The sequence below is a fragment of the Chryseobacterium sp. 14P4.3.2 genome (genome assembly GCF_057799275.1).
The window spans coordinates 57,672-173,014 of record NZ_JBYOKO010000008.1 but is presented as its reverse complement, the minus strand read 5'-3'; the positions used below and the strand labels follow the sequence as shown (position 1 = coordinate 173,014).

General features: G+C 35.3%; 122 protein-coding genes, 8 tRNA genes, 1 other RNA gene and 1 riboswitch (2 of these 132 cut by a window edge). Of the genes, 54 read left to right on the top strand and 77 right to left on the bottom strand.

The features are described from left to right. Nucleotides 1–213, bottom strand: partial view of a hypothetical protein gene (locus tag AC27VX_RS13850; RefSeq protein ID WP_488696146.1) — the 5' portion only. 192 nt of this gene lie to the left of the window's left edge; only the first 213 of its 405 coding nucleotides appear in the window; the start codon lies at nt 211–213; its stop codon lies off the left edge, out of view. A gap of 184 nt (nt 214–397) precedes the next feature. On the opposite strand from AC27VX_RS13850, the gene AC27VX_RS13845 reads away from it, so the two are divergent. Together AC27VX_RS13845 and AC27VX_RS13840 are read left to right on the top strand one after the other, a co-directional pair. Next, entirely contained in the window at nt 398–2,539 is a 2,142-nt protein-coding gene (locus AC27VX_RS13845; protein WP_488696144.1) for a zincin-like metallopeptidase toxin domain-containing protein, read from the top strand. A 4-nt stretch (nt 2,540–2,543) separates the two neighbouring features. Continuing rightward, nucleotides 2,544–2,888: a hypothetical protein gene (locus AC27VX_RS13840; RefSeq protein WP_488696142.1), complete on the top strand. Its 345-nt coding sequence runs from the start codon at nt 2,544–2,546 to the stop codon at nt 2,886–2,888. 220 nt (nt 2,889–3,108) lie between these two features. Here the strand turns inward: AC27VX_RS13840 and ssrA are convergent. Continuing rightward, nucleotides 3,109–3,507: a transfer-messenger RNA gene (ssrA, locus tag AC27VX_RS13835) on the bottom strand. Between the two features lie 269 nt (nt 3,508–3,776). On the opposite strand from ssrA, the gene rpsU reads away from it, so the two are divergent. From rpsU to AC27VX_RS13760, 15 genes are all read left to right on the top strand, one after another. Continuing rightward, the gene (rpsU, locus tag AC27VX_RS13830) at nt 3,777–3,974 is read left to right on the top strand and encodes a 30S ribosomal protein S21 (RefSeq protein WP_045501128.1); all 198 of its coding nucleotides are present in this window, start codon (nt 3,777–3,779) and stop codon (nt 3,972–3,974) included. A gap of 78 nt (nt 3,975–4,052) precedes the next feature. Next, on the top strand, nt 4,053–4,940 hold the full coding sequence (locus AC27VX_RS13825; RefSeq protein ID WP_488696194.1) for a phage lytic cycle repressor MrpR family protein: 888 nt from the start codon (nt 4,053–4,055) through the stop codon (nt 4,938–4,940). Beyond that, nucleotides 4,937–5,227 (top strand): HPF/RaiA family ribosome-associated protein, encoded by a 291-nt coding sequence (locus AC27VX_RS13820; RefSeq protein ID WP_236856198.1) that lies wholly within the window; start codon nt 4,937–4,939, stop codon nt 5,225–5,227. Before AC27VX_RS13825 ends, AC27VX_RS13820 begins: the two co-directional genes overlap by 4 nt. Nucleotides 5,228–5,334: 107 nt before the next feature. Then, nucleotides 5,335–5,408, top strand: a tRNA-Thr gene (locus AC27VX_RS13815). A gap of 17 nt (nt 5,409–5,425) precedes the next feature. After that, nucleotides 5,426–5,506, top strand: a tRNA-Tyr gene (locus tag AC27VX_RS13810). 87 nt (nt 5,507–5,593) lie between these two features. After that, a tRNA-Gly gene (locus tag AC27VX_RS13805) sits at nt 5,594–5,666 on the top strand. Between the two features lie 89 nt (nt 5,667–5,755). Further along, a tRNA-Thr gene (locus AC27VX_RS13800) sits at nt 5,756–5,829 on the top strand. A 20-nt stretch (nt 5,830–5,849) separates the two neighbouring features. Beyond that, nucleotides 5,850–5,930, top strand: a tRNA-Tyr gene (locus AC27VX_RS13795). Between the two features lie 87 nt (nt 5,931–6,017). Then, nucleotides 6,018–6,090 (top strand) — tRNA-Gly (locus AC27VX_RS13790). 41 nt (nt 6,091–6,131) lie between these two features. Next, a tRNA-Thr gene (locus AC27VX_RS13785) sits at nt 6,132–6,203 on the top strand. A gap of 318 nt (nt 6,204–6,521) precedes the next feature. Further along, entirely contained in the window at nt 6,522–7,202 is a 681-nt protein-coding gene (locus AC27VX_RS13780; protein WP_488696139.1) for a response regulator transcription factor, read from the top strand. Next, on the top strand, nt 7,203–8,567 hold the full coding sequence (locus AC27VX_RS13775) for an ATP-binding protein (protein WP_236856196.1): 1,365 nt from the start codon (nt 7,203–7,205) through the stop codon (nt 8,565–8,567). It abuts the gene before it with no gap. Between the two features lie 219 nt (nt 8,568–8,786). After that, nucleotides 8,787–10,028: a TolC family protein gene (locus AC27VX_RS13770; RefSeq protein WP_236856195.1), complete on the top strand. Its 1,242-nt coding sequence runs from the start codon at nt 8,787–8,789 to the stop codon at nt 10,026–10,028. 4 nt (nt 10,029–10,032) lie between these two features. Then, nucleotides 10,033–11,118: an efflux RND transporter periplasmic adaptor subunit gene (locus AC27VX_RS13765; RefSeq protein ID WP_488696136.1), complete on the top strand. Its 1,086-nt coding sequence runs from the start codon at nt 10,033–10,035 to the stop codon at nt 11,116–11,118. Nucleotides 11,119–11,243: 125 nt separating this feature from the next. Further along, nucleotides 11,244–14,342 carry an efflux RND transporter permease subunit gene (locus AC27VX_RS13760; RefSeq protein WP_236856193.1) on the top strand — a complete coding sequence of 1,033 codons (3,099 nt, stop codon included), beginning with the start codon at nt 11,244–11,246 and terminating at the stop codon, nt 14,340–14,342. A 155-nt stretch (nt 14,343–14,497) separates the two neighbouring features. Here AC27VX_RS13760 and AC27VX_RS13755 read toward each other — a convergent pair whose 3' ends face one another. After that, nucleotides 14,498–14,686 carry a DUF4394 domain-containing protein gene (locus tag AC27VX_RS13755; protein ID WP_488696134.1) on the bottom strand — a complete coding sequence of 63 codons (189 nt, stop codon included), beginning with the start codon at nt 14,684–14,686 and terminating at the stop codon, nt 14,498–14,500. Nucleotides 14,687–15,070: 384 nt separating this feature from the next. Here AC27VX_RS13755 and tuf point away from each other — a divergent pair, with 384 nt between their 5' ends. The 22 genes from tuf (at nt 15,071) to AC27VX_RS13645 (ending at nt 37,997) form a co-directional block, all read left to right on the top strand. Further along, on the top strand, nt 15,071–16,282 hold the full coding sequence (gene tuf, locus AC27VX_RS13750; RefSeq protein ID WP_236856191.1) for an elongation factor Tu: 1,212 nt from the start codon (nt 15,071–15,073) through the stop codon (nt 16,280–16,282). A gap of 53 nt (nt 16,283–16,335) precedes the next feature. Beyond that, nucleotides 16,336–16,406 (top strand) — tRNA-Trp (locus AC27VX_RS13745). A gap of 12 nt (nt 16,407–16,418) precedes the next feature. Next, on the top strand, nt 16,419–16,625 hold the full coding sequence (gene secE / locus AC27VX_RS13740; RefSeq protein ID WP_160135970.1) for a preprotein translocase subunit SecE: 207 nt from the start codon (nt 16,419–16,421) through the stop codon (nt 16,623–16,625). A gap of 21 nt (nt 16,626–16,646) precedes the next feature. Continuing rightward, complete coding sequence (gene nusG / locus AC27VX_RS13735; protein ID WP_123943340.1) at nt 16,647–17,189, top strand: transcription termination/antitermination protein NusG; 543 nt, start codon at nt 16,647–16,649, stop codon at nt 17,187–17,189. 457 nt (nt 17,190–17,646) lie between these two features. Next, nucleotides 17,647–18,267 carry a hypothetical protein gene (locus AC27VX_RS13730; protein WP_236856190.1) on the top strand — a complete coding sequence of 207 codons (621 nt, stop codon included), beginning with the start codon at nt 17,647–17,649 and terminating at the stop codon, nt 18,265–18,267. 14 nt (nt 18,268–18,281) lie between these two features. Further along, nucleotides 18,282–18,929 carry a hypothetical protein gene (locus AC27VX_RS13725; RefSeq protein ID WP_488696130.1) on the top strand — a complete coding sequence of 216 codons (648 nt, stop codon included), beginning with the start codon at nt 18,282–18,284 and terminating at the stop codon, nt 18,927–18,929. A 6-nt stretch (nt 18,930–18,935) separates the two neighbouring features. Beyond that, on the top strand, nt 18,936–19,604 hold the full coding sequence (locus tag AC27VX_RS13720) for a hypothetical protein (RefSeq protein WP_236856188.1): 669 nt from the start codon (nt 18,936–18,938) through the stop codon (nt 19,602–19,604). 370 nt (nt 19,605–19,974) lie between these two features. Next, nucleotides 19,975–20,418, top strand: a complete 444-nt coding sequence (gene rplK / locus AC27VX_RS13715) for a 50S ribosomal protein L11 (protein ID WP_236856187.1) — start codon at nt 19,975–19,977, stop codon at nt 20,416–20,418. A gap of 11 nt (nt 20,419–20,429) precedes the next feature. Beyond that, nucleotides 20,430–21,122: a 50S ribosomal protein L1 gene (gene rplA, locus AC27VX_RS13710; protein ID WP_236856186.1), complete on the top strand. Its 693-nt coding sequence runs from the start codon at nt 20,430–20,432 to the stop codon at nt 21,120–21,122. Between the two features lie 17 nt (nt 21,123–21,139). Further along, nucleotides 21,140–21,727, top strand: coding sequence for a 50S ribosomal protein L10 (gene rplJ / locus AC27VX_RS13705; protein WP_236856185.1), 588 nt, complete (start codon nt 21,140–21,142; stop codon nt 21,725–21,727). Between the two features lie 46 nt (nt 21,728–21,773). After that, nucleotides 21,774–22,139 (top strand): 50S ribosomal protein L7/L12, encoded by a 366-nt coding sequence (rplL, locus tag AC27VX_RS13700; RefSeq protein ID WP_236856184.1) that lies wholly within the window; start codon nt 21,774–21,776, stop codon nt 22,137–22,139. An 877-nt stretch (nt 22,140–23,016) separates the two neighbouring features. Continuing rightward, on the top strand, nt 23,017–26,838 hold the full coding sequence (gene rpoB / locus AC27VX_RS13695; protein WP_236856183.1) for a DNA-directed RNA polymerase subunit beta: 3,822 nt from the start codon (nt 23,017–23,019) through the stop codon (nt 26,836–26,838). 82 nt (nt 26,839–26,920) lie between these two features. Continuing rightward, nucleotides 26,921–31,186, top strand: a complete 4,266-nt coding sequence (gene rpoC, locus AC27VX_RS13690) for a DNA-directed RNA polymerase subunit beta' (RefSeq protein ID WP_236856182.1) — start codon at nt 26,921–26,923, stop codon at nt 31,184–31,186. A gap of 87 nt (nt 31,187–31,273) precedes the next feature. After that, the gene (locus tag AC27VX_RS13685) at nt 31,274–31,579 is read left to right on the top strand and encodes a DUF3467 domain-containing protein (RefSeq protein ID WP_027375539.1); all 306 of its coding nucleotides are present in this window, start codon (nt 31,274–31,276) and stop codon (nt 31,577–31,579) included. 188 nt (nt 31,580–31,767) lie between these two features. After that, the gene (locus tag AC27VX_RS13680; RefSeq protein WP_488696125.1) at nt 31,768–32,418 is read left to right on the top strand and encodes a Crp/Fnr family transcriptional regulator; all 651 of its coding nucleotides are present in this window, start codon (nt 31,768–31,770) and stop codon (nt 32,416–32,418) included. Between the two features lie 125 nt (nt 32,419–32,543). Beyond that, nucleotides 32,544–33,386, top strand: a complete 843-nt coding sequence (locus AC27VX_RS13675) for a DUF5777 family beta-barrel protein (protein WP_300685342.1) — start codon at nt 32,544–32,546, stop codon at nt 33,384–33,386. Nucleotide 33,387: 1 nt separating this feature from the next. Then, nucleotides 33,388–33,735 carry a hypothetical protein gene (locus AC27VX_RS13670; RefSeq protein ID WP_488696123.1) on the top strand — a complete coding sequence of 116 codons (348 nt, stop codon included), beginning with the start codon at nt 33,388–33,390 and terminating at the stop codon, nt 33,733–33,735. Nucleotides 33,736–33,745: 10 nt separating this feature from the next. After that, on the top strand, nt 33,746–34,291 hold the full coding sequence (locus AC27VX_RS13665; RefSeq protein ID WP_300685346.1) for a YceI family protein: 546 nt from the start codon (nt 33,746–33,748) through the stop codon (nt 34,289–34,291). Further along, nucleotides 34,288–34,812 (top strand): ankyrin repeat domain-containing protein, encoded by a 525-nt coding sequence (locus AC27VX_RS13660; RefSeq protein WP_236856177.1) that lies wholly within the window; start codon nt 34,288–34,290, stop codon nt 34,810–34,812. The genes AC27VX_RS13665 and AC27VX_RS13660 overlap by 4 nt, the downstream gene beginning before the upstream one ends. A 1-nt stretch (nt 34,813) precedes the next feature. Continuing rightward, nucleotides 34,814–35,575: a T9SS type A sorting domain-containing protein gene (locus tag AC27VX_RS13655; RefSeq protein ID WP_488696118.1), complete on the top strand. Its 762-nt coding sequence runs from the start codon at nt 34,814–34,816 to the stop codon at nt 35,573–35,575. Nucleotides 35,576–35,757: 182 nt separating this feature from the next. Next, nucleotides 35,758–36,603, top strand: a complete 846-nt coding sequence (locus AC27VX_RS13650; RefSeq protein WP_488696117.1) for a GNAT family N-acetyltransferase — start codon at nt 35,758–35,760, stop codon at nt 36,601–36,603. A gap of 107 nt (nt 36,604–36,710) precedes the next feature. Next, on the top strand, nt 36,711–37,997 hold the full coding sequence (locus tag AC27VX_RS13645) for an alkaline phosphatase family protein (RefSeq protein WP_488696115.1): 1,287 nt from the start codon (nt 36,711–36,713) through the stop codon (nt 37,995–37,997). A gap of 159 nt (nt 37,998–38,156) precedes the next feature. Here AC27VX_RS13645 and AC27VX_RS13640 read toward each other — a convergent pair whose 3' ends face one another. Beyond that, the gene (locus tag AC27VX_RS13640) at nt 38,157–39,035 is read right to left on the bottom strand and encodes an NAD(P)H-binding protein (protein WP_488696113.1); all 879 of its coding nucleotides are present in this window, start codon (nt 39,033–39,035) and stop codon (nt 38,157–38,159) included. 167 nt (nt 39,036–39,202) lie between these two features. On the opposite strand from AC27VX_RS13640, the gene AC27VX_RS13635 reads away from it, so the two are divergent. Then, nucleotides 39,203–39,565 carry a winged helix-turn-helix transcriptional regulator gene (locus AC27VX_RS13635; RefSeq protein ID WP_236856172.1) on the top strand — a complete coding sequence of 121 codons (363 nt, stop codon included), beginning with the start codon at nt 39,203–39,205 and terminating at the stop codon, nt 39,563–39,565. Between the two features lie 131 nt (nt 39,566–39,696). Here AC27VX_RS13635 and AC27VX_RS13630 read toward each other — a convergent pair whose 3' ends face one another. After that, nucleotides 39,697–40,749: an NAD(P)-dependent alcohol dehydrogenase gene (locus AC27VX_RS13630; protein WP_488696111.1), complete on the bottom strand. Its 1,053-nt coding sequence runs from the start codon at nt 40,747–40,749 to the stop codon at nt 39,697–39,699. A 31-nt stretch (nt 40,750–40,780) separates the two neighbouring features. Next, nucleotides 40,781–41,185: a cupin domain-containing protein gene (locus AC27VX_RS13625; RefSeq protein ID WP_488696109.1), complete on the bottom strand. Its 405-nt coding sequence runs from the start codon at nt 41,183–41,185 to the stop codon at nt 40,781–40,783. A 131-nt stretch (nt 41,186–41,316) separates the two neighbouring features. On the opposite strand from AC27VX_RS13625, the gene AC27VX_RS13620 reads away from it, so the two are divergent. The 3 genes from AC27VX_RS13620 to AC27VX_RS13610 all read left to right on the top strand — a co-directional run bounded on the left by AC27VX_RS13620 (nt 41,317) and on the right by AC27VX_RS13610 (nt 44,234). Beyond that, entirely contained in the window at nt 41,317–42,219 is a 903-nt protein-coding gene (locus tag AC27VX_RS13620; protein ID WP_236856169.1) for a helix-turn-helix domain-containing protein, read from the top strand. A gap of 224 nt (nt 42,220–42,443) precedes the next feature. Further along, nucleotides 42,444–43,781 carry a carboxylesterase family protein gene (locus tag AC27VX_RS13615; protein WP_488696107.1) on the top strand — a complete coding sequence of 446 codons (1,338 nt, stop codon included), beginning with the start codon at nt 42,444–42,446 and terminating at the stop codon, nt 43,779–43,781. Nucleotides 43,782–44,066: 285 nt separating this feature from the next. Further along, nucleotides 44,067–44,234 carry a hypothetical protein gene (locus AC27VX_RS13610; RefSeq protein ID WP_300688839.1) on the top strand — a complete coding sequence of 56 codons (168 nt, stop codon included), beginning with the start codon at nt 44,067–44,069 and terminating at the stop codon, nt 44,232–44,234. 97 nt (nt 44,235–44,331) lie between these two features. Here AC27VX_RS13610 and AC27VX_RS13605 read toward each other — a convergent pair whose 3' ends face one another. The 6 genes from AC27VX_RS13605 to lpxK all read right to left on the bottom strand — a co-directional run bounded on the left by AC27VX_RS13605 (nt 44,332) and on the right by lpxK (nt 50,079). Further along, complete coding sequence (locus AC27VX_RS13605) at nt 44,332–45,804, bottom strand: alpha-amylase (RefSeq protein WP_488696105.1); 1,473 nt, start codon at nt 45,802–45,804, stop codon at nt 44,332–44,334. A gap of 45 nt (nt 45,805–45,849) precedes the next feature. Beyond that, nucleotides 45,850–46,947 (bottom strand): DNA polymerase IV, encoded by a 1,098-nt coding sequence (gene dinB, locus AC27VX_RS13600; RefSeq protein ID WP_488696103.1) that lies wholly within the window; start codon nt 46,945–46,947, stop codon nt 45,850–45,852. A gap of 46 nt (nt 46,948–46,993) precedes the next feature. Further along, nucleotides 46,994–47,446, bottom strand: coding sequence for a GNAT family N-acetyltransferase (locus AC27VX_RS13595; RefSeq protein WP_300688831.1), 453 nt, complete (start codon nt 47,444–47,446; stop codon nt 46,994–46,996). A gap of 20 nt (nt 47,447–47,466) precedes the next feature. Continuing rightward, entirely contained in the window at nt 47,467–47,982 is a 516-nt protein-coding gene (locus AC27VX_RS13590; protein WP_488696101.1) for a TlpA family protein disulfide reductase, read from the bottom strand. Between the two features lie 272 nt (nt 47,983–48,254). Further along, the gene (locus AC27VX_RS13585) at nt 48,255–49,070 is read right to left on the bottom strand and encodes a purine-nucleoside phosphorylase (protein ID WP_488696099.1); all 816 of its coding nucleotides are present in this window, start codon (nt 49,068–49,070) and stop codon (nt 48,255–48,257) included. Beyond that, nucleotides 49,054–50,079, bottom strand: coding sequence for a tetraacyldisaccharide 4'-kinase (gene lpxK, locus AC27VX_RS13580; RefSeq protein WP_236856161.1), 1,026 nt, complete (start codon nt 50,077–50,079; stop codon nt 49,054–49,056). Before lpxK ends, AC27VX_RS13585 begins: the two co-directional genes overlap by 17 nt. A gap of 110 nt (nt 50,080–50,189) precedes the next feature. Here lpxK and truA point away from each other — a divergent pair, with 110 nt between their 5' ends. The 3 genes from truA to AC27VX_RS13565 all read left to right on the top strand — a co-directional run bounded on the left by truA (nt 50,190) and on the right by AC27VX_RS13565 (nt 53,488). Next, on the top strand, nt 50,190–50,921 hold the full coding sequence (gene truA / locus AC27VX_RS13575; RefSeq protein WP_488696097.1) for a tRNA pseudouridine(38-40) synthase TruA: 732 nt from the start codon (nt 50,190–50,192) through the stop codon (nt 50,919–50,921). 31 nt (nt 50,922–50,952) lie between these two features. After that, nucleotides 50,953–51,309, top strand: a complete 357-nt coding sequence (locus AC27VX_RS13570; RefSeq protein ID WP_236856159.1) for a hypothetical protein — start codon at nt 50,953–50,955, stop codon at nt 51,307–51,309. A gap of 421 nt (nt 51,310–51,730) precedes the next feature. Then, a complete protein-coding gene (locus AC27VX_RS13565) occupies nt 51,731–53,488 on the top strand; it encodes an ABC transporter ATP-binding protein (RefSeq protein WP_236856158.1) in 1,758 nt (585 codons plus the stop codon). Between the two features lie 128 nt (nt 53,489–53,616). On the opposite strand, the gene AC27VX_RS13560 is transcribed toward AC27VX_RS13565, so the two are convergent. The 5 genes from AC27VX_RS13560 to AC27VX_RS13540 all read right to left on the bottom strand — a co-directional run bounded on the left by AC27VX_RS13560 (nt 53,617) and on the right by AC27VX_RS13540 (nt 57,022). Continuing rightward, nucleotides 53,617–54,231: a class I SAM-dependent methyltransferase gene (locus tag AC27VX_RS13560; protein ID WP_488696095.1), complete on the bottom strand. Its 615-nt coding sequence runs from the start codon at nt 54,229–54,231 to the stop codon at nt 53,617–53,619. Next, nucleotides 54,231–54,821, bottom strand: a complete 591-nt coding sequence (locus AC27VX_RS13555) for a hypothetical protein (RefSeq protein ID WP_488696093.1) — start codon at nt 54,819–54,821, stop codon at nt 54,231–54,233. Before AC27VX_RS13555 ends, AC27VX_RS13560 begins: the two co-directional genes overlap by 1 nt. Beyond that, nucleotides 54,811–55,281, bottom strand: a complete 471-nt coding sequence (locus tag AC27VX_RS13550) for an RNA polymerase sigma factor (RefSeq protein WP_488696091.1) — start codon at nt 55,279–55,281, stop codon at nt 54,811–54,813. The genes AC27VX_RS13555 and AC27VX_RS13550 overlap by 11 nt, the downstream gene beginning before the upstream one ends. Next, on the bottom strand, nt 55,281–56,132 hold the full coding sequence (locus AC27VX_RS13545) for an alpha/beta fold hydrolase (protein WP_488696089.1): 852 nt from the start codon (nt 56,130–56,132) through the stop codon (nt 55,281–55,283). Before AC27VX_RS13545 ends, AC27VX_RS13550 begins: the two co-directional genes overlap by 1 nt. A gap of 215 nt (nt 56,133–56,347) precedes the next feature. Then, nucleotides 56,348–57,022 (bottom strand): DUF4919 domain-containing protein, encoded by a 675-nt coding sequence (locus tag AC27VX_RS13540; RefSeq protein WP_488696087.1) that lies wholly within the window; start codon nt 57,020–57,022, stop codon nt 56,348–56,350. Nucleotides 57,023–57,250: 228 nt separating this feature from the next. Between AC27VX_RS13540 and AC27VX_RS13535 the strand changes: the two genes are divergently transcribed. Then, entirely contained in the window at nt 57,251–57,466 is a 216-nt protein-coding gene (locus AC27VX_RS13535; protein ID WP_236856152.1) for a hypothetical protein, read from the top strand. Between the two features lie 56 nt (nt 57,467–57,522). On the opposite strand, the gene AC27VX_RS13530 is transcribed toward AC27VX_RS13535, so the two are convergent. Both AC27VX_RS13530 and AC27VX_RS13525 read right to left on the bottom strand, forming a co-directional pair. Beyond that, complete coding sequence (locus AC27VX_RS13530; RefSeq protein WP_488696085.1) at nt 57,523–58,815, bottom strand: MFS transporter; 1,293 nt, start codon at nt 58,813–58,815, stop codon at nt 57,523–57,525. A 110-nt stretch (nt 58,816–58,925) separates the two neighbouring features. Continuing rightward, nucleotides 58,926–59,678, bottom strand: coding sequence for a DUF3575 domain-containing protein (locus AC27VX_RS13525; protein WP_300688803.1), 753 nt, complete (start codon nt 59,676–59,678; stop codon nt 58,926–58,928). A 168-nt stretch (nt 59,679–59,846) separates the two neighbouring features. Between AC27VX_RS13525 and AC27VX_RS13520 the strand changes: the two genes are divergently transcribed. After that, on the top strand, nt 59,847–59,975 hold the full coding sequence (locus tag AC27VX_RS13520; protein WP_488696082.1) for a hypothetical protein: 129 nt from the start codon (nt 59,847–59,849) through the stop codon (nt 59,973–59,975). On the opposite strand, the gene AC27VX_RS13515 is transcribed toward AC27VX_RS13520, so the two are convergent. From AC27VX_RS13515 to AC27VX_RS13335, 37 genes are all read right to left on the bottom strand, one after another. Next, on the bottom strand, nt 59,956–60,123 hold the full coding sequence (locus AC27VX_RS13515) for a hypothetical protein (RefSeq protein ID WP_488696080.1): 168 nt from the start codon (nt 60,121–60,123) through the stop codon (nt 59,956–59,958). The two genes, AC27VX_RS13520 and AC27VX_RS13515, sit on opposite strands and share 20 nt — an antisense overlap. Before the next feature lie 125 nt (nt 60,124–60,248). Further along, nucleotides 60,249–60,896: a 3,4-dihydroxy-2-butanone-4-phosphate synthase gene (ribB, locus tag AC27VX_RS13510; RefSeq protein WP_488696078.1), complete on the bottom strand. Its 648-nt coding sequence runs from the start codon at nt 60,894–60,896 to the stop codon at nt 60,249–60,251. Nucleotides 60,897–60,988: 92 nt separating this feature from the next. After that, a riboswitch (FMN riboswitch) is annotated at nt 60,989–61,114 on the bottom strand. Nucleotides 61,115–61,308: 194 nt separating this feature from the next. Then, nucleotides 61,309–62,064: an SMI1/KNR4 family protein gene (locus AC27VX_RS13505; protein ID WP_488696076.1), complete on the bottom strand. Its 756-nt coding sequence runs from the start codon at nt 62,062–62,064 to the stop codon at nt 61,309–61,311. Between the two features lie 9 nt (nt 62,065–62,073). Continuing rightward, nucleotides 62,074–62,853, bottom strand: coding sequence for an alpha/beta fold hydrolase (locus AC27VX_RS13500; protein WP_488696074.1), 780 nt, complete (start codon nt 62,851–62,853; stop codon nt 62,074–62,076). Nucleotides 62,854–63,217: 364 nt separating this feature from the next. Continuing rightward, nucleotides 63,218–63,601, bottom strand: a complete 384-nt coding sequence (locus tag AC27VX_RS13495) for a 5-carboxymethyl-2-hydroxymuconate Delta-isomerase (protein WP_488696072.1) — start codon at nt 63,599–63,601, stop codon at nt 63,218–63,220. A 119-nt stretch (nt 63,602–63,720) separates the two neighbouring features. Next, complete coding sequence (locus AC27VX_RS13490) at nt 63,721–65,340, bottom strand: serine hydrolase (protein WP_488696070.1); 1,620 nt, start codon at nt 65,338–65,340, stop codon at nt 63,721–63,723. A gap of 237 nt (nt 65,341–65,577) precedes the next feature. Next, complete coding sequence (locus AC27VX_RS13485) at nt 65,578–65,994, bottom strand: hypothetical protein (protein ID WP_488696068.1); 417 nt, start codon at nt 65,992–65,994, stop codon at nt 65,578–65,580. Between the two features lie 176 nt (nt 65,995–66,170). Beyond that, complete coding sequence (locus AC27VX_RS13480; RefSeq protein WP_488696066.1) at nt 66,171–66,680, bottom strand: hypothetical protein; 510 nt, start codon at nt 66,678–66,680, stop codon at nt 66,171–66,173. A 19-nt stretch (nt 66,681–66,699) separates the two neighbouring features. After that, nucleotides 66,700–67,077, bottom strand: a complete 378-nt coding sequence (locus AC27VX_RS13475; protein WP_488696064.1) for a VOC family protein — start codon at nt 67,075–67,077, stop codon at nt 66,700–66,702. Between the two features lie 21 nt (nt 67,078–67,098). Beyond that, nucleotides 67,099–67,560: a dihydrofolate reductase family protein gene (locus AC27VX_RS13470; protein WP_488696062.1), complete on the bottom strand. Its 462-nt coding sequence runs from the start codon at nt 67,558–67,560 to the stop codon at nt 67,099–67,101. Nucleotides 67,561–67,844: 284 nt separating this feature from the next. Continuing rightward, entirely contained in the window at nt 67,845–68,363 is a 519-nt protein-coding gene (locus AC27VX_RS13465) for a hypothetical protein (protein ID WP_488696060.1), read from the bottom strand. Nucleotides 68,364–68,559: 196 nt separating this feature from the next. Further along, entirely contained in the window at nt 68,560–69,060 is a 501-nt protein-coding gene (locus AC27VX_RS13460) for a DUF2004 domain-containing protein (RefSeq protein ID WP_236856138.1), read from the bottom strand. Nucleotides 69,061–69,191: 131 nt separating this feature from the next. Continuing rightward, nucleotides 69,192–69,854: a hypothetical protein gene (locus tag AC27VX_RS13455; protein ID WP_488696058.1), complete on the bottom strand. Its 663-nt coding sequence runs from the start codon at nt 69,852–69,854 to the stop codon at nt 69,192–69,194. A 138-nt stretch (nt 69,855–69,992) separates the two neighbouring features. Next, a complete protein-coding gene (locus AC27VX_RS13450) occupies nt 69,993–70,553 on the bottom strand; it encodes an SHOCT domain-containing protein (protein WP_300688767.1) in 561 nt (186 codons plus the stop codon). Between the two features lie 310 nt (nt 70,554–70,863). Then, the gene (locus tag AC27VX_RS13445; protein WP_488696056.1) at nt 70,864–71,958 is read right to left on the bottom strand and encodes a hypothetical protein; all 1,095 of its coding nucleotides are present in this window, start codon (nt 71,956–71,958) and stop codon (nt 70,864–70,866) included. 167 nt (nt 71,959–72,125) lie between these two features. After that, nucleotides 72,126–72,788, bottom strand: coding sequence for a DUF2461 domain-containing protein (locus AC27VX_RS13440; RefSeq protein ID WP_236856130.1), 663 nt, complete (start codon nt 72,786–72,788; stop codon nt 72,126–72,128). A gap of 54 nt (nt 72,789–72,842) precedes the next feature. Further along, a complete protein-coding gene (locus AC27VX_RS13435) occupies nt 72,843–73,331 on the bottom strand; it encodes a GDYXXLXY domain-containing protein (protein ID WP_488696054.1) in 489 nt (162 codons plus the stop codon). Next, nucleotides 73,318–74,388, bottom strand: coding sequence for a DUF4401 domain-containing protein (locus AC27VX_RS13430; protein WP_488696052.1), 1,071 nt, complete (start codon nt 74,386–74,388; stop codon nt 73,318–73,320). Before AC27VX_RS13430 ends, AC27VX_RS13435 begins: the two co-directional genes overlap by 14 nt. Next, nucleotides 74,378–75,334 (bottom strand): DUF2157 domain-containing protein, encoded by a 957-nt coding sequence (locus AC27VX_RS13425; RefSeq protein WP_488696050.1) that lies wholly within the window; start codon nt 75,332–75,334, stop codon nt 74,378–74,380. The genes AC27VX_RS13430 and AC27VX_RS13425 overlap by 11 nt, the downstream gene beginning before the upstream one ends. A gap of 332 nt (nt 75,335–75,666) precedes the next feature. Then, nucleotides 75,667–76,239 carry a hypothetical protein gene (locus AC27VX_RS13420; RefSeq protein ID WP_488696048.1) on the bottom strand — a complete coding sequence of 191 codons (573 nt, stop codon included), beginning with the start codon at nt 76,237–76,239 and terminating at the stop codon, nt 75,667–75,669. A 168-nt stretch (nt 76,240–76,407) separates the two neighbouring features. Beyond that, nucleotides 76,408–77,076 carry a DUF4919 domain-containing protein gene (locus tag AC27VX_RS13415; protein ID WP_488696046.1) on the bottom strand — a complete coding sequence of 223 codons (669 nt, stop codon included), beginning with the start codon at nt 77,074–77,076 and terminating at the stop codon, nt 76,408–76,410. Between the two features lie 224 nt (nt 77,077–77,300). Next, complete coding sequence (locus tag AC27VX_RS13410) at nt 77,301–78,383, bottom strand: alginate O-acetyltransferase AlgX-related protein (RefSeq protein ID WP_488696044.1); 1,083 nt, start codon at nt 78,381–78,383, stop codon at nt 77,301–77,303. Between the two features lie 3 nt (nt 78,384–78,386). Beyond that, nucleotides 78,387–79,823 carry an MBOAT family O-acyltransferase gene (locus AC27VX_RS13405; RefSeq protein WP_488696042.1) on the bottom strand — a complete coding sequence of 479 codons (1,437 nt, stop codon included), beginning with the start codon at nt 79,821–79,823 and terminating at the stop codon, nt 78,387–78,389. A gap of 201 nt (nt 79,824–80,024) precedes the next feature. Further along, the gene (locus tag AC27VX_RS13400; RefSeq protein WP_488696040.1) at nt 80,025–80,552 is read right to left on the bottom strand and encodes a hypothetical protein; all 528 of its coding nucleotides are present in this window, start codon (nt 80,550–80,552) and stop codon (nt 80,025–80,027) included. Between the two features lie 293 nt (nt 80,553–80,845). Beyond that, nucleotides 80,846–82,021: a Kelch repeat-containing protein gene (locus AC27VX_RS13395; protein ID WP_488696039.1), complete on the bottom strand. Its 1,176-nt coding sequence runs from the start codon at nt 82,019–82,021 to the stop codon at nt 80,846–80,848. A 175-nt stretch (nt 82,022–82,196) separates the two neighbouring features. Continuing rightward, the gene (locus AC27VX_RS13390) at nt 82,197–82,556 is read right to left on the bottom strand and encodes a hypothetical protein (protein ID WP_236856119.1); all 360 of its coding nucleotides are present in this window, start codon (nt 82,554–82,556) and stop codon (nt 82,197–82,199) included. A gap of 2 nt (nt 82,557–82,558) precedes the next feature. Continuing rightward, the gene (locus AC27VX_RS13385) at nt 82,559–83,113 is read right to left on the bottom strand and encodes an ADP-ribosyltransferase (protein ID WP_236856118.1); all 555 of its coding nucleotides are present in this window, start codon (nt 83,111–83,113) and stop codon (nt 82,559–82,561) included. 20 nt (nt 83,114–83,133) lie between these two features. Further along, nucleotides 83,134–83,541: a helix-turn-helix domain-containing protein gene (locus AC27VX_RS13380; protein WP_236856117.1), complete on the bottom strand. Its 408-nt coding sequence runs from the start codon at nt 83,539–83,541 to the stop codon at nt 83,134–83,136. 153 nt (nt 83,542–83,694) lie between these two features. After that, entirely contained in the window at nt 83,695–84,288 is a 594-nt protein-coding gene (locus AC27VX_RS13375) for a hypothetical protein (protein WP_488696036.1), read from the bottom strand. A gap of 264 nt (nt 84,289–84,552) precedes the next feature. Then, the gene (locus AC27VX_RS13370) at nt 84,553–85,260 is read right to left on the bottom strand and encodes a hypothetical protein (protein WP_488696034.1); all 708 of its coding nucleotides are present in this window, start codon (nt 85,258–85,260) and stop codon (nt 84,553–84,555) included. Nucleotides 85,261–85,286: 26 nt separating this feature from the next. Beyond that, entirely contained in the window at nt 85,287–85,952 is a 666-nt protein-coding gene (locus AC27VX_RS13365) for a hypothetical protein (protein WP_236856111.1), read from the bottom strand. A gap of 172 nt (nt 85,953–86,124) precedes the next feature. Next, on the bottom strand, nt 86,125–86,769 hold the full coding sequence (locus tag AC27VX_RS13360) for a hypothetical protein (RefSeq protein WP_488696032.1): 645 nt from the start codon (nt 86,767–86,769) through the stop codon (nt 86,125–86,127). Nucleotides 86,770–86,885: 116 nt separating this feature from the next. Further along, nucleotides 86,886–87,200, bottom strand: coding sequence for a hypothetical protein (locus AC27VX_RS13355; RefSeq protein ID WP_488696030.1), 315 nt, complete (start codon nt 87,198–87,200; stop codon nt 86,886–86,888). A 489-nt stretch (nt 87,201–87,689) separates the two neighbouring features. After that, nucleotides 87,690–88,382, bottom strand: a complete 693-nt coding sequence (locus tag AC27VX_RS13350) for a hypothetical protein (RefSeq protein WP_300688743.1) — start codon at nt 88,380–88,382, stop codon at nt 87,690–87,692. Nucleotides 88,383–88,482: 100 nt separating this feature from the next. Then, entirely contained in the window at nt 88,483–88,701 is a 219-nt protein-coding gene (locus tag AC27VX_RS13345; RefSeq protein WP_236856106.1) for a hypothetical protein, read from the bottom strand. Between the two features lie 92 nt (nt 88,702–88,793). Continuing rightward, nucleotides 88,794–88,961, bottom strand: a complete 168-nt coding sequence (locus AC27VX_RS13340) for a hypothetical protein (RefSeq protein ID WP_488696028.1) — start codon at nt 88,959–88,961, stop codon at nt 88,794–88,796. Between the two features lie 278 nt (nt 88,962–89,239). After that, nucleotides 89,240–89,764, bottom strand: coding sequence for a hypothetical protein (locus AC27VX_RS13335; protein ID WP_488696026.1), 525 nt, complete (start codon nt 89,762–89,764; stop codon nt 89,240–89,242). A 345-nt stretch (nt 89,765–90,109) separates the two neighbouring features. On the opposite strand from AC27VX_RS13335, the gene AC27VX_RS13330 reads away from it, so the two are divergent. Further along, complete coding sequence (locus AC27VX_RS13330) at nt 90,110–90,295, top strand: hypothetical protein (protein ID WP_488696024.1); 186 nt, start codon at nt 90,110–90,112, stop codon at nt 90,293–90,295. A 142-nt stretch (nt 90,296–90,437) separates the two neighbouring features. Beyond that, complete coding sequence (locus AC27VX_RS13325; protein ID WP_488696022.1) at nt 90,438–90,662, top strand: helix-turn-helix domain-containing protein; 225 nt, start codon at nt 90,438–90,440, stop codon at nt 90,660–90,662. A 248-nt stretch (nt 90,663–90,910) separates the two neighbouring features. Here the strand turns inward: AC27VX_RS13325 and AC27VX_RS13320 are convergent, their stop codons facing one another. The 17 genes from AC27VX_RS13320 to AC27VX_RS13240 form a co-directional block, all read right to left on the bottom strand. Further along, nucleotides 90,911–91,453: a hypothetical protein gene (locus AC27VX_RS13320; RefSeq protein ID WP_488696020.1), complete on the bottom strand. Its 543-nt coding sequence runs from the start codon at nt 91,451–91,453 to the stop codon at nt 90,911–90,913. Next, nucleotides 91,446–91,925, bottom strand: a complete 480-nt coding sequence (locus AC27VX_RS13315) for a Panacea domain-containing protein (protein WP_488696018.1) — start codon at nt 91,923–91,925, stop codon at nt 91,446–91,448. Before AC27VX_RS13315 ends, AC27VX_RS13320 begins: the two co-directional genes overlap by 8 nt. Before the next feature lie 238 nt (nt 91,926–92,163). After that, nucleotides 92,164–92,700 carry a transposase gene (locus tag AC27VX_RS13310; RefSeq protein WP_488696192.1) on the bottom strand — a complete coding sequence of 179 codons (537 nt, stop codon included), beginning with the start codon at nt 92,698–92,700 and terminating at the stop codon, nt 92,164–92,166. 439 nt (nt 92,701–93,139) lie between these two features. Further along, nucleotides 93,140–93,958, bottom strand: a complete 819-nt coding sequence (locus AC27VX_RS13305) for an FRG domain-containing protein (RefSeq protein WP_488696016.1) — start codon at nt 93,956–93,958, stop codon at nt 93,140–93,142. Nucleotides 93,959–94,145: 187 nt separating this feature from the next. Further along, a complete protein-coding gene (locus tag AC27VX_RS13300) occupies nt 94,146–94,412 on the bottom strand; it encodes a hypothetical protein (protein WP_488696014.1) in 267 nt (88 codons plus the stop codon). A gap of 154 nt (nt 94,413–94,566) precedes the next feature. Next, entirely contained in the window at nt 94,567–95,208 is a 642-nt protein-coding gene (locus AC27VX_RS13295) for a hypothetical protein (protein ID WP_488696012.1), read from the bottom strand. Nucleotides 95,209–95,212: 4 nt separating this feature from the next. Further along, nucleotides 95,213–95,605: a hypothetical protein gene (locus AC27VX_RS13290; RefSeq protein WP_488696010.1), complete on the bottom strand. Its 393-nt coding sequence runs from the start codon at nt 95,603–95,605 to the stop codon at nt 95,213–95,215. Between the two features lie 716 nt (nt 95,606–96,321). Next, nucleotides 96,322–96,588, bottom strand: a complete 267-nt coding sequence (locus AC27VX_RS13285) for a hypothetical protein (RefSeq protein ID WP_488696008.1) — start codon at nt 96,586–96,588, stop codon at nt 96,322–96,324. Nucleotides 96,589–96,797: 209 nt separating this feature from the next. Then, complete coding sequence (locus AC27VX_RS13280; protein ID WP_488696006.1) at nt 96,798–97,754, bottom strand: hypothetical protein; 957 nt, start codon at nt 97,752–97,754, stop codon at nt 96,798–96,800. A 132-nt stretch (nt 97,755–97,886) separates the two neighbouring features. Continuing rightward, nucleotides 97,887–98,774, bottom strand: a complete 888-nt coding sequence (locus AC27VX_RS13275; protein WP_488696004.1) for an alpha/beta hydrolase family protein — start codon at nt 98,772–98,774, stop codon at nt 97,887–97,889. Between the two features lie 105 nt (nt 98,775–98,879). Beyond that, nucleotides 98,880–100,505: a chaperonin GroEL gene (gene groL, locus AC27VX_RS13270; RefSeq protein ID WP_236856089.1), complete on the bottom strand. Its 1,626-nt coding sequence runs from the start codon at nt 100,503–100,505 to the stop codon at nt 98,880–98,882. A 119-nt stretch (nt 100,506–100,624) separates the two neighbouring features. After that, nucleotides 100,625–100,903, bottom strand: a complete 279-nt coding sequence (locus AC27VX_RS13265; RefSeq protein WP_034696138.1) for a co-chaperone GroES — start codon at nt 100,901–100,903, stop codon at nt 100,625–100,627. Between the two features lie 174 nt (nt 100,904–101,077). After that, nucleotides 101,078–101,212, bottom strand: a complete 135-nt coding sequence (locus tag AC27VX_RS13260) for a hypothetical protein (protein ID WP_300688709.1) — start codon at nt 101,210–101,212, stop codon at nt 101,078–101,080. Between the two features lie 178 nt (nt 101,213–101,390). Then, complete coding sequence (locus tag AC27VX_RS13255) at nt 101,391–102,110, bottom strand: DUF3108 domain-containing protein (RefSeq protein ID WP_488696001.1); 720 nt, start codon at nt 102,108–102,110, stop codon at nt 101,391–101,393. A 171-nt stretch (nt 102,111–102,281) separates the two neighbouring features. Continuing rightward, entirely contained in the window at nt 102,282–103,493 is a 1,212-nt protein-coding gene (locus AC27VX_RS13250) for a cation:dicarboxylate symporter family transporter (protein WP_488695999.1), read from the bottom strand. 38 nt (nt 103,494–103,531) lie between these two features. After that, nucleotides 103,532–104,818: a CitMHS family transporter gene (locus AC27VX_RS13245; RefSeq protein ID WP_300688702.1), complete on the bottom strand. Its 1,287-nt coding sequence runs from the start codon at nt 104,816–104,818 to the stop codon at nt 103,532–103,534. 25 nt (nt 104,819–104,843) lie between these two features. After that, nucleotides 104,844–105,536 (bottom strand): DUF2490 domain-containing protein, encoded by a 693-nt coding sequence (locus tag AC27VX_RS13240; protein ID WP_488695997.1) that lies wholly within the window; start codon nt 105,534–105,536, stop codon nt 104,844–104,846. Nucleotides 105,537–105,687: 151 nt separating this feature from the next. Between AC27VX_RS13240 and AC27VX_RS13235 the strand changes: the two genes are divergently transcribed. Both AC27VX_RS13235 and AC27VX_RS13230 read left to right on the top strand, forming a co-directional pair. Continuing rightward, nucleotides 105,688–106,800, top strand: a complete 1,113-nt coding sequence (locus tag AC27VX_RS13235) for a sensor histidine kinase (RefSeq protein ID WP_488695995.1) — start codon at nt 105,688–105,690, stop codon at nt 106,798–106,800. After that, nucleotides 106,793–107,491 carry a LytR/AlgR family response regulator transcription factor gene (locus AC27VX_RS13230; protein WP_236856080.1) on the top strand — a complete coding sequence of 233 codons (699 nt, stop codon included), beginning with the start codon at nt 106,793–106,795 and terminating at the stop codon, nt 107,489–107,491. The genes AC27VX_RS13235 and AC27VX_RS13230 overlap by 8 nt, the downstream gene beginning before the upstream one ends. A 169-nt stretch (nt 107,492–107,660) precedes the next feature. Here AC27VX_RS13230 and AC27VX_RS13225 read toward each other — a convergent pair whose 3' ends face one another. The 3 genes from AC27VX_RS13225 to AC27VX_RS13215 all read right to left on the bottom strand — a co-directional run bounded on the left by AC27VX_RS13225 (nt 107,661) and on the right by AC27VX_RS13215 (nt 111,269). Further along, on the bottom strand, nt 107,661–108,077 hold the full coding sequence (locus AC27VX_RS13225) for an ester cyclase (protein WP_488695993.1): 417 nt from the start codon (nt 108,075–108,077) through the stop codon (nt 107,661–107,663). Nucleotides 108,078–108,232: 155 nt separating this feature from the next. Next, a complete protein-coding gene (locus tag AC27VX_RS13220) occupies nt 108,233–110,623 on the bottom strand; it encodes a M1 family metallopeptidase (RefSeq protein ID WP_488695991.1) in 2,391 nt (796 codons plus the stop codon). Between the two features lie 67 nt (nt 110,624–110,690). Then, nucleotides 110,691–111,269, bottom strand: a complete 579-nt coding sequence (locus AC27VX_RS13215) for a HupE/UreJ family protein (protein ID WP_236856076.1) — start codon at nt 111,267–111,269, stop codon at nt 110,691–110,693. A 151-nt stretch (nt 111,270–111,420) separates the two neighbouring features. Here AC27VX_RS13215 and AC27VX_RS13210 point away from each other — a divergent pair, with 151 nt between their 5' ends. Both AC27VX_RS13210 and AC27VX_RS13205 read left to right on the top strand, forming a co-directional pair. Then, the gene (locus tag AC27VX_RS13210; RefSeq protein WP_488695989.1) at nt 111,421–114,648 is read left to right on the top strand and encodes a S8 family peptidase; all 3,228 of its coding nucleotides are present in this window, start codon (nt 111,421–111,423) and stop codon (nt 114,646–114,648) included. Between the two features lie 79 nt (nt 114,649–114,727). Then, nucleotides 114,728–115,243 carry a DUF6702 family protein gene (locus AC27VX_RS13205; RefSeq protein ID WP_300688686.1) on the top strand — a complete coding sequence of 172 codons (516 nt, stop codon included), beginning with the start codon at nt 114,728–114,730 and terminating at the stop codon, nt 115,241–115,243. 5 nt (nt 115,244–115,248) lie between these two features. On the opposite strand, the gene AC27VX_RS13200 is transcribed toward AC27VX_RS13205, so the two are convergent. Then, nucleotides 115,249–115,343 carry the final stretch of an acyl carrier protein phosphodiesterase gene (locus AC27VX_RS13200; protein WP_236856072.1) on the bottom strand. The gene runs 499 nt beyond the window's last position, so 95 of the gene's 594 nt are visible here — the last part of the coding sequence; the start codon falls outside the window, past its right edge — the gene reads right to left on this strand; the stop codon is at nt 115,249–115,251.

Here is a 115,343-nt window from a genome sequence, read left to right as displayed (position 1 = left end):
TTCGCTTTCACTTATAAGTCTGGTTCTAAACCCTGCTTTTTCAGTAACAGACGTTATAATTTTCTTGACTTCTTTCCAATGCCCTGGCGGGTAGCCTTCAGTGTCAGCAATTGACATGATTAAACCACATACTGGACGATTATCTTCTTTCTGGCTGTTGGCTTTCTCTTGTGCGTTATTGTCATTTTCTATGTCATCTCTTTTTTTGGTCATGGTTAAATATTTTGGAAGCAAATGTAGATGAAATACTTATTTAAGAATCTATAGATGAAAAGTAAGAAGAATGGAATAAGAATTCTCAACATATAATTTTCATAATAACTTTAAAACAAATTTTAATGTGACAAGTTTTGTCGTTACCCGTATCTACATTTGGCTCACAATAAATCCAAATGATATGATACAGAGATTAGAGTATGTTTTAAGTAGAAACATTGACAGTCCTTTAAGAGAAAACAGTGTGTTTTATGAAACCTTTGTTGTTCCTCCAGAGTTAAAAGACAACTATCCCAAGTCAGAAAAATACAGTGTAGTTCATCATCAGGCTGTTTTCTGTAAAAGTGGAATAGAAGTTTTTGACAGATACGAAAAGGACAAAATAGAGTCTGACTACTTTACTATTTACTACGAGGAGACTTCCAAAAATACCAGTAACTTTTTTGGTACGGCTTGTAGGGTGAAAATGGGAGATTATGCAAGGCAAAGATTAATAAGAGATTATAACAGTAAGGGAAAAACCATTAATTATGATGGCAATACAGTAGATGGAAGTGTCTCAGATTTTAATGGTCTTATCAAACTAATTGCTAAAGATTACGGAATCGATGATACACTATTGAAAGGTGCTATTTATTTAGAAATACTTGAAAAAAGTAAAATCAACGAAGCCTTTAAAAAAGTATCTTCATTAAACAACCAACTGGCAGACTGGCTAAGAGGTGGTATTGAAGCCACTGAAAAGTGGAAGTTTGCAGAGGAGAATTATGACTACATAAAATTTTATGTTGAACCTATGTATAACAATTTCCAAAATAAAGCTGGTGGCAGTGGCTTTCCCAAACAAGAAGTAAAATACAAACCCATTATTCCTGTTCCGTTCACTTGCAATGAATATAAAAACATGTCTGACAATCAACAAGGGATTGCAGAAACAGGATTGAAAAAACTTTCAGAGTTTGTTGCCTCGTTTGATGAAATTTCTACTGCTGCTGTTTTTAATATCGTGGCAGCAACACCTACTATTGCTGATGATATTTTGTTTGCTGTTACATTTCTTGTAAAAAACTTTATAGAAGATAACATGCCTGACAGTATAAAAAATATTTACAATCAATTAAAGGTATTATTTAAAGAAATTCAGGATATTGTTTCAGATATAGGAAGTATAATTACAGAAAAATTAAATCAAGAAATTGCAAAAATCAATGCTTTTCTCTGTGGAATACTCAACGGGCTTATCTCTTTGGTTCAATTGATTATCATGCTTTTAGCAATGATAGTAGACAATATTCCTATCTTTGAATTAGAGAAAGCCAGTGCCTTGGAATTGGCAAAACATCAGGAGAAACTTGAATTTATAGAAGATTTTGTAGATTTATTTGATAAAAATGCAAAAGAATTTCTTCATGGTATTAAAAAACTTTTTACTGATGATAAAATTTGGAAAGACCTTTCTGCTTTTATCTCAGGTTTGGCTAAAAAAATTTCTAACTATAATGAGTATTTTTGGGCTTACTTTATTGGAGGAGTTGCCTTTGAGTTGATTTTAGATGCTGTTATTGCTTACTTTACAGGTGGAAGTTCATTAGTTGCAGAAGCTTCTGCAAAAATTAGTAGATTAACAGCTAAAGCAGAACAGGCTGGAGCAAAAGCTCTTAATTTTGGAAAAGGTTTAGGGAGGAAAATTGCAAATTCCACAAAAGACCTTTATAAATGGTTGGAAAAAGAGTTTTTGGAATTGTTAGAAGCGATAAAAAATGGGAGATTAGCTAATTACTTAAAGACCAAGTTTAACCAAATGTTAGGAAGAGAAGAAGAAGTCTTTGATGAATTATTGGATGAGTTAGGCTGGGAAGGGAAATCAGCAAGCAAGCGTGGGAAATTCTTGGGAAGAGAGTTTATGAATAATAGGCAAATGAAGGCTCTTGAAAAGTATATTGCAGAAGTTTTGGGAGATGTAGGAGTGGTTATGCGAAAAGGAGAAGATAAGTTTTTAGATGCCAGTGGAGCTCAAGCAGGATTCTCTCCAACAAGCAGAGAATTATTCTTTAGGAAAAAGTTTACTTTTTATGAGGCTTTTCATGAGATACAACATGCTTTAGAGTTTAAATTGTTGGAAAAAGAGGCGTATTTGGAAGGAGCAACTGGTACATTGGCACAAAAGTTTACAAGAACTTATAAACGAGAAAAATGGGTTTATGACAAAATAATGGAGAAGAAGCATTTGTTTAATGATTTGGAATTGGAAAATGCAGAATGGGTTTTAAATAGGGCAATAAAAGATTTAGAATTAGTAGGTATTGATTATAAAAAACTATAGTAAAATGGAAAATAAAGAAAAAAAAGTAATAGAAATCGCACTAAAAGTGTTAGAACAATTGAAATTTCAATATGGAAATTCAGAAGAAGAATTGGAATTCATGAAAAAAACTCTCCATTATGAAAATGAAAAAATGTATGATGGAAAAGTTTGGGGAAGTTATACTTTTGCTATTTTTCATAATGTTTTTGATATACCAACAGTTTATCACTGTATTATAGACGCAGAAACAATGACAGTAAAGGGCATTAGAGAAGATTTAGGAGTACAAGAGATAATTTATAATAAAGAAGGTAAAGCAACAGGAATAAAATTTATTAGTGCTTCCTTTCCTTACGATAAACAATAGAATGTTGAATCACAGCTTCACATAGATATTTGGATATTTAAGAATAATTTGATAAAAGGAATTAAAAAAAGTTTCTTTAAAAATTAAATAATTATGATAACAAAGGAAGAAGCCTATAATGAAATTAAAAACTATTTGGATAGAAGTAAACTCTATAATTAGCACCTTAATTAGTATCTGAAATTTAAAAACCCTATAAATAAGTAATTTACAGGGTTTTTTGTGGAGTTGGAGGGATTCGAACCCTCGTCCAAACAAGCAATACATAAGCTTTCTACATGCTTATTCTACCATTAGTTTTCGACTGGAGGCAGAGGATAGACACCCAACTTCCAGCTTATCTTCTAAGGTTTTCGAGTTTTAGCTGAAGCATCTAAAACCTTATTTCTACATTACTATATCTCAGGATCAAACGCCGTAGAACGGAGCATTTGTGAGACATCTTGCTTCCTTACTATCTTCGGGAAAGCGCTTGAATCTTACTTTATTCGGATTAAGCTGCAAGAGCGAACTCTTCGTTGCCAGTTAAAATTTTGTAGCAAGGGATTATAGAGATCGCGCTACGGTTCTCTGCATGCTTACTTACCCATTGATCTTGCTGTCGAAACCAGTCAACCCCATGAATAAAGTGACTGCAAAGATAATGCTTTTTGTTTACATATCATTAATATGAAATGTTTTTGTGAAATAAGGAAGAGTTGTTTGGGAGATAACTCAGTTTTTAACTTGAGTGTTTGTTCATTGTGGATAAAAATAATTTAGCCGTAAAATACTTTTAATAAAGGGTTTTGGGAAATATTTTGGATAAATATATTATTCTTTAGGCTAATATATTTTGTGTTTTAAGAAAAAAGGTTTAGTTTTGCAATCCAAAATGAGATGTAAAATATGTTAATAATTCCAGTAAAAGATGGTGAATCCATCGACAGAGCTTTAAAAAAATACAAGAGAAAATTTGATAAAACAGGTACGGTTCGTCAATTAAGATCTAGACAAGCTTTTATTAAGCCTTCTGTAACTTTAAGACAATCTAAACTAAAAGCGGCTTACAAACAAAGAGCGCTTAGTAAGGAAGAACAGGCTTAAGATTTTTTCTTAACCATATACTAATTCACTTCTTAAATTCTTATATTTGAGGAGTGAATTTTTATTTTTATACCTATGATGCTGGAAAAGTTTTTAGACTATCTGCAATTCGAAAAAAGATATTCTCCTCATACTGTTACAAGCTACAAAAAAGACCTTGAAGACTTTTCTCATTTCTATCTCCGAACAGAATCTTCCGAAAATCTGGCGAAAGCAGACAAGAAAATTATCAGAAACTTTATTGTTGAATTAAGTGAAAATAATATTTCTAAGAGAAGTATCAATCGGAAATTATCTTCTCTCCGAAGTTTTTATCTCTTCCTTCTTAAGATAGGCGAAATTCAAGTTTCTCCCACAGAAGGTGTTTCTTCCCTGAAATTTTACGCTGAAAAGCAAATCCCCATGTCTAAAGAAGAAATGGAGGGTCTCAATGAAAAGATTGCAGAAGGAAATCATGATATATTGGAAAGATGTATCATTGAAGTACTTTATCAGACAGGAATGAGAAAAGCCGAACTTTGTGGCCTGATATTTGAGAATGTTAATATAGACGGAAATGAATTAAAAGTAATCGGAAAGGGGAACAAACAAAGAGTGATTCCTGTTTCCAAAGACTTGTCTGAACTTCTGCGTGATTATTTAAAAATAAGGAAGCCACAGACAGAATATCAATCCTGTTTTTTTGTGAACAAGAAGGGGAAAAAACTCAATGAAAAATTTGTTTATCTGGTAGTTAATAAGTACCTTAGTCTTGTAACAACGAAAGAAAAGAAAAGTCCTCACATCCTTCGGCATAGCTTTGCTACTCACGTATTGGATAATGGGGCGGAGATCTCCAAAGTGAAAAAAATATTAGGGCATTCCAGTCTTGCCAGTACTCAAGTTTACACGAATGCTAATATTGAACAATTGAAAAAAGTGTTTAATCAAGCTCACCCTCGAGCATCAAAAAAAGAAGAATTATGAAGATTTCAGTACAATCAATTGGTTTAACTCCACACGAACCACTAGAATCACACATCGACAAAAAAGTTAGCAAACTAGAAACCTTCTATGACAAAATTCACGAGTGTAAAGTGTTTTTGAAAGTAGAAAATAACGCGGATAAAGCTAATAAAACAGCAGAGCTTGTTTTGGCGGTTCCGGGAGACGATATCGTAGTAAAGAAGACTTCTGCAACTTTTGAAGAAAGTTTAGACCTTTGTGTTGATACTGCTAAAAAGCTATTAATCAAGAAAAAAGAAATGGCATAAAAAAAAAGTTAAAAAAAGTTTATAAAAAATTTGAGAATTCAAAAAATCCGTTCTATCTTTGCAATCGCAAAAAAGGAACAGTGATCTTTTGAATTCTTTTTTAATTTGCCTCCATAGCTCAGTTGGCCAGAGCACGTGATTTGTAATCTCGGGGTCGTGGGTTCGAATCCCTCTGGAGGCTCATTATATAAAATATCTGGGGAGATTCCAGAGTGGCTAAATGGGACTGACTGTAACTCAGTTGCTTCGGCTTCGTAGGTTCGAATCCTGCTCTCCCCACATTTTATTTAAGAAAAAAAACTTGCAGGATTAAATAATTATTCTTAGTTTTGCACAGCGTTTACCAATAGTTTTGGAAACAAAATTGCGGAAGTAGCTCAGTTGGTAGAGCGTCAGCCTTCCAAGCTGAATGTCGCGGGTTCGACCCCCGTCTTCCGCTCAAAAAATTACACTTTTAGAGTGATTTTTTTTAACACTGAAATGTGTAGAGTAGAGTTTCTCAACCACTTTCAGTCTAATTATTAAAATGCCTCCATAGCTCAGTTGGCCAGAGCACGTGATTTGTAATCTCGGGGTCGTGGGTTCGAATCCCTCTGGAGGCTCATTTTAATATAAAATATCTGGGGAGATTCCAGAGTGGCTAAATGGGACTGACTGTAACTCAGTTGCTTCGGCTTCGTAGGTTCGAATCCTGCTCTCCCCACATTTTATATTACAAAAAATACTTGCAAGTCTCAAGATTTATTCTTAGTTTTGCACAGCGTTTACCAATAATTTTGGAAACAAAATTGCGGAAGTAGCTCAGTTGGTAGAGCGTCAGCCTTCCAAGCTGAATGTCGCGGGTTCGACCCCCGTCTTCCGCTCAAAAAGAATCATGCTACTTAGTGTGATTTTTTTATTTGATGCCGACTTAGCTCAGCGGTAGAGTGCTTCCTTGGTAAGGAAGAGGTCACGGGTTCAAGTCCCGTAGTTGGCTCTCGATTTTCCCGAATTTAATTCGGGAATTTTTTTGTCCTTACTCGAATAATACCTATCAAACGCAATGCTTGAGGGCAATGTCAAAAGTTTAGCAAATCTGGATAGAAAAAAAATGAATCTGGTTGTTTCGCCTTGCATTATTTCATATCCGTATGTTTTGTGTTCCTGCTAACGGATAAGATCCACAAAATATGTGAAACACGTGTTTGTATTTTATGTTAAAAAATTAAAAGAAATAGTCTTTCAATTTTGTTTCAATACTTTTTAAAATCGTAATCCTAAAAATTTTCGTTAAATTCGTATAAAATAATTTTTGATGAATATTCTTTTATTAGAAGACGACCTCATTCTTTCTGCTGAACTTTGCCGATTTTTAGAATCCAATAATTTCAACTGTGATAAAATATATGATGGAGAAACATTTCTTCGTCAGATTAAAAATAATACATACGATCTGTATCTGCTCGATATCAACGTTCCGAAAATAAACGGGCTGGATGTATGTCAGACGATTCGTTCTTTTGATAAAAATACCCCGATCATTATTATTTCGGCCTATGGAGATATTTCAGATAAAAAAGATGCCTTTACGCGTCTAGCTGACGATTATCTTGTAAAGCCTTTTCAGTTTGAAGAGCTGCTGTTAAGAATGAATTCCCTGCTGAGAAGGAAAGCTCCTTCAGATACCGCAGATCAGGATATTCTGAGGGTTGATGATCTTATTATCAATAAAACAGAGCAGAAGGTGTATCGTGGAGGAAATGAGATAACTCTTACATTAAAAGAGTTTCAGCTATTGGTTTATCTTGCGGAAGCGCAGGGAAGGACCGTATCTAAACAGCAGATTACAGAACACGTTTGGGAGCATAACTTTAATACGAATACGAATACCGTAGAAGTTTATATCAATTTCTTAAGGAAGAAAATTGATAAAGATTTTAAAATAAAACTGATTCACACCCGCTCCGGCTTCGGATATTACTTAAGTCCATTATAAATGTCTTTAAAAAGAAAGATAGCTTTAACGATCAGTATCGCCTTTTCATTGCTTTTTGGAATGGTGATGGCGGTGATCTATTTATCTTTTAATGATTTTAGAAGGGATGAATTTAAGGAAAGGTTCAGGCAGAGGTTAGAATTTACCACTCATTTTATATCAAAGTCTAAAGATTTTGAGGAAGAAGCGCCTGTTTTTTTTAATGAAAATTCAGATAATATTCTTTTGAACGAGAAAATTTTAATTTTCAACGAAAAGAAAGAGCTTATCTATAGTACAATCAAAGATAGAAATGTTACCTGGGATAGTGCTATGCTAAAAGAGCTGGATAGGAAAAAGATTATTTATACTGAAAAGACCGTTCCGGAGATTTATGCTGCACTCCGAAATATTAATGGTGAGAACTATTACATTCTTACCAGTGCATTTGATACCAATGGAAAATCAAAGTTGGGATATCTGAAATATCTTTTGATTGCGGCTTATGCAATGAGTACGCTTCTTATTGGATTTTTCAGTTATTATTTTGTAGAAAAATTTCTCCGGCCTTTAGAGGACCTTAATAAGGAAATTTCGGAAGTTACGGCTCATAAACTTACCACACAGATTCCGGTTCAGCAGTCAAATGATGAGATCAGTGTGCTTGCAAAATCTTTTAATACAATGATCGGAAGGCTGGATGATGTATTCCAGTCGCAAAAAGATTTTACAGCAAGTGCTTCCCATGAGATCAGGACTCCTATTACAAGAATGGCTTTTCAACTGGAAAATCTTATTAAATTTGAAGAACACTCTCCTAAAACTCTGTCTTCATTACAGCAGATTCAGCGGGATGTATACCAGCTGTCTGATTTAACCAATTCATTATTACTGCTTACAAAGTTTGATAAAGAAAATATTCAGACTATTTATGAAGAAGTGAGGATTGATGAAGTGATTTTTGAGGCCTTTGAAGGAGTAGAAAAAAGTTATCCTGATCTTAAACTTGATTTTTTAATCAGGGAAGATATTTCCGAAAACGCCTTTTTGACAATAAAAGGAATTCAATCACTGTTGGTTATTGTTTTTATTAATTTGTTTAAAAATGCAGCTGTCTATTCTGATGATACTGAGGTAAAGGTTCTGATTGCAGAAACCAACGAACATCTTTCCGTAGAGGTCATTTCCCATGGAGATACGATTTCCGAAGAAGAACAAACCAAATTATTTGAAGCCTTCACCAGAGGAAATAATTCTCAGAATATCTCAGGATCCGGGCTTGGGCTTAGAATTGTTAAGAGAATTCTTGAATATCACGACGCAGAAATTATTTATTCTTCACCAGGCGACTTCATGAATCAGTTTACCCTTACTTTTAAAAAATAAATTTCAATACCCAAGTTTCAGCGAATTAATCATAATTTTTGTTAAACTCTTGCTTGAATTTTAATCTAAAATTCAAGCAAGAGAGAATAATTTTCACAATATTTTCTTGTAAACATTTGTTGAAACGGCCTATTTAAGGACATTTTAATATTTTTTTAAGGCTCATTTAAGTTTCTTTTAATCGCATCAAAGCAATTTTGTAATTTAAAAAGAAAAATAATGAACAGAATTGCAGTGGTGTGCCTAGCCGTTTCCTCATTCATGGCAGCACAACAGCAAATGTCTCTTGTGGAATGTGAAGAAGCATTTCAGAAGAACAATCTCCAGCTGCTCGCCGAACAATACAACATCAATATGGCTGATGCAGATATTCTGCAGGCTAAAATCTGGGAATTGCCACAACTGAGCGGGCAGTTCAATGCCTACAATCCGGAAGGTAAAAAGTTTTTTGATATTGGACATTCAAAAGGAGCGGGAATTACTCAGCTTATTTACATGGGAGGCAAGAAGAAAAATGAAATTGCCTTTGCCAAATCCAATAAAGAACTGGCACAGCTTCAGTTCACGCAGCTGCTTGTAGATTTAAGATCACAGCTCCGCTCTGCATACTTCAATCTTTATTATGAGAAACTGAAATTGGAAAATACCAATAAGCAGCTCGTCTATATGAATGATCTTTTAAGTGCTTACCGTGTACAATCCGCGAAAGGAAATGTATCTCTTAAAGACGCGGTGAGATTACAGAGTCTTGTAATTCAGTTAAACCATGATAAACTGGAGATTAATAAAAATATTCTGGACTTTGAACAGAACTTAAAGGTCTTAACAGGTATTTCAGAAGATATAGATCCTCAAATGTCAGAAACCGAAGCTAAGGAATCTTTGGCCGCCCAACCTTTCGGCAGTGAAGATGAACTGAAAACTAAAGCTTTGGAAAACAATGCAGATTACCGATACAATTTAAAGCTGATAGACAATAGTAAGCTGTATGCTCAATGGCAAAAATCATTGAACGTTCCCGACCTGAATGTGGGAGCTGCATGGGATCAGGCAGGTGGTACATTTAATAATGAAGCCAATTTGACCCTGGGTATTCCTCTGCCTTTATGGAGAATCAACCAGGGAAATGTTGAAAAAGCCAACTATGCGATCAAACAAAATCAAAAAAATGCAGACTTTCAAAAGCTAACCCTTGAAACGAAAGTTCAATCTGCTTATAAAACATGGAGAGCACAATATGATCAGCTGGTGGATATCAAAACTACAGATCTGCAAAATATGGAACTGGTTTATAACGGAATGCTGACCAACTTCAGAAAAGGAAATGTCAACCTGATTGAATTTACTGACTTTATGGATAGTTACAGAGAAACCGCTCTTCAGATCTATGATATGAAAAATGAGATCATGCAGTCTGCTGAACAACTTAATCAACTAGTACAAACGAAAATCTTCTATTAAAACGATGAAAACATATATTATTCCCGTATTGATGGTCTTATCTTTAATGGCCTGTTCAAAAAAAGAGGCAGAAAAAACCAATCAGGCCAAAAAAGGCTTTGAACTGAGCAATACGATGCTGAGTTCTATTTCTCTGGCAAAAGTTGAAAAAAAGAATATAGAAGATGAATACAGCTTTTACGGAAAAATTTCTGCTGATAAAAATAGTTATATTGACGTTTATCCACTTGTTGGAGGAAATGTGATGAGTGTAAATGTGGAGCTTGGTGATTATGTGAAAAAAGGACAGGTGCTGGCTACCATCAGAAGTACAGAACTAGCAGAAATCCAAAAAGATGTGAGTGATGCAAAAACAGATTTGGTAGTAGCCAAGAATAACCTTCGCGTTTCTAAAGAACTATATGAAGGAAAGCTGAATACAGAAAGAGATGTTCTGGAAGCAAAAAGTCAGCTTCAGAAAGCAGAAGATCAATTGCAGAGAGCTACAGCAGTAAGTACCGTTTATAACGTGAATAGAGGAAATATTTACAGTGTTGTTGCGCCTATAAATGGTTATATCGTTCAGAAAAGCATCAACAAAGATATGCAGCTGAGAAGCGACAGAAGTGATAATATCTTTGACGTTGCCAATATGACCAATGTTTGGGCAATCATGAACGTTAATGAATCAGATATTGACAAGATCAGCCTTGGAATGAAAGCTCAGGTTTCGACTCTTTCTTATCCGGATAAATTTTTTGACGGGAAAATTGATAAAATATTTAAAATCATTGATCCTCAGACTAACGCAATGCAGGCTAGAGTAGTCCTTGATAATGCCAACGGATTATTGATCCCGGATAGTAAAGCAACCATAAAAGTTTCAAGTTTAGAAAGTAGCACGATGCTGACTGTCCCATCAAAATCGGTGATTTTTGATGATAACAAAAGTTTTGTCATCATTTTCAAATCAAGAACTGATGTGAAAATTAGAGAAATCAAAGTACTGAAGCAGGTAGGAGATGTTACTTATATTGCAGATGGTCTGAAAGAAGGTGAAGAAGTGATTACCAATAACCAGCTTTTAATATACCGTTCTTTAAACAGCTAGCGACCGTTAACCATTAAGAATGTTTTTAAGTACTCAGGAATTCTTTCATCATCTTAAAGGTTAAATTTTAGAGGTTTTAAAATAATTCCTTTCAACGGCTTTTTTAGGTCATCAATTTATCTATCATGAATAAATTCATAAAAAATATAATCGCTTTTTCATTAAAAAATAAAGCATTTACTTTTATCTGGGTGGCTATTTTAGCAATCTCCGGGTTTATAAGTTTCAAAAACATGCCTATTGAAGCTTTCCCGGATGTAACCAATACCCAGATTGTAATCATCACCCAGTGGAATGGACGTAGTGCAGAAGAAGTAGAACGTTTTGTCACTACACCTATTGAATTGGCGATGAGCCCGGTTCAGAAGAAAACAAGTGTGAGAAGTACCACTATGTTTGGTCTTTCCATTGTTAAAATTCTGTTTGACGACGGGGTGGACGATACTTTTGCCAGAAATCAGGTCAATAACCAATTAAGAACCATTAGCCTTCCTGATGAGGTAGATCCCGAAGTACAGCCACCCTACGGGCCAACCGGAGAAATTTTCAGATATACACTGGAAAGTAAAACAAAAGACTCCAGAGCACTCCTTACTTTACAAAACTGGGTCATTGACCGTGCCTTAAGAGGTGTACCCGGAGTAGCAGATATCAACGTATTTGGAGGACAGGACAAAGTATTTGAACTTAGTATCGATCCGAGAGCATTGGATAAATATAACCTGACTCCGCTTCAGGTATATGATGCCGTTACAAAGAGTAACCTGAATGTAGGTGGTGATGTCATTGAAAAAAATGGACAGGCTTATGTGGTAAGAGGAATTGGTTTGGTGAAATCTGTGGCAGATATTGGAAATATTACCATTCAAAATGATAGCGGAAACCCGGTACTGGTAAAAAATGTAGCTGAAGTTCACGAAAGCTCTATGCCTAGAGTGGGACAGGCAGCACTAAATAATCATGACGATACCGTAGAAGGAATCGTTGTAATGAGAAAAGGAGAGAATCCGAGAGAGGTTCTTATAGGCGTAAAAGCTAAAATTAAAGAACTGAACGAAAAAATACTCCCTAAAGACGTAAAAATGGTTACTTTCTATGACAGAGATAACCTGATGGACTTTACAACGCATACTGTAATGCATAACCTGATTGAAGGTATTGTACTGGTAACGGTAATCGTTTTAATCTTTATGGCTGATTGGAGAACCACTCTGATTGTTTCCATCATCATTCCTTTATCCCTGCTTTTTGCATTTTTATGTTTAAAACTGGCAGGAATGAGTGCGAACCTGCTTTCATTAGGAGCGGTAGACTTTGGTATTATCATCGATGGGGCCGTCGTCATGGTGGAAGGACTCTTTGTAATGCTGGACCATAAAGCCAAGCGTTATGGGATGGAGAAATTTAATAAACTCGCAAAAGGAGGCTGGATCAAGCAGACCGGAACCGGTTTGGGAAAAGCCATCTTCTTTTCAAAATTAATTATCATCACCTCTCTGATTCCTATTTTCTCATTCCAGAAAGTAGAAGGGAAAATGTTTTCTCCCCTGGCTTTTACCCTGGGATTTGCACTAATGGGAGCGTTGATCTTCACACTGACATTGGTTCCTGTTCTTTCTCATATCCTTTTAAATAAAAATGTAAGAGAAAAAAACAACCCATTTGTGAATTTTTGGGATAGGATCGTGCTGAAAGGCTTTAATATGACATTTAAGCATAAAAAGACGAGTATGATCGTTGCGATCTCTTTCCTTGTAGTTACTTTATTTTCTGGTAAATTCCTGGGAACTGAATTCCTTCCGCAGCTGAATGAAGGTTCTCTTTGGATTACAGCAGAAATGCCGATGAGTTCATCCTTAAAAGAGTCTCTCAAGACAGCAGATCTTTTGAAAAAGGATATTATGAGTTTCTCGGAAGTTACCGATGTTCTTGCACAGACAGGAAGAAGTAATGACGGTACTGACCCGAACGGATTTGGATTCGTACAGTTTGCTGTAAACCTTAAACCCAGAGAAGAATGGAAACGTAAGATCACCTATGATGAACTGATCAATGAAATTGATAAAAAACTGAGAAGTTATCAGGGGATTACTTTCAACTATTCCCAGCCTATTTCTGATAACGTGGCAGAAGCCGTAGCCGGTTTCAAAGCAGAAAACGGGATCAAGATTTATGGCGATAATTTGGAAACTCTTGATAAACTGGCTAATGAAGTCTTATTAAAGATCAAAGATGTAGACGGAGTAAAAGACCCGGGGATCATTAAAAATATTGGGCAGCCGGAAGTAAGTGTAGTACTAGACCGCGATAAAATGGCTGCTTATGGGGTAATGCCGGCAGACGCTCAGGCAGTACTGGAAATGGCTTTCGGAGGGAAAACTGCTTCAGAAATGTTTGATGGTGAAAGAAAATTCCCAATCCGTCTTCGTTATTCCCAGGAATACAGAACCGATGAAAATGACATAGCCTCATTAATGGTTCCGACACAGGATGGTGCCAAAATTCCATTAAAAGAGATCAGTAATATTGTTAAAGACAATGGAGCAGCATTTATATACAGAGACAATATTAAAAGATATATAGGGGTTAAATTCTCAATACGTGATCGTGATTTGGGAGGCACTATTGCCGATGCACAGAAAAAAGTGGAAACAATTGACCTTCCGGATGGCTATTCTGTAGGATGGACAGGGCAGTTTGAAAACCAGCAGCGTGCTTCACACAGATTGGCGCAGGTAGTCCCTGTGAGTATTCTGATGATCTTCTTCCTGTTGTTTATTCTGTTTGGAAACATCAAAGATTCACTGCTGGTACTTGCCAATGTCCCTTTTGCATTGATTGGGGGAATTATCGCCCTGCATGTTACGGGAATCAACTTTGGTATTTCCGCCGGAGTAGGAATGATTGCCCTTTTGGGGATATGTATTCAGAATGGAGTTATCCTTATTACCGAATTCCATCAGAATGTTAAAGATGGGATGGATATAGATACGGCCATATTAAGTGGAGTGAAATCCAGAACAAGACCCGTTATCATGACTGCGCTTATGGCATCCATTGGGCTTATGCCGGCAGCTTTGTCTACAGGAATTGGTTCAGAATCTCAAAAGCCTTTGGCAATTGTAATTATTGGAGGACTTATAACAGCAACGATACTTACACTGCTTATTTTCCCGATTATTTTCTGGATCTTCAACAGAACCAAAAAATCACAGCCGATTTAATTATTCTTTCATTTTATATTAAGCGGAAGCGCGGAAAACAAAGTTTTCCGCGCTTCTCTATTATTGAAATAAAATAAGGTGAGTTTAAAAGCCTGATCTTACTATAAAAACTATCACAGGATTGGGATGGTAAGAAAGAGGAATAGCTGCTCCTGTTATGGTATTGATGTACAAATTTTTGTAGATGAACCTACCACATTTATTAGATATGCTTTCGGGCTTATGCTTCCAATATCAAACCCATTAGCATTGGTAATAGTAATACCTAAAGAACCCGTTTCTGCCAAAGTTCCGTTATTTGGTGGGTTTTGCTGATATAACTTATCTGTATTATGATCAATCACAAATAGAATATTACAATGTCAAACACACTCAAACAAATGGGTAATATTTTTCTCATAGCACTGATTTTAGTGGTTGTTTCTATATTTACGAGAAAAAAATAAACATGGATCTGCCGATATAATGATTGTTTAATAAACTTTTTTGTTACTTATTGCATTCATAATTAATGAGATAGTTTAGAATTTTAATAAAACGCTGCGAAGGATTTTTTTCAATCCGGAAAAATGTGTAAATTTGCAGTCTCAATACATTAAAATGTAAGGTTTGTACTTCATTGGATGTGAATATTGAAAGTTTTTTTAATAAAAAGTTTTTGGTATTTAAAAATTCATTATATTTGCACACCGAAAATTTGAAAAACAATAAATAAATAATTTTAAATCATGGCAAAGGAAACGTTTAATCGTAACAAACCACACTTGAACATTGGTACTATTGGTCACGTTGACCATGGTAAAACTACTCTTACAGCTGCTATTTCTGCTGTATTAGCTAGCAAAGGTCTTGCTGAGAAAAAAGACTTCTCTGCAATTGACTCTGCTCCAGAAGAAAAAGAAAGAGGTATTACTATCAATACTGCTCACATCGAATACGAAACTGAAAAAAGACACTATGCTCACGTTGACTGTCCAGGTCACGCCGATTATGTTAAGAACATGGTAACTGGTGCTGCTCAAATGGATGGAGCTATCGTAGTATGTGCTGCAACTGATGGTCCAATGCCTCAAACTAGAGAACATATCCTACTTTGCCGTCAGGTAAATGTACCAAGAATCGTTGTTTTCATGAACAAAGTTGACATGGTAGACGATGCTGAGTTATTAGAGCTTGTTGAAATGGAGCTTAGAGACTTATTATCTACTTATGACTTTGACGGAGACAACTCTCCAGTAATTCAAGGTTCTGCATTAGGTGCTCTTACAGCAGCTACAGCAGCTACTCCTGATACTGAAGATAAGTGGTTCAAGAGCGTTGAAGAATTGATGGATGCTGTTGATACTTGGATCGAGCAACCACCAAGAGATACTGAAAAGCCATTCTTGATGCCAATTGAAGACGTATTCTCTATTACAGGTAGAGGTACTGTAGCAACTGGTAGAATCGAGGCTGGTGTTATTAACACTGGTGATCCGGTTGATATCGTAGGTATGGGTGACGAAAAATTAACTTCTACTATTACAGGAGTTGAGATGTTCAGAAAAATCCTTGATAGAGGTGAAGCTGGAGATAACGTAGGTCTATTGTTGAGAGGTATTGAAAAAACTGACATCAAGAGAGGTATGGTTATCGCTAAGAAAGATTCAGTTAAGCCACACAAAAAATTCAAAGCTTCTGTTTATATCCTTTCTAAAGAAGAAGGTGGACGTCACACTCCATTCCACAACAAGTACCGTCCTCAGTTCTATGTAAGAACTACTGACGTTACAGGTGAGATCTTCTTACCAGAAGGTGTAGAAATGGTAATGCCAGGAGATAACTTAGAGATCACTGTAGAATTGTTACAGCCAATCGCTCTTAACGTAGGTCTTAGATTTGCAATTAGAGAAGGAGGTAGAACAGTTGGATCTGGTCAGGTTACTGAAATCATAGACTAATCATCTTAAAATAAATAAAGCTTCCGAAAGGAAACTCTCGGAAGCTTTTATCTACGGGCATCGTCCAATGGTAGGATACCGGTCTCCAAAACCGTTGATCAGGGTTCGAATCCTTGTGCCCGTGCAAATATAAATTATGAGTTCATTTGTCGATTTTTTAAAAGGTTCTTATAACGAATTTAGACATAAAGTTGAATGGCCAAAGTGGGCTGACCTTCAGTCATCTACAATTGTGGTGACTATTGCGACAGTTATTCTGGCATTATTTACATTTGGAGTTGATGAATTGTTTTCTAAATCAATCAGCAACATCATAGGAATGTTAATCAACATGTTCAATTAATTATAAAAGTGTTTTCCCATAATGAGCGAATTGAAATGGTATGTGCTGAAAGCAATCAGCGGACAGGAAAATAAAGTGAAAAACTATATTGAGACAGAAATCAAACGTTTAGGGTTTGAGCAGTATGTTACTCAAGTGGTTATTCCTATGGAAAAGGTTATCCAGATTAGAAACGGTAAAAAAGTTCCTAAAGAGAAACCTTACTATCCTGGATACTTAATGATTGAAGCAGACCTGATGGGAGAAATTCCTCACGCTATCAAAAACATTCCTGGAGTTATATCTTTCTTAAGTTTAACTAAAGGAGGAGATCCTGTTCCAATGAGAAAATCTGAGGTAAACAGAATGCTTGGAAGAATGGATGAACTTTCAGAATTCGCAAGCGATGTTGAAATTCCTTATGTAGTAGGTGAAAACGTGAAAGTAATCGATGGACCTTTCAATGGATTCAACGGTACAGTTGAGAAAATTCTTGAAGACAAGAAGAAAATTGAAGTTTCTGTATTGATCTTCGGTAGAAAAACTCCAATGGAGTTGAGCTATATGCAAGTAGAAAAAGTGTAATAATCACTTCTAAAAATATAAAAAAGACTGCTATTAAGCAGTCTTTTTTGCTTTTACACTACTTTCTTGTTTTTAGTCAGATTTATCATGTTGAATGTTAATAAAACGATTCCAAAAGTTGTGAACTAAATAAAGTTTTTAAAATTCCTCTTTCCAACTTTAAGTTTTACCGTAAGTATTGTATTTTTTTGTTCTCTATATAGAGCTCCTTCCTTACTATAATTCATGATCTTTGTAATTATATTTGCTTTTTATTATTTGGGTCAGATTTACGTTTATGTATGTGTTTTTCTTTTGATGGCATACTTATTGCAAGCTACCAGTCTGTTAATCAATAAAATTTATATTCCCCTTGACTTCGTACACAAGATAAAATGTGTACAATATCTCTTTGTTTCATAATGAGAATAAAACAGAAACATAGAGAAGGTTAATATTAAAATAAACACACAACTCCATGACAAAAATTATTTCGACAGTCCTGTTGATGGGTATTGCTGTATCAGGTAATGCTCAGGTTGGTATAAACACAGCTAACCCAGAAAAGGAACTTACAGTTAATGGTACAATGAAGACATCTGGAATAGTCTTCAAACAACCCCTGGAAAAGCTTGGAACCAATGAAAATTACACCTTCATTATCAAGTCTCCTGCTCCGGATAATAAAATTACGGCTTATAATGATTCATTTGTACCTAATTCCCCTGCACCAATCAACCTTATTCAGTACAAAATTACCTGTGATCCTTCAGATAAAGATTGGGTGAATCAGTTTGATACAAAAATAAATTCTCAAAAATTTCTGGTGGTGATCTCTTCTTTTGGGTTTACTCAACCGACAAGAACTTTTTCTGCCGACTGGCTTACGCCGGTACCTCAGATTTTTGCCTATTCTACAGGAGGAACCTGGAAATTGAAAGCCGATTATCAGGGATTCTCGCCAGACTCATCATTTCCAACTGGAGTGTGGACTCTTAATTTATTGGTCTTTGATAGATCATATGCAAAAGAATTTACTTCTACACAAAATCTTGGTGCTTCTACAACTGGTGCTGCAGCAGCTCCGCTAATTCAATAAAAAACATATATTCTATGAAAATAATTATTATGATATTCTTAACGGGCTTTGCTTTTTCCGGCATTAATGCCCAGGTTGGAATTAACACAAACGCTCCTAAAGGAACTCTTGATGTAGTAGGAGAAACATTAGTTGAGTCTTATTTGATAGATACTGAAAATACAAAAGCAGCTGGAAACTATCTTCTCCTTACCCGCTCTAAAGATACTTCACCGGTAGGGAAAGTTAAGCTGCTTGATATTTCACTTCGTAACGTAGCACCGGTCAATATATATAGTATCATTTTGAGAAATGTAAAAGAAGATGAAGTTGTGAATCTCAATACGGGATTAGATACCTCTAAATATGTTGTTGCTATTACAAATGCTGTTTTTACTGGTGCTGTGCCGGGAGTAAATACAACAACATCTCCAAAATCTTTCGGTTCTTATTCTACTGAAGTAACTCAGATTCCTTTTGCCGGGAAAAACTATCATGCTGTCAATTTAGGTTTTAAAGGAGCTGGTACGGCTTCTGCGCAAAATGGGACTTGGACGTTTACCCTAAATGTTTTTGAAAAATCATTAGTAAAAGATTGGGGAACTTTTAATGGTTCTGTTTCAGCGTCAGCTTCGCCGTCTTATTCGGGAGTATCAACCAATACGCCTTTAGGGCTTCAATAAAATACTATGGAAAGAAAATTTTTTATCGCAATAATGATAGGCCTGGGAATATTTTTAAATGCCCAGAAAGGTAAAGTAGGGATTAATACTGCGAGCCCTACTGAGACACTTGAGGTTAATGGTAAAACGTATACAAATTCGTTATATCTAAGAAATCCGGGAGAACCTACAATGTCCGGGGGAAGCTTTTTAGCTACTTCGCAAAATGCGCTTCAGTTGTATGATCCAAATTTGGAAAGCAGCGGATTGTTTAATTATATCAAACTTTCACTTACAGGAGTATCCGGTGACGGACTGACAGATTATGATACGAAGATAGATGCTAATAATTTCATGGTAGTATTACATAATTATTCCTTCAGAACCAGTGATAACTCTACCAATGTTATGCTTGACTACGGAAATAATGGCGTTAATGACAATAAGCAGGGCTCGCCGGATGTAGTAGCTTTCAAAAGTAATGGAACATGGCATATCAGAGCAAAATTTACTGATAGCAGAATTGTTGCCACTAATACAAGCACTCCGTCCAGAAGCTATAACGACTTTACGATAGACCTCTACCTTATGGCTTATAAAAGACTGATTACAAAACAAAATATCGGTGATATAAATACTGATCTGGGAGGAACTGATGGTTCTACGAAGGCTGTCAATAAACCATCAGGTTTTTAACAAGTATAGTATACTTTGACATTTTAAAAAGACTGTCTCTGCTTTGAGACGGTCTTTCTTTTTCCCAGACAGGGGGTACATTTCTTTAAAAGTATTATTAATTCAGGATTTCTATTTTAAATGGAAGAATCAGACGCAGAAATAAAATATTCGGAGAAGGAAAAAAATAAATGATCTGAAAAATTTAGAACCTCTGTTTTTCAGATATTTTTTCTAAACTTTTTAAAAATCAGTAATTTCCGTTTGCTATTTCAAAAATATTTCATAATTTTGCAGTCCGAAAAGTAGGTTTATTGTTATGTGAGTGCATAACCTGCTGAATAATAAATGCTTCCAAACTCATTAATTATTCAAATTTAAAAAACAAACAATGGCTAAGAAAGTCTTTAAAATGGTAAAGCTTCAGGTGAAAGGTGGCGCAGCTAACCCTTCTCCACCAGTAGGTCCAGCATTGGGTTCTGCAGGTGTGAACATCATGGAGTTTTGTAAGCAATTTAACGGAAGAACCCAAGATAAGCCAGGGCAAGTTTTACCTGTAGTAATTACAGTATACGAAGACAAATCTTTTGAATTCGTTATTAAAACTCCACCTGCAGCGATCCAGCTAATGGATGCCGCTAAGATCAAGGGAGGTTCCGGTGAACCGAATAGAAACAAAGTAGGTTCTGTATCTTGGGATCAAGTGAAGAAAATCGCTGAAGATAAGATGACAGATCTTAACTGCTTTACAATCGATTCTGCTCTTTCTATGGTTGCAGGTACTGCTAGATCTATGGGATTAAAAGTAACAGGAGCTAAACCAACTAACGCTTAAAACTTAAAGAAATGGCAAAATTAACTAAAAAGCAAAAGGAAGCTTTAAGCAAAGTAGAAAAAGGAAGAATCTATAACCTTGAAGAAGGTTCAGCTCTTGTAAAAGAAGTGAACACTACAAAGTTTGATGCTTCAGTAGATATCGCTGTAAGATTGGGTGTAGACCCAAGAAAAGCAAACCAAATGGTAAGAGGTGTTGTATCTCTTCCTCACGGTACTGGTAAAGATGTTAAAGTATTAGCTCTTGTAACGCCAGATAAAGAAGCAGAAGCTAAAGCTGCTGGTGCTGATTATGTAGGTCTTGACGAATATTTACAAAAAATAAAAGAAGGTTGGACAGATGTTGACGTTATCGTTACTATGCCAGCTGTTATGGGTAAATTAGGTCCATTAGGTAGAGTATTAGGTCCAAGAGGTCTAATGCCTAACCCTAAATCAGGAACTGTAACAATGGAAATTGGTAAAGCAGTTGCTGAAGTAAAGGCTGGTAAAATTGACTTCAAAGTAGACAAGTATGGTATTATCCATGCTGGTATCGGTAAAGTATCTTTCGATGCTGCTAAGATTAAAGAAAATGCTCAGGAGCTAATCCAGACATTGGTTAAAATGAAGCCGACTGCTGCTAAAGGAACTTACGTGAAAAGCATTTACTTGTCTTCTACAATGAGCCCAGGTATTGCAATCGATACTAAATCTGTTAACTAATATAAATCCTTAAGACAATGACAAAAGACCAAAAAGTTGTAGCAATACAAGAGATCAAAGACTTGCTTCAGGATGCAAAAGTAGTATACGTAGCAGATCTAGACGGACTGAACGCTGCTAAATCTTCTGACTTCAGAAGACAAGCTTTCAAACAAAATATCAAAATAAAAGTGGTGAAAAATACACTTTTACAGAAAGCAATGGAACAAATCGAAGGAGTAGATTACTCTGAAATGTTCCAGACTTTTAAAGGAAACTCTGCATTAATGATTTCTGAGACTGCAAACGGTCCTGCAAAATTAATCCAAGGTTTCAGAAAGAAAGAAGATAAGCCAGCTTTAAAGTCTGCTTACCTTCAGGAAACTTTCTATGTTGGAGACGAAAACTTAACTGCACTTGCTAACATCAAGTCTAGAGAAGAAATGATCGGAGAAATCATCGGATTACTTCAATCTCCAATTCAAAGAGTTGTTTCTGCTCTTCAAAACAAATCTGAAACTGTAGAAGCTAAAGCTGAAGAGGCTGCTGCTCCTGCTGTAGAAGAAACTCCTGCTGAAGCTCCAGAAGCTGCTGCAGAAAGCACTGAAGAAACAAGTGCTGAATAATTATACTCAAAAAATTAAATAAATAATCAACAAAAACATTACAACAATGTCAGATTTAAAAAATTTAGCTGAAACGCTAGTAAACCTAACTGTAAAAGACGTAAACGAATTAGCTGCTATCCTTAAGGATGAGTACGGAATTGAGCCTGCTGCTGCTGCTGTAGTAATGGCTGGTCCTGGTGCTGAAGCTGCTGAAGAAAAGACTGAATTCGACGTAATTCTTAAGTCTGCAGGTGCATCTAAATTAGCTATCGTTAAATTAGTAAAAGATTTAACTGGTGCTGGTCTTAAAGAAGCTAAAGACATCGTAGATGGAGCTCCTGCTGCTATCAAAGAAGGTGTTTCTAAAGACGAAGCTGAAGCTCTTAAGAAGCAATTAGAAGAAGCTGGTGCTGAAGTAGAAGTTAAATAATTTCAATTTCACTACACATATAGAAGCCCGGGCAAAATGCCCGGGCTTTCTTTTTTTTGTGCATTCTCGATATTCTGTTGCTAGTGCCTTTAATAGAAAGAAAAGGGATGGGCTTGATAATTATTTTAATGCGTAGAATAATACCAATAAAGGCAGGTAAAGAAAGAATTGATTTCATTGATTCTCTTCGAGCTATGGTGTCTTGCAAAGCGGCATTAGGAACAGGATTACATTTCTTAGTATTAAAAAAACATCATGGACATATTAATTACCCGCGAAGTATATATTGTTTCTGTTTTACAGATCTTTAAATTTAATAAAGGCAATGGTAGTGATGCTTCTGTACTGTCTGCAATAGTTTGAATCCTTAAAATAGAATGTCAGTCAAGTATAAAATTTTATAAGGCTATTGTGAAATAATAAGAAGAAAACTGAATGTAGATAATAGCTGGCTGGTTTTCGAGCTGCCTGCTGTATTTTTAATGTCCTCAAAATGAGAGGATTTATTTGTTATTGTGGATAACTTTTCGTATATTTGCCCCTCTTTTGGCGCTAAAAATTGTTTATAATTTTATAAAATACAGAAAATCAACTCTTTCATTGTTTAAATCATGAAGGGGATTTTGTATATTATGGATATTGTAGTAATACTGCCTCAAAAGTAATAAAAATATTTTGCATTACACTGTGAAAAGATATACCAGTGTTGCAGTTAGGAATCAGATAGAAGACCTAAAGACCCTATAATGAAGAACAAAGACCGATAATTGCGCCAAAATTTTCTTTACTTTTTCTTTTTTATGACTTCTTTACCTTTTTCTCTCCTGATATTTTTTTAATAAATCAAAATATTTTTTAACCCTTTCTTAAAAGTTTTATGAGTAAAACAAAATCAACAACTCAAGGAAATCCGAGAATTAATTTCTCATCAGCGAAAGGAAAAATTATCACTCCTGACTTTTTGGATATCCAAATTGAGTCTTTCAGAGAATTTTTCCAGCTTGATACACTTCCTGAAGCCAGAAAGACAGAAGCTCTTTACAAGACTTTCCAAGAGAATTTCCCAATTACGGATTCAAGAAATCAATTCGTATTAGAATTCTTAGACTATCTGGTAGATTCTCCACGTTATTCAATCGATGAGTGTGTGGAAAGAGGACTTACTTATTCAGTTCCTCTAAAAGCAAGACTTAAATTGTATTGTACTGACCCGGAACACGAAGATTTCCAAACTGTGGTTCAGGATGTATATTTAGGTCCGGTTCCTTATATGACGCCAAGTGGATCTTTCATCATCAATGGTGCAGAAAGAGTTATTGTTACGCAGCTTCACCGTTCACCTGGTGTATTCTTCGGACAGACTTATCACGCTAACGGAACCAAACTTTATTATTCAAGAATTATTCCTTTCAAAGGATCTTGGATGGAATTTACAACGGATATCAACAGCGTAATGTACGCGTATATCGACCGTAAGAAAAAGTTACCATTAACAACTTTATTAAGAGCTATCGGATACGAATCTGACAAGGATATCCTTCAGATCTTTGACCTTGCTGAAGAAGTGAAAGTTTCTAAAGCTGCCCTTAAGAAAGTGGAAGGGAGAACATTGGCTGCGAGAGTATTGAACACTTGGTTCGAAGATTTCGTAGACGAAGATACAGGTGAAGTAGTTTCTATTGAAAGAAACGAAATCATCTTAGATAGAGAAACTATTCTTGAAAAAGAACATTTAGATCTTATCTTGGATGCTGGTGTTAAATCTATCTTGATTCACAAAGAAAACAGCAATGAATTCTCTATCATCCAGAATACATTACAAAAAGACCCTACAAACTCTGAAAAAGAAGCTGTAGAGTATATTTATCGTCAGTTAAGAAATGCAGATCCACCAGATGAGGAAACTGCAAGAGGAATTATTGAAAAACTATTCTTCTCTGAGCAGAGATACTCTCTTGGTGAAGTAGGACGTTACAGATTGAATAAAAAATTAAGTCTTAACATCCCAACTACAACTGAGGTTCTTACTAAAGAAGATATCATTGCAATTGTAAGACACTTAATTGAGTTAGTAAACTCAAAAACTGATGTTGATGATATTGACCACTTATCAAACAGAAGAATTAAAACTGTTGGTGAGCAATTAGCAGGACAGTTCGGAGTAGGTCTTTCAAGAATTGCAAGAACAATCAAGGAAAGAATGAACGTTAGAGATAACGAAATCTTTACTCCGCTTGATCTTGTAAATGCAAAGACACTAACATCTGTAATTAACTCATTCTTTGGTACCAACCAGCTTTCTCAGTTCATGGACCAAACCAACCCACTATCAGAGATCACTCACAAGAGAAGATTATCTGCACTAGGGCCTGGTGGTTTATCAAGAGAAAGAGCAGGTTTCGAGGTTCGTGACGTTCACCATACCCACTACGGTAGAATTTGTCCAATTGAAACTCCGGAAGGACCAAACATTGGTTTGATTTCATCTTTGGGTATTTATGCGAAAATCAACAGATTAGGTTTCATCGAAACTCCGTATAGAAAAGTAGAAGGTGGTAAGATTGAACTTAATTCTGATCCTATCTACTTAAATGCAGAAGACGAAGAAGACAAAGTAATTGCCCAGGCAAACGTTGAATTGAGCGATAACGGAGACTTCTTAACAGATAGAATTATTGCAAGATTAGATGGTGACTACCCGGTAGTTGAGCCAGCTCAGGTTAACCTTATCGATGTTGCACCAAACCAGATTTCTGGTATTTCCGCTTCATTAATTCCATTCTTGGAGCATGATGATGCGAACCGTGCATTGATGGGATCTAACATGATGCGTCAGGCCGTTCCTCTATTGAAGCCACAGGCTCCAATCGTTGGTACAGGGCTTGAGCAGCAAGTTGCAAGAGATTCTAGAATCTTAATTAACGCTGAAGGAACAGGTACTGTACAGTACGTAGATGCTGACAGAATCATTATTAAATATGAAAGAAGCGATGACGAAGATTTAGTACAATTCGAGTCTGCTACTAAAACATATAAACTTACTAAGTTTAGAAAAACTAACCAGAGTACAACAATTACCCTAAGACCAAACGTAAGAGTAGGTGATGTAGTGGAGAAAGGACAGGTACTTTGCGACGGTTATGCTACTGAAAAAGGAGAATTAGCTCTTGGTAGAAACTTAGTGGTAGCCTTCATGCCTTGGAAAGGATACAACTTTGAGGATGCAATCGTAATCAACGAAAAAGTTGTACGTGAAGACTGGTTTACTTCAATTCACGTGGATGAGTACTCTCTGGAAGTTCGTGATACCAAATTAGGTATGGAAGAGCTTACCGCTGATATTCCAAACGTTTCTGAAGAAGCTACTAAAGATCTTGACGAGAACGGTATGATCAGAATCGGTGCTGAAGTGAAGCCTGGAGATATCATGATTGGTAAAATTACTCCAAAAGGTGAATCTGATCCGACTCCTGAAGAAAAACTTCTTAGAGCAATCTTCGGTGATAAAGCTGGTGATGTAAAAGATGCATCATTAAAAGCAGACTCTTCATTAAGAGGAGTTGTTATCAACAAGAAATTGTTCTCAAGAAACATTAAAGACAAAAAGAAAAGAACTGAAGAAAAACTTAAACTTGAAGAGATTGAAAACACTTACAAGGCTAAGTTTGACGAGTTGAGAAATACTTTAATTGAAAAATTAAATACACTGGTAAGCGGTAAAACTTCTCAAGGGGTACAAAATGACCTTGATGAGGAAATTATCGGTAAAGGGGTGAAGTTCACTCACAGATTATTGACTTCAGTTGAAGATTATGTAAACGTTAGTGGTGCAGACTGGACAGTTGATGCTGATAAGAATGAATTGATCAAACAATTAATTCACAATTACAAAATCAAATATAACGACATCCAGGGAGTTAAGAACCGTGAGAAATTTGCAATTTCAATCGGAGATGAGCTTCCAGCTGGTATCATGAAGTTGGCTAAAGTTTATATCGCTAAGAAACGTAAACTGAATGTAGGAGATAAAATGGCTGGACGTCACGGTAACAAAGGTATCGTTTCAAGAATCGTTCGTGAAGAAGATATGCCATTCCTTGAAGACGGAACACCAGTAGATATCGTATTGAATCCACTAGGGGTACCTTCTCGTATGAACATCGGTCAGATTTATGAAACAGTTCTTGGATGGGCTGGTCAAAAATTAGGATTGAAGTTCGCTACACCAATCTTTGACGGAGCAACTCTTGATCAGATTACTGAGTACACTGAGAAAGCAGGTCTTCCTAAATTCGGTCACACTCACCTTTATGATGGGGGTACCGGAGAAAGATTTACACAGGCTGCAACAGTTGGTATCATCTATATGTTGAAACTAGGGCACATGGTTGATGACAAAATGCACGCTCGTTCTATCGGTCCTTACTCATTGATTACTCAGCAGCCGTTAGGAGGTAAAGCTCAGTTCGGAGGTCAGAGATTCGGAGAGATGGAGGTTTGGGCACTTGAAGCATTCGGTGCATCCAATATCTTGAGAGAGATCCTGACTGTGAAGTCGGATGACGTGATTGGTAGAGCAAAAACTTATGAAGCAATTGCAAAAGGTGAATCTATGCCTGAACCAGGTATTCCAGAATCATTTAACGTATTACTTCACGAATTACAAGGACTTGGACTTGATGTAAGACTTGAGGAATAATTTTAAATTTTGAGTGTTGAATTTTGAATCAGTTCAGAATTTATAATCCAGAATTTATAATCCAAAATCTAAAATCTAAAAAATGTCAAATAAAAATAAATCAAGTAGATTTAATAAAATAACCATCGGTTTAGCTTCACCGGAGTCTATTTTACAAGACTCAAGAGGGGAGGTTTTAAAACCGGAAACTATTAACTACAGAACTCACAAGCCTGAAAGAGACGGGCTATTCTGTGAGAAAATCTTTGGTCCTGTAAAGGATTACGAATGTGCTTGTGGTAAGTACAAGAGAATTCGTTACAAAGGGATCGTTTGTGACCGTTGTGGAGTAGAAGTTACTGAGAAAAAAGTAAGAAGAGAGAGAATCGGGCACATTAATCTTGTAGTTCCAATTGCACACATCTGGTATTTCCGTTCATTACCAAACAAAATCGGATATCTTTTAGGAATTCCTTCTAAGAAATTAGATATGATCATCTACTACGAAAGATATGTAGTGATCCAACAGGGTATTGCTAAGAAATTAGACGGTTCTGATTTTGATAATATGGAATTCCTTACAGAAGAAGAATACCTTGATATCATGGAAACTCTTCCTGTAGAAAACCAGTATCTTGATGACTCTGATCCAAACAAATTCATCGCCAGAATGGGAGCTGAAGCTGTTGAAGATCTACTAAAAAGAATCGATCTTGATGCATTGTCTTTCGACTTAAGACACAAAGCTCACAATGAAGGTTCTAAGCAAAGAAGAACTGAAGCTCTGAAAAGATTGAACGTTGTAGAAGCATTAAGAGGTGCTAATACAAGAATGATCAACAGACCAGAGTGGATGATTATGCGTGTACTTCCAGTGATCCCACCAGAACTAAGACCATTAGTTCCATTGGATGGAGGACGTTTCGCAACTTCTGACTTAAATGACCTTTATAGAAGAGTTATCATTAGAAACAACCGTTTGAAGAGATTATTGGAGATCAAAGCTCCTGAGGTAATCTTAAGAAACGAGAAGCGTATGCTTCAGGAATCAGTAGATTCATTATTTGATAATACAAGAAAATCTTCTGCAGTAAAATCTGAATCAAACAGACCATTGAAATCACTTTCAGATTCATTGAAAGGTAAGCAAGGTCGTTTCCGTCAGAACTTACTAGGGAAAAGGGTTGACTACTCTGCACGTTCGGTAATTGTTGTAGGTCCAAACTTACAGCTTCACGAGTGTGGTATCCCTAAAGATATGGCAGCTGAACTTTACAAACCGTTTATCATTAGAAAACTAATTGAAAGAGGAATTGTAAAAACAGTAAAATCTGCAAAAAGAATTATTGATAGAAAAGAACCAGTAGTTTATGATATCCTTGAAAATGTGATGAAAGGTCACCCGGTACTATTGAACAGGGCACCTACGCTTCACAGACTTGGTATTCAGGCTTTCCAACCTAAGATGATCGAAGGTAAGGCAATCCAGCTACACCCGTTAGTAACCACTGCATTCAACGCCGATTTCGATGGTGACCAGATGGCGGTACACTTACCGTTAGGACCAGAGGCAATCCTTGAAGCTCAGTTATTGATGTTAGGTTCTCAGAACATCTTGAACCCTGCAAATGGTTCTCCAATTACAGTACCTTCTCAGGACATGGTTCTTGGTCTTTATTTCATGACCAAAGAATTGAGCTCTACAGAAGATATGAAAGTAAAAGGTGAAGGCCTTGCATTCTACTCTCCTGAAGAAGCGGAAATCGCTTATGCTGAAGGTAGAGTTTCTCTAAATGCTAAGGTAAGATGTAGATTACCTATCAAAGAAGATGGAACAATCGTAACACGATTGATTGAAACTTCTGTTGGTAGAATTTTATTCAACCAGATTGTACCTAAGCAGTCAGGGTATATCAATGAACTTCTTACTAAGAAATCATTGAGAAACGTTATCGGTAAGATCCTTGCTGATACAGATTTCCCTACCACTGTGAAGTTCCTTGATGCAATGAAAGACTTAGGGTATTCAAATGCATTCAAAGGAGGTCTTTCATTCTCACTAGGTGACATCGTAGTTCCTGTTGAGAAAAAGCAGATGATTGCTACTTCAATTGAAACTGTAGACGAAATTAGAGCCAACTATAACATGGGTCTGATTACAGATACAGAACGTTATAACCAGGTAATTGACGTTTGGACAAACACCAACGCAGGATTAACTGAAATGATCATGAGCAGAATGAAAACCGACCAAGGTGGTTTCAACTCTGTATACATGATGCTTGACTCTGGAGCAAGGGGTTCTAAAGAACAGATCCGTCAGTTATCAGGGATGAGAGGTTTGATGGCAAAACCGCAAAAAGCAGGTTCTACCGGTGCGGAAATTATCGAAAACCCAATCCTTGCCAACTTTAAAGAAGGTCTTTCAATTCTAGAATACTTTATCTCTACCCACGGTGCCCGTAAAGGTCTTGCGGATACCGCTCTTAAGACAGCCGATGCTGGTTACTTAACGAGAAGATTGGTAGACGTTGCGCAGGACGTTATCGTTACAGAAGACGACTGTGGAACTCTAAGAGGTACAGAAGTTACTGCACTTAAGAAAAATGACGAGATCGTTGAAAGAATCTCTGAAAGAATCTTAGGTAGAGTATCTCTTCATAATATCTATGATCCTGAAACTGATGAGCTGATTGCTACAGCAGATCAGGTAATCATCGAAGCATTAGCTAAGAGAATTGAACAAGCTGGACTGGAAGCAGTTGAAGTTCGTTCACCGTTAACTTGTGAAGCTAAGAAAGGTATCTGTGCGAAATGTTATGGTAGAAACCTGGCAACAGGTAAAGTGATCCATATGGGTGAAGCTGTAGGTGTAATTGCAGCTCAGTCAATTGGTGAACCGGGAACTCAGTTAACATTGAGAACTTTCCACCAGGGAGGGGTTTCAACAAACGTTTCTGAAAACCCATCTATTGTGGCTAGAAGAGACGGTATCGTTGAATTGGATGAAGTAAGAACAATTACTTCTGAAGACGAAAACGGTAACACTGCAGAAGTAGTGGTTTCACGTACAACAGAATTCAGGTTGGTTGCTGATAATGACTCTAAAACTCCATTAATGATCGCTAACGTACCGTACGGTGCTATATTAGCTGTGAAACCAGGTGATAGAGTGAAAAAAGGAGATGTTATCTGTAAGTGGGATCCGTATAACGCGGTTATCATTGCAGAAACTGCTGGTAAGGTAGAATATGAAGATATTATCCAGGGTATTTCATTCCAACTTGAAATTGACGAACAAACAGGATTCGAAGAGAAAGTAATCTCTGAATCTAGAAATAAGAAAGCTGTACCTACCCTTAAAGTGGTAGACTCTAAAGGAGTTGAGCAAAAAGCTTACAACTTACCGGTAGGAGCCCACTTAATGGTAAATGATGGTGAAAAAATTAAAGCTGGTAAAGTTTTAATCAAGATCCCAAGAAAAGCTGCAAAAACAGGGGATATCACCGGAGGTCTTCCGAGAGTTACCGAACTATTCGAAGCAAGAAACCCTTCAAACCCAGCGGTTGTAACTGAAATCGACGGGGTAGTTTCTTACGGAAAAATTAAGAGAGGTAACCGAGAATTGATCGTAGAAGCTAAAACTGGAGAAAGAAAAATTTACTTGGTAAAACTTTCTAACCAGATCTTGGTTCAGGAGAATGACTTCGTAAGAGCTGGTTCTCCACTTTCTGACGGTTCTATCACACCGGAAGATATCTTAAGAATTAAAGGTCCAACTGCGGTTCAGGAATACCTAGTAAATGAAATTCAGGAAGTTTACCGTCTACAGGGGGTAAAAATCGACGACAAGCACTTCGAAATCATCGTAAGACAGATGATGACAAAAGTATCTATCGTAGATGGAGGTGATACTCAATTCCTTGAAGGAGCTCTTGAGCATAAATATGACTTCCTTGAAGAAAACAACAGAGTATTCGGTCTTAAAGTAGTAGTAGAGGCTGGTGATTCTAAAGAATTCAAACCAGGTCAGATGATTACTGCAAGAGAATTAAGAGACGAAAACTCTAAGCTTAAGCGTGAAGATCAGGCTTTAGTTGAAGTGAGAGAAGCTTTACCTGCTACAGCAACGCCTGTATTACAAGGTATTACAAGAGCAGCACTTCAAACTAAGTCGTTCATGTCTGCAGCATCATTCCAGGAAACAACTAAGGTTCTTAACGAAGCAGCTGTTGCTGGTAAAGTAGATTATCTTGGTGGTCTGAAAGAAAACGTAATTGTAGGACACAGAATTCCTGCAGGTACAGGTCTTAAAGAGTATCAGAGTGTTATCGTAGGTTCTAAGAAAGAATTCGAAGACCTTAACTAAAATTAATGATTTGAAATTTGGGGTTTGGATTTATTTTTATATTTTCACAATCTCAAATTTCGAATTTTAAAAACATAATTTATAACAATGGACAACAATCAAAATCCACAAGACGGAAACATCAACATCGAATTAAACGAAATGGTAGCTGCTGGTATCTATGCTAACTTAGCATTGGTAAACCACTCTCCATCTGAATTTGTAGTAGACTTTATTCAGTTGATGCCAGGTGTTCAGCAAGCTAAAGTAAGATCAAGAGTTATTCTTGCTCCACTTCACGCTAAAAGAGTATTAAGTGCTCTTCAGCAGAACATTGCTAACTACGAGCAGCAGTTCGGAGAAATCAAAGAAGTTGAGCCTTTCGTATTAGGAGGAAACAACGTACAAGCTTAAGATTTCTTTTACAATAAAATAGAATGCCTCGGTTTTCCGGGGCATTTTTTGTTCATAGCTGCCCATAAATAATTACAGAAACAAATTGAATTTATCTAATTGTTAATTTTTTTTAATAAAACAAAATTATATAATAACCATATATCAATTTTATATATTTGTTTCAGAAAAAGTAGAAAATATTAAATATGATTGATAACTCATTCGTAGTAAATAAATTTGGTTTTTTAGGGGCTGATTTCTTATCTGAACTTGAAAAACACGCTGTTATAATAGATATAAAAGCAAAAAGCGAAATTATAAGGGAAGGACAGAAAAATAAGTTTGTTCCTTTCCTGATAAAAGGTTCTATTAAGGTCTTTACACTTAATGACGGGCGAGAACTTATCTATTACTATATCAAGCCCAAAGACAGCTGTCTGATGACCTTTTCATCTATTCTGACAGACTATATCAGCAGAGTGTATGCTGTTGCTGAAGAAGACTCTAAAGCACTCCTGATTCCCGTTTCTGTCATACATGAATGGCTCATCAGATTTCCGGAGATCAATAAAGTTTTTTACCATGAGTATGACCGTAGGTTTTCAGAAGTTATGAATATGGTGAATGATGCTGTTTTCCACCGATTAGATAAAAGAGTGCTGAACTATATTAAACAACAGATTTCATCCACAGGAAACAATCCTGTCAAGCTAACCCATCGCGAAATTGCAAGCAGTTTAGGTACTTCCAGAGAAGTTGTAAGCCGGGTTATGAAAAAAATTGAAAATGAAGGTGAAATTTTGCAGACCAAGTCAGGAATAAAAGTTCCTGTAAATGAAAATGTTAGAATAGGCTAATTTAAATTGTTTGAAAAGCTTATATCTATTATTGATAAAAACGATTCCCTCGGTGACTTTTATCACCTATTTTTGAATTGAGATCTCTATAAGTTTGTCATATCATAATTTAATTCAAATTGTATATGACAAAAACTCTCTTATTTTTGTCGATACTTTCATCAGGTCTTGTCTTCGCACAGGAAGATCTGCTGAAAGATATTGACACGGTGAAAACCAGCACAGAAAATTCGCAGCCTGCTTTCAAAGCACTTCAGATTGTTACAGGACAGTCTACGAAATTGGCAGCTAAAAAAGAATGGTATATTATTGTTGCCCACAGATTCGGAGATATAAGTGCCGGATTTAAAGACTTTTTTGGCCTGGATCATGCTTCAACCAAGCTGGGGGTTATCTATGGTATTTCGGATGCTGTCTCAGTGAGTCTGTCCAGAGAAACCAACCTGAAAACCTTTGAAGGAGCAGTGAAATACAGACTGGTAAGGCAAAGTGATAACTTTCCGGTAGATATTGTAGGTTACAATGTAATGGCAACCAATACTGAGCTGAGCAAAGATGCCTATCCCTACCTTAAATTCAGTGACAGGCTTTCTTACCTTACACAGGCATTGATCTCAAGAAGATTCAGTGATAAACTTTCATTACAGCTTACCCCTTCTTACGTTCATAAAAATCTTTATGAGCCCTCTATTGAAAATAAAAATCAGTTTTTGGCAGGCCTTGGAGGTCGCTATAAAATTTCAAAAAGAATTTCTGTAAATGCAGAATACTTTGTGAATTTTGATGATCACAGTTTTTATAAAAATCCTTTATCATTAGGAGTGGATATAGAAACCGGGGGACATGTTTTCCAGCTTTTACTTACAAATTCCCAGATCAATTCTGACATCGGATACCTTACCAATGCGGCAGGAAATTGGGGAAAAGGACATATTTTCTTTGGGTTTAATCTTTATAGAGTTTTTTAATATGAAAAAGTTAACATTATTACTGGTAGCATCAGCAGCAACTCTACTGATAGCCTGCGAGAGTACAACTTACGAAGAGATTTCAGATAACACACCCATTATAGTACCGGTAAAATATACAGAAGAAATAAAACCGATTATGGATAATAACTGTGTAAGCTGTCATTCTGCGGCAAGCTTTAAACCACTGGTTACTTATGATCAGGTGAAAAATAATATTGACGGAATTCTGGACCGTATCCAAAGAGCCAATGGTGTTCCCGGAAAAATGCCTCAGGGAGGTTCGCTGTCTGCAACACAGGTTAATATTTTTATAAAATGGAAAACAGACGGATTAACGGAAAATTAAAAAAATTAATATGAAAAAATTAGTATTATTAAGCGTATTACTGCTTTCTGCCAGTTATGCTTCAGCACAGAAATATAGCTCGAAAACGGGAAAAGTAAGCTTCGAAGCCTCAGTGCCTTTATTTGATGATATTTATGCTCTGGATGATAATAATATTGTCATTCTAAATGCGGATAATGGCGAGATGGCATCCGTTTCAACGGTCAAAAACTTTCATTTTAAAACAAAACTAATGGAAGAACATTTCAATGAAAGCTATGCTGAGACGGCTAAATATCCAAAAACAACATTCAAAGGAAAAATAGTCAACTTCGACAAAACTAAGCTTACTGAGAGTCCACAAAAATATACTATTCAGGGTACTCTCAACTTTCATGGGGTAGATAAAGCGGTTTCTTCGGCAGCTACCCTATATTCAAAAGACGGTAAAATCTATATGCAGGGAGGTTTTGTTGTAAAACCTGCAGATTATAAAGTAACCATTCCTAAAATGGTTATGAAAAAAGTTGCAGAAAATGTAAATGTTGACTATTACTATGCTATGGTAAAACAATGAGAAATATAGTCTTAATCTTAGGAATATTCCTGAGCTCATTATTATTTGCTCAGGAAAAGGGAAAATCAATCTTTGATATTGCAAGAACCGGAACTGTTACCGAAGTAAAGGAGCTGATGAAGCAGAACCCCGACATCATCAATCTGGTTAATGAAAATGGTTTTTCTCCCCTTATTTTAGCTTGTTACAGAGGAAATACAGAAGTTGCTGAATTTCTGATTGATCATGTAAAAGATGTCAACTATAAAAGCCGCGAAGGAACGGCATTGGCAGGTCTTGCAGTGAAGTACGATAAACAACTTACAGAAAACCTTTTAAAGAAAAATGCAGATCCTGATATTGCTGATTCTACAGGATATACCCCTTTATTTTGGGCTGTGAAATTTGGAAACAAAGAATTGGTAGAGCTGCTGATACAATATAGAGCAGACAAAACAAAAAAAGATTCAGCGGGTATGACTCCATTTGAATATGCATTGCAAACCAATAACAAGGAAATTATAAATCTTTTAAAAAATTGATATGAAAAAAACTCTACTTACAATCAGTTTAGCTCTGGCCAACTTGGTTTGGGCTCAGTTTTCGTCGGGAACGGTAAATTTGCCGGCAACAGCCATGACGGTGAAATTGGATACTACTCCTACAGGAGTAACTCTTACGGTGACGGGAGACAGCAATTCGATGTTGGGGATAGGATTTGGAGGTAACGGATCAAGCAGCGGGGGAATGGCTCCTGGTACAGATGGGTTTATCTATAATTCTTCAGCGAACAGGGATTATACATTCATCGGAATGACAACACCTACAGCTGATCCTTCTCAGGACTGGACAGAAACCTCCAATACAGTATCCGGAACTACAAGAACAGTTGTGGCCACAAGATCGCTTTCCGGAGGAGCAGGAGACTTTGCCATTCCTAATTCTGCAGGGGCAATCAATATTTTCTATTCTCGTAAAAGTGGAGGGACTACTTTAGGGTATCATGATGCAGGAAGAGGATATGCCTCATTAACAATGACAACAGCTACTTTATCTACCAATGAAATTACAGCCAATAGCAAGGTGGTAAGCCTTTACCCAAATCCTGCTAAAACAACTGTAAATTTCAAAAATGCTGATAAGATAAAATCCATTGATATCTATGAAATAACTGGCAGAAAAGTGAAGTCAGTAAGACCGGATGGTGAAAATATCAGTGTTGAAGATCTGAGAACAGGAAGCTATTATCTTGAAATTCAGATTAAAGATGGAACCACCTCTTACGAAAAATTGATTAAAGAATAATTTTTTTAATACACCTTAAATATGTAGTAATGAATACCTCTGATTTCTCAGGGGTATCATTTTTTTCTTAAAGTACCGATTCCAGCGGATTGCTGTAAAATCCATATATTTGTGTATACCCGGATTGCAAAGAAGATCATGTTATAGGATGGTGATTTTTAATCTGATAATTTAAAATATCAATGGAGTTCAAAACATTAGCAAATACAAGTATAGATGAAATTTTATCTGTGTTCAACCATTCGTTTTCTGATTATATTGTTCCTTTCTATTTAACAAAAGAGATGCTTATTTCAAAGATAGCAGCTGAAAAATTGGACATGAATATCTCTGTCGGCGCATTTGAGGAAGGACGATTGGTAAGCTTTATTCTTCAGGCTGAAAAAATTGAAAATGGAGAGAAAACAATCTACAATGGAGGTACTGGTGTCGTTCCGGAAAGCAGAGGTAAAGGATTGGTGAGGAAAATGTATGAATTTATCATTCCTCTATTGAAAGAAAGAAGTGCGGATCTCCTGCTTCTGGAAGTTATTGAAGGAAATCAGGCAGCTATCAGGGCTTATGAAAATTTAGGCTTTACAATGGTAAGGAAACTAAATTGTTTTAATGGAAATATTAATTCAGGAAAAGGAAATACAACCGTTACTATAAAAGAACTGACAGCATTACAATGGGACAAATTTATGCCTTTCTGGGATATTGAACCATCCTGGCAAGGTTCTGTTTTTATTCTTGAAGATATGCTGAAAGATTGTCTGATATTGGGAGCTTTCAGAGATGAAATACTTATAGGTTATATCATTTATAATCCTTTCTCCAGAAAGATATATCAAATTGCGGTAGATAAAAACCATAGAAACCAGGGAATCGGCACAAGACTTTTTGATGGAATAAAAGAAATAAGTAAAGGTCAGACAATAGCTTTCAACAATGTGCATGATACTTCTGAAAATACTTACACATTCCTGGAAAAAACGATCGGACTTAACAATTGGTTATCACAGTTTGAAATGAAACGTAATATTTAATACCGGAGATATTTTAAAATTTAAAATAACACGTTTTAATATACTTTTAACCTCCTAAACTTTTCAGGGAGAAGTATAGAATGTAACTTTGCGGAAAATTTTAGACAATGAAGCGAGGAATACACCTTTTACTGCTGCTTATTTCCTTTACGGTTTTTGCACAACAGGTCAATATTGATACAGCTCAGGTAGTTGTACCGGGCCGCCAAAACAGTACAGAAGCACAGTCGAAACCTTACGTTATTATGATTTCCACGGATGGGTTCCGTTATGACTATGCAAAGAAGTACAATGCGGACAATCTTTTGAAGCTCTCCAATAGCGGAGTACAGGCAAAAGCAATGATTCCAAGTTATCCAAGTATCACATTTCCTAACCACTGGAGCCTGATCACTGGACTTTATCCTTCCCACCATGGCCTGATTGATAATTTCTTTTATGACTATAAAAGGAAAGAAACTTATGCAATGAGTAACAAGAAAAATGCAGAAGACGGAAGCTGGTATGGAGGAATTCCTCTTTGGGGACTGGCAGAAGGGCAAGGAATGGTATCTGCTTCTCTGATGTGGGTAGGTTCAGCGAGTGATGCCGGAGGAATAAGACCAACATACTATTATCCTTATCATGAAAAGTTCACCCCTTCCGAAAAAATAGAAAAAGTAGTAAACTGGCTGAAGTTACCTGAAGATAAAAGGCCGCACTTTATTTCATTATATTTTCCCGAAGTAGATGGAAGCGGACACCATTACGGACCGGATACAAAAGAAACCGAAAACGCTGTCCATCTTATTGATCAGGCAATCGGTGACCTGGTACAAAAAGTAAACGGATTGGGATTAAAAGATGTTAACTTCGTTTTTGTTTCAGATCACGGAATGATTAAAGTAGATGGTGGAACTCCATTGGAAATTCCGGCCCTTCTTTTTGATAAAAACAGATTTGACTTTTACAATTCACAGACCCTTTTAAGAGTTTATGTTAAAAATCCGGATGAGGTAAAATCTGTTTATAAACAACTGAAAGGAAGTAAAACAGATGACTACGAAGTTTATTTGGATAAAAAACTGCCGAAATATCTGCATTTTGCAACAAAAGATGATAAGTATGACAGAATAGGGCAGATCCTTCTGATGCCTAAAGCACCGAAAATATTTTTAGAAAAAGGAAAGAAAACCTCAGTAGGAAAACATGGTTATAATCCAAGAGTTGTTCCGGAAATGAAAGCAACATTCTATGCATGGGGACCCGAATTAAAAAATAATATGGTAATTGACGAATTTGCAAACATCAATGTCTATCCTTTGGTGGCTGAAGTTTTAGGATTGAAAATTGATCAGCCTATTGATGGAAAGCTGAAAGTACTGAAAGGGATATTGAAAGAAAAGAAACAATGATAGATTAAGGCTAAAGAAAAAGAATTAGCTTTTTAGTATCAGACAATAAAATGAAAAGAGATTGAATTAAATATTCAATCTCTTTTTTTACACTTATTTTTTTTAATACAGCAAGAAATTCTTGTATTCGTGGCAAAAATGCCTTTGTTTAAAATTTAATTAAAATTTCCCTGCAAATTCCTTGGCGAAATCTTCCAGCTTGATAGTTCCGGTAACAGGCGATCCATGTTCAATGAAATCTTTCTGTACTATTCCCGTTCTTATTCCCAGTCCCATTTCAACATACAACTCTGCAATATCCTTTGGCAAACCTGCCTGCAGCATACCATTTAATGCATCTTCATCAGAGAATGCAACCCACGGAAGCTCTGGCTTTCCTACCGAAGCTCCTAACACTTTTGCAAAATCAGAAGCTTTGCGGACATCACCCACAATATATCGGATACTGTTGCCATTTTCATTTTTTACCAGTTCTTCCGCAGCTGCCCTTGCTATGTCATTAGGATGCACTACGGGAATTTCTGCATTTTCAGGGTAGTTACCGCCTATGATTCCTGCATTTTGTATCAATGGAATATCATTGAAAAAATTATTATAAAAATACCCTGCTCTCAAAAATGTAAAGGAAGTATTCTCTACCTCACGGTATAAATTTTCAATATGGTGAAGTCCTTTGATAGGTCCGTTTTCGATAGGAGATGCTGCTCCTATACTGCTTAGCATTACCGCTTTTTTTACATTGGCTTTCTTTAATGCTTCAGCATAATTCTTTCCTGCATTTGTAGTGTTTTCAACAATATTGGTTTGACTGATGGTAGGAGGGGTCATTACAAAAACGGCATCTGCGTTCTCAAAGGTTTTTGTTAAGAAATCCACATCAGTTATAGACCCTATTGCGGCCACGGCTCCTAACGATTCAATATCCTGTTTTCTGGCCTCGTTGCTGCTTACTACTGTAAGATTATGCCCTGAAGCAATGAGTTGTTGTGTTAAAGGTTTAGCTACATTTCCTAGCGATCCGGTGATTACAATTTTCATACGTGAATTTTTTATTGTTTTTGAATGGTTATATGTAATCGCTTGGTATCAAGATTTTTAAATTGATTCTGGAACAGCGATTTCATAATAAATATTTTTTTATTTCCGAGAACAAAGTTATATTTGTACTTACTTTTATACAAGTACTTACCCTAAAGTATGTAACTATGACAGCCATTAAAGAAAGTTCTACCATCCAGCAAAACAAAAAATATGCATTGGACAAGTGCCCCGTTACCTATGTAATGTCAAAGATTGGCGGCTATTGGAAGCCGATCATTCTTTATCAATTGTCAGACGCGGGAAAAAGATACAGTGAATTGAAGCGGGCTATCCCTGCTGTTACTGAAAAAGTTCTTATTCAGCATCTGAAACAATTGGAAGCGGACGGATTAGTTATAAGAACTGCCAAACCTGTAATTCCGCCTCATGTTACTTATGAACTCAGTAAAGCCGGGAAAGGATTAATTCCTGTGATTGCATCTCTCGCAGATTGGGCATTTCAGGATATGGATGGAAAGTATAAATAAGGTGTACAATGGTTCTGTTCATATTGCGAAAAATCAATAAGAATGGGCTTTAGCCAAGATCTGAAAATAGATCAACAAAAAAGACTCTCCACAGAGGAAGAGTCTTAATGTTGAAATATACTGTTTAGATATTACAGAGATTGCATATCAATTACGAAACGATATCTCACGTCACTTTTCAGCATTCTTTCATACGCTTCATTAATATCCTGCATTTTGATCATTTCAATTTCCGAAACAATATTGTGCTCTCCACAGAAATTCAGCATTTCCTGAGTTTCAGCAATACCACCGATTACAGAACCGGCTACTGACTTTCTTCCCATGATCATAGGAACAGTATTCAGAATAGGCTCTAAACCTCCTAAATAGCCTACAAGAACATGAGTTCCGTTAATAGTTAAAGTGGAAACGTACGGATTGACATCGTGTACATAAGGAACTGTATCAATGATCACATCAAATTTCCCTTTTACAGATTCCATTTGTGCATCATCCGTTGAAATCACTACGTGATCTGCCCCTAATTGTTTAGCATCCTCTGTCTTTCCGGGAGTTCTTGAAAATAAAGTCACTTCAGCACCCAGTCCTTTGGCAAGTTTAATTGCCATGTGCCCCAGACCTCCCAGTCCTACAACAGCTACTTTTGATCCCGGACCTACATTCCAGTGTCTTAAAGGTGACCATGTTGTAATTCCTGCACAAAGAAGAGGGGCTACAGCTGCAAGATCAAGATTTTCAGGAATTTTTAATACATGGTTGGAATCTACCACTACTTTCTGAGAATATCCACCGAAAGTATGACCTCCCAGGTGCTTATCTTTCCCGTTATACGTTCCGGTAAATCCATTCAGGCAGTATTGTTCCAGATCCTGCTGGCAGCTTTCGCAATGTCCGCATGAATCCACGATGCATCCTACTCCTGCAAGATCTCCTACTTTAAATTTAGAAACTTCGTTGCCTACCTTCGTGATTCTTCCTACGATCTCATGTCCCGGAACAGCGGGGTAGACCGTTCCGCCCCAGTCGTTTCTTGCAGTATGAAGGTCAGAGTGGCATACTCCGCAATATAGAATTTCAATTTCTACATCTTTAGCCGTTGTTTCCCTTCTTTGGATGTTCATTTCTTTCAGATCCGCCGTAGTGGATTCTGCGCCGTAAGCTTTTACAGTAAATGTGCTCATTTTTTTAGTTTAAGTTTTTAGTAAGTGTATGTTATAAGTTGTTATATTGCTCGTCCGTTACCGGTTCCAGCCATTCTACAATACCTTTTTGGGTATTGGGATTGATGGCAATGTGAGTAAACTCACTTTCAGGAGCAGCGCCATGCCAGTGGATGACATTCGGAAGAATATTTACAATGTCTCCCGGATGTAAAACCTGCGTAGGTTTCCCTTTCTCCTGATAAAATCCTGTTCCTGAAGTTACGATTAAAATCTGTCCGCCGCTGTGAGAATGCCAGTTATTTCTGCATCCCGGTTCAAAAATGACATTTCCGATCTGGCAGTTCAGTTCGTTTTCATTGGGCTTCAGAATATGAACCCACGCTGTTCCTCCGGAAAAATACTCGGAGGGGGCTTTTTCTCCTTTCGGAAAAATGTTTGAATTAAAAGTTTCCATAACGGTACAAAATTCGAAACTTTCAGATAAACCGAACTTATACAGATTACCGAATTACTTACCAATTTTACAGACACAATTTCAGTTCCCTGAGAAAGTAGTAATTTTGATTAAGAATTAAAATTCATTCAATGGAAAATCAGGAGGTTGAAATCTATAATAGCGTTTCGGAATACAATAAAATGGCCAATCATGAAACCCTGCATCCGCTGGTAAGTGTCATAGATTTTTCCAAATCTGATCCTATCTGCCAGTATAAAAGGAAATTTGGATTTTATACTGTTTTTCTGAAGGATGTGATGTGTGGAGACATGCTGTATGGAAAAAACAGCTACGATTATCAGGAAGGAACATTGGTTTTCATTGCTCCCGGACAAACGTACGGAATTTACAACAGAGATAAATACATTCAGCCCGGAGGGTTCGCTTTAATTTTCCACCCAGATTTAATAAAGGGAACCAACTTAGGGAAACATATAAAAGAGTATTCATTCTTTTCTTATGATGTACATGAAGCTTTACATCTCTCTGAAAAAGAAAGGGAAATCATTCTGGAATGTTTTAAAAATATTAAACTTGAACTGGAGCAGGCAATTGATAAACACAGCAAATCTTTAATTGTTAATAATATTGAACTGTTTTTAAATTACTGCATGCGTTTTTATGACCGCCAGTTTATTACAAGAGATCACATCAATCAGGGGGTGATTGGTAAGTTTGAAAACCTTGTGGATGACTATTTAAAATCTGAGAATCCTAAAAATATAGGTTTTCCGATGGTCAATTATTTTGCAGAAAAGCTGAACCTGTCTGCCAACTATTTTGGAGACCTGATAAAAAAAGAACTGGGAATATCTCCGCAGGAGCTGATCCACAATAAATTAATTGATGTAGCCAAAGAACAGATCATGGATCAGGGGAAATCAATCAGTGAAATTTCCTATGACCTGGGCTTCAAATACCCACAGCATTTCACCAGACTGTTCAAAACCAAAGTAGGCATTTCTCCCAGTGAGTATAAAATGCTGAACTGATTATATGAATCAAAGTAAAAAATGATAATGCATTCGTAGCCAAAACAAAAGATATCGTATTCTTTGCCAGCTCCGGATGCACGATTTTTATCAATAATATGCTACTCATTACTGAAGAATGGTGTACAAATTTGTGATATCTGTGTTTAAAAAAATCAATCATGTAAGTTTTTTATTTTCAAAAAACAGAGTTATCTTTAATATATAATTTTTGCAGTTTTACAATGAAATCGCAGCAGAAAGAAACCTGTATTTTTGAAACCAGATTCGGCAGAATCACAGCATTAAAAGAAAATGGGGTTATTAAAGCCAAAAGTATCCGTTATGCACATTCTAAACGATACCAAAAACCTGTTCAGGCAGAACCTTCACTTACAGATATTATTTCACCAGATAAAACTCCCGTTTGCCCGCAGAAGCTAAGCCCTCTGGTGGAAAAGATGATAGGTGTTACCCATGTAGAAGAGTTTGAAGCTGATGAATCTACCCAATATCTTTCCATAACCTGTCCTGACAATAGAGCTGAGAACGAAAAACTCCCTGTCGTGGTGTGGATTCACGGGGGATCGCATGAAATAGGATGTGGCGATTTATCAACGGCTGATCCTGCAGAATGGGTAAAAGAACAGCATATCATTGTAGTTACAGTTTCGTATCGTCTGGGAATTTTCGGTTTTTTAGGAGGTAATGAAAAAAGGCCGCCCAATCTTGGCTTGTTTGATATCATTGAAGCATTGAAATGGATCAAACTATATATATCTGATTTTGGAGGAGATAGTGATAATATTACCCTTCTCGGACAGTCTTCCGGTGGTGATGCCATTGCTCATCTGATGATTTCTGAAGGAGTAGAAGGATTGTTTCAGCGGGTGATTATTCAGAGTGCTCCTTTGGGATTGCGCCATAAGAGACAGAAAATGTCAGAAGAGTTTCTGAAGAAAACAGAATTCCTGAAAGATGAGGTGGATGCTCTGAAGATGATGGATGACTATGGACGGTTTGTTCCATCTGTGATAAAATATGGTTTGAAAGCAGCAATGCCTTTTGGAACCCAATACGGATTCCCTCCTTTGTGCAAAGAACAGGAGTCCATAGAAAAGTGGAGAGAAAATGCAAAAAAATATGACGTTCTTATTGGGCTGAATAATGATGAAACTGCCTTTTATCTCAAGACTTCCGAGGCTTTAAATAAATATTTTGGAAAAGGAATAGGAAGGATAATTTTAGATAAAACTGTTGAGAAATCTACAACATTAATTTATGGGGATCCAGCGAAGAAATTTGCGGAAAATCACGCAGAAGGAGGAGGAAATGTATATTTGTTCAGAATTTATTCAAAATTGAATAATAACCACATAGGCGCACCGCACTGTATTGATCTTCCATTGATTTTCGGTAATGAATCTGCATGGAAAACTTCTGAAATGCTGAGAGACATTCCCTGGAACCGTATTCATGAGAATGGTGAAAGACTAAGGGGACTCTGGGCTGAGTTTGCCCGGACTGGAAAAATATCAGACGAATCTGAAAGACCGGAAATTCTTGAAATCAGAAAAATATAAATGTCCTTTAATCACAAAAGTTATTTTTGAGTGTGATGGTTAATATAAAAAATGCACTTAAGTTTTTTTGAACATCTCCATTTTTACGAATATTGCAGCTGAAGAGGAAATCATTCTGCTCCTAAGGAATCGTATCAAATCAAATATTTGACTGGTAATTATTCATACGTTTTTACTATTTAAATAGTCAATAAATCATTTATATTTAAATTTTGACGTTAAATATGTATTCATAATTATCGTTTTTAATGTAAATTTAATAACTAAACCATAAAAATAATTAATATGAAAACAACCAAAAATCAAAACGTACGAAAGCTAAATCGTCAGGAGCTTAAAAGTTTAAAAGCCGGAGATATTAACAAAGGTAAAGTATGCTGTGTTTCCAATGAAAGTGGTGAATGCTGCGAATGGGCTAAAGATATCTGGTATTGCCAATACATTTATTGCTAAATATCTTTAACTTTAGTTAATAAGAATAAGGTATATATGACCAGGAAAATATCTTCAGTCGTATATACCTTTGTTTTAAAGAATTTTTTATTCAAGATTATTCAGGAATCCAGACGCTCACATTTCCGGCCGGTACAGGGAAATCTCCCCAGCCATTTTCATCAATCACTACCTTTTCCTTACATCTTTTCAATAGATCTTTGCATGTTTTTCCGGCATATCGTTTTCCTAGTTCCATAGGTTTATGGTAGGCATCTTTATTACTGAGTACCACAGCGCATCCTGTATGTTCATCATCTCCCTCACGAATCCATCCCAGGCAATTGGCGTCTTCAAAATAATCCCGTTGTTCGCCGTAAGCGTATTCTTTTCTTGCTTTCAGAAGCTCTTCAATACCATCTACTTTGGGCATGAATATTTCCTGATCATTACCTTCCCGGTCTTTGTCAACATAATGAGCCCCATAAAGATCAGGGTAAAAAATACATGGATAACCATCTTTACGCAGTAAAATCAAGGCATAAGCTATAGATTTGAACCAGGGCTCAACAGGCGCTTCAAGATCCTGAAGAGGCTGGGTGTCATGATTGGCAACAAGGCTCACAGAATGCATAGGATCTGCCTGGGTAAGGGTTTCGTCAAAAATTTTTCTGAGATCATAAGACCCTCCTTCTTTGGAGGCTGTATGAAAATTATTCTGCAAAGAACTGTCAAAAAGGCTCATACAACCCTCTGTTACCTCAATATATTTCTGAAGCAGATGAAGATATCCGGGAGCCCAGTATTCTCCCACTGCAAAAATATTTTTACCCGAATTGGAGCGGAGCAGGGTAATCCATTCCTTATAAAAACTAAAAGAAATATGCTTTAAAGCGTCCAGCCTTACCCCGTCAAAATCGGTTTGGTCAAAATACCATTTCGCCCAGTCATTTAGCTCTTCCCGTACAAAAGGATTTCGGTGTTCGATGTCATTATACATCAGGTAGTCGTAATTACCCTTTTCATCATCTATCATTTCTTCCCAGTCATTGCCGTATTCAGACTGAATCTTAAAGATGTGGGAATCCATTCCTTCCGCATAATCTACACCACTGAAGCAGGTAAAGTTCCATTCAAAATCAGAATATTTTTTTCCTCGTCCGGGAAAGGTGAATTTTGTGTAAGACTCTATTTCAATAACATCAGAAATTATTTTATCCCTGTTATTCTCATCTACTTTGACGGCTTTGAACTTTTCCAGCTCATCACCACCTGCTTTATGACCCAATACAATATCTGCAATGATTTCTATATTTTGCTTTTTTAAAGCTTTGATTGCTTTTATATAATCATTTTTGGTACCGTATTTTGTGGGAATCGTTCCTTTCTGATCAAATTCTCCCAGATCGTAGAGGTCATAGGCGTCATATCCTGTAGAATAACCGCCATTTGTCCCTTTGTAAGCGGGAGGGAACCATACAGATGTGATTCCTAGTTTTGATAAATATTCAGCCTGTTTCTCAGCTTCTTTCCACAGCTTTCCGTCGCCTTCAGAATACCAGTGGAAAAACTGAATCATTGTAAGGTTCATAAATTTGTTTTATTTGGTACCTACAAGGTAGCAAAAAAATATGACCTATTGGTTTTCAAATTCTTCAAACGGGATTTTTAGTTGAACAGAAATCTGTTTTTTTTCCTCTGTATTAAGGTGAGACAGAGATAATCCCAGCAAACGGACTGCTTTATCATATGGACGAAGTTCCCATAGTTTTTTTCCGGTATTGAAATATTGTTCCGGAGTATTGAAATATTCTTCTCTTGTAAGACTTCGGGTGAAAAGGGAGAAATCTTTGTATTTAATTTTTAAAGTTAAAGTTCTTCCCAGAATATTGTTTTTCTGCAGCCGCTGATGGAGCTCCTCACTCAGGCTTTCCAGCTTTTCATTAATCTGCTGTTCATCAAAAAGGTCTTCAAAAAATGTACGTTCTACAGCCACACTTTTCTGGATCCGATGAGGTTTCACTTCAGAAGTATGGATACCTCGTACCACATTATAATAGTGATTACCGGATTTTCCGAAAAGCTTCACCAGTTCTTCCACTGACCTTTTCTTTAAATCTTTTCCTTTATAAATTCCTAAACTGAACATTTTGTTAGCCGTTACCTTTCCGACACCATAAAATTTTTCTACAGGTAACTCTTCCAGAAAGCTTTCCACTTTATCCGGATGAATGGTTTTCTGTCCGTTGGGTTTATTGATATCAGAAGCTACTTTAGCTAAAAATTTATTAACAGATATTCCTGCAGAAGCAGTTAGTCCGGTTTCCTCAAATATTTTTTTGCGAATCTCCCTGGCGATCAGATTGGCAGACTCCATTCCTTTTTTATTTTCCGTGACATCCAGATAAGCTTCGTCCAGAGAAAGCGGTTCTACCAGATCAGTATATTCATAGAATATGTCCCGTATTTTTTTTGAAATTTCTTTATATCGGGCAAATCGTGGAGGGACAAATATTAGATGAGGGCATTTTTCTTTTGCTGTTTTGCTGGGCATTGCAGATCGAACTCCATATTTTCTGGCTTCATAGCTGGCTGCAGCAACGACTCCCCGGTGCTGGCCGCCAACAGCAATAGGCTTTCCCTTAAGGACTGGATTATCATGCTGTTCCACAGAAGCATAAAAAGCATCCATATCTACGTGAATAATCTTACGAAGTGGCAACAAAAAATCCATATCACAAAGATATGGATTCCTTTATTTACGATAAATTTTTTCCTTATTATTTCAATCTCATAGTAAGAAGTAAGGGTTCAAAACCAGCTTTTTCATATGCTTTTATAGCAGATTCGTTTTGGGCATAAACATCAAGCCTAACTTCTGAAATCCCTTTCGATTTTGACCAGCCGACTAGTTCATCAGTGATTACTTTATTGATACCTTTGCCTCTGTATTCAGGTTTTACATACATAAAGCCCAGATAAGCATAGTTTTCAAAATTGTTATAATCCTTTTCAGGCTTTTTAATCAGAGCATAACCGGAACCTACAATTTCGTTATCCTCCTCTGCAACAATCAAAATAGCATCTGGAGACTTAATAAATTCGCTCAGGTCATAATAATGAATCTCTCCGTCCTTAAGGGTACTGTTAAAAGGTCTCTCTGCAGTAACTATTCCCTGCTCAAATGTTAACAGAATCTCCAAATCCTTTTCTGTGGCTTCTCTTATGATCATGGTGTAAAATAAATGTATAATTATTTCAAAAGGTTGTCTATAGTCTGTTGGATTTCAGGATCTTCAGGGGAGATCGCATAATATTTGGCAATGGAAGATTTTTGATCGATAATCATATATCTTGGAATCCAGTTCAGATCTACATAATTATTAAAATCATTTTTCCAGCCTGAAGCAAACCAATAGTTCTCCTTATCCTTCATGTTGAATCTTGCAAGGCTTTTATCAAAACCTTCTTTTGATCTTTCCAGCGAAAGAAACACAAAATCTATATTCGGGTTATTTTTTTCTAATATCTCAGCTTTTGGGAATGCCTGAAGACAGTCTCTGCACCATCCGGCCCAAAAATCGATTAACAAAACTTTTCCTTTATGCTGATCAAGGACCTGCTGGATAGTGATTGCCTTTCCGTTTTCATCTTCAAGTTTCTGTTTTAGAGCTTCTTTGGAAAAACTGGTTTTAAGAACGGCAGGTACTTTCTGTGAATAGCTTATTCCAAAAATACCTATCATAAAAATTAATAACAACTTTCTCATTTCGTACAATTTCATTTGTACAAATCTAAACAATGAATCGGAATTGGAGAGGAAGAAAATGAATCAATTGAAAAATTCTATGGGTTTTGTAATTCTTGAGAATATCTAAATCACCCGTCAAAAATTTTTGAATTTTTGCCACCTCCAAAGGATGGGAATTCTCAGTTGGTTAGCTCAAAAGTCTTTGAAATGAGAAGTTTTCAGAAGTTCTTTTGATGTCAATGTTAAGATTTACAATGTCTTAGGTATTCTGTTTTTGTAGAGAATAAAGGTTATTGATAATTTTTAATCAGACCTTTTACAACAGTAATTACATTGGGCATTGCTTTATTGGCAGCGTTTAAAACTTCTTCGTGAGAAACAGCAAAAGCAATATCAGGTCCACCAAGATCTGTAATAACAGACATGCAGAATACCTCCATTCCCATATGTTTGGCGACAATAACTTCGGGAACGGTGCTCATTCCTACCATATCTCCACCAATAGCTTTGATCATACCATATTCAGCCGGAGTTTCAAAAGTTGGACCCTGAAGGGCAACATATACCCCCTGATGGATTTTAATATTGTTGTCTGAAGCAACCTGTTCAGCGGCACTGATCATTTTCTTGTTGTAAGGTTCACTCATATCCACAAAACGTGGTCCAAGTTCATCAATATTTTTTCCACGAAGCGGATGTTCCGGCATCATGTTGATGTGATCCTTTACGATTACAATATCAGCAACACTGTAGGCCTGGTTTACTCCACCGCAGGCGTTGGAAAGGATAAGATTCTTAATTCCAAGTAAATGAAAAACTCTGACAGGAAAAGTGACCGTTTCCATTGTGTGGCCTTCATAATAATGAAAACGCCCACTCATCATCAGCACTTTTTTACCTTCCAGTAGTCCATAGATCAATTTTCCGGTATGTCCTGCAACAGTAGTCTGTGGAAAATGAGGGATGTCTTTGTACTCTAAAACATGGATCGGCTCTACCTCATTCTGCAATTTTCCCAGTCCGGATCCTAAAACGACAGCAAAATCAGGAGTTTCCTGAATAATTTTTTCTATAAAATCAGCGGTCTCTTTAATTTTTTTTAACATAGTCTAAGATGATTTGATTGAATTCTTCTTTTTTATCAATGACAACATTGATAGGCCAGTAGTAAACAATTTCTCTAAGATAGTCAAAAGTTTTCAGACGTACATAATCTTTCTCTGTGGTTAATATCAGTTTATATTCCCCTAATTTTTTATACTCGGCAAGGATTTTTTTAATATCCTCATCCGTGAAATTATGATGATCCCTGAATTTTAAATGCTTAACCCTTTGCGAGAATTTTGCCAGATGTTCCAGAAGAGGTTTAGGATTGGCAATTCCTGTGATCAGCAGAATATCATAATAATTCAGGTTGTTATCTGGAAGTATTTTATCCTTTCCGTATACATTTTCGTCATAGCCAATGGATGAAAAGAATACTTTCTGGCCATAGGCAGGTCGTATTCTGGAGATATAATACCTTTTGGTTTCTTCCGTCAGTTCATCAGGACATTTGCTGACCATGATGATGTCTGCTCTCTTGTATCCAGCTCTGGATTCTCTCAGATCGCCGGCAGGAAGAATATAATCCTTGAAAAAAGGATCATTAAAATCCGTCATCAAAATATTGAAACCGGCTTTGATCGCTCTGTGCTGAAAGGCATCATCCAATACCAGAACCCCAAGATCCATGTCTTCAATCACTTTTTTGGCACCAGGTACACGTTCTTCAGAAACGGCAATGACAAAACGGTTTTTGAAACGTTCAAAAAGCTGCATCGCTTCATCACCCACTATTTTGTAGTTGCTGTCATAATTAGTGACTTCATACCCTTTGGTGAGCCTTCCGTATCCCCGGGATAAAACTCCGGTTCTGTAATGTTTGGATAGAAACTGAGCAAGATACATCACCATGGGTGACTTTCCGCTTCCGCCCACAGAAAGGTTTCCGACATTGATTATCGGTGTTTTGAATTTTGTCGACTTAAAAATTCCCAGATCATACATTGTGTTCCGGAAACCCGTTACCATATGATAACCGAGGGAAAAAGGATAAAGGTACCATCTTTTCATACGATTGCAAAAATAGGAATTTTCAGAAGCATTTTAGGCAACATTCGCAAAGACTTTTCAATAAATATTTCGTTAAATTACAGTATTTTTGTGGAGTTATTACTATACAATTGAGATACTTTATTGAATTTTCTTACAACGGGAAGAATTATTTCGGCTATCAGATACAGCCGGATGCTATTTCTGTACAGGAAGAGCTGGAAAAAGCTCTTTCTACCATTTTGCGGGAAGACATTAAAACAACCGGTGCCGGAAGAACAGATACCGGCGTTCACGCAAAAAAAATATTTGCCCATTTTGATACAGAAAAAGAGCTTGATGTTCAGCTGCCACGAAGACTGAACAGCTTTCTGCCGCCAGATATTTCTATTGAAAGAATTTTTCCGGTGAAAGATGATTTTCATGCTCGTTTTGATGCTACTTACAGAACGTACGAATATTATATTTCACTGGCTAAGAATCCATTCACACAGGAGTCTGCCTGGCAGCACTGGAAAAGACCTCTGGATATTGAAAAAATGAATGAAGCCTGTGAAATTCTGTTTGAATATGAGGATTTTACCAGCTTTGCGAAATTAAAAACAGACAATAAAACCAATATCTGCAAAATATACAAGGCGGAATGGGAGCAGAACGGAACGGAGCTGAAGTTCACTGTTTCTGCCAACCGTTTTCTCAGAAACATGGTTCGTGCCATTGTAGGAACAATGGTAGAAATAGGAACCGGTAAACTGAAGCCGGAAGATTTACGTAAAGTGATTGAAGATAAGAACCGTAACGCTGCAGGAACCTCAGCTCCGGGGCATGGTCTGTATCTGGTAGATGTAGGATATGAATTTTAAAACAGAACTAAAAAACTAAATCATAATAACTATGTTATCAATTTTTATTCTTATCGGTGCATACCGGTATTATGCACAATTAGCTGAAAGATTTGGAAAAACAAAATGGCAGCTGGGAATACTGGCTATAGGAATTTATCTAGGAACTCAAATTATTTTAATATTCAGCTATTGTTTTTACGTAGGTTCAACAGATCCGGAGTCCTTAAATAATTTAAATTATACAGGGTTTTCCGGAGTTAATCTTGTGAACTGGCTTATTTCTATTGTAGTTGTTTTGGGAGTTTATCAGCTTCTTGAGAAGAAATATAAAAAAGAAAAGTTACAGAAGCCGTCTATTGAAATCGAGCAGATAGGTACAATTTCGGGAGATGAGCAGAGGCTTTAGCAGGTAGAGAGAAGTCGTTTGATTACAAACGGCTTCAAAATAACTCACCTGAGCCTTCCGGTGATTCTCCTCAATTTGCAGGAGACTACCGGAGTTCCCCGATCATTACAAACAGCCTTGTAACAACTTACCGGGACTTCCCGATAGTTTGTTTCACCCCATCGGGAAAGCCGGAAGGGTTGAAACAGGGGTGTTTTTCAATAATTACAGAATTGGCGGGTAAGAAAACCCTGCTTAATGAGTCTCCTTATCTCTTAATGATCCGGAAAGCAGGATCTAAGCAGTGAAAGGATATTCATTCTGTAAATAACCGCTATCAGAAATTTTCTATTGCGATTTATAAAAGTTCTAAAGGCTGTACGGTTAGAAAGTCTTATTTTTGCATAGAATTTTATTTTAATTCTTTTCTTCTATTCGTACAATGAAAAAACAAGATACCTGGGAAATTATAAAAAGGCTGTTCTTTATCGGAATGAAGTTCCGTTCTTGGTTCATTCTTACCCTGATAATTTCCATTATACTTTCTATTGTTTCTACCTACAGACCTTACCTGACGATGCAGGTGGTGGATAATGATATTACAAAACTTCAGGATAAAGCTTTAATGATGAAGCATATTTATATCCTGGTAGGGTTGGTATTTGCAGAAACTGTTCTTAACTTTTTTCTGGTTTATTTTTCCAACTTTATTTCGCAGAACGTTATCCGTGATATCAGAGAAAGGTTATACGCAAAACTGATTTATTTTAGAACTTCATTTTTTGATAAAACGCCGATCGGTCAGCTGGTTACCCGTGCTGTAGGTGATGTGGAGACTATTGCTACCGTTTACACAGACGGATTCCTGATGGTTTTCGGAGATATTCTCAGAATTGTTTTTGTATTGATCATGATGTTCAGTACCAATGTACATTTAAGCTACATTACCCTGGCAATCCTTCCTTTAATGGTTGTGATCACAAGATTTTTCCAGAAAAGGCTGAAAAAAGCTTTTGGAGATGAAAGAACATGGACTGCCAATCAGAATTCATTTGTACAGGAAAGACTGGCCGGAATGTCTATTATTCAGGTTTTCAACAGACAGGAAGCAGAATTTAAAAGATTTGATGATATTAATATAACGCTGAAAAGTGCATTATTGAGAACCGTTTTTATTTTCTCATTATTCTTTCCGGTTGTAGAACTTATTTCTTCACTGTTTATCGGGTTTATTCTTTTTTATGGAGGATATATCACGATCAGTGCCGGAGTGGTGATTGCTTTTATTCAGTATATTTCAATGCTGATCCGTCCTTTAAGGCAGATCGCAGACCGTTTCAATAATATCCAGAGAGGTATTGTGGGAGCAGAAAGAGTATTGGGAGTAATGGATGAAGATAACTCAATGTCCAATACCGGTACGGTAAAAAAAGATCACTTTGCTGGTAAAATAGAATTTCAGAAAGTACATTTTGCTTATGATGAAAAGCAGGAAGTATTGAAGGGACTGGATTTTAAAGTAAACCCTGGGGAGACTGTTGCTATTGTGGGGGCAACAGGAGCTGGGAAATCTACGATTATCAGTCTGATTACAAGACTTTATGATATCAATTCCGGAAATATTCTCATTGATGATGTGAATTTAAAAGATTATGAACTTTATAATCTGAGAAGTCATATCGGGGTTGTATTACAGGATGTTTTCCTTTTCCATGGAAGTATTTTTGAAAACCTTGCCTTTGGGGATGACAGCATCACACTGGATAAAATAAAAGCGGGTGCGAGAGAGATTGAAGTGGATCAGTTTATTGAGCAGCTTCCCGGCGGATATGATTATGTAGTAAGTGAAAGAGGATCTTCAATTTCCTTAGGACAGAGACAGCTGCTGTCTTTCCTTAGAGCGTACCTGTCTGATCCTAAAATTTTAATTTTAGATGAGGCAACATCTTCAATTGACCATGAAAGCGAAAAACTAATTCAGAAAGCTACAGAAAAAATTACGAAAAACAGAACATCCATTATTATAGCACACCGACTTTCTACTATTGAAAAAGCAGATAAGATCATTGTGATGGAACACGGTAAAATTGTAGAAGAAGGAACCCACCTTGATCTTCTTGATAAGGATGGATACTATGCTACTCTTTACAAAGCCCAGCTGCGTAACGAAGTAGAAATTGAAGAAGAAAAAGAATCATAACCTATATTGAACTTTTACAATCTATTTTAGGTTTGTTTTACAATAGAAAAATAAAACTGAAATTAAATATATAATAAAAAAGAGTCTCTTTGAAGGCTCTTTTTTATTATACTCTGATCTCAGAAATATTAATGCTTTCTGAAACTGCAGAAAACAAAGTTCTGTATCGTCTCAAAAGGGGTGATATGATCTTCAATAACACACTTTATTTTTTCAAAACCGGCTTCGAATTTTTCAGTGAGTGATTCTTCATCATATTGCTGGATATCCAGTCCGCTGCATTTGGCAGGTCCGTTTTTAGAAAAAGTTCCCAAAATCATAAAGCCATCTATATTTTTCTCTGCAATATCTATATATTTTGAAACCTGCTCCGGAGTTATCAGAAAATGAAAAGCAGCTCTGTCATGCCAGATGTTATACGTTTCCAAAGGTTCAAATGCCGTAATGTCTGTGGCAATCCATTTTACCTTATCTGCGGCATTTCCCAGTCTCTCTTTTGCTTTCTCCAACGCTTTGGCCGAGATATCCAGTACCGTAATATTTTCATATCCTTCTTCAAGAAGAAAATCAACAAGATTGCTGTCTCCGCCTCCGATATCAATAATTTTAGCTTCTTTTCCAAGTCCCAGAGAATTGATAAAGTCTAGAGAAGTCTTTGGTTTTTCCTGTGTCCAGCTTACCTGATCAGGATTTTTGGTTTCATATACTTTTTCCCAATGTTTTTTATTGTCACAATTATTCATTAGTCCTGTAATTGATTATTTATTTCTTCAAATTTATTGATTAATCCGTCAAGTTTTCCCTGTTGTTTTCTGATTGTTCTTGGTCGCAGGTAAAACCAGTTGAATGCAATCCATAATAAGGTAATTCCGTAGACTATAATGCCTGAAATAGGGGTCATGCGTAAGGTATACTCGTACATATAAAGACAGATTCCCAGAGACAGCATGATGAAATATAAGTTCATCATCGTGGTTTGCATCAATTTTTGTTTACTTTTTACTCTATATAAATTTTGGAGATAATTATGGTTAGACTGCGTATTGTCAATAGTATAAAATGTCATAAACATTCTGTTATAAGCGATCAGGAATATAGCCATGGCCAGAATAACCAGTACAATTCCCAGTTTTGTGGTTATCATCTGAGGCTGATAATAATACCATATAAAAATGATAAATAGGGAAGTAGCCGTCATTGATAGATTAGAACAGATAAGCTTACGCAGATTTTCATTTTTAAATTTTTTCAGCTTATCAAGCAGCTCTTCAAGATTGGGCTTGGTGGAGGTCTGCTGTTTCCATATATTTTTGAAATCGATATTAGGATCCATTTTCTTTAAACTTTTGCGTTAATTTTTCTTTTATCCTATGAATTTTCACCCGAATGTTAGACTCAGAAAGCCCTGTGATATGAGCTATTTCTGCCTGTTTTACTTCCTCTAGTTCCAGAGAAATGATAATTCTGTCCGTTTCGGGAAGTTCAGAAATAAACTGATACAGTAATTGTATCTTAGGTTCTAAAGATTCCTGCTTCTTTTCCTCCAGATTTAAAGGAAGGTCTGTTTTGGTGAATTTTTTTTCTTTTTCAATCTGCCGGAGGCAGTTGTTGGAAGCTATTCTGAAAATCCATGTTCCCACGCTGGATTCATTTCGGAATTTGGGAAGTTGCTGCCATATGATGATAAAGGTTTCCTGTGCCAGGTCCTTTGCCAGGTCAGGATCATTGGCGTATCCCATACACAGGCGGAATATTTTCTGCCAGTAGATTTCGTATATCTCCTCAAAAACCATTATTTCGCGGATAAAAAGTTATTGAGCTGGTTAGAGTACCATTCTTTATCATCATACATAATGAAGTGTAATCCTTTTGAAGCATACTGCATATCGGTATTTTTTAAGTTTTTGTACTGAGCTTCAATAGCGGGTTTCATATTCACAAAAAAAGATTCCAGCAATATAAGAGAGGGACATTGTATGCTTTTTATCTTTTCTCTCAGATCGGTATTAGAGAAATCACAGTACATTTTGGCAAATGTATTTCTGTCTGATGTCATACTCCAGCGGATTACGGTTTCCTGCATGGAAGAATCAGCCAGAAGACGCGGAATCATTTGTGTCTGCATTTGGCGGAACTGTTCGTCCGTCATTGCAGTCAATTTACCAGTTATGGATGTACAGTCATTATTTTCTTTAGATGTAAAATTAGGATCAGATATTGCAGCAAGACAAGGCAGTGCATCAACAATAACAATTTTACCTATCAGCTCAGGATAGTCGGCGGCAATAGCAAGAGCGAGGCCTCCTCCCATACTGTGGCCGATGAGTATCGGCTTTTCAATTTTGTTATCTTTAATATAAGCGGCAATTCCTTTTTCCCAGTCTGTAAAGGTAGCATTGGCCTCTGGTTTTACTCCGGCAAACCCTGCCATCGTTAAAGTATAACAGGTAAAGTTTTTTTCAAACCTTGCCGTGGTTTCGCTCCACACTTCTCCCGAAGAAGCAAATCCAGGAATAAAAATTAAAGACTGGCTGCCTTTTCCAGCTTTCTTTACTACAAAAGGATATGTTTTTGTCTGGCCAAATATATTACATACAGCTAGAAAGAATAAAATGATGATAAGAAGGAATGTGTATTTTTTCATTATTTCTAAGGTTTTAAAGTTTATTTGTCTTTTAGAGACGAACCTTTTTAAAATGTTACACTCAGTTTTATATTTTTTTTAAAAAAAATATTTTCCTGCTCTCATATCCTCATTGGAAAAGTAAAACCCTTACAGTTCTATGGATAATAAAATTGATATTATTTCATTTAAAATAGTAAATGTTGGCTAAATAGGTAAAAAATATCTGAGGCTGGTTAATCTAATATCTTCCCATAAAACCTGCTGACATCAAAATACAATCCCGGGATCTTATATTTGTCTTTTTCAAATTCCTGATAGTCGCATTTTCCATTATTGCTTTGTGACTTGGTTTCCATTTGAAATCTGCTCAGAAGTGCATACTCATCAGTGACGGAAATAACGTGGAAACCTGTTTCGCACCTCAGCCCGTCACCCGAACTAAGAATCGCTCCCAATAACCCATGGAAACTTCCTGCAATTTTTTTGGCAGTATCATCATCATTGGTCAGATGGTACAAATAGGCTAGATAATTTATAGCACGCAGATCCAGAGGATTTTCATCCAATGCATCCTGGAAAAGCTGTATTCCTTTTGATAAGTCTTTTTCTGAAATACCTTCTCCCCGATAATATTTCGCTACTTCTTCAGCTTTCTTGCCTGTTTTGTAGGGTCTGTATTCTTTTTGAAATGTATATCCAAAATAAAGATGGCGGTATTGACTGCCTGTAAGGAGTGTGTCGTTCTGTTTTAATCTTTTTAAGAGAGCCGGATAATAGAATTCTGAGTTTTTATTCTGGATATTTTTTTGAATTAAAGAATAATCCGGTGCTTTGAATTCCAGTTTCTGGGCTTGTACTAGACTAAGCAGAGCTATAAAGAAAAAAGAGAAAAATGCTTTGATATTCATAGTTTGTATAGTATTGTTATAATTTTTCATTCGGTCAAAAATACGGAATATGCACTAATGATATAAAATCAGCTAACTATTTACATGAAAAACAATAATATATTGTAAAAGTGGTACTTCGTATCAATAAATTTACTAACTTTAATCGGAATTTGAGACATTACCCCTGGTATTGAATGGGGTGATTGGGTAAAATTGGAATTTTAACTAAAAAACTAAAAAATATTAATGAGCAGTAGTATCCACGATGAATTTAAAGTCTTTAAAGACGAATTAAGAAAGTTGAATATCGAAGTACAGAAAGTTGTAAAAGTAGGAAACGGCAGCATGGATTTCCACGAGGTTTTCTACAAATCGCCAAGGTATGAAGAGGTAAAAAGTGTGTATGTCCAACGTCACAATCTAGACGGTATAATAGCTAAGTTTAAGCAGGCTTATCATTAAAAATAGAAAAGTCGCCGCAGAGAATCTGCGGCGACTTTTTTTAGTCTATAAAAATATTAATCTTTATCCAGTGTTGATATTTTTTTCGTGTCTTTCATTCCTACATAGACGATCAGAGAAAAAAGAATACAGCCTGTAATGTACCAGTAGAAGTATTCTTCGGATCCTATTTTTTTGAACCAGAGGGCAATATACTCTGCAGTTCCGCCAAAGACGGCTACTGTAACAGCGTAAGGAAGTCCTACTCCCAGCGCCCTTATTTCGGAAGGGAAAAGTTCTGCTTTTACAACAGCGTTGATAGAAGTGTAACCACTCACGATAATTAACGCTGTCATAATCAGTAAAAAGGCACCCCACATTGAAGTTGTAGTACTAAGTGCAGTGAGAAGAGGAACCGTGCATAAGGTTCCCAGAATCCCAAAACCTAAAAGAAGAGGGCGTCTTCCGATCCTGTCAGATAATCCACCAAATACCGGCTGAAGACAGGCAAATATAAATAAAGAAATAAAAGAGACCAGTGTAGATTCTTCTTTGGTAAGATGTACTGTATTGACCAGAAATTTCTGCATATAAGTAGTATAAGTATAGAAAGCTAATGTACCTCCCAAGGTCAGTCCAACTACGGTAAGCAAAGCTTTTGGATGTTTGAAAAGTTCTTTGACAGTTCCTTTCTTTGTCTCATTAACTTCTTTTTTATTCTCAAAAGCTTCTGTTTCGTGAAGGTTGGCCCGCAGATATAATGCAATGATAGAAAGCATGGCTCCTATTACGAAAGGGATTCTCCAGCCCCATTCCTCAAGCTGAGTCTCCGTAAGCAGTAATTTCTGTAAAATAAGCTGAATGCCCAACGCTATAAGCTGGCCGCCAATTAATGTTACATATTGAAAACTGGAATAAAATCCTCTTCGTTCTGGTGTAGCCATTTCACTTAGATAGGTAGCGGAAACTCCGTATTCACCACCAACACTTAATCCCTGAAGAAGTCTTGCCAGAAGAAGTAACAATGGTGCAAGAATGCCTATTGACTGATAGGTAGGAGTAAGAGCAATAAGCAGCGAACCAAAAGACATCAGCAGGACAGAAAGAGTCATTGCTTTTTTTCGTCCGATTTTATCGGCAATACTTCCAAACAGCCATCCGCCAATAGGGCGCATAAGAAAACCTACGGCAAATATACCGGCTGTATTCATCAATTGTGCATTAAGGTCAGAGTCCGGAAAGAAAGAATGGGAAAAGTAAATGGCAAAGGCAGCATAGGCATACCAGTCATACCATTCTACAAGATTTCCGATGGAGCCGCCTATGATAGCCTTGATTCTTTGGGCAGTGGTAATAGAGGATGAATTCATATATATAGTTTTCCGGAAAAAGGGTATTAAAGGAAGCCAAGATACAAAAATCAGCAAATAATTAAACCGTCCTGAATAGAGAACGGTATAAAATATAATATGGTAATTTTTTAAAATCTATACCCCAAAGAAAGTCCGCTTCTGAATCCTGCCCATGGTCCGTCTACTTTTATTCTTGCACCATTGGCATTGGTTTCTACCGTATATTTTACAAATGGAATATCCAGATTTTCTATTTCTTTCTTAAGCTGTGCCTGCATATCGGGAGTAAGGACGTAGTCGGAGGACATACTGAAATCTCCTTTTCCACTTCCATAATGGGCCCCGGCAATCCAGAAATCCAGCACTAAATTTTGGCTTCTGGTGAGGAAGAACTGCACTCCCACCATTAAACCGCCACTGTTTCCTTTAGTGCTTCCTCCTCCTTTAAGTGGAATCTGGTAGGTATTTCCATCAGGTCCGTTATAATCGTAATAAAAATCAAATGTGTTGGATGAAACATCGGAATGCCGGTAATAAGGAGCGAAATAAAATCCTTTACCATATCCTTTCCCAATATAAAACCTTGGTTCTATGGTGAAATTGGTTGCTTTTACTCTAAGGTTCTCAAACCTTTTTTCATCCTTATCTTTCAGAAATGCATTGATAAAGGGAACTTTTCCTTCCGGCATGGTTCCAAAACCTATATTGACTGAAAACCATTGATTGATTGCTCTCTCATATGACAGATTGATATTTCTGAATGCATAGGCAGTAACATTCGTCTTAATAATATTCATCTTTTCAGATGTACTATTTTCAATTTCCTGTGCGCCAGCTGCCGAAAACAGGAAACACGGAATTAGCAGGACTGTTTTTTTCATGATCTTACTATTTTGTGGTGTTGGAAAAGTACCAGCAAAAAACGGGCTGAATTTAACATAATAATTTAAATTAACAGATGAAAGTTTGAAGAGTTTTAATAATTTTCAGCAATAAATGTAATATCCATCGGTGATTAATTGTCATAGCTGTATAAATGTATTGGTGACATGAAAAAAATTATATATACCATATTCTTTTTTTGCGGAACATCTGCATTTTCACAGGAAAAGAAAAATGACTCTACCGATACTTTAGCAACAAAGGAAATTCAGGAGGTTATCTTAAAGTCACATTAACTCCTGTTGCAGAGTTGTTTATGGTTCCGGTTATCAGATTGTTGTTAACAATATCCCCGATAATAGGGTCATTAGCAGCTTTTATAAGGGTGACCTGTGCTGAAAACATAGCAGAGGTTCCCAGTAGAAAGAGTATAGATTTTTTCATGTCCGATTTTTTATTAAAGTTGATTAAAAAACAGTATTCAAATTTTAATTTAATTAGATATTTAAATGAAACCGCCGGCTGATTTTATCAGCCGGCGGTTCTGTGCGTTAAAAACAGTTTTAAGTCTAATTGCTCATGATCATTTTACGATAGGCGTAAATATCTTCAATAGTCACTACGCTCATTGCCTTTTTTATGGCAAAGTCAACGATTTCCGGGAGTCTTGCCATAGAACCGTCCTCATTTGTCAGTTCACAAAGTACGGCATCATCACCCAGATTGGCCATTTTTACAAGATCTACACTTCCCTCTGTATGACCACGTCTTTCAAAGACCCCATTTTTTTTAGCGATTAGAGGGAACACATGCCCCGGACTTGCAATATGCTCTGCAAGGGCATCTGTTGCCACAGCTGTCCTGATTGTTGTTACTCTGTCTTTTGCAGAAACTCCGGATTCTACGCCTTCTCTGGCTTCAATAGAAATGGTAAATGCAGTTTGATTTTTTGAATTGTTGTTTTCCACCATTGGACGGAGGTTGAGGTGCTTACTCTTTTCTTCAGAAATACATAAGCAGACAATACCGCTGCATTCGCGGATCAGAAGTGCCATGTCCTGTTCTGTAATAGTGGAAGCGGGAAAGATGATATCACCTTCGTTTTCGCGGTTTTCATCATCTACCAAAAGAATACCTTTTCCCTGTTGTAAGGTAAGAAGTGCTTTTTCTACACGTTCTCTGGAGGTAGCTCCGAATTGTTCTAATAATTTTTCCATGTTATTTTACTGTTAAAAGTTAAAATGGTCTTCGGTACATGGAAATGAAATACAACACAACAAGAGTCCGTAAGGAATCTTATTGGTCATCTCATTTTCTTCTCTCATCCAGACTTTAACTGTCGGTTCCGGAATTTCACCAGATCAGTCCTTTCCGGAGAAAGGAGTCGCGGACTGTAACCGCCGGTAGGGAATTGCACCCTGCCCCGAAGAAAACTTATATTAAGTTTTGCTGTATGTTGTAATTTAAATTTTTATTTCATTGAATAGTATTTAACGCACAGACCGCAAATTTCGGGAAGTTTTTTGAAATGGAGAAGAATTTTAAATATAAAAAAAAGATTTTTAAGAACTAAATATTCAAAATCAAGGAATATTAAACTATTAAGATTATGTTTTTTGTAACCGCATTCTATTCATATTCCTTTAAATATGCTACTATTTTTTTCTCCATAAGATCATTAAAGGAATTGGCTATTTTAATCATTTTAGGAGCGTGATTTTCATGAGCAAAGGCGTAGATACTTTGATTTTCAATGTTATAATAAAGCTGGTCGCCGTCACCGTAAACCCAAAATTCTCCCAGGAAAAGATAGTCTTTCTTTTGTATGGTTTCATAGCTTAACTCCATAAAATCTATCATGATACCTTCAAGATGCAGTTTTGAAATGTTTTGATAGAAAGTAACCAGATCATCCGGAAACAATACGGAAAGTTTTTTTTCTTTCTTTCGAATCTCTTCTGCCTTTGCCCCTTTTAAAATGGTGTCAGAACTGCTGTATGATTTTGTTAATTGTTTGAAAAACCTGGGATAGACCTTTTTAAGATGTCCAAATTTATCCTCCACAGCTTTCTGTAGTTGCTTTTCTTTTTGTTTTTCCTGTTTACAGAAATCATTAAATTCTTTTTCCCAGCCTTCTTTATACAGATCAGAAAGATTAGTGTTTATATTTTTAGACTTCAGCCAGTCAAAAGCGCCCAGTTGACTGATGTATAAGTTCCTGATACCACTAAAGCTTTCTTTAGGTTTTATACCGAGAAAAGCTCTTCTTCCACATATTCTTTCTACATCATCTTTATGGTTACTGAACCAGCCCATCCATTCTTTGGCATTGAGTTTACCTTCTGAAAGATCTATGAATTTTTTTATAATCTCTTCCTGTATCATATCTTGTTTTCAGGCCAATTGTTTTAATATTTTGTTCAATATTGTATTGAACTGTTCTGGTTTTTCCAGCATAGGATAGTGCCCCGTTTCGGTGATGGTGACATAGTCATAATCTTTCAGATACTTGCGGTTGTTTTCAAGATGAGTAGGAGAAGCATCAGAGTTAATGGCAATTACTGGTACGTCAATATGTTGTGCAATTTCTCTGAAATTTGTTTTGTATAAAGGTTTTAGCAGATTGATTGCCATTTCCGGAGTATTTTGAAGGAATTCCTGCTGAAGTCTTTCCTTTACTTCAGGCGGTGTTTTTTCAGCAAAAAGATATTGCGGAAGAATATTTTCTACTGCATTTTTAAAGTCTTGGCGGTAATGAGTAAACATAACTTGCTCAGCCTGTTCTTCTGTGAAAGATTCATCCAGATCTTTTAAAGTGTCAATTAAAATGACAGCTTTAACATTTTTTATTTTTAAAGCCGCTTCCAGGACGTAGGCCCCGGACATAGAATGTCCTGCCAGTATGATTTCCTTTGAATGGATAGCATCAGCCACTGCTTTAATATCATCAGCATAGCGGGAACTTGTCCATTCCTGTCGGGAAGATTCCGATTTTCCGTGTCCTGCAAGATCCATCTGTATAATATGATACTGATCTTGAAAAAAATCCTGTTGATCTGCCCACCATTCGGTGTTGCCAAGCCAGCCATGAATAAAGAGTACCGAAGTATTTCCGTTTCCAGATTCTATATAATGAATTTTCTGGCTGTCTGATGATAGTGCATATTTTTCCATATAAAATTGTTTGTGATGACTGGTGGATTGTTTTTTTAATAATCTAATGTACAAAAGACTGTATTAAAAGTAATGTATGTCCAAAAATTAATTGTTTTTTATTTAATCATAAAGATCAACATTTGTGGTGCTGAATAAAGTTATCAACATAAGTTATCAATAGTATTTATTATTCTTTTGAAAATAGGTTTATAAATATAACTTGTTGTTTAATATGTTTATATAAAGTATTTTTAGGCTGGTTAAAAAAGTTATTCATATTTTATCCACAAAGTTTAAGTTGATGATAAAAAGTTTTCCACATTATTTATACTGTTGTGCAAAACCGGAGCTCTGACAACAATAAAATGACCAGAAATATGAATTATAAACCAAAATGTCTGTCTTTATTCTTGTTCTCAGGATTAATAAGCGCTTTGTTGCTATAGGTCGCTGCTTCAAAATCGCTGATATTGATGGACAGAAAAGAAATGTCGGGAAGTAATTCTGCCAGACGGGTATTGATCTGTCTGGATAGATTTGCTTTTTGTTCAGTAGTTCTTCCTTCCATGATATGCCCAAATATGTGGAGGAAATTTTTCTTATTATCTCCCAATCTGAAATATTGATAAGGTTGAAGCCTTACTTTGATATCGTTGGGGGCAAACAATCCTGTAGAATCAGCAGTTTCGTATACTGCATTCATAATTTCTTCAGGGGTGATCTGCTGAAGAATATCCAGTGAACAGTCAATAATAAAATGAGGCATAAATAATATTTTATGAGGTGATTTTTGGTAATCTAAAAATAAGGAAAAATGTCCATTAACAGTCAAAATAAAAAACTACCCTGATAGCAGGATAGTTTGAAAATATGTTAATATGAATGTTAGTTTTTTACTGGAAACGATTTTTTAATACTGTATTGTGGCTTTACTTGATTGGTCATATCCAGTACAATATCATAGTTTCCGGTCTCTTCTATTGGAAAATCATAGGCATTGAGGGCGATACTTTTACCATCATTATTCAATCCTAAATTATATCCCCAGTCATTATCAAATCTGAATTTTAATTTTCCTTTATTCAGCTTATAATTTTTAAGAAAATAGATGTCAGGTTTTTTAAGATCTGTCTGCATCGGAATATCTTTCCCCTCCCAGCCGCCAGGCGTGGCATCTCCAATGATTCCCCATAGAAAGTTTTTTGTACTTCTTGTTGCTGTTTTTACGGTGCCGTCACGGAAATGGATTGTTACTGAATCCATTTCCCTGGTTGAGCCTGATTGAAAAGTAAAAGTAAACTTCTCATCCAGTTGGTATACTGTATTACTGACAGGCATTAACGAGCACATAGAATAATTTTTTTCTCTGAAAATGATCTGCCCATCTATGATAGAAATAAAGAAATCCGTATTCTCATTGGAATAAGTTCCTGCAATTTTTTTCAAGTCTTTTGGATTAGTTTTCACTATTGTCGGGATACTGTAAGGCTTTTCATATAGTATCTTCTCAATGGTAGGGATAATGAATTCGGTGTGTGACAGTTCAGAATTGGATATGACAATCACACAAATATCATCTTCTAAAACTCTGTAGTATCTGGATCGGTAACCGGGACCGCCACCATCGTGGCCCACTCTTTTTTTATCAAAAACAGTTGAGATCTGAAAGCCAAGCCCGTAATGATCTTTAAGAAAGGGTATGAAAGCTTTTTCCAGGGTTTCTTTCATTAGTATTTTGTAATTTTTTAGCCCCTCGTTAAATTTGAACAAGTCCTCAACAGTAGAATACATTGCTCCTGCGGCAAAAGGATGATCTGTTTTGAAGCGTAATGCTTCATTAGAAAAATTATCAGATAAAAATTCGTATCCAAAGGCCTTGTTTTCATTGGTGACATCATTAAAATGAAACCCGGTATGAGTCATTTGTAATGGTTGAAGAATATAACTTTCTATCGCTTTGTCATAGTCTAAACCTGTCACTTTTTTGATGATATGCCCCAGTATGTAAAATCCGGAATTGGAATAGTTCCAATCTGTACCTGGTGAAAAATCTAATGATTTTGCAGAAAGATACTTGATAAGAGTATTTTCATCAACAGTATTGTCAGAATTTTCATCACTGGGTATTCCGGAAGTATGGGAGAGAATATTGGCGATAGTAATGCTGTCACCCTTCGGGAAAGCCGGATAATATTTGGAGAGTTTGTCGTTTAAAGATAATTTTCCCTGTTCTTCAAGCTGGAGAATAACAGCTGTGGTGAACATTTTTGTGGTTGAATAGATCCGATAAAGGCTGTTATTGGTGTTTTTTTCTTTTTTGGGAGCATTTCTGTAGCCATAACTTTTTTCGAAAATAATTTTTCCTTTTTCAGCAATAAGTACAGAACCACTAAAGAGGCCGGCTTTATCATAAGCTGTTAATAGTTTTTCCAGTTGCCTGGATTTTTGTGAATAAACAGGGTTGGATACTACCAGTAAGATAAGACAGGTTAAAATGGATTTCATTTAGTTTTTTTAGATAAGACAATCGTAATCGGGATTGTGTTACATGTCGTATTAAAAATAAAACTCCTATTTGTCAGGTTTTTCTGTGATGTGAATTAAGGTTCTGACTCCATGACTCACAATCATCGATGCTTTTCCACGTTCTAAAATTAGTCCCATACTTTTTTTATTGTATCCACTATTTCATCCGCTTTGTCTTGAGTGATCCAATCAACCATTCTTACCTCTCTATTATCTTCAATAAGAATAACTGAATAAAGTTGGGCTACTCAGTGAAAAGTGGTAGCGGATCCCCAATTTGTATCTTTCTACTTTAAAGTCTTTTGTCTGGACACGGTCTATGTCTTTTTTCAAATAGGTGCGGGTACGGCTAAATAAATCGTTCTTATATCTGACAGTTATAGCATCCGGTTCAATAGTAAGAATTGTTTTTCCGAAAGTATTCCATAACCAGATATACAGGAATATGAAAAAAAAGCCTGCAAAAGGGATAATGGAAGAAATATAATTAAAAATAGAAAGCAAATAATTTTCTTCATGTATGGTAAAGGGAATGATACACAAAATAATAAAAAGCGTGATGATTAAACCATATACCAGTATAAAAGTCACGATCCAATTGGTTTTATTTTTTACTTTAATGATTACAGGCATTGTTTATATTATTTTGCAGGATATTTTTAGATTCTTTTATACTTGAGGGGGAGGTTTTGTCAATTTTATCTTTTAGTATTTTTATTGGAAATAATTTATTCTTGTTAAGATCAGTATATATCAATTCACTATTCGTTTTGGCAGACTATTGAAATTAATAATATGATATTTTAATTTTATCTTTCATACAATTTTGTCTTTTCACTTCCGGAATTGTTGACGATCAAAGTAGGGGAGTCTAATTCCCAGGCCGGAAGATGATTATAGAGCACATCCACTAATTTTTCGATTCCTGGTGTTCCCTGATGGTTAAATTCAAAGGTTTTGTTATCCGTAATAATTTCCAGAACAGATTGTTTTTTATAGATAAAGTCCGGAATTGAAAATGTATTGACAGCAACAATCTCCTTCCATCGTATAAATTCCGTAGATTTTTTTTGCCCGATATAAAACCCGTCATTGGTGTATTTAAAAATCCCATCAGACTCATATAATCTGTCCATTTCCTTTTCAACAGACTTGTAATCGTCCGTATCACTCGGAAAATAGATTTTTGCACCAGAAAAACAAATGGCAGCAAAGCATGAAAAAATAATAGAATAAGATATGTTCTCGCTGTCGAACAAAGGATAATTGAAGAGTGTCAGGATTAAAATCAGACTGCTTATTGCAATTATTCTTTTCATGGTGATGGTATAGTTTGTTTTATTTTTTGCTCTTCAGTTGAAATACATTTCCTTCAGGATCAGTGCCATCGCACAGCCAGAAAGGGTAGTTGTCAAAAGTTTTGATTTCCCTCATGTGAACATTTTTAGAAATAAGCTGACTTCTTCCTGATTCTATATCCACATCTATTTCAAAAACTATTTTTGTATTGTTATCATAGCTGCGGGTGGTATCCGTTTTCTCCAGATACTCTTCTCCCATTCTGTGGAGCCCGATATTGGCGGATCCTGCATTTAGCAAAACCCAGATCTGATCTTCCTCAATGACCTTCAGATTGAAGTTTTCTACATAAAAGTTTTTAAGGATCTGAACGTTTTTTGCATACAGAATGATGGTTTCAAGCTGAGCATTTATCATTATTAATAGGTGAGTTTATTATTATTGAGTAGTATACACAAGCTGTACAACACCAGATTTAAAAACATTGGTTTTAACAAGCTTTAAATTTAACCTTTCCTTTAAATCTTCAAAAAGCGGTTTGCCTTTTCCTAAAGCAACAGGATGAACAGATATTCTGTAAATATCAATCAGATTATGCAGAATAAAGGTTTTGATAAGACTTGCCCCACCATATAACCAGATATCCCCACCGGCCTGAGTTTTTATTTCTGAAACTTTTTCTGCAATATCAGAATTAATAAAAACAGCTCCTCCATCTTCTCTTCTTTGACTGGAAAACACAAATTTATTCTTGGAATGAACAGCCTCCCAAAGTTTTTGTTCTTCCGGACCTGCATTTTCTTCCGGCTGGTAATTTCCCCAGGCATCATAGCTCACTCTTCCATAGAAAATAGTGTCTATGCTGGAAAGAAAGCCCTCAAAATCCATATCATCATCCATGATGCATCAATCTGTTTCTCCATTGGGTCCTTCAATAAAGCCATCTAAGGTAGTTGCGAGATCTAGTATTACTTTTTTCATGAATGATTGTTTTGGTTTTGATTTTAAGTTCACCCTAAAAATAAGTCTTTTTTTAATGCTGACCTACACAGAGTATTTTGCAAAAACTTTCTGAAAAAATAAAACCAGTGAATTCCCGTATCTGTTGTAATTCTGATAAATGTTGTTCAGAATCATTTTTTCATCACCTTGCACATTACATCTGTATAAAGTATATTTATTTTTTACTCAAAAACAAGGTTTGCCTTTCGTATCAGGTAAATTATTCCGATAACAAGTCCGGCAATACCTCCTATATATCCAAAGTTATGGATAGAACCCACATTTATAAAATTGTGAATATCTTTTGTTCCGGGGGGTATATACCAGTTGGTATTTTCTGGAGATAAAAATAAAACAGCAAATAAATATCCTAAGATTCCAAATATAAAAGTTATACAGAGATTGATCAAAATTGATATTATAGTGACTTTAAGTATTTTTTTAGAATCACGGAACAATGAAATGAAAGCATAAACAAATCCTAAGAATAAACCCACCCACCATGTAGCCAAAAATCCAACTATTCCAACTTTTATCCTTGTATGTAATGGCAGATTTTTAATGTTGAACTGCCGAAATTTTAAAAGAGTATAGTATTCAGGAGAAATTGTAAACGTAATTTGATCATGGATAATTCCATATATCCCGGCCAGTAATATTGAAATTATGAGGATGAGGGTGAAATTTGTTACTTGTTTCATAACATTTAAAATGGATAGTTTTTAGGTTGTAATTGGTTTGTGAAAGTTACATTAAAGTCTTTCTGGTAAATAATTATCATTACCACCTCCATTAAATTTCTTTGAAATTTTTTATATGATTTTCATATTAATATAAAACCCGTCTTATTATGGTAAGAACGGGTTTTAATGCTTTTAGTAAATGTTAATCTTTATTTTAGCTTTCCATGGCCATATAATCCAGTTCTCCGTTTTCGTCTGTGTTGATAACTACCAGATAGTCGGTTATTTCTTTTCCTATAGAATAGTCTAAAATGGCAAAATGATCTTCACTGTGAGGATAAAGCCCAATTCTGACTAATTCTAATTTTGTAAGAAGCTGATCTTGTGGTTCCGTTGTCAGATCATCAAAATTTATTAATGTTGAAAGTTCATCTTGCTCAATTTCTTCAAGATGATGTTCCAGGTAATATTTTACGGTGTCGCCTTCTTCATCATTGTAATCATGCAGAATGTGCGTTTTATTAAGCGTATCAAATTTCTCAATATTTTCAAGATAATTTTTTACTTTATCCAATTTTACTGCATCAATCTTTTCATTTTCAAAATTAAGATCGATTTGAATTTCATTTCCATTGAAATCAACATAAACATCGTAATATTCTTCTAAATTTTCTGTGGACAACTGCCCGAAATGTGGTAAGGTGTATTCTTTCATTATTAAAATTTTAGTGAAATGGTTATTTCATTTTATTCAAAGGTCAAACCGTCTGTCTAAACTATAGGTCTTATGTTTTGAGTTTGTAAATATAGGTATTCAATACTTTTTCACTGTTATGAAAAGCTTTATTATAAATTAAATAATTCAGTTATTTTTTGTTGCAACTCTTCCGATACCAGATTGTTTTTTATAAGATAGGTACTCATCATTTTCAAAAACTTTTTTGATTCTTTTAAATAATCTTTGTCGGGAAGACTATTTTTGGTTGTTTCTAAATAGGTTTTTGCATAATGAATGAACACTCCGGCCCCTTCAAAATTTTTACTTACGAATAGCGTTCCGATCATAGAAATGTAAGTGACAAACTCGTATTGAATATGATCTTTTCTCAGATATTCCAGTGGCATTTTCTCATTCATACTTTGAAAATGTGCAATGATGCCAATATCTTTCAAATATTTTTCCTGTTCAATGATCAGCGAGTCGTCCACTATTTCACCATCAAGATCTGCTTCAAGGTCGTAATAACCTATAGGCTGCAGATGATCAAGAAAGAGTTCGTTTTCCACATATAAACCTATTCTTGCTCTGATAATAGGATCACTGTACCGCATATCCATGAGATATTGATATCCGTCAAAGAGAAGGGTGACTTCACTGGGGGTAAAGCCGCCTAGAGCTTCTTCAGGGTTTTCTGAGAGTATTTCATGAAGCGTCTCAAAAGCTTTCTTTTTTAAATCAAATACATGCACTCTTTTTGTGAGAAATGTATCAAGTTCCTGTGCTTTCATAGAATGGTTATTATTGCCTAAATCTACATATAAATGTTAGAATAATGGTTCTTTAAGGGAAATCGAATTTTAAGGATGATTCATTGGTGAAAAAAAAATAAAAAACCGCTCTGAAAAACAGAACGGCTGTATCAAAATTTATTTTGAAGTCATTATTTTATCCTTTTCCTTTTGGAATTCTTCTTCAGATAAAACTCCGGAATCCTTGAGTTCCTTTATTTTTTTAAGCTTATCATATTTTGTTTCGAAATTGATATTTTGAGTTTTTTCTTTGGGCGAAAACTCATCGGGAACGATCAGCTCACCAGATTTGATGGCATTTTCAATGTCAATTTCATAGTTGATGAGACCGCTTCCGATTTTAGCATAGTAAACAAAACCATTTTTTTTGCTTCCTCTTGGCATTACTTTTTTTACTTTGAATGTCAGACCGGAATTACTCCTTCTAAAAGAATTGGCCTGATTGGCCAAACCCTGATAGCCTGTTGTTGAAGAATAATTGAACATTGAGGAAGCATTCGTTCTGATGAATTTAAAATCTCCGTCATTCATAGAACCTGTCCCGATTTTTAAGTCAAGCCCTTCATAGACTTTGAAACCTGTTGAGGTGGTAAGGGTATCATTTTCAAGCTTTGGCTCAGTTTGAGAATATGAAATTCCAAAAATCAGAACGGTAAATACTAATACTAGTCTTTTCATTGTTTTATTTTTAATAGTAAAAATTGAATATCAAAAGTAGAATAAGTTGTGGGGCTTACCTTACGGGAATCCTTATCTGTAGGGCAGATAATAAAAAACTGCTGTCAGAATGAAAGCAGTTTATATTGAGAAAAGAGTCTTTATATTAAAGTTATATTTGTGAGGTCACTACATATTTTTTGCAACAGTGAGATAATTTTAAAATAAAATGGCTTTACCTTACTAAATTTCCTTACTTCGGAGTGGTTTTTAAAAGTTTATTTTACTGTTCGAAGGATTGTATTCTTGTACAGTAAGGGAATCTGTATTTTTATTTGTCTCTGTTTAATTGTGTAGCGTTTTGCCATCCTCCAACCGCTTCAAAAACCTCATTTTGGTTTTTTATGTCTGACCAGCCTTTTTTAGCCAGCTCCTTTCTTATTTCTTCTTCTGATTTATCTTTTAGTAAAAAATAGTAGGTAAAATCAACTACTTCAATAGGTACTCTTTCAATAAGATATTTTGTGAAAACAGTAACAATTTTTAAATAAGCAAAAACGGCAGTTAAACCAAGTTGTAAAATCCAGCTAATGATCCAGCCAATCCAACCCAGATTCATTTTGTTTATCATAAAACCTTGTGTAAATCTAATCTGTAAAAAGTTCCAAAATCCAATTCTTTCAAGGTTATTTGTATTTAAAATTATCTCATACTGAAAATACTGATTAGAGAGATAGGTCAATATAATCATGGTAGCCAGAAGATATTGTAACTTGTTGAAGTCTGTGTAGTTTGAGAGCTTAATCAAATACTTCATACCAAAAGCAATTCCTGTCGCCACCAGAAATTCAAAAAGCATAATAATATATAATCCTTTTATGGAAAGAAATGCTACTATAAAACCAAGTATTAAAGAAAGAAATAAACCGCCAATAATTGGCAGTGTTATATTGGGAACTTTTGCTGGCGTAGGCTGTGGCAGAGTTTCAGGGATGATATAGTCATCCCAGTTATTTTTCTTTTCTACTTCGTTTTCGAGCTTTTTGAGAGACTGATTGTCAAAAGTCTTTAAAGTTTCCTGATAGGCATAAATAAAAAGTTTTACTCTTTTAGAATTTTTCCCTACATCCCACATTTCACTGCCTAAAGATTCACTTTTTACTAGAACTATACCATTTTTATAACTGGCTGTAATGATTTCTGTCCAGCGTTCATTTACCCATCCTATCTCTTTACGCTTTGCTTCTATACTGCAGTCATCTTTGTAAACAATGTCCCAATCTAATTTTTCGAATGTTTTCTCTGCAATAGCAATAAAAAGTGTTTCATTTACAAATGTTCTGAATTCTTCTTTATATTTTGGAGAAAAACTTATACTGTGTTTTCTGGGTATTGTCTTTTCGTACTTTTTAAAAATTTCTTCCATATATATAATTATGGGGCTGGGTTATTGGTTTAATATTTTTTGTTTGCAAATTTAAATAAAATAGCCTTCTCAAGTTTTGTTAGGAAATAATATATGGGGATAAAAACTAATTAAGAATGAGGAAACATCTAAAAGAGAGGAACGGTTCATAAGATCAAGTTCTGATTTTAAAATAACGGTTCGCCATTAAGATCCGTTGTCAGTACTTCACTCATATAATCAAAGAAAGGGCGCATAGCCAATAGGGTGAGCAGTGCTTCCTTTTGAAAATTGTCTGATAAAACGTCCTTGTCGGTAAACTTCCGCATCACTACAAATTGCTTTTTTCTGATCAAATCGATAGCAGGATGATTTTTATCAAAACCGCGGGGAGCTGTTTTTACGGAATCACCTTTGAGCTCTCCGAAATATTTTATGAAAGTTTCGTCAGAGGTAATTTTTTCAATTTCTGTAGTGCTGATTTCAAATTCTTTACGGATACGGAGTAAATCCTTGGCTTCAGGCCCCCAAAATCCGCCCCCTACAAAAGTGTTGCCAGGTTCCAGCTGAATATAATAGCCACCTCTTAACATCGGTTTTGAGCGGGAATATCCAACTCCGAAATTGGTTTTATAAGGTGAAGACTGATCTTTTGAAAAACGGAGATCTCTGTAAATTCGGAAAATATGGATTCCTTTGAGGTTATCATATTCCTGAAGTTCTGTATAGATCTGATTAAAAAAAACTTTATTTTCTTTCACAATCTGATCATATTCGGATTTGTGCTGGGCAAACCATTCCCGATTGTTATGTTCTTTTAAATGAGTAAGAAACTCAAATGCTTTTTTCATGCTGTTGTTTGAATATTAGAGGGTATACTTCTGAGTATATCCGGAGTGATGTTCTTATTTTATATTTTTCAGCCGCTCATCATAAAGGCCTGTCAGTAAACTGTTTCCGTTTTTATCAATTTTTACGCCTCCGTATTTTGCCTTGCTGTATTTTTCGGCTTGCCCTTCCTGAAAAAAGAAAGATTCTGCACCGATATTGATGTTCCATTCGTTGGGTGAAGTGTATTTAATGAGATATTCATCTTTATTCAATGGGGCTGCTTCCTGCTGGAACCTTACTTTTTCTGCTACGCCCCTGCTGTCAAGGCGTACCACGCAGTACCCTCTTTTCGGAAGATGATTAGGACTTATATTTTGGGAGATACTATATCGTAAGGTCATATAGTCACCCTGCATCAGAGATCTGGGATCTACCGGAGCCAGCTGCAAAAGAACCAGTTTCCCATCCTGAAGGATTTCTTCTTTTTTGGAAACAGAATAGTTGAAATAGACCAGCAAAATAATGAGGTTTGCCAGAATAATGACCCATTTATACTTTTTCATTTGAGGTTAGTTTTTTACGGGTTAATAAATACAGTCCCAGAAATAAAATTCCGGACGAAAATAAGAGAATGGATTTTGTCAGCAGGGTGAAATGAAGATCGTAATAATACCGTGAAACAAAATAAATGAATGCTATAATACCAATGGCCAGACTGGTTTTATAATTCACCAGAAAGCTTAAAAGAATAATTAAGATAGCTCCGGAAATGGCCGGAGACAGTATAGTAGGCAGCAATAAAGCAGCGGTTACGATATAAATTCCTGTTTTCTGTGTGGTTTGGGAAATATTCAATACTTCAAAAACCCGGGAAAGGGTATACATGATACTAAAGATTATAATAACGGATGATATCCAAAGATAATCTCTTGATACTTCAATATAATCATTACCCATACAACTTAATCCCGCCAGAAAAGAGAAAATCAAAGCGATGCGAACCGGATTGTATAGTTTTGAAAAAGCGGGATTCCAGGAAATTATTCTGGCTTCTTTCAGGAAAACAGCCGTAAGAAGGATAGCCTGAAAAGAGGTGTAGAGGTGAATCATCCCAAAACTATGATTCCCCACAATGAGCGCCAGAATTCCTCCATTGATAATGAGTACAGAAATAAAGACAATGATGTAGCTCTGTACAATTACCAATGATAATGCCGCAATCAGTATACAGATAAGACTTATGACATTTTCATTAAGTTCCAGTTTAGCCAAACCGAATGTTAAAAGGGCAAAGCCAATGATATAAGATGAAACGCTTATCGTATCAATGATGATTTTATCATAAGCTTTATTGATAAATATTCCTGCGGTAATTCCTATTGTTCCCGATATCAAAAGACCCGCAGTAGAGTCATACAATCCTGCAATGAGCAGGAAGCCCAAAAAAGCGAGACTTGCCAGAATGCCTCCGAAGATAGACAGTATTTTTACCGCTAAAGATTGGTGGTCATCATTTTTTTCATAAGCAGCAAAAATGGCTTTTTCATTCAGTGTGATATTTTTATTTTCGGTGGTCTGGAAATAATCCAGCAGCTCTCTTATTTCTTCTTTATTTCTCATGGTTCCATTTTTTTTGAAGGTTAATCAGGTTCATGATCACGAGTGTAATGCTCACGATGATAAAAAGGCTGACTAATAAAAGCATATCTCCTCCTTCTGATGTTTTGAGGAGTAAAGCTGAAATAATAATGATGATACTTAGCGGGATTACAGAGAGATAGAATCCACTTTTAGACTGTATACCGTACCAGATTCCGAAACCAAAAACCAGTAAAATGATCGGTATGAAAACAGGAAATACGGAATCATATCCATCAAAAATGCCGAAAATCATTCCTGCCGTTGCAAAGGTTGCAGAACCTAAAGCCAGAATATAAGTGAACCATTTGGGTACTCTTTCAATTTTTTTATCCTGTTCCAGAAAAATAAAGATCAGAAGCAGGGTTGTATTGAACAGGAAAAGCAGTGTAATCACTAATAGCGGAGACCAGTCTTTGGCCACTTGCTCAGTATATAAAAAGAAGGTTGTATTGAGTAGTACAATATACAACAGCCACAACGGAGCAAAGTTGGAAACTGCTACCCACAGCGTTATAAAAAGAGTCCATGCCAAAAAGAAGTCATAGGCATTGGCGCCCGTCTGATAGACCTGCCCAAAGACGGCAAACAGAACCCCGACCAGGCATGACGATCCTGTCAGGATAATATTTCTTGTGGTATTATTTAGTTTTGGAAGTAAAACAATAATAGTTGTTGCAATGACAAGGATTTCCGTGAGTCCCAGTTTGGCAAATTTATTCAGATCAGCCCAGTTATAGGCAAAAAAGAAAATGATACCAGCAGTGGTAAAACCAATGCCAAGGGTGATAAAAAACAGGCGCAGAAATTTTTGCCACATTTCTTTATCATGATAAATATTTTCTTTTAGGGCTCTTTCAATGTCCCGCTCTGTCAGATTAGAGTGGCGGCTTATGATGTGGAGATCTTCCCGCTGGAGGTTTTTCATGGATGGTGTTTTTGTTTTTGGATTTTTATTTAAAACCTGGTGAATGATAGGTTATCGGATTTTATAGACAGACTTAAGTGATAAAAGTCCCATGACTATGTTTGATATTTCTTTCTTTGTGTTTTTTCATATTTGTGAAGGTTGTAGAAACAAATATAGGTAAAAGTTGGAGATAAGATGATGGTATGGAAGCAATTGATATGGGCTGAAAAAAAGCTCTTTAAAATAATGAAACCGTTCCGGAAACTGAACGGTTTTATTTGTATTGTTCTAGCTGCCAATTGCCAGCCCAAGTCTTCGGACTTCGAAGTATATTTTGAAGGAATTGTTTTTTATTTTATTTTTTCGGGATGTTTTTTATACCATTTGTATAAAGCTAAACTTAACAAGATGGGCATCATTATTCTATCTGTTATCAGGAAGAAAAATAATTTAATGATTTTGAAGCCTGAAAATATATCTACCAGGACTAAATAGGGGTATTTGATGAAAGTACTAAAGGGTTCATAACTTGGAGCAGAGTTGTCCTCGCCGTTAAAGATATCTTTTAACGGATCTGCAGCATTATGAGTAACGATTTTGTCTTTCTCATCAATATAATAATATTGAATGTATTCTGCTAAGAAACTGAGATTGTAGGCAATGAAAATGATGGCTAAGGATGTTACGATCAATTTAGCCAGTTTTAATTCCTTACTTTCAAGGATTGTTTTTCTCAGCGCAAAGTAGATGGCTAAAATATAAGAGAACGTTAATGCATACCAGTAAATAGAAAATAATAAAGTATCCCCTGTTAAAAAGCTTCCTAAATTGAAATAGTGGAAATAAACAGAGAGGGCTCGATTTGCAAGAAATAAGATTAAGGAGAAGATGATTACATTTTTAATGTAGATTTTATTTTTCATTGGAATGGTATGCTCTGGGGCAACGGTATTAGTTTAATATTATTTGCCAGTAAATTTAGAAAAAAATTACTTTAATTTTTTTCTTCAATTATTTCCAGCCATAAGATGAGGCATATAAATTCCAGATTCTGTCGGCTATTTTAATCTTCCATATGATTTGGAAAGGGGCTATTTAAAGTCTTCACTACTTTCAAATACCTTAAAGTATATTGATTCATTTCCTTTTGAAAATCCATCTATTGTTCCATCCTTCTGCATTATTGAAGTTCTTTTGAAAGTCCTGATGTTTTTACCAAGAATACTTGCAATTAAGTATTCTTCGCCTACAGAATTTACCTTAATAGCGGTTTCTTTTGTTTTTCCATCACCACTTTTCAGGATACAGTCTACTAATGTCTTTGATTGCAGGGCGTATAAATAATAATTTTTGGCTTCTTTATCCTTATTTCTATAGGCAACTACCATATAAGTAAGAACCTCAGAATTTGTTGGATCTTTTTCTATATATTTTTCTCCATAAATGATGGCTTTTTTTAAATTTCCCTGACCGAAGTTTTTAGTGAAATCCAAATAGTCTGCATCAAAAAAAGAGGTTTTATATTTTGAAAAATTTTTCCCATAATATAAATTTTTTACTTCCTCATCCGATAAGGTAGTAGGGTCAAACTTAAATTTATAGATTAGCTTTTCGTAATAAAAATTTGAATTTTCATTCTGAACATTTATCTTGATTGAATCACGATTTATATTTTGAGCAAAAATGCAAAATGAAAAAAGTGAGAAAATGATTGTTAAACGTATTTTACCCTGTATGTCAGAAAAAAAAGTTGTTCTCATAACGTGTGTTTATTGGATTGAGTTTTAGCGTTAAGAAATTGTGTGCCTTAAGTTGGCAGACTTTCTTCCCATATTGTTACTTTCAATATATTCTAATTCAAATATATATTTTTCCGGCTATTTATAATGTACTTTTGAATAGGTTTTATGAATAAGAAGTACGCAAGTAAAGGCTTAAAAGTCGAGTGTTGATTTGTTTTTTTCAAAGCCGGAGAAACATAATTTTATTTTGAATGCAAGTGTGGACGTTGTTCCGCATTCGTACTTAATTCATGTGACTGTATTGCTTCTTTTATTTTCTGTACGATTAATGATGATGCTATTGGTGACCAATGGGTGTCATCAAAATAATAAATGTCTTTTTTATGGCTCAATTCTTTTGCTAATATTTCTTTTGAGTTGATATAGATATATTCTTTACGGAGCTTTTTAAAATTATCAAAAAATATAGGTTTAGCCAGACCTTGTTTATCAATGATATAATCATAATACAGGTCATATTTGTCCGGGGAAGGCAAAAATATCAGAGTTATATTTTTTTCTTTAAGCTTTTCAGAAAGCCTGTTTAAAATTTGGTTGAGTTTGATCGTGGTTTCAGGTAAATTATTTTTTGTGGTATTACTCAAATCATCATAATAAAAAAACAGTTTATTGGAATGATTGCTGAATAATGATGCGGTATTCAGTTCAAAATTATAAACCTGTCCGTTTGACAGATAATTTCTGTTTGTGAAGTATTTAAAAGCGAAATAAGGAAATCTCAGTGTTGTACGTGAAAAAAAATCGTATTTATCCTGCTCTTGCTGGGGTTTATGATTGATAATAATTGAATCAATTTTCTGAGTGGTTACCCTGGCATTATAGTCTATATTTTGTATCTTATCCGGTAAGTTTCGTTCTACACATTGTAAAATGACATATTGAATCTTGTAGGTATCAAAAAAATTACCGTTGCATAATTCAATCAACTTCTGGATTTGATTATTTAAAATAAAGTAGTCAATATGCAAAACACTGAAATCATTGGCTAAAATATTCTTATAACCGGACTCACCCTGCTCTGAAAATGAATCTCCTATAGTCAGAATTTTATATGTCTTCCCTTTTTCTTTCGATTTTGACAGCTCTGTATATTTTATTGTATGATTAAAAGAAGTGAAGTTTTGCCGGTAGTTTTTATCTGAACTGGGAAGATGTCCTAAACGCAATAAGTCTCCCGCATCGGCTGTGGAAAACGAATACGCAATGATGTATAAAACCAGAAATGGCACAACGAAGAATGCTGTTTTTGAAATAAATCTTTTCATAGGCTAAAACTGAAAATAAATAAACTGCTGATCTTTACCTGCAAACCAAAATATCGCAATAATGACCGCATAATACAGTGCATATCTTAATGGACTTTTCCATTTTATTCCCAACTTTGCAATAGCGTACTGCTCTTCTCTCCCCAGCCATTCAATAACCATAAAAATAATAATAAGAATAACTATAAAAAGGGGTCTGATGGTTGGGATGGAAAAAAGAGACTTGGAGAATATACCTGAAATATAGGAAAATGCGTGTGTTATATTTTCTGCTCTGAAAAATATCCAGGCAAACACTGCCAAAGTAAAGGTGAGTGCCATTTGAAAAAACTCTTTCACTGTAGGCCATAAGTTATCTTTTGCTACTGTTTCCAAATTATTACGATTGGTTTGCATTACAATGGATGGCATGATAAAAAGAGCATTTAAAGCTCCCCAAACAATAAACGTCCAGTTTGCTCCATGCCAGAAACCACTTACAATAAAAATAATAAAGGTATTACGGATGCGCATCCAGTTACCCCCTTTGCTGCCTCCTAAGGGAATGTACAAATAATCTTTGAACCATGAAGAAAGAGAAATGTGCCAGCGCCTCCAAAATTCTGCAATGTCTCTTGAAAAATAAGGGAATGCAAAATTTCTTAATAAATCTATTCCGAAAAGCCTGGCCGTTCCTATAGCAATATCAGAATACCCTGAAAAATCTCCGTAAATCTGGAAAGCAAAAAGTACAGCTCCCAATACTAAAGTGCTTCCGGATTGATCTCCAGAGTTATTGAAAATCTGATTGGCAACTTCCGCACAATTATCAGCAATAACTATTTTCTTGAACAGTCCCCAGAGTATCTGCCGTAAGCCGTCAACTGCTTTTGTATAGTCAAAAGTTCGTTTTTTTTTGATTTGGGGTAATAGATGGGTTGCTCTTTCAATGGGGCCTGCAACAAGTAAAGGAAAGAAACTCACAAAAACGGCATAATCAACAAAGTTCTTTTCTGCTTTAATTCTGTTCTTGTAAATATCAATCACATATGAAAGCCCGTGAAAAGTATAAAATGAAATACCCACCGGAAGAATTACCTTTAATGTCCATGGATTTACCTGCAGACCTATATGAGAAATAGCTTCGGTAAAAGATTCTGCAAAGAAGTTATAATATTTGAATATCCCAAGAAATCCAAGGTTTACTGTTATGCTAAGCCAAAACCAAAAACGTTTTCTTTTTTGATTTTCTGCATGCTGCATTTTCAAGCCTGTAAAATAGTCCAGAAGGGTAGAGAACATGAGCAAAAACAAAAAGCGCCAATCCCAGCAGGCATAAAAGAAGTAGCTGGCTATAAGTAAAAGTAGATTTTGAAGTCTGAGATTTTTGTTTGTTACAAACCAATAGAGCAGAAATACTATTTGTAAAAATAAGACAAATTGTATGGAGTTAAAAAGCATCTTTTTATTTTGATTACATGGTTAGTTGATAGGAGGTTATACGAGTACAACAGCCAGATGTAGAAACGGAAAAAGAAGCGAAAAATTTTCTTTTTGCTCCGCTCTCCGAAGCCTCCGGTATTAGGAGCTGTTTATTTTACCCGTGCGGAAAAACCGGAACACTTTGCAGAGAGGAGCAATAGGGGAGCCAAATGTTCATCTTTATTCTTTTTTAGACGAATCTTCCGGAGCATTGGATGCTATGATAATCCCATAATCTTTATCTGTAATGTTATACTGTGATGATAATTCTTTTTTCGTAATAATATTGATTGTTTTGAAAACTTTGTCATCAATAAGAGCCAGATCTCCTTCAAAATTATTGGTTAGAACTTTTCCGTTATGGATGTACTGAAAAGTACTGTCATTTCCTTTAGATTCTAATAGTCCTGAAAATTCGGTTGATTTAGATTTGAAATATCTTAAAAATCTTTTTCTGGCAAAGTCCTTTGTTTCTATATAGATAGCTCCGTCTTTCCCATCTTCTCCGATTAAACTGGTCGCTTCGCCGGGATCATAAACAGACATTAAAGTGATTCGATTGGAATCAAAGGTTAAAATTTCAGATCTGTTGACCTTCACACTATCGATAAATGTTACGGGGTTTTTTCCAAGTTTATCCAGGCCATATTGAGAAGATTGTGCAAAGCTCATTGAGATGCAGAAAAATGTGAAAAATAAGTATTTCATGAATTAAAGAAATTAGTTTTTTTATTTAGAGTGCGCTAATTTACATAAATGTTACTTATTATCTTGAGGTTTTGGTGGACAAAATAAAGATGATGATTTAGAGTGTTGGGGTTGCTGCAATAAAAGATACATCAATGAATATTTAAATATGTTTTTGATGATATTTTTAGGTCTTTAGTCTCGCTTTAGGAACTTCTGTTTTATATTTTTTTTTGAAATGACTTAGAAAGAATATGGTAATGATAAAATGAGAAAATGATTCATGAAGTTGATCGTCATTCAAAGAGATACTATTATCTTACAATCCTGACCTTTTGTAAAAGTCCTTTCTGATTTTTATAAATAAAAATATAAGTTCCGCGCTGTACTCTTGATAAATCTATCGTTTTATTATAATAGGCAAAACCCTTGTTGATCTGTTTGCCATCTGTGGAATAAACAGTGTATTCAAATTGATTGCTGTTATTTTTATTACTGATTACAAAACCGTCTCTGGCTGCATTGGTGTACACCTTTGTCTTGTATACAGGAGCTTCAGGAGCTTCATTTGCGGAGAGTACAATTTCGTTAATATCTGCCACCTGTATGCTTTTAATAGCTGAGCTGGTGAGAGACGTTGTACTTCCACCGATGATGTATAGTTTATTATGATATATTTCCGCTGCAGAATGTCTTCTGGGAATCATATTGGATGATAGCTGATGCAGCTTATTGGTTGTCGTATCAAAATAGGCCAGAAAAGTTTGATTATTATAGCCGCCTACAATAAAAATCTTATTATCGGATACGGCTAATGAATGGCCGGATATACCAGAAGGCATCGTATATTGTTTGATCCAAAGATTAGTGTTGAGGTCATATACATTGATCAGACGTGATGAGGTACCGTTAAAACCACCAATTACATATAGTTTATCATTAACAATTTTACCCCTTGTTTCTCTGGCTGTAGGCATATCTGGTAATGGATTCCATGTATTGGAAGCAATATCGTAATATTGAAATTTATTAGAAAATTTAGTGGTTGCCGCTCCATTGAGTCCGCTGCCGCCAAACACATATATTCTGCCATTATAGATGGCAGAACCTGCATTTCCTGTATAGGAACGATTAACGGCTCCCTTCGTTATTGTATTGGTGGCAAGGTCTAAAATTTCAAGATGGCTGTTTCCCCAACCGTTAAAAATATAAATTTTATTATTGTACGTTTCGGAATTAGCAAATCTCTTGGGAAGCAGGCTGGAATTGAGAATGCTCCAGCTGTTATCAGTAATATTATATTTTTCAATATACTTGGCATCACTTGCTTTTTCCTGATACCCATTGCTCACGTATATATTATCATCCACTATTACACTGGCTGCGGCACCTCTGCCTCCGGACATATTGGCGAGATTTCGAAAATTAAGTGTTTGTGCATGAGCTAAAAATGATCCCAAAAATGAAAGGAGTACTAATTTTGTTTTCAATGGTATATGAGTTTAGTATTTATAAGGGAAAGTTGGAGGGATAAAAATGAGCTGAACATAAGTAATAGAATTTGAAAGATAAAACCGCTCAGGAGATAGAGCGGTTATTATTAGTATAAAATTTCCAGATAGAATAGTAAGACTTCACATTGGAATAGTCTTTTTTCAGTACAGATTAATGTTTGCTTTTATCTACTGATGACATAAATTTAGCTCCTAATCTCTCAGAAATTTCAGCTGTATTATTGGTGTTTTTCTCTTTAATTAATTCCAAAAATTCATTTCTAAGATCCATTTCTGAAATCAAATTAATAGCAGCAACTTTTTCTCTTTTGTTGGTTAATAAATCTTTTGATAATAAACTTTTAAGAAAATCTATTAGGTGTAAATTGATTAACTCTTTATGGTTGATAAAATCATTGTTTTTATATTCAGATTTAATATTTCCGAACATAAAAATGTCTTCCAAATTCTCAAAAAAATCAGAGTCATTTTTGAAATTTGTATTTTTATAGTATTCTTTTATTAAATCCATTTTTATACCTCTTCTAACGTTATCGTAATTTTATTTTCTGCTTCCTTGATGTCTAATACTTTAAATCTTGAACCCGATTTAAATACAATTTCTTTTTCGTTTTGTCCGCTATCTACTCCAAATTTAGCGATTTTTTCAATATCTTTTCCTCTTTTTGATAAAATTATGAATACGGGGCTGTTACTGAATTGAAGTGCCAATAGTATTGATTTACTGCAAGATAAAAAAGATTTCTCAATAATAATGCCATTGTTCTTGAATGCTGAATAATATTTTTCAAGATCTCTTTTTGGACACCGAATGGTACGGTAACAAAGAGCCTGGTAATCGGGTAATTTATCTAAGCTATAATTTAAAAAAAGTCCAAAATCATTTATATCTTGTCCATTTCTTAATCGTTCATTTAAAGAGTCATATCCTGAATCTGTGTAGTGATAAATAATGGCTTTTTCATGAATAGTTAACCCATTCTCATATCCTGCACGTTTTGATGTTGAGATTTCTCTCAATTCTGCGGATAAATTTTCACTGACATATTTAATGAGGGCACTGTCCATATCCTAATAGGGAGCGTTTTTTATTTCTGAATCAACTGCTCCAGTCTGGTCATCATCTCATCTTTTTCTTTCAGCATTCTTTCGTACAGCGCAATTTTTTCTTCGTGTAGTTTTAGGACCTGCTCAATAGGATTGAAAATAGGATTATCATTTTTCTGATATCCAATGCTATGATCTCCAAAAGTATTTGCAATTATATTTACAGCCTCTTCTTCATCCATATTCTCAATAGCTTCCACAGGAACTTTCAGAATCTGAGAAACCTTTTCTAAAATATCCTCTTCTATCGTTTCTTTCTGCTCCAAAAGTGAAATCTTCTTCTGGTTCCAGTCTTCACCAAGATCAAAAGCCAAAGCATCCTGCTTGATGCCCATCATCTCACGAAAACGCTTGATATTTCTCCCCTGATGTATTTTTTTGTTTTGCATATTTGTGTACGTTATAGAAACAAATATAAGTAAAAGTTGGGGGATAGGAAATGGGGAAGTGGGGATAATTTATCTCGTTTTAAAAAAGGATTTGCCTGTATATTGAAAAAATAAAAAAACTATTAAAAATAGAGCGGTTATCTATCAAATGGATTATTTATTTTCTCGTAGTTTCTTATTTTTAAGAGTTATTCTCTCTATCCATTGCTTTTGTTTTGCTAATAATTCCTCCATTGCAAACGGTTCTAGGAATACAAGTTTAGCTGCCAATTTTTCATCCGAAACATTTAATGCTTTTTTATATACAGAGTCACTGTAAAGGTCTTTCTTTTGATTAAATACGGATAAATTTAATTTTACTTTTAGACTATTTGAATAATATATTTGATTTTTGAAAAGGAATTTTATTCTAATTTCAGTAGACGATTTTCCTTTAGTGAATTGTATTTCGGTTTGTTTTGATTTCTCTGGAGGAATTGTAACGGATTCAAAATAGCTATTTCCACAGGTAGAGTATCTCCAAAATTCAATTGGTTTCCAGATTCCAGAGCTACTCTTCATTTCTTTAATCATATAAAACTTTGAATCTTGTGTGGGAATAAATAATGAATCTTCAGTCATGTTTTTTATTGAAACCGATATGATCGAATCATTTTTCACTTCTGCAAAAGTTTTTACAGATTTACTTTTTTGCCCTAAGACCCAAATGTTAAGAAAAATTGCCAGAAAAGTAGTTAGTAATTTCATGGAGGTATATTTTCAATAAAACTAAACTAATGAAAATTTATTTTAGAAATGAATTTATTAAAGAAAAACGGTTTGATTTCCCCTTGTTTTTTGAAGTCTTTTTACTGTGAAGTATGTTCTGAAAAAATAATTTATTCGTTTGGTAAGGAATTCAAAGTCTCTGGCTTTTTATGATTTATTTTTTTTGCGCAAAGTCAGGAGACTTTGTAACGGGGTTTATCCTGATCTCTTATAATATAACCTTCTTTCATTGTGTTTGTTTTATTATAAATATGGCATTCTAACATTTGAAATTTTGCCATCTTTCCCAATCGTTATTAAATATTTTCCTGAACAGTCATTTTCCCATTTTTGCTTTTTCAGTTGTTTAAATAAAATATCAGAAATTTTTGTTTTATCTATTCGATTGATTCCTTTTGGGATCTTTTGGTAGTTATGAGCGATTTGTTGTTTTATTAAATTTCCATTTTGAAAATCTAATAAAGTTTCGTATTCAAAGATTCTGTAAAATACACCATCCCAACGGATTTCTTTATTATCTTTTATTTTTGTGGGAAAATTGATTACTCCCGAAAACCAATCAATTAAAACGCGGTTATTCCGGACATTATTTCCAAATATTTCCGTTATTTTTCTTGTGGATTCTTCTATATTAATTTTGGATTTGCCTTGTAATTCTCCACACGAAATAATTCGTGTTAAATATAATTTTTCATCTATAACTTCATAAATTGCTTGATAACCTCTCCAACAATTTAAAGGAACTCCAAAACTTTCACGATTTCTAAAACTTAATCCGAATAGTTGATCTTTCCCAGGATTTATTTTCTGTAAATATTTTTCTAGGATTAGATTGTAAGTTGGAATTGTATCATTTTTATAAATGATATAATCCGGCATTTGTGGACTTGCAAGAGTTTTAATTGAAATAATGATGAGAATTATAATGATGATTTTGTATACTGTTTTCATTAGCAGTTTTTTGTACAGAGTCTTATCTATTTCCCTACAAATAATTTAAATTTCACTATCTCGTTTGGAGCTTCAAGAAGGATCCAGTAAAAATTATTTTCTTTATTTATAATTTCATAAATATATCGATCTTCCTTCTTGCTGAAGTTCTTTTTAATATTATTATTACTTTCAATAAATTCCAGTTCGAATTTATTTTTACCGATCCATTTATAGTATAATTTTGAATTTGTTCCATTAGGAAACGTTTCTATCCAAAAGGTATTGTCCGTTTTTACTATTGTCTTTTTATCACCATCATATTCCAAATAGTAGAATTCACTATTGTTCTTAAATTTATTGATTTCACTTTCAGATATTGTAATGTTTGGGCGTACATTCAGCCTCACCCAATTATCACTTTTTACAGGATCTGTTTTTTGCAGATAATCTCTAAAGTACTGACATCTTTTTTGAAATCTGAAATATAAATGATCAATTTTATCCTGACGTTCTGAATCTGAAAACTGAGTGAGATAGGGAAGAATAAATTTATTGTTTATGCTTTCTATTCTTAATGAATCACTAAGGTCTTCAGTTTGTTTGAGATCTGAACACATTTTATCAATCATTTGGTCGGCTGTATCCGAATGATTTTGCGGATATAAAAATGTTGATAGTAATAGAGCAATTATTAGAATTGAGTTTCTCATGATAATTAGTTTTAGCTTTCTGTAGCTCAAATCTACGAATTGCAATGATATTCTACTTATAACGTGGATTTTACTTTATAAAAAGGAAACATATCTGAAGCCTGTAGACTTCGGATGATTTATTTGTCTGATTCAAAAGTTGGGAGGCTCTGTATAACCTTATGATTATTAATTATTTGTTATTGTTTATGATTTTTAGCATAAGCTCATTATTTCTCTTTTTGGCTTCTTCTATTGAGTTGAAGTTATGATAAAATTTATTATAACTAGAAAAAAATAAACGGTTCTGTACAATGAACATATTTCCAATTGTAATCATATTTTTGGATGTATTTTCCTTTTTGATGGTTATGAATGTAACATATTGCATTGAATTCTTAGATAATGAATAGGTTTCTATTATTACCGGTTTCTCAAAAACATTTTTTTCATTTATATTTTCTAGTCTTTCTTTTAGCGCTTCCCACTTATCAGAATTTAAATATTTTTTGAGATAATCTTCATTTACTTCAGTAAAATAAGAAGTGTCTACATCTTTATTTTCATTGTGATTGGTAACATAGATCTGAAAAAAATCATCAAATTGATCTTCCCATAAGACTTGTAAATTTTTATATATTTTTTTATTTACATAATAAGCAACAAGAGTATTTCCAGGAAAATTCTTGCTTTGTATATAATCTTTGGATGTTGTGTTGTGAATTATATTATACATTCCTGCAATTTTTGGAATACATAAGCTTGCTTTTCCAAATTGAAAGGTATTTTCACAATTTTTATCACTGGGATTTATATTAAAATGATCGTAATGATCCACATTAGTGTTTGAATTGGATTTTGTACAGCTGATGATAAGAATCAGAAAAAGCAGCTTTAAAAATTTCATTGTATTATTCTATTTACATATATATATATCATTTACTGATATTCTCACTATCCAAAGTAATGATGGCTTCGGATGATTTGTGTTTCTAACTCAAAGTAGAAGGGCTTTGCATCACTTGCTTTTTCCTGATACCCATTGCTCACGTATATATTATCATCCACTATTACACTGGCTGCGGCACCTCTGCCTCCGGACATATTGGCGAGATTTCGAAAATTAAGTGTTTGTGCATGGGCTAAAAATGATCCCAAAAATGCGAGGAGTACTAATTTTGTTTTCAATGGTGTTATGATTTGGTGATTGGTTTTGGCTTTGTCCAGATTGTCGATATTGGGATAAGCTCCCATGTCTCCACACTGCAAAATAAAATCAATGATATTTCTTTTTGGTAGAGATCAACCAATTTGAAAGGCAATAATATTTTACCGTGTATATCAGAAAAAATGGCTACCCTCATGTTATTTATTAGTTTTTATTAAACCACCCAGAGGATCCTGAAAATGTCCGTACCTCAAAGCAGGTTTTAAAAGTACTGTTTTTATTTTAGTGGCTCAGAGCCGTGATACTTTGCCATCGTCTGGTAATTGCTGCTAAGGATTAATAAGGCAATTATTATTTATTTTTGTGAACCTCAATTTTTTCTAATAACCATTTTGCTAGGTAGTCACTACCTTCTTTTAAATATTCATAAATAATTTTGGTTTCTTCAAGCGGTCTGCTTTTTATCCTGTTTCTCGTTTAAAATTTTCAAAACTGTCTTTTTCCATTATTTAATCAGATCTTTTTATATTCAAATAGTATGATCTTTTTATATAAATTAAGGATCAGTTCAATACTCATCTGTATCTAATTTACGATTCATACTCATTAATCTGAACTTTCAGCCAATTTTCCAATTCCGTAAATCTCCCAATTGGAATGTACTTCTTATGATTGTTAATGTTGGCTAGCAACTCTTCATATTCTTCTATTTCGTACAGCTCATTTGGATTGTTTCCATACTCTTTTAATCTATTATGTAATAATATCAATTCATTTGCTTTTTCAACATAAAAATCGGCAATGAGTTGTGTGGAAGATGTATAGTTTGCCAGTAGATAATCTTCGAAATTATAATTCCAGGAGGAGAAGTTCTCCGTACTTTTGAAATGTAATTTTCCATTTTTAATTTCGTATCGGTTGATTATAAAATCCCAGATTACATAAAATAAGGTGTCTTCCAAATAGGGAGACATCTCATGTATCAATTCGTCGAAATCTCTTCCAAAACCATTTTTACTGCCATCCTGTATTGATATATATACGCCGGGCTCTTCAAAATCAATTATTTTTTCTTTTGCGTAAAGTGCATATCTTCTGACTTTTCCATTATCAGAATGGGTTACAAATGTATTTGAAAAAATTCCCTGTCCTTCATTATACAAGTCTCTGTTGATAGCATATTTTTCTAAGAAAAGAGTTTCCTGGTCTTTCCTGACGCGCAGGATGGCACCACAAGTAAGGACTTTCGGTTGCAGCTGATAGACTTCGTGCAGGGTTCCCATTTTAATTTTTATATTTCTGTTTATTAGAAAGGTAAAATAAAGCATAAAACCAAAAAGATCAAAATAATTTTTTGTTTTTACGGTCACTTTTGGGATTTAATCATTCAATTCTATCCAAATGCTGTTTTCTCATCAGTTCAATGATCGGAACGAATAGATTGATAGCTACTGTTGATGCTTTCCAAGTGTAATTAATATTTTCATTTGTAAGATTGATTCCGAATTTCCATTCAGAACCATCCAAAACAATTGCTTTCTCATCGCTTATACTTTCCGGCAGTTTTATTTGCTCCAACAGTGAAAACTGTTCCCTCAACATTGCCTTATCTGTTGTGGAAATTTTTTTCCGTCCACTATGATCCTGAGTCTGTCCAGATTATAAATTCCAAGAGCCCATTGCGTAAGGTTGTGTTATGTATCCCACTGCCTGAATTTCGAATGGATAACTCCGTCAGGATTTTCAACTAAAATTATTTTATACGGAAGCCCCTTAATGGGTGGTAACTCTGAGAAATAAGCAATTATTTTTTCTCCCGGCTTTAACTCAAAATTTTCTATTTCAATTTCAGCCTGATTCATAAGTACTTTTATATCGTTTGAAATTCTTTCTATTTCGTCTTTTTTTGAAGTGCAGGAAATATCTAGCTGTCCTGTAAAGGTTTTAAAAATACTGTTTTTGTTTTATGTATCGGCTCAGAATCGGGAGACTTTACACAGCTGGGGAATATAAATATGAATAATTGTCGTTTCATGGCTGTTTGTATTATTTTTCTAACCTCCAAATTTAATCTTTACATCATGGTCATACTTATTCAGTAATGTTGATCTTAGCTCGTAAAATTCCATAAAATATTCATCTATTTTTTTCCTCTCCTTTCCAGAATGAGATGGGCTGCATCCAGCATTTTTGTCAGATGAATGTACGGATTCACGATATTACTTTCCGGGATATTGCGGTAAGCACCTAATGCGAAATAAACCATCCCGCAAATAAAATAGTCAAATTCCTTGATGCTGTATTCTCTGAATGCTTTTTTGAACACCAGCAGCGGGTTCCGGTATTCTTTCTCCGAAAGCAAACCCAGTAGCAGGGGAGAGGTTTTTTTCAACCGAGTAGGGAGGGGACTTTTCTTTTTCTTCAGCGTGATGAGATAGCCTGCCCGCACAAACGACTGCATCGACTGGCGAAAGTGAATAATGGCGGAAGGATCTTCCCTGATCCAGGTATTTCTCTTTACTGCATAACTCATAATGCGGTTTAACCGCTCTTTAGAGGCCGCCAGATCATTGAACTGAAAAAATATTTCCATGAGCTGTACTCCGGAATGTTTTTTACGCACTGCCCAACATTGGGTTTCAAAGGGTATTTTAGTTTTTTTCATGCTTTCGTATTTTGTAATTAATTCCTTCTATAAGGAACGGATTATTTCTTTTCATCATGGTTGGGTTGTATGAACGTAGTGGGGTATGCATCATGGAAACTTCATGATACCGGTATAAGCTAAGCTTTGTTCTGTAACCTAAATACTATTTGTATGACACGATTTTTTATAGGTTATAAAAAGGGAGGAAGTTCAGCATGGGCAGAACTTCCCGCCCTACAAGACAAAAAATAAAAACTTATGATAAAATTTGTGTCTTTCTGAAAGCCTTAAGGCCGCAATGGATTGTACACCCCATTGTAACATCTCATGATACTTGATGTGGGAAAGCAGGCTTAGAAAAAGATGATTGTAGAAAAGCAGAACTGCATGAAAATAAAAACGGCATGGGACTCTACAATATCTGTAATAGAGGTACTGGTATACCGTGCAACAGATAAGGAGAACCCACGCCTAGGTCGTGAGCTTCCTGCTTATCTTCTTGTTGCTTTAAAAATTACCAGTTTTCTATTACAAGATTCTAAGCAATAGCTTCTATGTTTCGTTGAAGTATCGCAAAGCTACATTTATTGTAGCTTATTGTACAAATATAATATAATTTTTGAATTGTAGGTTAATTCAACTACAAATTTTTATTGTAAACTTTCCAAATTGCTCTGATAATGGTATTGCAATGGATAAAATTGAATTTCGAATAGCTTTTGGTAAAAGAGTTGAAAAATTTAGAAAGAAGATGGGATTAAGCTATCGAGAGTTAGCTCAAAAATGTGATGTAGACCATAGTAATATCAGCAAAATTGAAAAGGGAGAAGTTGATTTAAGAATTTCAACAATACAGGAACTTGCTAAAGGCTTGGAAGTTAATCCTCAAGAATTGTTTGATTTTAAAATAGAATAATAAAATAATCTCCGAAGTCTGAAGACTTCGGAGATTATTTATTTAGATTGGTTTTATTTTATTTGCTCAAAGTCAGGAGACTTTGCGTAGCGGGATCGACATTAAGAAAATAATTATTGTTGGCCGAGATATATACATAACAGCTGATCACGTGACCGAAAAAACTGAATTTGATAATATCTTTAAAGGATTATTTAAATCTAAAAACTAACTACAATTAATTCATAGATATTAAAATTTATATCTATCTATCTATCATTTCCAGAACTATCTTTTTGTTCAGGTTTATTTGGGAATAAATTCTTAATTACGGTAAGGTAAAAAATAAGTATTGATGCTGTTAATGTACCACAGACGAATATAAATTCCGTTTCTGACAAATTAAATGGAATTTCTATTAATTTTGTATAGAAAGGCACTTTAATACATTTTATACCATGTAATAAAATAAAAAAACCAATAAATCCTGCCCAGATAGCAGAAAATCTAAAAGCTAATACCGCATTTTTTTCTCTAAGGACTCTCTCTGACTCACTATTAAGTGTCTTTTGCTTTAGCTCTTCTTTTTTAACATGAATCTCCGCCATTAGGTTTTCATATTTTCTATAGTGCTTGTCACTATTAGACATATATTGTACCCATAAGCTTATATGTTCAGCTCCTAAATTTTCAAGACTTATACCAAACAATGCGTTTCTTTCATTAATTGATTGGCCATCATCACTTCCTGTGGAAGATACTGGACGGGGATTAGCATTGAAGTAATTCTGAACATCATTAATATTAGGCATGTTCTTCGGTCTCTATTTTTGGAGGATTTGCAATTAGATTTTTATAATACTTTTCTATTGTAGCGTTTTCAATAACTTTATTGAATGAGCCATCATATGCCTCTTTCCAAGGAGTGTCGTTTAAATGTGTTTTAGTGGAAAGATCAAGTCCAGAAAACTGTTTATAATTGTCCCAAATCACTTTTAAGAATTTAGCATCATTTTCTTTCAATTCAGTAGTTGATCTTATTTGAAAAGTATTAATATCAACATTGCTAAATCCAAAAGTTTTAGTAACATGATAAAGGTCTGGAATTACAGGCCCATATTTCCATGCTTCTATAGTATTTGAAATTAATGGCTTGCCAAAGAATCCTAAATGCCAGCCATGTGCAATGTAAGTCAACTTTAGAAGTTTCATTGGCTCTATACCAACACCATCTTCTTTGGCTAACTTCAGAAATTGTTTTGCAACATCAAAGCAGTTGTACATAATGGTTTTGTTTTACATTTGAAAGTTACACATTAATATTGAAATAAAAAAGTTTGCAAAAATATGAAACGATTTTTATATGCATTGATTTTAAATCAATTATTTATCAACAAAAATCAGACCTAATAGCGACAGAACTTGACGTATTATTTTGTATTTTAGAAAAACGATAAACATGAAAATTACATTTTTATCACATCCCCCGCTGGCAAAGTCTCCCGACTTTGAGCACTTATTTTCATTCATCATAATTATTATATTTCCAAAATTCATTTTTCTTAGTAGGATCTATGACTGGATTTTCAGCAATCTCAACCTCAAGTAATCCTTTTCCAAAAACATAATTACCAGCTGAAGAATAAAGATAATGATATCCTTTTTCAACAAATCCAGCCCTTACAGGATTGAGGTGGATATAATTTAACTTATCCCACATAAAATGTAATGTAAATATTTCCTCAGCATGATTGCCATATTGCCAAAATTGATAGCACTTATTTCTATTATGCGTTTCGATTGCTTTTGAGAACCTCTCTAACATCCACTCTTTTCTACTTTCAGGTTCACTTTTGATTTTTTCCAGGATATTTTTGGAAGTAAATTTTTTAAAGTCTCTTAATAAATCTGATAAATTATGACTTTTTGATTGTACTATTAAATGAATGTGATTAGTCATAATGACATAGCCGTAGACTATCATTCCTTTATTTTTGATACAATATTTTAGCGCTTCTATAACGATATCTCTATAGGTTTTTCGGGAAAAAACATCAATTCAATCTATAACTGTACAAGTGATAAAATGAGGTTTATCCTGATCTCTTATAATATAACCCTCTTTCATTGTGTTTGTTTTATTCTAAATATATAAATTTTAGAGTAATTATTCAAGGTCTTACTATACAAATAAAGTCAACCTCTAAAGATTGACTTTGTTATATTGCTAGCTCAAAGTCGGGAGACTTTGCGCAGCTGGAGTTTATTGAAAACGAATTATTTGTCATTCTATATTTTTCAATTAATTCATAAAACTCTTCAAAGATATTTCGTTCTCCTAATACAGAATAGATGTCTTTTGTTTTTTGCATGGTTATGTTTTTGTAAAAATAATAAAAAAGTAGTTACTGCAAGAAGCCTTTCTTGTAGTTGTAATATGATACAATAGGTTGATAGCGAGGATAAATCCTGTATATTTCAGTAGAGTTAATGTTCATTCATTTGCAATTCCATTTAAGATCGCTCTCTTTTTCTGTGTACCATCTGGTTATCCACTTTGAAATTCCGTCTAATCCTGGATATATTATTCTTTCTGTTATATTAGCTTGGTCAAGTTTATCTCGAATTTCCCATTTTAAAGATTTCGTTATTATAATCTTATCTATTAAGCCCACACTTTCTAAATATTTCAATTTATTTGAATCCTCATCTAACATAAATGAAAATAAGGCAAATTGATTTACTATTCTATCATCAATTGAAGGAGGTTCAAAAAAAATAATAGAGTTATTCTCATTTGCTGAAAATTCCTTTAAGTCTTCATATGACTTTCCAATAGTATCTACTAAATCATTAGTTCCAAGAATTAGAATAGAATTTTCCTTTAGATACTTTGAAATTGAATTAGGATAATTTTCTTTCATTTTTATATAATTGACTCTCCAAATTACCCCATCTTTATTAAAACTTTTTATATTTTCTGTTGCAAAATGCAATGCAACATTAGGAGAATATGTCCAATCTAATAATCTAGTTGGTAACCCATGATGCTGTCCTAAAGAAAGCCAATTCCAAATATTATCATAATTATCTATTAGTGTATTAATTGGTGAATATTTTTTGAAATTTCGAATTAAGTGTTTTTCCATTTTTGATGGAACAGTACCTAATCTTTGAATTGATGTTTCTAGTCCATACTTTGAATCAGAGACCCCCCTGTAAAGAAAATCAGAACGGTATCTATTAAATGAGTTTAAATTTTCTTCAAACAGAATCTTTTGTAACTCTATCCAGTCTTTTGGAATGATTTCATTCATTATATTATTAGTTTTTAAATTTACGTGTATTATACAGATCTACATATTTTATATATGTACAGATCATAGCTTTTTATTAAAGTTAAAATATTTTAGTAAGATTCAATTACGGGAAACCATATTTTGGATTAAAGTAAACAAAAAAACACCCCGCTGCGCAAAGTCTCCCGACTTTGAGCCCTTATTTTCATTCATCATAATTATTATATTTCCAAAATTCATTTTTCTTAGTAGGATCTATGACTGGATTTTCAGCAATCTCAACCTCAAGTAATCCTTTTCCAAAAACATAATTACCAGCTGAAGAATAAAGATAATGATATCCTTTTTCAACAAATCTAGCCCTCACAGGATTGAGATGGATATAATTTAACTTATCCCACATAAAATGTAATACTGTACAAGTGATAAAATGAGGTTTATCCTGGTCTCTTATAATATAACCTTCTTTCATTGTATTTGTTTTATTCTAAATATATAAATTTTAGAATACCTATTCAAGGTCTTATTGTACAAATAGAGCAACCTTTAAAGATTGACTTTGTTATATTGCTAGCTCAAAGTTGGGAGACTTTGCGCAGCTGGAATGTTAACTGTAGTTGAAATTTTTATATGATATCAAGTATTTCTCGCAAAATTTCTTTTACACATGAATACTCAAGAACAGAAGGTTTTTCCTCTATAATTTTATTGTATTTTAATCTACTCAGAACATTTGGAGAATGTTTTACACAGGGTTCTTGCGTTAAAACTAAAGTACACGTAAAACTAAAATCTTCAAATAAAATTTCATTGGAATGATATTGACCTCTTTTGATTGAATAAGTATCACCTTTTCTAAAAATTCTTTCAATTTTATTGTTAATATCACAATACAATTTTGTTGGTTTTAGAAATCTGTAGTTTTCGTTCTCATTATAAGAACCCTCATATATTGTATATTCGCCATTCTTCGAAGATTCCGAAATTTCATAAAGGTAATCTTTGATTTTACCACATAATATCCAACTATTTAAGTTATAATAATGATCGTGAATATATAGATCTTTTTTGGGCTTATATGATTTATGCCATATATGAAGTCTAATTTGCTTATCATTTAAATCATATAACCTTGCATAAATAAATCCTAAGGGATGTACAAAAAATTTTATATCAGTTTTTTCAAATTCCAAATAATCTTTTATAAATGAAACAACAAAAGCTCTTATTTCTATAAATGAGCTTTTATTGGTAAGATATATACTCATAGTTTTAAAATGGATTTGTTGGTTTTGTAATGAATTGTAAAACTGTTTTTATGTCTTCATCTGAAAGTTTCAAATCTGGAAATATTTGCTCTACAAATAATTTTATATTGTCAATATTAACAGTTGTTAGATTTAAATTGTTATTAATTTGAAGTTTTTTACTTTGTCTTTTAACCTGTTGAAATTCCTCTTTGTAATGTTTAAATAAATATGAATCTTTATTGCAAATGATAGAAGGGATTAACGGGTCTTCTCTAGAAACTATAGCTTTTTCATTTGATATATCCATACGGCTTAATGTGAAGAAATCTTTTATATAGATTTCAATTTCAAGAAACTGATTTACTTTTGTTACATGTAAAGATTTAAAAATCGTAGAAATTAATTCATTTTTCAAGTAATTTGTGTTCCAATTATTTTTAGTATCTAAACTATTTCTAAATTCGGCATATCTTTGGAGTAAATTTTCATTTTCAGGATTTAGAATGATAATTTCAAGTCTAACGGTTTCTCGTTTCTTAGATGATATTTCAAATAACTTAGGAATAGTATTAAATCTTGTATATCTTCCTAATCCACCATTGAATTTCCAGCTATCACAATTAGCTCGAGCTTTATCTAAATGATCTTCAATTTGTGAAGAGGATGATGTGAATTCAATTGTTTTTTTTTTTCGTCTATTTGAAGGTTATAAATAAAATATCCGACAATAATTGCTGTAATTATTGATGTAATGAATTTATCTATAAATGATATTATTTCTTCATTTACTCCTGTGTCAAGGGACTTGACTGGAAAGGCAAATAATCTTGTCACGAATAGTAATACTATTAATATACTTATAAAAATAAGAAATCTGCCTCGAATAGTTTTGTTTCCGAATAATTTATCCATTTATAATTAAATTTACAGCTAACATCCAAATTTAGACATTGCAACCTCTATAAAACAAATTTTTTTGTACAGTTTTAAACATTCTAATAATATAAATCTAAAAGCCAAAGTGACACGATACAGTTGCGGTAGTAAGATTCTATATGTTCTCTTTAATTAAGCTTACTATTTTTGCATTCCCCCCGCTGCGCAAAGTCTTCCGACTTTGAGCACTTATTTTCATTCATTATAATTATTATATTTCCAAAATTCATTTTTCTTAGTAGGATCTATGACTGGATTTTCAGCAATCTCAACCTCAAGTAATCCTTTTCCAAAAACATAATTACCAGCTGAGGAATAAAGATAATGATATCCTTTTTCAACAAATCCAGCCCTCACAGGATTGAGATGGATATAATTTAACTTATCCCACATAAAATGTAATACTGTACAAGTGATAAAATGAGGTTTATCCTGGTCTCTTATAATATAACCTTCTTTCATTGTATTTGTTTTATTCTAAATATATAAATTTTAGAATACCTATTCAAGGTCTTATTGTACAAATAGAGCAACCTTTAAAGATTGACTTTGTTATATTGCTAGCTCAAAGTCGGGAGACTTTGCAGCTGGAGATCAAATTTTTTGCGAACTGTAAACGTGAATTTAGTGCAAAATTCGCAATCTTGCCAAGCGCCTGTTGTGCGATGTTTTTATTTTTCCAATGTTTCTATTATCCAATTCAAGCAAACTTCGGAATCCATAATGGACCAGGAATGTGGATTTTTCGTTCCGTCTAACCGAACTCCTTTTCCTTGACTAACGATGACTCTAGCGTTTTCATTTCCCATTATTTTTAATTGGTTTATCATGGAGACTATATCAATTCCATTCCAATCATGTAAGTCACGATGTCTTTGATTAATTAACCAATCGGTATCCAAATCAGTAAACATTAAAAGAGGCATTTTTTTTAAATACTTTGCGTTTCCGCCATCTTTTGCTCCATAAGAATAAATAGAATTTTCCAGATATTTTTCCGGAAATTTATCTGGAGATCCTCCATAAATACGGTCCCAATTATTCTTTATCCATTGTGCTTCATCTACTGCAGGTTGATAAATATTTCTTTCGATTTCTCTTTCACAATATTTATAAAATCTTGCCTGGTCTAAAGGGGCATCTAATGCAAAAACTCCTTTTGGTATTAGAAAAAACTTTTCAGGATTTTTAGTTGCCTTTTCAGCGTAGGTTAAAGAAATCATTGCGCCACTTGAAAGGCCCCCGATAATAAATTTATCCTTCGGTACTTTATGCTTTGCAACAATTTCACTGAAAATTTTATCAAGTAATTTGAATTCTGCTTCTCGATTATCTGTTCCCCAATTGATTGATGGAACAATGACCATCATTCCTTTTTCAACTGCTATTTTTGGCAGAGTTATTTGTTTTAATGTATTTTCAACGAGTTCTCCACCAGAAGGAATAATCACTAAAACACCTTTAATACTAGCTTTTGGTACATATTTATAATAAAATAATTCTGTAGAATTTTCATCATTAATGTACAGTTCGGAATCATCTGTTTTTGAAACAGATATTTTTTCAAATTCTTGTGCTTTACAAGGTAAAAGATTAAAAAATAGAGCAAAAATTAATATGTTTTTCATTTTTAGTTTTTTTTGGTCAAAATATCGTACAACATCCAAATTTACGCATTGCGATAATATAAAATATATACAATCGCGCGGTAATGAAAGGATCTGCTTTAAACAGGTTTATATATGTTTTACTTTGAAGCTTTAGATTTTTTTAATACTCAAGGCTTTCTGTTGTATCCATTGTATGGCAGTATCAACAGGGGTTGTATCATTGCTGGAAGAAGTATTGTGTCCCAATTGAGGAAAAGAAGTATATTCGAAAGGTTTGCCCTGAGCTTTAAGGGTGTTCAATTGTTCTATACACAACTTTACCGGAATCTGTATGTCTTTTTCACCAAAAAGCCAAAGCCCGGGAATTGAAAGGGTATTCAGATAGGTTTTGGGGTCGGTGGCGACAAATTGATATTTGTCCGGATCATTTTTAGTATGTTCAATGGCATCTGCTTCGGTATGATTTTCCCAGAAATTGTTGTTTCCATTGGTATAAAACTGAAATCGAAGTTGCTCCAGAGTGGTAATGGTAGGACCGCTAAATAACACCATAAAGTCAATTTGCGGATTTTTGCTTGCTGCCATCGGGATGATCCATCCTGCCTGGCTGAAGCCCACTAATCCAATGGGTATTTTTTTATCTTTCAAATAGGTTTGAAATGTTGCTACGGCCGCATTGGCATCCTGAGCCAATAAAGTAAGGTTAGCAGGGTCTATATTATTGGTACCTACAGATGGTCCTACATATACACCCCCAGATTCTCCAACTCCGCGCTTGTCGTAGGTGAATACAGCAATACCTTCTTTAGCGAGACGTTTTGCAAATTCCGTTTCTCTTTTTACCGGATCTGACCCGTGAACAATGACCACCGCCGCCAATGGTTTTTTAGGTTCTAAAATAGAGCCTGCAAGAGTAATATCCTGACTTTCAAACTTTACATCCTTAATGGTAAAATCTGCGGATTGTGAAAATACCATTTCTGGTAAAGCTGTTAGTAACAGCCAAGTAAAGACGTTAGAAAGAAAGTTGATTTTCATTTAAGAATATTTTTCATGGGGTCATAGTTAATCATCAAATATAATAAAAAACCGCTCTATAAAAATAGAGCGGTTAGTATATTAATTTGCTTCGGTCGCTGACCGTTACATCATTCCTGGCATTCCACCACCCATTGGCATAGCTGGTTCAGCGCTCTTCACTTCAGTGATTACACATTCAGTAGTAAGAAGCATACCAGAAACAGAAGCTGCATTTTCAAGGGCAACTCTAGTTACTTTCGTAGGGTCAATGATACCTGCTTCAAGCATGTGAACATACTCGTCAGTTTTCGCATTGTATCCGAAGTCTCCTGATCCTTCAGCTACTTTAGCCACGATTACAGAACCTTCACCACCTGCATTAGCCACGATTTGTCTTAATGGCTCTTCGATAGCTCTCTTAACGATTTTGATCCCTGTAGTTTCGTCAGAATTGATTCCTGTAAGGTTTTCCAAAGCAGAGATTGCTCTTACTAAAGCAACACCACCACCTGCAACAATACCTTCTTCAACAGCTGCTCTTGTAGCGTGAAGGGCATCATCTACTCTGTCTTTTTTCTCTTTCATTTCCACTTCAGAAGCTGCTCCTACGTACAATACAGCAACACCACCAGCTAACTTAGCTAATCTTTCCTGAAGTTTCTCTCTGTCATAGTCAGAAGTTGTAGTTTCCATCTGAGCTTTGATCTGAGCTACTCTTCCTTTGATTTTTGCTTCATCACCACCACCGTTTACGATCGTTGTGTTGTCTTTATCAATGGTTACTTTCTCAGCAGTTCCAAGCATATCTAAAGAGATGTTTTCCATAGTGAAACCTTGCTCTTCAGAGATCACCTGTCCACCTGTAAGGATAGCGATATCTTCTAACATTGCTTTTCTTCTGTCTCCGAATCCCGGAGCTTTTACTGCAGCAATTTTAAGAGAACCTCTTAGTTTGTTTACGACTAAAGTTGCTAAAGCTTCACCTTCCACTTCTTCAGAGATAATCAATAGAGATTTCCCTCCTTGTGCAATTGGCTCAAGAACCGGAAGTAATTCTTTCATTGAAGAAATTTTCTTCTCTACCAAAAGGATGTAAGGGTTTTCTACTTCAGCTACCATTTTCTCAGGGTTAGTCACGAAGTAAGGAGACTGGTATCCTCTGTCAAACTGCATACCTTCTACTACATCTACAGTAGTATCAATACCTTTAGCTTCTTCTACAGTGATTACTCCTTCTTTACCTACTTTTCCGAAAGCTTCAGCGATCAGAGACCCGATAGTTTCGTCATTGTTAGCAGAAACAGAAGCTACCTGCTTTACCATTTCTGTAGAATCTCCAACAGTTTTAGATTGAGACTTAAGGTTTTCCACAACAGCAGTTACAGCTTTGTCGATCCCTCTTTTTAAGTCCATTGGGTTAGCACCTGCAGCTACATTCTTAAGACCTTCTCTTACGATAGCCTGTGCCAATACAGTAGCGGTAGTAGTACCGTCTCCTGCGATATCATTAGTTTTGGACGCAACTTCTTTTACCATTTGCGCACCCATATTTTCTACTCTGTCTTCAAGTTCGATTTCTTTTGCAACAGAAACACCATCCTTAGTTACATGAGGAGCACCGAAAGATTTTTCGATTACCACATTTCTACCTTTAGGACCTAAAGTTACCTTCACTGCATTAGCCAATGCATCTACACCTCTCTTTAAAGCGTCTCTTGATTCAATATCGAATTTTATTTCTTTTGCCATTTTTTTCTTGTATTAATGTACAATGTACGATGTACAATGTACTTGATTTACTTTTTAATGTTTGATTTTTTTATCAGTCATGAATACATTGTACATTTTACATTGTACAACGTACAGGTTTACCCGATGATTCCTAATAGATCAGCTTCTCTTACGATTAAATAATCTTTACCTTCAAGCTTCAATTCAGCACCTGAATATTTTCCATAAAGAACTTTGTCACCTACCTGAACAGTTGTAGGCTCATCTTTTTTACCAGGACCTACTGCCACTACAGTACCTTCTTGCGGCTTTTCCTTTGCAGTGTCCGGGATAATAATACCTGATGCTGTTTTAGTTTCTGCAGCGATTGGTTCTACCAAAACTCTGTCTGCTAATGGTTTAAAGTTTACTGACATAATATATTTATTTTTTAATTATTCCTGACTAGTAATTCTCTAAATGTATGCCATGGGGGAGTGATGGATGAAATGGCAGAATTTTGTGCCCGAATGTGAAAATTTGGCAGAAAAATAAAAATGAGAAAGCCGGAAATTTTCCGGCTTTTATGATTACTGTACCAATGGACTCTGTTATGGGCAAGATTCTCCCGGTCCTATCCAAAGGCTGCATTGTCCTTTGTAATTGTATTCGCAGCAGAAGCGTCCTACCGCTCCGCCATTGATTGATTTCTGAGCATCTCTGCTTAATGATTTTGCATTTTTCATAGGTAATATCTTGTATTTGTACTATTCCTGAACATTTAAAGTCAATCAGGTTTTTTGACATCTGGTGTTTATGTGCAAATCAAAGATAATATTTTTTCCTTTATGTGTGATATATATTGATGTTTTTTTTAGATAATAAATATTTGGTTATCAAAAGATAAGAATGTTTGTGTAATTGTTAAATTGCTTCCACATACATTTTTCTTCCGTTCATTTCTATATCCTGACTAACGGTTTTTCTGGTGTCCGGATCGATATAGTAAGTGGTTATGGTCGTTTTGTTGGAGATATCATCTGTAGTTTTTACAGCCCAGACTTGTTTTCCTTTATAATCCACTTTTTTAACGTCAAGAACATAGGCTTTCATCACTCCGTTTTTATTGGCTTTCGGATTGTAATCGAAAATTGATATTTCAGAAGTGTAGTTTTCTTTTAGAGGAAGGAATTTTATCATCATCGGATAGCTGCTGCTGTCGAAATAATTGAAGGCATCTGTTTCAAAAAGATCCTTTTTCTGGGACTTTTTGTCGAGGTAATATCCCGTTACCTTATTCTTACCGGATTTTAGAACCATATCTCTCATAGAATTATAAGATGAATGGTAAGAGGGAAGGAAATTGGCGGTCTTCACGATGGTAGAATCTGTCCAGCTGGCATCAGGTGTCTTTTTTATTTTTACGATAGTCTTTATAAGAAGATCTGTTTTGTTGAGTTTTTTGATCTCTGTTATAATGCTTCCTATTTCTGTTTTGGTTCCTGCATTCTCAGCATACCATACAGATTCTGAAGTTTCGTCTTTTATTAATTTGGAATTAATATGTACGTTTTGAGGCGTAAGCAGCTGCTGCGAAAAAGCATAAGTACTGCTTAGTACTAAAAGGAAAAAGAATGCTTTCATGATTTTTTTGCTAATAAGTAGAGTTGTACTTGTTAAAAGTTACAAGCCATTGATTACTAGATTTTACCTGCTTCCTGCAATGGTACCCGAAGCCTCAGTATTTCCAGTAAATCTGCCGGTTTTGAAAAAGAATACCATAGATCTGGAACTCGTAATATCTGGAAATTGAGATCAGGTAGAAGGAAATTTAGGTTTCTGCTGTTGGTTTATTTTTGAAATAATAGCTCCCGAAATGGCTATTCCTATGAAATTGGTTACAGATCTTGCCTCATTCATAAAACGGTCTACACTGTAAAGAAGGGCAATATCTGCTAACGGAATTTTTTCAAATCGGTTCAACGTAAAAACCAGTGCAAGGAATCCTGAGCCAGGTACTCCGGAGGCTGTCTTTGAAGTCATGGAAATAATAACAAACAGCCAGATGTAATCATGAAGCTCCAGTGAAATATTATAAAACTGGATCAGGAAAATACACGAAATAGAAAGATAAATACACGCTCCGGCAAGATTAAAATTATATCCAAGCGGGATGACAAACCGCAGAATTTTCAGATCATATCCCTGAGATTCCATTTTTTCAAAGATCACAGGGAAAGCCGTTTTTGAAGAAGAAGTAGCTACCACAAGGATAATCTCTTCTTTAATGCTGATTAAAAAATCCCAGAGATTGATTTTGAAAAAATGTGTTACTGGTCCCAGAATTCCAAAAATAAAAACAAGACAGGCAAGATACACTGTGGCTACCACTTTACTTAATGGCAGCAAAGTATTAATTCCATATACTGAGATTCCGTAGGCGATATTACAGAAGATAACAATGGGAAGAAAAATGTATACATACTTTATCAGTTTAAAGAACAAGTCTTTACCCTCATCTAAAATACGGAGAAGCTTATTTTTTCCTTTAGACAGGCCTATAGCTATCCCGGCAGAGATTGATAATAAAAGAAATAGTAAATAATTACTAAGATACAGCGGATTGATTGAATAGCTTAAAAAACGTTTTGGTAAACTTTTATTAATCATTGAAACGGTTATTTCCGTATTTACTCCCGGTTTTAAAAGAAGGCCAAACCCAATTCCCACTGCAATACCTGCCGAGGTGATGATCAGGAAATAAATAATCATCTGTAATGTAATTTTAATCGCATTTTCAATACTGAAAATATAACTTATCCCATACGTCACAGCGATGAAAATCACCGGAACGATAAGGACTTCAAGAAGCATAAAAAAATAATGACTTACTTTTTCCAGCGGCCGTCCGATTTCAGGAAAGTAATAGCCTGCCAATGCTCCACAGATAATTGCTGTGAATACATAGAGACTAAGATTTCTCAAATAGGAGTCTGTAAATGTTTTTTGCCTGGATTGAGCTGTCATTATAGGTAGGATGAGAATACGAATTTATAAATATAATCTTATATAATATGAAGTACCAATGCTGCCAGTAACATGACAACAGAAGACCCTATTGCCCATTTCAGAGTAAATTTTAGATGATCTGAAAATTCTACTCCGGCTAAAGAGACCAGTAAATAAGTAGAAGGAACCAATGGACTCAATAAATGGGAAGCCTGGCCTACAAGACTTGCCCGTCCTAAAATATCAGGAGGAATACCCATCTGATGACCTGTAGCGGTGATCACGGGTAATATTCCGAAATAATAAGCATCATTAGTTAAGAAAAAGGTGAGGGGGACACTGAATATAGCAGTGATGACATTAAGATAGCTTCCCCAGTCTTTCGGAACAATGCCAATGATGCTGTTTCCCATAGAATTCATAATTCCTGTTCCGTTAAGAATTCCGGTGAAAATCCCTGCACCAAAGATCATTCCCGCTACAGACAGCGCATTGCCGGAATGTTTTGCAATAATTTTCTGCTGATCTTTAAGTTTTGGATAATTGATGACGGAAGCAATACAAAACGCAATCATGAAAGCAATTCCAAGAGGAATAATGTCAAGTATCATTACACAAAGAAGCACAACAGTAAGGATAAGATTGACAATAAGCAGCTTGGGGCGGCGCAATGCCGGATCATTTTCTCCTGCAATATCCTGTTGGCTGTATTTTGTGTATTTTCCGTGTTTACTGATTCTTTTTCTCTCTTTTATCCCAAGGATATAAGCCACTATAAATACCCATACAATACCAATCAGCATAACCGGAATCATCGGGACAAATATTTCAGTATGTCCAAGTTTCAGTGAACTCATTACCCGGGCGGTAGGCCCACCCCAAGGTAAGATATTCATAATTCCTCCGGCAAGCATAATAATGCAGGTAAGGACCAGGGGATTCATTCCTTGTTTTTTATAAAGAGGCAGCATGGCTGCCACCACAATAATATAGGTAGAAGACCCATCACCATCCAGCGAAACCAAAGTGGTAAGGAGTGCAGTGCCGATTGTTGTTTTTACCGGATTATCTCCAACGGCTTTTAAAATGGCATTCACCAGCGGTTCAAAAAGTCCGGTATCAATCATTAAGCTGAAATAAAGGATGGCAAAGATCAGCATGACTCCCGTAAGAGCAATTTCTTTTACCCCTTCTTTCATCATTTTTCCCAGTTCCGGCCCAAAACCTGCTATCACTGCAATGAGTACAGGAACGAGTACAAGGGCGGTAAGAGGAGTCATTTTTTTATTCATGATGAGCAACATGAATATAACAATCATTAAAAAACCAAGAAATGTAAGCATAGTATGTTATCTGTTAATGATATAATTATTTTTGTTTTTTTCTCCAGTCAAAAGAATTTCTGAAGCCTATGAACCCATAGTTACTGGTCTTTCCGGTTTCCAGCTGATTGATAAAGGCTATTTCCAGTGCTGAGTTTTTTCCGGTTTTGATCCCGAGACCGGCGGTGATACGGTTGCTGTCGAAAGGTTCTTCTTTTTCAATATTCATTCTTATTTCATTTTTAAGAATGCCATAGAGTTTTTCTTTTTCCCCTTTTTTGTTGAAAGGAATTCTTACTGAGATCAGATATCGTAGCCTAACCTGGAATTCATCCGGATTGCTGAGAAAACGCTCTTCTACTCTCAGACGGTTAGATATTGAAGTTCTGCCGATAAAATACTCGGCAGTGACTTGCTGAAAAGGCCTTTTCTCATATCGTATTTTTTTAGAATCATCCGCATTGTATGACTCCAGGACCAGAAACATTGCCCCTACCGCAGGTTTTATGTTCTCTGCCACCTCATAATCCACGTAGGCATTGAGAAGAAAAAGCCTTGTGTCATAAGCCAGATCAAAAGAACGGTATTGTGTAAGTGCAGTTAAGGTACTTTTATCGGTTATCTTTGCCGACATCAGGTACTGAAACCACATATTGTAATTATCCTTACTCTGACTATATAAAAGTCCGTTCAATAAGAATAATGATAAAAGAAGTGTTGATTTTATATTAAGTTTCATGTAATATTTGATTAACATTGCAGTTTCTCAAATATATTTATTAGGAAGAGCGGACCTGGATTTTTTCAATCAATGACCGTTTTTCTCAACGAACTGCATTTTGATATAAAAAGATATTATATTTGGTAAAGCTGAAAATAAGGCTCAAAGTATGTTTTTAATCATAAATTTTATTATTATATTATTGATTATAAGGGTTTTATTTAATGGTAAGATTCTGGAAAGCCTTATGAAGTACCGCTGGAAATTTTTATTGAGATTTCAGCATATTTTTTTCTTTTTTATCTTCATTCTGATCACTTATTTCACCGAAAACTACTTCCTGAATGGTTTTGAATTAATTTGGAGTATTATTTTGAATGTATTTTTGAATGTCGGGATCTATTATCTGGTATACTACTATCTTGTTCCTTATTTCTATCTATCCAACAAATATCCGGAGTTTATCCTATATGCATTGATTGCCTTTTTGGTTTCCAGTCTTTTCAGGATCCTTTGGGAACCGGCAGTTTTCAGCATGAATTTTACTAAAGAAGGGTATTATGTAGGTTTCCTTTATAATGTGTATATCTCTCAGGGAATAGTGATTCTTGTTGCCTCGTTTTTAGGAATTACAAAAGATAAATTTCTTATAGAGCAGGATGTAATCAACCTTGGAGAAGAAAAAGAACAGCTTTATCTGGATTTGTTGAAATCCAAACTGAATCCTCATTTTTTACTCAATACCCTTAATAATATGTATGCCAACAGCTTTGTGCATACAGAAAAGACATCCGATTCTATTTTACAGCTTAGCAAGCTATTACAATATATTATCTATGACAGTGGAAAAGAAAAAATAAGTGTTGCTCAGGAGCTTTCTTCGCTCAAAGCGCTTGCAGATCTCTATCAGTTAAAATATAATAACCTGCTTAATATCACTTTAAACATTCAGAATCAGGAAGAATTTGATATCGCAGAAATCCCGCCTTCTATACTCCTTACATTGTTTGAAAATGCTTTGAAACATTCTGCTATAGGGGAAGAAGAGAGAAGTTTTATCAACTTATCCTGCACCATAGAAGGTTCAGAATTGTTGTTTGAAATCACCAACTCTATAGCTGCTTATCAGGCCCATCAGGTAGAAACGGGATATCATGGATTGGGAAATGATGCAGTTCTTCATATATTAGAAAAATGGTATGCCGGTCAATTTGAGTTCCTTTCAGGACCGGAAGAAAATAATCACTATAAAATTGTTTTAAAAATTAAACTAAATGGCTAATCTGACTGTAGTAAATGTTGATGATGAATACCCTGCTTTACAGCTTGTCAAGCAATATTGTGCCCAGCTGGAAGAGGTTGAGCTGCTGGGGTCGTTTCAGGATCCGGAAGAAGCCTTGATTTTTCTTAAAGCAAACAAAGTAGATCTGGTAGTTTTTGATATAAACATGCCTAAAATAAATGGAGTAGAGCTTTTACAACAGCTTCCCGATCCGCCGCTGTGTATTTTCCTCACGCTGGAATCAAAATATGCAGTGAAAGCATTTGAATTGGATGTGGTTCATTATCTTATAAAGCCAGTAGATTTTGATACTTTTAAAAAAGCGGTAAATAAAGCAAAGGATTTTTTTCAATTTAAAAACTCAGCCAATGACCGTCATCAGGAAGATTATATTATGTTCAAATCGAACTATGTGATGAATAAGGTTTTTCTCAAAGATATTCTGTGGATACAAGGATTCGGAGAATATATTGTGCTGATGACTCCATTGAAAAAGTATATGATCCTTGAAAGAATGTCCAACTTTGAAGAAAAATTCCAGCATTTTGGTTTCATTAGAATTCATAAATCCTATATAGTGTTATCAGATCATATCAATTCCTATGATTCCGGCAATGTGTATCTGAAAAATGGAGAACATCTTCCGCTGGGAAGAACCTATAAAAAGAATGTGAAAGAACATTTAAGTTAAAATAATAAAGCCGGAAATTTCCGGCTCTATTCTGCATTGTTATGAGATGATCAGACTAAGGACAATTTATTTCTTACCCAATCTTTTTGAGGAACGAATAAAAACACAATTGATAGGATCGCATAATAGTTAGAAATCCCCAGTGAAAAAACTTCAATCGGAGGAAGTTTTATTTTGTTTTCCTGAGTTCTGATAAAATAGTGGGGAGTGTATTAATCCCCCAATGTTCCAAGTATTTTCCATTTTTTAGACGTACAATATCTATCACATCAATTTTTATCTGCCTACCTGTGGGCTCTATTCCCATTAGAATTCCTGTATGGGTTCCCATGATTGCTTTTCTTGTAGTTACTTTATCTTCCTCGGCAACCTGATCATAGATTTCTACAGTCAGGTCGGGAAATGCAGGTTTTAAAATATTGAAAAATGTATTCCACATTCCATTAGCATCGTTGCTGTCAGGGGGGGCTGTTCTGTTGACAAAATCATCATCCATAAGTTGTCTGAACGAGTCGAAATTACATTGCTCAATGACTTCTTTGTTGAAGCGTCTCACTGTTTCTTTATTTTTTTCTAAACTGCTCATAGGTCTGTTTTTTTGTTTAGTGAAGTACTACAAATAAATTTATATTTATTTATAATGGGTTGAAATTTGGGTTGTTATTTAGTTTGAAGCTAATAATCTATTGTAATGGGGATATTTTTTAAACATAAAAAACTGCCCTTAGACAGTTTTTTATTTTATGATTTCTTACCTGCAGCCTGCATCGGATTTACTTTTCCGTTTGAGCTTCCCCTTACAGAGCCCGCCTCCTGTTTCTGTTTGAAGAGTTGGAATCTGGAAGTTTCATTACCGGATCCGGCATTGCTCCAAAAATTATTGGTGGTATCAATATCAGCTGTTTCTCTCATGGGGTCGAGCTGAATAGACTTCAGTTTTTTATCAAAATAATAAGTCTTGGAAACTTTTTGTTCGTTCAGTCTCCATATCTGTGCGGCAGATTTGTCATACAATTTTGAACCGTCTTCAAAAGTAAATTCAAGAATGATAGGCATTACCAATCCTCCTTTGTTCACGAAATCGATCTGGTAAGCAGTTATATTTTTGAATTTTTCTTTATCCTTATTATCAAGAGGAAGACCGGCTTCTGTCTTAATGGTATATTCTTTAGTGTTATCCACTTTTTCTTGGCCTCTGTCATATCTGTAGTAGAAGTCCTGAGCATCTTTGTCACCATCCACATAGAATTTAATATTCTTGTCTTCTCTGTTTCTGATTTTTGAAAGATCTTCAAAACTGTTCACCAAAGGTTTTTCAACCTGATATTTTACTTCAGCTGCTGCTTTGGGATCGGTATCCAGATTGGGAACTGCTACCGTTACTTTATCAATAGCAATATCCACAGGATCTGTACCGTAGAACCAGCCTCTCCAGAACCAGTCAAGATCCTCACCACTTGCATCTTCCATGGTACGGAATAAATCTGCAGGTTCAGGATGTTTGAATGCCCATCTTTTCGCATATGTTTTGAATGCTTTGTCAAAGAGTTCTCTTCCCATAATGGTTTCACGAAGAATATTCAGCCCTGTTGCAGGCTTTGAATAAGCATTCGGACCATACTGAACAATATTCTCAGAGTTGCTCATAATAGGCTCCAGCTGATCTTTTGGAAGTTTCATATAATCTACGATCGTCCATGCCGGACCTCTTTTGGAAGGGAATTTATTATCCCATTTTTCTTCCGTAAGATATTCTGTGAAAGTATTCAGCCCTTCGTCCATCCATGCCCATTGTCTTTCATCAGAATTGATGATCATGGGGAAGAAGTTGTGCCCTACCTCATGAATAATTACTCCGATCATTCCGTTTTTGGTTCCTTCAGAATAGGTTCCGTCTTTTTCAGTTCTTCCGAAATTGAAGCAGATCATTGGATATTCCATTCCATTAGCAGCTTCTACAGACTGTGCTACCGGATAGGGATAAGGAATGGTAAATTCAGAATAGGTTTTGATGGTATGCGCTACCGCTTTTGTAGAAAATTTTCTGTAAAGGCCATAAGATTCTTTTGGATAGAAACTCATTGCCATTACTCTATTACTGTTTTCAGGAATGGTGACACGCATTCCGTCCCAAACAAACTTTCTGGAAGAAGTCCATGCAAAGTCACGGACATCTTTGGCTTCAAAAACCCATGTTTTTCTTTGTTTTGAATGGTTCTTCTCTGCTTTTTTAGCTTCGTCCAGCGTTACTATTTCTACGGGTTCAGAAGCATTTTCTGCTTTTTTGTACCTTGAAAGCTGGTCAGCAGTTAAAACCTGATCATAGTTTTTACATTCTCCTGTTCCCCCTACAACGTGATCTGCCGGAACATTCATGGAGACTTTAAAATCTCCGAAAACCAAAGCAAATTCACCTCTTCCTGTGAACTGGTGGTTTTGCCATCCCTGGAAGTCGCTGTATACACACATTCTAGGATACCATTGTGCCATGGTATAGAGATCATTGCCATCTTCAGGGAAGTTTTCGTAGCCGCCGCGGCCGCCCATTTTTATTCTGTTGGAGATATTGTAGTTCCAGTCTACCTTGAAAACGAATTTTTCACCCTTTTTCAAAACTTTTGGAAGATCAATACGCATCATGGTTTTGTTAACCGTATACTTAAGAGGAGTACCGGAGGCATCCGTTACTTTTTCAAGACTTACTCCATAACCATTGTCTTTTACAGGAAGCTCAGTGATTTTGAGCTGTTGGTCTGTAGTGGAAGGATGGAGTACGGAAGAATTATCATATCCGGCATTTCTGATACTTGAATGTTCATTTTCATCAAGCTGAAGCCAGATATAATCCAGATCATCAGGAGAATTGTTGTAATAAGTAATGGTTTCTGAACCTTTAAGATTTCTCTTGTCTTCATCCAGATAAGCATTGATGTTGTAATCAGCCCTGTTCTGCCAGTATCCGTGCCCGGGGGCTCCGGAAGCCGTTCTGTAAATGTTGGGTGTTGGTAAAATAGTTCCCAGCTGCTCAAACTTGTTTCCATGATTGCTGCCTGGGTTATTCTGAATATTTTGTGCGGTGAAACCTGTATATGCAAATACAGAAAGTGAAAGTATAACAACTTTTAGTTTCATAACCGAAATGATTTATTAATGATCAAAGATAATAATAAGCTGTTGAAATAATAAAAATATTTCACATTTAAAAAGGAATTCTTTCCAAAGTCATTTTTAATGATAAAGCAAATACACCGGAAGATACAAAGAGAATCCAGTCTTTTTTATTGACTTTAAAAATGGTAAGCATCATAAAAAGGATAATTAAAATGGCGAAGACAATCACGATCTGCCCCAGCTCCAAACCAATATTGAAGCCTAAGAGAGGAACAGCGATGTTTTGACTCTTTGCAATCATTACCCTTGCCGTATTGGCAAAACCCATCCCATGAATAAGACCAAAAATGAGTGCCAGGTAATAATTGGCCCGCATCAGAGTCTGCTTTTTATTTTTCATGATAATATTATCGAACGAGGTCACAACGATGGTAAGTGGAATCAAAAATTCTACCCATGCAGATGGTACTCTGAAGACATCCAGAATACTTAAAGCTAGTGTAATAGAATGGCCGATGGTAAATGCAGTTACAAGGATCAGAATTTTTTTCCAGTCATTGTAAGAATAAACAGCAATCAGTGCAAGAACAAATAATTGGTGATCCAGGGCATCCATAGAGATAATATGTTCCCATCCAAGGTTTAAATAAAATAGAAAATCCTGCATTTTGACAATATGTTTTTAAATTTTTAATTTTCTGTTAAAATAAGTGAATTATTATTTTAATTTTGTTTTTTGTTATTAGTGTTTAATGATACTGCGAGTAATCTTTGTATCAGGTGAAAATTATACAATTGTATTATTAAAATAAATGAAAATGGATATTAAAAAATTATTTTTTGCAAAAGTAAACATTTCGAATGGAGGAGGGAAACTTCTAAGAAATGCTACAGCAGCCTTTTTGGGATTGTATTCCTACGCTTTTTATGGGCAGGTACAGAAACTGGATTCTCGTTTTGACGTATTGCTGAAGAATAAAGAGAATGTAGTGAAAGGAAATGCCATAAAGGAGATGGAGAGACCAGACATGAGACTGGATCAGCATTTGGTGGTAACTGCTAAAGGAGCACAGACGATGTATTCCTGTATTATTTATACCAAAGAGCCGGAAAAACTAAAGTCTGACGGATTTTTAGTTCAGAGCCAATTGCCTTCTTTTTCTACAGCTTTGGTAAGTATTGATGATATCGAGAGGCTTATGAAGCTTCCTTATGTAACATCTGTGATGGCCCCATCTTTTGATGAGCTTCATAATGATGTGAGCAGGGCTCAGTCGGGAGCCAGTCTTTTACAGGATGGCGTATTCAATAATACAGCTTACAACGGAACAGGTATTTTAGTTGGGGTTTATGATACGGGAATAGACTGGAAGCATCCGGATTTCAGAAAAGCTGATGACCAGACGAAAAGCAGGATTGTTTCCATTTGGGACCAGACTTTAACGGCGCAGGGCGGTGAAACAACTCCTACAGGATTTGCAACAGGGGTGGAATATACAAGAGCTCAGATTGAAGATGAACTGGATGGTACCCCAACAGGCTTTGTACGTGAAAATGATACTAACGGGCATGGAACCCATGTATCCGGTACAGCTGCGGGAAATGGGGCTGCCTTTGCAGATAAAAGACATAAAGGATTTTCTTCAGAAGCTGATATCGTCTTCGTAAAAGGAGGGAACGGATCTTTTCCTACCACCAATACCATTAATGCTTTAACCTATTTCAAAAATGTAGCCACAGCTCTGAATAAACCTATTGTTGTCAACATGAGTATCGGGGGACAGGGAAGTGCACACGACGGAACAGCTTCTCATGAAGTAGCCGTGGATAATTTTACTTCATCAGGACCGGGAAGAGTAGTCGTTATCTCTGCCGGAAATGACTACGGAACCAATCTTCACAGAAAGGGTACTATAGAACCCAATGCTGCACAAACCTATAGCTTTACTGTAGCTAGTGATACTTCTACCGCTTCAGTATTTTCTTTTCTGATGTATGCCAATAATGACACCGCCGTTACCGCAAAACTTACAACTCCGGATGGTCAGCAATACACACAGAACATAAGTACTACAACAGCTCATAGTATTTTGGGAGGAGGATTTACAGCGACTATGTATAACTATTGGAGTGCAGATAACAATAAGCGCTATGTTCAGTTGGTAGTCAGCAGAGTTTCAGGATCTACAGTCAACAGCCAGGGAAATTATACATTAGAAATTACCAATAACGGAGCACAGCAGATAACAACTCATGGCTGGCTTTATAGCCAGGGGGTAACTACTACGCTGCAGAATGGAGATAATGAATATATTGTAGGAACTCCGGGTAACGCTTCGAGTGCAATTACGGTTGCTTCCTATATGGGAAGAGCGAGCTGGTATAGCGGAACAAGCGGTTATTTCACACTTACACCTCAGGAGTCAATATCCTCATTCAGTTCACAGGGGCCAAGAGCAGATGGTTTTCAGAAGCCTGATATTACCGCATCCGGTCAGAATGTGATTTCTTCCAGATCAGGAAATTCTTCTCCGGGAGCAACAGATATTATTGCGGGAACCAATTATTATGTGAAAAATCAAGGAACCAGTATGTCTTCTCCGGGAGTAGCAGGAGCGGTAGGGTTGCTGCTTCAGGCAAATCCGGCATTAACGGCAACGCAGGTTAAGGCACGCCTTACCTCTAATGCAAGAATGGATGGAGCAACAGGTACTGTTCCTAACATGAGATGGGGGTACGGTAAACTAGATATTTATAAAGCAGTTACTGACGAGTTGGGATGTGTGAAATCTAATTTTGAAACAGTAGGTTATGATGAACCTTACGTGCTTGCGAATACAGAATCCAATTATTATTTTGATAATATAGCATTAGCAGTTCGGTATACACCAACGCTGACAGGAAAGCTGGGAGGTTTCTCATTTTTAACAGGAACTAGTCTTCCTTCGGATATTCCGGTAGATATTCAAATCAGACAAGTAGATAATAACGGAAATCCGGGAGATATAATTGCGGCAAAAACCATTACCTCATGGTTGAATAATACACAGAGATTTACCTGGAATTATGTTAATCTTTCCGATCTGAACATACAAACGACAACCGGAAAAGATTTTTATATTGTGGTAAACGGTTTAGGAGGAAGAATTGCCATGAAGGCCGAGAGTGCTGTGCTTAATAACAGATCTAAGACTTCTACAGATGGTACAAGCTGGACTCCCAGAACTTTTGATTTTAAAATGAGAGCCGCAGTTTATGAAAATGTTGCTGAAGTAAAGAATCTCGCTACTTCCAATCAGACAAAAACAAGCACAGTAGCTGGCGGATATAATTATTTTACAAATAACTGCCAGTTTATTTCGAGAGTTGAAAAACAGCCAGCGAGTACAGTTTCAGGAAATATAACATCAAAAGTATGGGTGGATAATATGCAGCCCAACTATGTTGCAAGAAGATATGAAATAAATCCTGAGGCCAATGCAACTACTGCAACAGGAAGAGTGACTTTATATTTTAAACAGGATGATTTTGATGCTTATAACCTGACAAATAGTATTAAACTTCCTTCTTCACCAGCAGATGTTGCCAGTAAAGCAAACCTGATTATTGAAAAATATGACGGGACAAGCGCAGGAAACATCGGTACAGTAGCTTCTTTTGGAAGTTCAGCAACTTTTATTACGCCTGATATTAACGATATTGTATGGAATGATACTTATAAGTATTGGGAAGTAAGCTTTCAGGCAGCAGGCTTTGGCGGATATTTTGTGAAAACCAGTTCAACTTTGGGAACGGCAAACGTTAAATTGAATTCAGACGTAAACATCACTCCAAATCCGGCTAAGGATTTTGTGCAGGTGATATTGGGCAGATATTCTAAAGCGGCAGTAACGATTTATGATGTTTCAGGAAAACTGGTTAAGACAGTCAGTGTTAATAAAGATTCAGGAAAGATTGATATTTCAGAATTAGTAAGAGGAAATTACCTGTTTACGATTACACTGAATGATGGTACAACAATTACTAAAAAAGTAGTCAAAGAATAATATTTTTTAATCAGATTATAATAGAAGCAACAGTTGTATGACTGTTGCTTTTTTTATATTTGTTACCAAAATAGAATGAATGTTGCGCAAATTTTTTTTTGGATTGTTTTTATTGCTGACCGTGGTCTTCCAGAGTTTTGGAAGTAAGGACGCTTTTCATCCTTATCATGTGGGCTCAGTGGAAATTAATTATAACTCAAAGTCCAGAACATTTGAAGTGACAGGCAGATTTTTCTTAGACGATCTGGAAAGTGGTTTAGGTAAAAAATATGGTGGTTCTTTTCACTTTAATGATGAAAAATACAAAGCTAAGCTCAATGAAGCCTTACAGAAGTATTGCGCAGAATATCTGAAATTGAAAGTTGACAGTAAGTTTTTAAAGATAAATTATGTCGGCTATGAAGAAGATCAGGAATCGGTAAATGTTTTTCTCGAATCAGAACCTGTCTCAAATCCTAAAAAAGTAGAAGCAGCCGTAAGTTTTCTGTATAATCTGTTTGATGATCAGATCAATATTGTTCATATTATTGTAAACGGACAGAGAAATAGCGAGAAGCTTTCATATCCTAACCGCTACCTTTATAAGCAATTTTAATACAATCAGTTATCCAGCTGAAGTAATGTATTGATCCCCTTAACATGAGCTTCCAGATCCGGAAAGAAATCATTATAACACTCTTGGAGAAAATCTTTAT

Excerpts from the sequence above, each read along its gene's own strand:
- AC27VX_RS13845 (WP_488696144.1), top strand. The coding sequence starts at position 398 with ATGATACAGAGATTAGAGTATGTTTTAAGTAGAAACATTGACAGTCCT.
- AC27VX_RS13840 (WP_488696142.1), top strand. The coding sequence starts at position 2,544 with ATGGAAAATAAAGAAAAAAAAGTAATAGAAATCGCACTAAAAGTGTTA.
- rpsU (WP_045501128.1), top strand. The coding sequence starts at position 3,777 with ATGTTAATAATTCCAGTAAAAGATGGTGAATCCATCGACAGAGCTTTA.
- AC27VX_RS13825 (WP_488696194.1), top strand. The coding sequence starts at position 4,053 with ATGCTGGAAAAGTTTTTAGACTATCTGCAATTCGAAAAAAGATATTCT.
- AC27VX_RS13820 (WP_236856198.1), top strand. The coding sequence starts at position 4,937 with ATGAAGATTTCAGTACAATCAATTGGTTTAACTCCACACGAACCACTA.
- AC27VX_RS13780 (WP_488696139.1), top strand. The coding sequence starts at position 6,522 with ATGAATATTCTTTTATTAGAAGACGACCTCATTCTTTCTGCTGAACTT.
- AC27VX_RS13775 (WP_236856196.1), top strand. The coding sequence starts at position 7,203 with ATGTCTTTAAAAAGAAAGATAGCTTTAACGATCAGTATCGCCTTTTCA.
- AC27VX_RS13770 (WP_236856195.1), top strand. The coding sequence starts at position 8,787 with ATGAACAGAATTGCAGTGGTGTGCCTAGCCGTTTCCTCATTCATGGCA.
- AC27VX_RS13765 (WP_488696136.1), top strand. The coding sequence starts at position 10,033 with ATGAAAACATATATTATTCCCGTATTGATGGTCTTATCTTTAATGGCC.
- AC27VX_RS13760 (WP_236856193.1), top strand. The coding sequence starts at position 11,244 with ATGAATAAATTCATAAAAAATATAATCGCTTTTTCATTAAAAAATAAA.
- tuf (WP_236856191.1), top strand. The coding sequence starts at position 15,071 with ATGGCAAAGGAAACGTTTAATCGTAACAAACCACACTTGAACATTGGT.
- secE (WP_160135970.1), top strand. The coding sequence starts at position 16,419 with ATGAGTTCATTTGTCGATTTTTTAAAAGGTTCTTATAACGAATTTAGA.
- nusG (WP_123943340.1), top strand. The coding sequence starts at position 16,647 with ATGAGCGAATTGAAATGGTATGTGCTGAAAGCAATCAGCGGACAGGAA.
- AC27VX_RS13730 (WP_236856190.1), top strand. The coding sequence starts at position 17,647 with ATGACAAAAATTATTTCGACAGTCCTGTTGATGGGTATTGCTGTATCA.
- AC27VX_RS13725 (WP_488696130.1), top strand. The coding sequence starts at position 18,282 with ATGAAAATAATTATTATGATATTCTTAACGGGCTTTGCTTTTTCCGGC.
- AC27VX_RS13720 (WP_236856188.1), top strand. The coding sequence starts at position 18,936 with ATGGAAAGAAAATTTTTTATCGCAATAATGATAGGCCTGGGAATATTT.
- rplK (WP_236856187.1), top strand. The coding sequence starts at position 19,975 with ATGGCTAAGAAAGTCTTTAAAATGGTAAAGCTTCAGGTGAAAGGTGGC.
- rplA (WP_236856186.1), top strand. The coding sequence starts at position 20,430 with ATGGCAAAATTAACTAAAAAGCAAAAGGAAGCTTTAAGCAAAGTAGAA.
- rplJ (WP_236856185.1), top strand. The coding sequence starts at position 21,140 with ATGACAAAAGACCAAAAAGTTGTAGCAATACAAGAGATCAAAGACTTG.
- rplL (WP_236856184.1), top strand. The coding sequence starts at position 21,774 with ATGTCAGATTTAAAAAATTTAGCTGAAACGCTAGTAAACCTAACTGTA.
- rpoB (WP_236856183.1), top strand. The coding sequence starts at position 23,017 with ATGAGTAAAACAAAATCAACAACTCAAGGAAATCCGAGAATTAATTTC.
- rpoC (WP_236856182.1), top strand. The coding sequence starts at position 26,921 with ATGTCAAATAAAAATAAATCAAGTAGATTTAATAAAATAACCATCGGT.
- AC27VX_RS13685 (WP_027375539.1), top strand. The coding sequence starts at position 31,274 with ATGGACAACAATCAAAATCCACAAGACGGAAACATCAACATCGAATTA.
- AC27VX_RS13680 (WP_488696125.1), top strand. The coding sequence starts at position 31,768 with ATGATTGATAACTCATTCGTAGTAAATAAATTTGGTTTTTTAGGGGCT.
- AC27VX_RS13675 (WP_300685342.1), top strand. The coding sequence starts at position 32,544 with ATGACAAAAACTCTCTTATTTTTGTCGATACTTTCATCAGGTCTTGTC.
- AC27VX_RS13670 (WP_488696123.1), top strand. The coding sequence starts at position 33,388 with ATGAAAAAGTTAACATTATTACTGGTAGCATCAGCAGCAACTCTACTG.
- AC27VX_RS13665 (WP_300685346.1), top strand. The coding sequence starts at position 33,746 with ATGAAAAAATTAGTATTATTAAGCGTATTACTGCTTTCTGCCAGTTAT.
- AC27VX_RS13660 (WP_236856177.1), top strand. The coding sequence starts at position 34,288 with ATGAGAAATATAGTCTTAATCTTAGGAATATTCCTGAGCTCATTATTA.
- AC27VX_RS13655 (WP_488696118.1), top strand. The coding sequence starts at position 34,814 with ATGAAAAAAACTCTACTTACAATCAGTTTAGCTCTGGCCAACTTGGTT.
- AC27VX_RS13650 (WP_488696117.1), top strand. The coding sequence starts at position 35,758 with ATGGAGTTCAAAACATTAGCAAATACAAGTATAGATGAAATTTTATCT.
- AC27VX_RS13645 (WP_488696115.1), top strand. The coding sequence starts at position 36,711 with ATGAAGCGAGGAATACACCTTTTACTGCTGCTTATTTCCTTTACGGTT.
- AC27VX_RS13640 (WP_488696113.1), bottom strand. The coding sequence starts at position 39,035 with ATGAAAATTGTAATCACCGGATCGCTAGGAAATGTAGCTAAACCTTTA.
- AC27VX_RS13635 (WP_236856172.1), top strand. The coding sequence starts at position 39,203 with ATGACAGCCATTAAAGAAAGTTCTACCATCCAGCAAAACAAAAAATAT.
- AC27VX_RS13630 (WP_488696111.1), bottom strand. The coding sequence starts at position 40,749 with ATGAGCACATTTACTGTAAAAGCTTACGGCGCAGAATCCACTACGGCG.
- AC27VX_RS13625 (WP_488696109.1), bottom strand. The coding sequence starts at position 41,185 with ATGGAAACTTTTAATTCAAACATTTTTCCGAAAGGAGAAAAAGCCCCC.
- AC27VX_RS13620 (WP_236856169.1), top strand. The coding sequence starts at position 41,317 with ATGGAAAATCAGGAGGTTGAAATCTATAATAGCGTTTCGGAATACAAT.
- AC27VX_RS13615 (WP_488696107.1), top strand. The coding sequence starts at position 42,444 with ATGAAATCGCAGCAGAAAGAAACCTGTATTTTTGAAACCAGATTCGGC.
- AC27VX_RS13610 (WP_300688839.1), top strand. The coding sequence starts at position 44,067 with ATGAAAACAACCAAAAATCAAAACGTACGAAAGCTAAATCGTCAGGAG.
- AC27VX_RS13605 (WP_488696105.1), bottom strand. The coding sequence starts at position 45,804 with ATGAACCTTACAATGATTCAGTTTTTCCACTGGTATTCTGAAGGCGAC.
- dinB (WP_488696103.1), bottom strand. The coding sequence starts at position 46,947 with ATGGATTTTTTGTTGCCACTTCGTAAGATTATTCACGTAGATATGGAT.
- AC27VX_RS13595 (WP_300688831.1), bottom strand. The coding sequence starts at position 47,446 with ATGATCATAAGAGAAGCCACAGAAAAGGATTTGGAGATTCTGTTAACA.
- AC27VX_RS13590 (WP_488696101.1), bottom strand. The coding sequence starts at position 47,982 with ATGAGAAAGTTGTTATTAATTTTTATGATAGGTATTTTTGGAATAAGC.
- AC27VX_RS13585 (WP_488696099.1), bottom strand. The coding sequence starts at position 49,070 with ATGTTAAAAAAAATTAAAGAGACCGCTGATTTTATAGAAAAAATTATT.
- lpxK (WP_236856161.1), bottom strand. The coding sequence starts at position 50,079 with ATGAAAAGATGGTACCTTTATCCTTTTTCCCTCGGTTATCATATGGTA.
- AC27VX_RS13570 (WP_236856159.1), top strand. The coding sequence starts at position 50,953 with ATGTTATCAATTTTTATTCTTATCGGTGCATACCGGTATTATGCACAA.
- AC27VX_RS13565 (WP_236856158.1), top strand. The coding sequence starts at position 51,731 with ATGAAAAAACAAGATACCTGGGAAATTATAAAAAGGCTGTTCTTTATC.
- AC27VX_RS13560 (WP_488696095.1), bottom strand. The coding sequence starts at position 54,231 with ATGAATAATTGTGACAATAAAAAACATTGGGAAAAAGTATATGAAACC.
- AC27VX_RS13555 (WP_488696093.1), bottom strand. The coding sequence starts at position 54,821 with ATGGATCCTAATATCGATTTCAAAAATATATGGAAACAGCAGACCTCC.
- AC27VX_RS13550 (WP_488696091.1), bottom strand. The coding sequence starts at position 55,281 with ATGGTTTTTGAGGAGATATACGAAATCTACTGGCAGAAAATATTCCGC.
- AC27VX_RS13545 (WP_488696089.1), bottom strand. The coding sequence starts at position 56,132 with ATGAAAAAATACACATTCCTTCTTATCATCATTTTATTCTTTCTAGCT.
- AC27VX_RS13540 (WP_488696087.1), bottom strand. The coding sequence starts at position 57,022 with ATGAATATCAAAGCATTTTTCTCTTTTTTCTTTATAGCTCTGCTTAGT.
- AC27VX_RS13535 (WP_236856152.1), top strand. The coding sequence starts at position 57,251 with ATGAGCAGTAGTATCCACGATGAATTTAAAGTCTTTAAAGACGAATTA.
- AC27VX_RS13530 (WP_488696085.1), bottom strand. The coding sequence starts at position 58,815 with ATGAATTCATCCTCTATTACCACTGCCCAAAGAATCAAGGCTATCATA.
- AC27VX_RS13525 (WP_300688803.1), bottom strand. The coding sequence starts at position 59,678 with ATGAAAAAAACAGTCCTGCTAATTCCGTGTTTCCTGTTTTCGGCAGCT.
- AC27VX_RS13520 (WP_488696082.1), top strand. The coding sequence starts at position 59,847 with ATGAAAAAAATTATATATACCATATTCTTTTTTTGCGGAACATCTGCA.
- AC27VX_RS13515 (WP_488696080.1), bottom strand. The coding sequence starts at position 60,123 with ATGAAAAAATCTATACTCTTTCTACTGGGAACCTCTGCTATGTTTTCA.
- ribB (WP_488696078.1), bottom strand. The coding sequence starts at position 60,896 with ATGGAAAAATTATTAGAACAATTCGGAGCTACCTCCAGAGAACGTGTA.
- AC27VX_RS13505 (WP_488696076.1), bottom strand. The coding sequence starts at position 62,064 with ATGATACAGGAAGAGATTATAAAAAAATTCATAGATCTTTCAGAAGGT.
- AC27VX_RS13500 (WP_488696074.1), bottom strand. The coding sequence starts at position 62,853 with ATGGAAAAATATGCACTATCATCAGACAGCCAGAAAATTCATTATATA.
- AC27VX_RS13495 (WP_488696072.1), bottom strand. The coding sequence starts at position 63,601 with ATGCCTCATTTTATTATTGACTGTTCACTGGATATTCTTCAGCAGATC.
- AC27VX_RS13490 (WP_488696070.1), bottom strand. The coding sequence starts at position 65,340 with ATGAAATCCATTTTAACCTGTCTTATCTTACTGGTAGTATCCAACCCT.
- AC27VX_RS13485 (WP_488696068.1), bottom strand. The coding sequence starts at position 65,994 with ATGCCTGTAATCATTAAAGTAAAAAATAAAACCAATTGGATCGTGACT.
- AC27VX_RS13480 (WP_488696066.1), bottom strand. The coding sequence starts at position 66,680 with ATGAAAAGAATAATTGCAATAAGCAGTCTGATTTTAATCCTGACACTC.
- AC27VX_RS13475 (WP_488696064.1), bottom strand. The coding sequence starts at position 67,077 with ATGATAAATGCTCAGCTTGAAACCATCATTCTGTATGCAAAAAACGTT.
- AC27VX_RS13470 (WP_488696062.1), bottom strand. The coding sequence starts at position 67,560 with ATGGATGATGATATGGATTTTGAGGGCTTTCTTTCCAGCATAGACACT.
- AC27VX_RS13465 (WP_488696060.1), bottom strand. The coding sequence starts at position 68,363 with ATGAAACAAGTAACAAATTTCACCCTCATCCTCATAATTTCAATATTA.
- AC27VX_RS13460 (WP_236856138.1), bottom strand. The coding sequence starts at position 69,060 with ATGAAAGAATACACCTTACCACATTTCGGGCAGTTGTCCACAGAAAAT.
- AC27VX_RS13455 (WP_488696058.1), bottom strand. The coding sequence starts at position 69,854 with ATGAAAGCACAGGAACTTGATACATTTCTCACAAAAAGAGTGCATGTA.
- AC27VX_RS13450 (WP_300688767.1), bottom strand. The coding sequence starts at position 70,553 with ATGAAAAGACTAGTATTAGTATTTACCGTTCTGATTTTTGGAATTTCA.
- AC27VX_RS13445 (WP_488696056.1), bottom strand. The coding sequence starts at position 71,958 with ATGGAAGAAATTTTTAAAAAGTACGAAAAGACAATACCCAGAAAACAC.
- AC27VX_RS13440 (WP_236856130.1), bottom strand. The coding sequence starts at position 72,788 with ATGAAAAAAGCATTTGAGTTTCTTACTCATTTAAAAGAACATAACAAT.
- AC27VX_RS13435 (WP_488696054.1), bottom strand. The coding sequence starts at position 73,331 with ATGAAAAAGTATAAATGGGTCATTATTCTGGCAAACCTCATTATTTTG.
- AC27VX_RS13430 (WP_488696052.1), bottom strand. The coding sequence starts at position 74,388 with ATGAGAAATAAAGAAGAAATAAGAGAGCTGCTGGATTATTTCCAGACC.
- AC27VX_RS13425 (WP_488696050.1), bottom strand. The coding sequence starts at position 75,334 with ATGAAAAACCTCCAGCGGGAAGATCTCCACATCATAAGCCGCCACTCT.
- AC27VX_RS13420 (WP_488696048.1), bottom strand. The coding sequence starts at position 76,239 with ATGAAAAATAAAATCTACATTAAAAATGTAATCATCTTCTCCTTAATC.
- AC27VX_RS13415 (WP_488696046.1), bottom strand. The coding sequence starts at position 77,076 with ATGAGAACAACTTTTTTTTCTGACATACAGGGTAAAATACGTTTAACA.
- AC27VX_RS13410 (WP_488696044.1), bottom strand. The coding sequence starts at position 78,383 with ATGAAAAGATTTATTTCAAAAACAGCATTCTTCGTTGTGCCATTTCTG.
- AC27VX_RS13405 (WP_488696042.1), bottom strand. The coding sequence starts at position 79,823 with ATGCTTTTTAACTCCATACAATTTGTCTTATTTTTACAAATAGTATTT.
- AC27VX_RS13400 (WP_488696040.1), bottom strand. The coding sequence starts at position 80,552 with ATGAAATACTTATTTTTCACATTTTTCTGCATCTCAATGAGCTTTGCA.
- AC27VX_RS13390 (WP_236856119.1), bottom strand. The coding sequence starts at position 82,556 with ATGGATTTAATAAAAGAATACTATAAAAATACAAATTTCAAAAATGAC.
- AC27VX_RS13385 (WP_236856118.1), bottom strand. The coding sequence starts at position 83,113 with ATGGACAGTGCCCTCATTAAATATGTCAGTGAAAATTTATCCGCAGAA.
- AC27VX_RS13380 (WP_236856117.1), bottom strand. The coding sequence starts at position 83,541 with ATGCAAAACAAAAAAATACATCAGGGGAGAAATATCAAGCGTTTTCGT.
- AC27VX_RS13375 (WP_488696036.1), bottom strand. The coding sequence starts at position 84,288 with ATGAAATTACTAACTACTTTTCTGGCAATTTTTCTTAACATTTGGGTC.
- AC27VX_RS13370 (WP_488696034.1), bottom strand. The coding sequence starts at position 85,260 with ATGAAAACAGTATACAAAATCATCATTATAATTCTCATCATTATTTCA.
- AC27VX_RS13365 (WP_236856111.1), bottom strand. The coding sequence starts at position 85,952 with ATGAGAAACTCAATTCTAATAATTGCTCTATTACTATCAACATTTTTA.
- AC27VX_RS13350 (WP_300688743.1), bottom strand. The coding sequence starts at position 88,382 with ATGGGAACCCTGCACGAAGTCTATCAGCTGCAACCGAAAGTCCTTACT.
- AC27VX_RS13345 (WP_236856106.1), bottom strand. The coding sequence starts at position 88,701 with ATGTTGAGGGAACAGTTTTCACTGTTGGAGCAAATAAAACTGCCGGAA.
- AC27VX_RS13340 (WP_488696028.1), bottom strand. The coding sequence starts at position 88,961 with ATGAATCAGGCTGAAATTGAAATAGAAAATTTTGAGTTAAAGCCGGGA.
- AC27VX_RS13335 (WP_488696026.1), bottom strand. The coding sequence starts at position 89,764 with ATGAAAAAAACTAAAATACCCTTTGAAACCCAATGTTGGGCAGTGCGT.
- AC27VX_RS13330 (WP_488696024.1), top strand. The coding sequence starts at position 90,110 with ATGATTGTAGAAAAGCAGAACTGCATGAAAATAAAAACGGCATGGGAC.
- AC27VX_RS13325 (WP_488696022.1), top strand. The coding sequence starts at position 90,438 with ATGGATAAAATTGAATTTCGAATAGCTTTTGGTAAAAGAGTTGAAAAA.
- AC27VX_RS13320 (WP_488696020.1), bottom strand. The coding sequence starts at position 91,453 with ATGCCTAATATTAATGATGTTCAGAATTACTTCAATGCTAATCCCCGT.
- AC27VX_RS13315 (WP_488696018.1), bottom strand. The coding sequence starts at position 91,925 with ATGTACAACTGCTTTGATGTTGCAAAACAATTTCTGAAGTTAGCCAAA.
- AC27VX_RS13305 (WP_488696016.1), bottom strand. The coding sequence starts at position 93,958 with ATGAATGAAATCATTCCAAAAGACTGGATAGAGTTACAAAAGATTCTG.
- AC27VX_RS13300 (WP_488696014.1), bottom strand. The coding sequence starts at position 94,412 with ATGAAAGAAGGTTATATTATAAGAGACCAGGATAAACCTCATTTTATC.
- AC27VX_RS13295 (WP_488696012.1), bottom strand. The coding sequence starts at position 95,208 with ATGAGTATATATCTTACCAATAAAAGCTCATTTATAGAAATAAGAGCT.
- AC27VX_RS13285 (WP_488696008.1), bottom strand. The coding sequence starts at position 96,588 with ATGAAAGAAGGTTATATTATAAGAGACCAGGATAAACCTCATTTTATC.
- AC27VX_RS13280 (WP_488696006.1), bottom strand. The coding sequence starts at position 97,754 with ATGAAAAACATATTAATTTTTGCTCTATTTTTTAATCTTTTACCTTGT.
- AC27VX_RS13275 (WP_488696004.1), bottom strand. The coding sequence starts at position 98,774 with ATGAAAATCAACTTTCTTTCTAACGTCTTTACTTGGCTGTTACTAACA.
- groL (WP_236856089.1), bottom strand. The coding sequence starts at position 100,505 with ATGGCAAAAGAAATAAAATTCGATATTGAATCAAGAGACGCTTTAAAG.
- AC27VX_RS13265 (WP_034696138.1), bottom strand. The coding sequence starts at position 100,903 with ATGTCAGTAAACTTTAAACCATTAGCAGACAGAGTTTTGGTAGAACCA.
- AC27VX_RS13260 (WP_300688709.1), bottom strand. The coding sequence starts at position 101,212 with ATGAAAAATGCAAAATCATTAAGCAGAGATGCTCAGAAATCAATCAAT.
- AC27VX_RS13255 (WP_488696001.1), bottom strand. The coding sequence starts at position 102,110 with ATGAAAGCATTCTTTTTCCTTTTAGTACTAAGCAGTACTTATGCTTTT.
- AC27VX_RS13250 (WP_488695999.1), bottom strand. The coding sequence starts at position 103,493 with ATGACAGCTCAATCCAGGCAAAAAACATTTACAGACTCCTATTTGAGA.
- AC27VX_RS13245 (WP_300688702.1), bottom strand. The coding sequence starts at position 104,818 with ATGCTTACATTTCTTGGTTTTTTAATGATTGTTATATTCATGTTGCTC.
- AC27VX_RS13240 (WP_488695997.1), bottom strand. The coding sequence starts at position 105,536 with ATGAAACTTAATATAAAATCAACACTTCTTTTATCATTATTCTTATTG.
- AC27VX_RS13235 (WP_488695995.1), top strand. The coding sequence starts at position 105,688 with ATGTTTTTAATCATAAATTTTATTATTATATTATTGATTATAAGGGTT.
- AC27VX_RS13230 (WP_236856080.1), top strand. The coding sequence starts at position 106,793 with ATGGCTAATCTGACTGTAGTAAATGTTGATGATGAATACCCTGCTTTA.
- AC27VX_RS13225 (WP_488695993.1), bottom strand. The coding sequence starts at position 108,077 with ATGAGCAGTTTAGAAAAAAATAAAGAAACAGTGAGACGCTTCAACAAA.
- AC27VX_RS13220 (WP_488695991.1), bottom strand. The coding sequence starts at position 110,623 with ATGAAACTAAAAGTTGTTATACTTTCACTTTCTGTATTTGCATATACA.
- AC27VX_RS13215 (WP_236856076.1), bottom strand. The coding sequence starts at position 111,269 with ATGCAGGATTTTCTATTTTATTTAAACCTTGGATGGGAACATATTATC.
- AC27VX_RS13210 (WP_488695989.1), top strand. The coding sequence starts at position 111,421 with ATGGATATTAAAAAATTATTTTTTGCAAAAGTAAACATTTCGAATGGA.
- AC27VX_RS13205 (WP_300688686.1), top strand. The coding sequence starts at position 114,728 with ATGTTGCGCAAATTTTTTTTTGGATTGTTTTTATTGCTGACCGTGGTC.